The sequence below is a fragment of the Vallitalea pronyensis genome, assembly GCF_018141445.1.
GTDB lineage: Bacteria > Bacillota > Clostridia > Lachnospirales > Vallitaleaceae > Vallitalea > Vallitalea pronyensis.
The window spans coordinates 3,376,930-3,492,272 of record NZ_CP058649.1 but is presented as its reverse complement, the minus strand read 5'-3'; the positions used below and the strand labels follow the sequence as shown (position 1 = coordinate 3,492,272).

102 protein-coding genes, 1 tRNA gene and 1 riboswitch (2 of these 104 only partly in view) are annotated in these 115,343 nt (G+C 35.6%); of the genes, 44 read left to right on the top strand and 59 right to left on the bottom strand.

Annotation, left to right across the window (positions count from 1 at the left end; translation table 11 throughout):
* The 3 genes from HZI73_RS14765 to HZI73_RS14755 all read right to left on the bottom strand — a co-directional run.
* Window positions 1–151: the 5' end (the start) of a DUF4489 domain-containing protein gene (locus tag HZI73_RS14765; RefSeq protein ID WP_212694150.1), read on the bottom strand. 395 nt of this gene lie to the left of the window's left edge; only the first 151 of its 546 coding nucleotides appear in the window; the start codon lies at window positions 149–151; the stop codon falls past the left edge of the window.
* Between the two features lie 123 nt (window positions 152–274).
* Window positions 275–2,521, bottom strand: coding sequence for an RCC1 domain-containing protein (locus tag HZI73_RS14760; protein ID WP_212694149.1), 2,247 nt, complete (start codon window positions 2,519–2,521; stop codon window positions 275–277).
* Between the two features lie 132 nt (window positions 2,522–2,653).
* On the bottom strand, window positions 2,654–3,529 hold the full coding sequence (locus HZI73_RS14755; RefSeq protein WP_212694148.1) for a DUF6734 family protein: 876 nt from the start codon (window positions 3,527–3,529) through the stop codon (window positions 2,654–2,656).
* Window positions 3,530–3,653: 124 nt separating this feature from the next.
* On the opposite strand from HZI73_RS14755, the gene HZI73_RS14750 reads away from it, so the two are divergent.
* The 4 genes from HZI73_RS14750 (at window position 3,654) to HZI73_RS14735 (ending at window position 8,008) form a co-directional block, all read left to right on the top strand.
* Window positions 3,654–4,328: a galactosyltransferase-related protein gene (locus tag HZI73_RS14750; protein ID WP_212694147.1), complete on the top strand. Its 675-nt coding sequence runs from the start codon at window positions 3,654–3,656 to the stop codon at window positions 4,326–4,328.
* A gap of 202 nt (window positions 4,329–4,530) precedes the next feature.
* On the top strand, window positions 4,531–5,085 hold the full coding sequence (locus HZI73_RS14745) for a DUF4489 domain-containing protein (RefSeq protein WP_212694146.1): 555 nt from the start codon (window positions 4,531–4,533) through the stop codon (window positions 5,083–5,085).
* A gap of 197 nt (window positions 5,086–5,282) precedes the next feature.
* On the top strand, window positions 5,283–6,749 hold the full coding sequence (locus tag HZI73_RS14740) for a hypothetical protein (RefSeq protein ID WP_212694145.1): 1,467 nt from the start codon (window positions 5,283–5,285) through the stop codon (window positions 6,747–6,749).
* A gap of 365 nt (window positions 6,750–7,114) precedes the next feature.
* Complete coding sequence (locus HZI73_RS14735) at window positions 7,115–8,008, top strand: hypothetical protein (protein WP_212694144.1); 894 nt, start codon at window positions 7,115–7,117, stop codon at window positions 8,006–8,008.
* Between the two features lie 250 nt (window positions 8,009–8,258).
* On the opposite strand, the gene HZI73_RS14730 is transcribed toward HZI73_RS14735, so the two are convergent.
* Window positions 8,259–8,342: transfer RNA gene (locus HZI73_RS14730), tRNA-Leu, on the bottom strand.
* 298 nt (window positions 8,343–8,640) lie between these two features.
* Between HZI73_RS14730 and HZI73_RS14725 the strand changes: the two genes are divergently transcribed.
* The 16 genes from HZI73_RS14725 to HZI73_RS14650 all read left to right on the top strand — a co-directional run bounded on the left by HZI73_RS14725 (window position 8,641) and on the right by HZI73_RS14650 (window position 31,852).
* Window positions 8,641–9,261: a TetR/AcrR family transcriptional regulator gene (locus HZI73_RS14725; RefSeq protein ID WP_212694143.1), complete on the top strand. Its 621-nt coding sequence runs from the start codon at window positions 8,641–8,643 to the stop codon at window positions 9,259–9,261.
* Window positions 9,262–9,285: 24 nt separating this feature from the next.
* Window positions 9,286–10,680, top strand: coding sequence for an MFS transporter (locus tag HZI73_RS14720; RefSeq protein WP_212694142.1), 1,395 nt, complete (start codon window positions 9,286–9,288; stop codon window positions 10,678–10,680).
* Window positions 10,681–10,754: 74 nt separating this feature from the next.
* Window positions 10,755–13,181, top strand: coding sequence for a glycoside hydrolase family 2 protein (locus tag HZI73_RS14715; protein WP_246552174.1), 2,427 nt, complete (start codon window positions 10,755–10,757; stop codon window positions 13,179–13,181).
* A complete protein-coding gene (locus tag HZI73_RS14710; protein ID WP_246552544.1) occupies window positions 13,165–14,235 on the top strand; it encodes a glycoside hydrolase family 88 protein in 1,071 nt (356 codons plus the stop codon). Before HZI73_RS14715 ends, HZI73_RS14710 begins: the two co-directional genes overlap by 17 nt.
* On the top strand, window positions 14,228–16,234 hold the full coding sequence (locus tag HZI73_RS14705) for a hypothetical protein (protein WP_212694140.1): 2,007 nt from the start codon (window positions 14,228–14,230) through the stop codon (window positions 16,232–16,234). Before HZI73_RS14710 ends, HZI73_RS14705 begins: the two co-directional genes overlap by 8 nt.
* Window positions 16,235–16,642: 408 nt before the next feature.
* Entirely contained in the window at window positions 16,643–17,230 is a 588-nt protein-coding gene (locus tag HZI73_RS14700) for an RNA polymerase sigma factor (protein ID WP_212694139.1), read from the top strand.
* A 25-nt stretch (window positions 17,231–17,255) separates the two neighbouring features.
* Window positions 17,256–18,290 carry an anti-sigma factor family protein gene (locus HZI73_RS14695; protein WP_212694138.1) on the top strand — a complete coding sequence of 345 codons (1,035 nt, stop codon included), beginning with the start codon at window positions 17,256–17,258 and terminating at the stop codon, window positions 18,288–18,290.
* A gap of 142 nt (window positions 18,291–18,432) precedes the next feature.
* The gene (gene polA / locus HZI73_RS14690) at window positions 18,433–21,093 is read left to right on the top strand and encodes a DNA polymerase I (protein ID WP_212694137.1); all 2,661 of its coding nucleotides are present in this window, start codon (window positions 18,433–18,435) and stop codon (window positions 21,091–21,093) included.
* Between the two features lie 14 nt (window positions 21,094–21,107).
* Complete coding sequence (coaE, locus tag HZI73_RS14685; protein WP_212694136.1) at window positions 21,108–21,701, top strand: dephospho-CoA kinase; 594 nt, start codon at window positions 21,108–21,110, stop codon at window positions 21,699–21,701.
* A gap of 167 nt (window positions 21,702–21,868) precedes the next feature.
* Window positions 21,869–23,509 carry a peptide ABC transporter substrate-binding protein gene (locus HZI73_RS14680; protein ID WP_212694135.1) on the top strand — a complete coding sequence of 547 codons (1,641 nt, stop codon included), beginning with the start codon at window positions 21,869–21,871 and terminating at the stop codon, window positions 23,507–23,509.
* A 363-nt stretch (window positions 23,510–23,872) separates the two neighbouring features.
* Window positions 23,873–25,891 (top strand): cell division FtsA domain-containing protein, encoded by a 2,019-nt coding sequence (locus HZI73_RS14675; RefSeq protein ID WP_212694134.1) that lies wholly within the window; start codon window positions 23,873–23,875, stop codon window positions 25,889–25,891.
* A gap of 10 nt (window positions 25,892–25,901) precedes the next feature.
* Complete coding sequence (locus HZI73_RS14670; protein WP_212694133.1) at window positions 25,902–27,563, top strand: sensor domain-containing diguanylate cyclase; 1,662 nt, start codon at window positions 25,902–25,904, stop codon at window positions 27,561–27,563.
* Between the two features lie 89 nt (window positions 27,564–27,652).
* The gene (locus tag HZI73_RS14665) at window positions 27,653–28,456 is read left to right on the top strand and encodes an MBL fold metallo-hydrolase (protein WP_212694132.1); all 804 of its coding nucleotides are present in this window, start codon (window positions 27,653–27,655) and stop codon (window positions 28,454–28,456) included.
* A 120-nt stretch (window positions 28,457–28,576) separates the two neighbouring features.
* Window positions 28,577–28,849 (top strand): ACT domain-containing protein, encoded by a 273-nt coding sequence (locus tag HZI73_RS14660; RefSeq protein WP_212694131.1) that lies wholly within the window; start codon window positions 28,577–28,579, stop codon window positions 28,847–28,849.
* A 139-nt stretch (window positions 28,850–28,988) separates the two neighbouring features.
* Window positions 28,989–30,347 carry a PFL family protein gene (locus HZI73_RS14655; protein ID WP_212694130.1) on the top strand — a complete coding sequence of 453 codons (1,359 nt, stop codon included), beginning with the start codon at window positions 28,989–28,991 and terminating at the stop codon, window positions 30,345–30,347.
* 50 nt (window positions 30,348–30,397) lie between these two features.
* A complete protein-coding gene (locus tag HZI73_RS14650) occupies window positions 30,398–31,852 on the top strand; it encodes an aminoacyl-histidine dipeptidase (RefSeq protein WP_212694129.1) in 1,455 nt (484 codons plus the stop codon).
* 69 nt (window positions 31,853–31,921) lie between these two features.
* Here the strand turns inward: HZI73_RS14650 and HZI73_RS14645 are convergent, their stop codons facing one another.
* Window positions 31,922–32,587, bottom strand: coding sequence for a GntR family transcriptional regulator (locus tag HZI73_RS14645; protein ID WP_212694128.1), 666 nt, complete (start codon window positions 32,585–32,587; stop codon window positions 31,922–31,924).
* Window positions 32,588–32,963: 376 nt separating this feature from the next.
* Between HZI73_RS14645 and uxuA the strand changes: the two genes are divergently transcribed.
* Together uxuA and HZI73_RS14635 are read left to right on the top strand one after the other, a co-directional pair.
* The gene (uxuA, locus tag HZI73_RS14640; protein ID WP_212694127.1) at window positions 32,964–34,037 is read left to right on the top strand and encodes a mannonate dehydratase; all 1,074 of its coding nucleotides are present in this window, start codon (window positions 32,964–32,966) and stop codon (window positions 34,035–34,037) included.
* A 1-nt stretch (window position 34,038) separates the two neighbouring features.
* Entirely contained in the window at window positions 34,039–35,646 is a 1,608-nt protein-coding gene (locus HZI73_RS14635) for a mannitol dehydrogenase family protein (protein ID WP_212694126.1), read from the top strand.
* A 137-nt stretch (window positions 35,647–35,783) separates the two neighbouring features.
* Here the strand turns inward: HZI73_RS14635 and HZI73_RS14630 are convergent, their stop codons facing one another.
* The gene (locus HZI73_RS14630; protein ID WP_212694125.1) at window positions 35,784–36,542 is read right to left on the bottom strand and encodes a TSUP family transporter; all 759 of its coding nucleotides are present in this window, start codon (window positions 36,540–36,542) and stop codon (window positions 35,784–35,786) included.
* Between the two features lie 298 nt (window positions 36,543–36,840).
* On the opposite strand from HZI73_RS14630, the gene HZI73_RS14625 reads away from it, so the two are divergent.
* Complete coding sequence (locus HZI73_RS14625) at window positions 36,841–37,251, top strand: DUF2721 domain-containing protein (RefSeq protein WP_212694124.1); 411 nt, start codon at window positions 36,841–36,843, stop codon at window positions 37,249–37,251.
* 23 nt (window positions 37,252–37,274) lie between these two features.
* Window positions 37,275–37,439 carry a rubredoxin gene (locus tag HZI73_RS14620; RefSeq protein ID WP_212694123.1) on the top strand — a complete coding sequence of 55 codons (165 nt, stop codon included), beginning with the start codon at window positions 37,275–37,277 and terminating at the stop codon, window positions 37,437–37,439.
* Window positions 37,440–37,510: 71 nt separating this feature from the next.
* Here the strand turns inward: HZI73_RS14620 and HZI73_RS14615 are convergent, their stop codons facing one another.
* Together HZI73_RS14615 and tyrS are read right to left on the bottom strand one after the other, a co-directional pair.
* A complete protein-coding gene (locus HZI73_RS14615) occupies window positions 37,511–38,002 on the bottom strand; it encodes a GNAT family N-acetyltransferase (protein ID WP_212694122.1) in 492 nt (163 codons plus the stop codon).
* A 267-nt stretch (window positions 38,003–38,269) separates the two neighbouring features.
* On the bottom strand, window positions 38,270–39,502 hold the full coding sequence (gene tyrS / locus HZI73_RS14610; RefSeq protein WP_330619525.1) for a tyrosine--tRNA ligase: 1,233 nt from the start codon (window positions 39,500–39,502) through the stop codon (window positions 38,270–38,272).
* Between the two features lie 283 nt (window positions 39,503–39,785).
* Between tyrS and asnB the strand changes: the two genes are divergently transcribed.
* The 14 genes from asnB (at window position 39,786) to rsfS (ending at window position 52,592) form a co-directional block, all read left to right on the top strand.
* Entirely contained in the window at window positions 39,786–41,627 is a 1,842-nt protein-coding gene (gene asnB, locus HZI73_RS14605) for an asparagine synthase (glutamine-hydrolyzing) (RefSeq protein ID WP_212694121.1), read from the top strand.
* A 29-nt stretch (window positions 41,628–41,656) separates the two neighbouring features.
* Complete coding sequence (locus HZI73_RS14600) at window positions 41,657–41,959, top strand: hypothetical protein (RefSeq protein ID WP_212694120.1); 303 nt, start codon at window positions 41,657–41,659, stop codon at window positions 41,957–41,959.
* A 289-nt stretch (window positions 41,960–42,248) separates the two neighbouring features.
* Window positions 42,249–44,102: a TIGR03960 family B12-binding radical SAM protein gene (locus HZI73_RS14595; RefSeq protein WP_212694119.1), complete on the top strand. Its 1,854-nt coding sequence runs from the start codon at window positions 42,249–42,251 to the stop codon at window positions 44,100–44,102.
* Window positions 44,092–44,763, top strand: coding sequence for a TIGR03936 family radical SAM-associated protein (locus HZI73_RS14590; protein WP_212694118.1), 672 nt, complete (start codon window positions 44,092–44,094; stop codon window positions 44,761–44,763). The genes HZI73_RS14595 and HZI73_RS14590 overlap by 11 nt, the downstream gene beginning before the upstream one ends.
* Before the next feature lie 26 nt (window positions 44,764–44,789).
* A complete protein-coding gene (locus HZI73_RS14585) occupies window positions 44,790–45,977 on the top strand; it encodes an Rne/Rng family ribonuclease (protein WP_212694117.1) in 1,188 nt (395 codons plus the stop codon).
* A gap of 130 nt (window positions 45,978–46,107) precedes the next feature.
* A complete protein-coding gene (gene rplU, locus HZI73_RS14580) occupies window positions 46,108–46,419 on the top strand; it encodes a 50S ribosomal protein L21 (RefSeq protein ID WP_212694116.1) in 312 nt (103 codons plus the stop codon).
* 12 nt (window positions 46,420–46,431) lie between these two features.
* Window positions 46,432–46,758, top strand: coding sequence for a ribosomal-processing cysteine protease Prp (locus HZI73_RS14575; RefSeq protein WP_212694115.1), 327 nt, complete (start codon window positions 46,432–46,434; stop codon window positions 46,756–46,758).
* Between the two features lie 3 nt (window positions 46,759–46,761).
* Complete coding sequence (gene rpmA / locus HZI73_RS14570) at window positions 46,762–47,046, top strand: 50S ribosomal protein L27 (RefSeq protein WP_212694114.1); 285 nt, start codon at window positions 46,762–46,764, stop codon at window positions 47,044–47,046.
* Between the two features lie 371 nt (window positions 47,047–47,417).
* Window positions 47,418–48,695 (top strand): GTPase ObgE, encoded by a 1,278-nt coding sequence (gene obgE / locus HZI73_RS14565; protein WP_212698817.1) that lies wholly within the window; start codon window positions 47,418–47,420, stop codon window positions 48,693–48,695.
* Between the two features lie 56 nt (window positions 48,696–48,751).
* Window positions 48,752–49,042, top strand: a complete 291-nt coding sequence (gene yhbY / locus HZI73_RS14560; RefSeq protein WP_212698816.1) for a ribosome assembly RNA-binding protein YhbY — start codon at window positions 48,752–48,754, stop codon at window positions 49,040–49,042.
* A 93-nt stretch (window positions 49,043–49,135) separates the two neighbouring features.
* Window positions 49,136–50,851 carry a thermonuclease family protein gene (locus tag HZI73_RS14555; protein ID WP_212694113.1) on the top strand — a complete coding sequence of 572 codons (1,716 nt, stop codon included), beginning with the start codon at window positions 49,136–49,138 and terminating at the stop codon, window positions 50,849–50,851.
* A gap of 69 nt (window positions 50,852–50,920) precedes the next feature.
* The gene (gene nadD, locus HZI73_RS14550) at window positions 50,921–51,547 is read left to right on the top strand and encodes a nicotinate-nucleotide adenylyltransferase (RefSeq protein WP_212694112.1); all 627 of its coding nucleotides are present in this window, start codon (window positions 50,921–50,923) and stop codon (window positions 51,545–51,547) included.
* 11 nt (window positions 51,548–51,558) lie between these two features.
* Complete coding sequence (gene yqeK, locus HZI73_RS14545) at window positions 51,559–52,146, top strand: bis(5'-nucleosyl)-tetraphosphatase (symmetrical) YqeK (RefSeq protein WP_246552173.1); 588 nt, start codon at window positions 51,559–51,561, stop codon at window positions 52,144–52,146.
* An 89-nt stretch (window positions 52,147–52,235) separates the two neighbouring features.
* The gene (gene rsfS, locus HZI73_RS14540) at window positions 52,236–52,592 is read left to right on the top strand and encodes a ribosome silencing factor (protein ID WP_212698814.1); all 357 of its coding nucleotides are present in this window, start codon (window positions 52,236–52,238) and stop codon (window positions 52,590–52,592) included.
* 219 nt (window positions 52,593–52,811) lie between these two features.
* Here rsfS and lexA read toward each other — a convergent pair whose 3' ends face one another.
* The gene (gene lexA / locus HZI73_RS14535) at window positions 52,812–53,423 is read right to left on the bottom strand and encodes a transcriptional repressor LexA (RefSeq protein ID WP_212694111.1); all 612 of its coding nucleotides are present in this window, start codon (window positions 53,421–53,423) and stop codon (window positions 52,812–52,814) included.
* 207 nt (window positions 53,424–53,630) lie between these two features.
* On the opposite strand from lexA, the gene yneA reads away from it, so the two are divergent.
* Window positions 53,631–53,927, top strand: coding sequence for a cell division suppressor protein YneA (gene yneA, locus HZI73_RS14530; RefSeq protein ID WP_212694110.1), 297 nt, complete (start codon window positions 53,631–53,633; stop codon window positions 53,925–53,927).
* A gap of 17 nt (window positions 53,928–53,944) precedes the next feature.
* Here the strand turns inward: yneA and HZI73_RS14525 are convergent, their stop codons facing one another.
* Together HZI73_RS14525 and HZI73_RS14520 are read right to left on the bottom strand one after the other, a co-directional pair.
* Window positions 53,945–55,009 carry a tyrosine-type recombinase/integrase gene (locus HZI73_RS14525; protein ID WP_456300854.1) on the bottom strand — a complete coding sequence of 355 codons (1,065 nt, stop codon included), beginning with the start codon at window positions 55,007–55,009 and terminating at the stop codon, window positions 53,945–53,947.
* A gap of 62 nt (window positions 55,010–55,071) precedes the next feature.
* On the bottom strand, window positions 55,072–55,797 hold the full coding sequence (locus HZI73_RS14520) for a tRNA lysidine(34) synthetase (protein WP_212694108.1): 726 nt from the start codon (window positions 55,795–55,797) through the stop codon (window positions 55,072–55,074).
* Window positions 55,798–55,995: 198 nt separating this feature from the next.
* Between HZI73_RS14520 and HZI73_RS14515 the strand changes: the two genes are divergently transcribed.
* Window positions 55,996–57,426, top strand: coding sequence for a LysM peptidoglycan-binding domain-containing protein (locus HZI73_RS14515; RefSeq protein WP_212694107.1), 1,431 nt, complete (start codon window positions 55,996–55,998; stop codon window positions 57,424–57,426).
* A 415-nt stretch (window positions 57,427–57,841) separates the two neighbouring features.
* On the opposite strand, the gene HZI73_RS14510 is transcribed toward HZI73_RS14515, so the two are convergent.
* The 3 genes from HZI73_RS14510 to HZI73_RS14500 form a co-directional block, all read right to left on the bottom strand.
* On the bottom strand, window positions 57,842–59,326 hold the full coding sequence (locus HZI73_RS14510) for a DUF4489 domain-containing protein (protein ID WP_212694106.1): 1,485 nt from the start codon (window positions 59,324–59,326) through the stop codon (window positions 57,842–57,844).
* An 82-nt stretch (window positions 59,327–59,408) separates the two neighbouring features.
* Window positions 59,409–59,618 carry a hypothetical protein gene (locus HZI73_RS14505; protein ID WP_212694105.1) on the bottom strand — a complete coding sequence of 70 codons (210 nt, stop codon included), beginning with the start codon at window positions 59,616–59,618 and terminating at the stop codon, window positions 59,409–59,411.
* Window positions 59,608–60,540, bottom strand: a complete 933-nt coding sequence (locus HZI73_RS14500; protein ID WP_212694104.1) for a helix-turn-helix transcriptional regulator — start codon at window positions 60,538–60,540, stop codon at window positions 59,608–59,610. Before HZI73_RS14500 ends, HZI73_RS14505 begins: the two co-directional genes overlap by 11 nt.
* Window positions 60,541–60,724: 184 nt before the next feature.
* Between HZI73_RS14500 and HZI73_RS14495 the strand changes: the two genes are divergently transcribed.
* Window positions 60,725–61,363: a type 1 glutamine amidotransferase family protein gene (locus tag HZI73_RS14495; protein ID WP_212694103.1), complete on the top strand. Its 639-nt coding sequence runs from the start codon at window positions 60,725–60,727 to the stop codon at window positions 61,361–61,363.
* A 265-nt stretch (window positions 61,364–61,628) separates the two neighbouring features.
* On the opposite strand, the gene HZI73_RS14490 is transcribed toward HZI73_RS14495, so the two are convergent.
* The 11 genes from HZI73_RS14490 to HZI73_RS14440 form a co-directional block, all read right to left on the bottom strand.
* Complete coding sequence (locus HZI73_RS14490; protein ID WP_212694102.1) at window positions 61,629–62,141, bottom strand: flavodoxin domain-containing protein; 513 nt, start codon at window positions 62,139–62,141, stop codon at window positions 61,629–61,631.
* Between the two features lie 58 nt (window positions 62,142–62,199).
* Window positions 62,200–62,877: a hypothetical protein gene (locus HZI73_RS14485; RefSeq protein WP_212694101.1), complete on the bottom strand. Its 678-nt coding sequence runs from the start codon at window positions 62,875–62,877 to the stop codon at window positions 62,200–62,202.
* Window positions 62,861–63,451 carry a TetR/AcrR family transcriptional regulator gene (locus HZI73_RS14480; protein ID WP_212694100.1) on the bottom strand — a complete coding sequence of 197 codons (591 nt, stop codon included), beginning with the start codon at window positions 63,449–63,451 and terminating at the stop codon, window positions 62,861–62,863. Before HZI73_RS14480 ends, HZI73_RS14485 begins: the two co-directional genes overlap by 17 nt.
* 259 nt (window positions 63,452–63,710) lie before the next feature.
* A complete protein-coding gene (locus HZI73_RS14475; RefSeq protein WP_212694099.1) occupies window positions 63,711–65,063 on the bottom strand; it encodes an AraC family transcriptional regulator in 1,353 nt (450 codons plus the stop codon).
* 370 nt (window positions 65,064–65,433) lie between these two features.
* Window positions 65,434–66,315 (bottom strand): alpha/beta fold hydrolase, encoded by an 882-nt coding sequence (locus HZI73_RS14470; RefSeq protein ID WP_212694098.1) that lies wholly within the window; start codon window positions 66,313–66,315, stop codon window positions 65,434–65,436.
* Window positions 66,308–66,853, bottom strand: coding sequence for a PadR family transcriptional regulator (locus HZI73_RS14465; RefSeq protein WP_212694097.1), 546 nt, complete (start codon window positions 66,851–66,853; stop codon window positions 66,308–66,310). Before HZI73_RS14465 ends, HZI73_RS14470 begins: the two co-directional genes overlap by 8 nt.
* Window positions 66,854–67,015: 162 nt before the next feature.
* Entirely contained in the window at window positions 67,016–68,383 is a 1,368-nt protein-coding gene (locus tag HZI73_RS14460; RefSeq protein ID WP_212694096.1) for an S-layer homology domain-containing protein, read from the bottom strand.
* Window positions 68,384–68,563: 180 nt separating this feature from the next.
* On the bottom strand, window positions 68,564–69,091 hold the full coding sequence (locus HZI73_RS14455; protein ID WP_212694095.1) for a permease: 528 nt from the start codon (window positions 69,089–69,091) through the stop codon (window positions 68,564–68,566).
* Window positions 69,091–69,582, bottom strand: a complete 492-nt coding sequence (locus HZI73_RS14450; protein ID WP_212694094.1) for a permease — start codon at window positions 69,580–69,582, stop codon at window positions 69,091–69,093. Before HZI73_RS14450 ends, HZI73_RS14455 begins: the two co-directional genes overlap by 1 nt.
* Window positions 69,575–69,931, bottom strand: coding sequence for an ArsR/SmtB family transcription factor (locus HZI73_RS14445; protein WP_212694093.1), 357 nt, complete (start codon window positions 69,929–69,931; stop codon window positions 69,575–69,577). Before HZI73_RS14445 ends, HZI73_RS14450 begins: the two co-directional genes overlap by 8 nt.
* A 255-nt stretch (window positions 69,932–70,186) precedes the next feature.
* Complete coding sequence (locus tag HZI73_RS14440) at window positions 70,187–71,044, bottom strand: NAD(P)/FAD-dependent oxidoreductase (protein ID WP_212694092.1); 858 nt, start codon at window positions 71,042–71,044, stop codon at window positions 70,187–70,189.
* A gap of 358 nt (window positions 71,045–71,402) precedes the next feature.
* On the opposite strand from HZI73_RS14440, the gene HZI73_RS14435 reads away from it, so the two are divergent.
* Complete coding sequence (locus tag HZI73_RS14435) at window positions 71,403–71,885, top strand: permease (protein WP_246552172.1); 483 nt, start codon at window positions 71,403–71,405, stop codon at window positions 71,883–71,885.
* Window positions 71,886–72,428: a permease gene (locus HZI73_RS14430; protein WP_212694091.1), complete on the top strand. Its 543-nt coding sequence runs from the start codon at window positions 71,886–71,888 to the stop codon at window positions 72,426–72,428.
* A gap of 65 nt (window positions 72,429–72,493) precedes the next feature.
* Here HZI73_RS14430 and HZI73_RS14425 read toward each other — a convergent pair whose 3' ends face one another.
* On the bottom strand, window positions 72,494–73,039 hold the full coding sequence (locus HZI73_RS14425) for a GNAT family N-acetyltransferase (protein WP_212694090.1): 546 nt from the start codon (window positions 73,037–73,039) through the stop codon (window positions 72,494–72,496).
* Window positions 73,040–73,485: 446 nt separating this feature from the next.
* On the opposite strand from HZI73_RS14425, the gene HZI73_RS14420 reads away from it, so the two are divergent.
* Entirely contained in the window at window positions 73,486–73,638 is a 153-nt protein-coding gene (locus tag HZI73_RS14420) for a hypothetical protein (protein WP_212694089.1), read from the top strand.
* Between the two features lie 146 nt (window positions 73,639–73,784).
* On the opposite strand, the gene HZI73_RS14415 is transcribed toward HZI73_RS14420, so the two are convergent.
* From HZI73_RS14415 to HZI73_RS14255, 33 genes are all read right to left on the bottom strand, one after another.
* Window positions 73,785–74,636, bottom strand: a complete 852-nt coding sequence (locus HZI73_RS14415; RefSeq protein WP_212694088.1) for a diguanylate cyclase domain-containing protein — start codon at window positions 74,634–74,636, stop codon at window positions 73,785–73,787.
* Window positions 74,637–74,739: 103 nt separating this feature from the next.
* Window positions 74,740–77,148, bottom strand: coding sequence for a heavy metal translocating P-type ATPase (locus HZI73_RS14410; protein ID WP_212694087.1), 2,409 nt, complete (start codon window positions 77,146–77,148; stop codon window positions 74,740–74,742).
* Window positions 77,149–77,219: 71 nt separating this feature from the next.
* On the bottom strand, window positions 77,220–77,483 hold the full coding sequence (locus tag HZI73_RS14405; RefSeq protein WP_212694086.1) for a metal-sensing transcriptional repressor: 264 nt from the start codon (window positions 77,481–77,483) through the stop codon (window positions 77,220–77,222).
* A gap of 328 nt (window positions 77,484–77,811) precedes the next feature.
* On the bottom strand, window positions 77,812–79,089 hold the full coding sequence (locus HZI73_RS14400) for a dihydroorotase (RefSeq protein WP_212694085.1): 1,278 nt from the start codon (window positions 79,087–79,089) through the stop codon (window positions 77,812–77,814).
* The gene (locus tag HZI73_RS14395) at window positions 79,082–80,014 is read right to left on the bottom strand and encodes an aspartate carbamoyltransferase catalytic subunit (RefSeq protein WP_212694084.1); all 933 of its coding nucleotides are present in this window, start codon (window positions 80,012–80,014) and stop codon (window positions 79,082–79,084) included. The genes HZI73_RS14400 and HZI73_RS14395 overlap by 8 nt, the downstream gene beginning before the upstream one ends.
* Window positions 80,015–80,286: 272 nt before the next feature.
* Window positions 80,287–81,888: an S-layer homology domain-containing protein gene (locus tag HZI73_RS14390; RefSeq protein WP_212694083.1), complete on the bottom strand. Its 1,602-nt coding sequence runs from the start codon at window positions 81,886–81,888 to the stop codon at window positions 80,287–80,289.
* Window positions 81,889–82,106: 218 nt separating this feature from the next.
* Window positions 82,107–83,615 carry a sulfatase family protein gene (locus HZI73_RS14385; protein ID WP_212694082.1) on the bottom strand — a complete coding sequence of 503 codons (1,509 nt, stop codon included), beginning with the start codon at window positions 83,613–83,615 and terminating at the stop codon, window positions 82,107–82,109.
* A 14-nt stretch (window positions 83,616–83,629) separates the two neighbouring features.
* Window positions 83,630–85,633 (bottom strand): sulfatase-like hydrolase/transferase, encoded by a 2,004-nt coding sequence (locus tag HZI73_RS14380; protein WP_212694081.1) that lies wholly within the window; start codon window positions 85,631–85,633, stop codon window positions 83,630–83,632.
* Between the two features lie 122 nt (window positions 85,634–85,755).
* Window positions 85,756–86,568 (bottom strand): helix-turn-helix domain-containing protein, encoded by an 813-nt coding sequence (locus tag HZI73_RS14375; RefSeq protein ID WP_212694080.1) that lies wholly within the window; start codon window positions 86,566–86,568, stop codon window positions 85,756–85,758.
* 228 nt (window positions 86,569–86,796) lie between these two features.
* Window positions 86,797–88,089 (bottom strand): uracil-xanthine permease family protein, encoded by a 1,293-nt coding sequence (locus HZI73_RS14370; protein ID WP_212694079.1) that lies wholly within the window; start codon window positions 88,087–88,089, stop codon window positions 86,797–86,799.
* A 176-nt stretch (window positions 88,090–88,265) separates the two neighbouring features.
* Window positions 88,266–88,871, bottom strand: a complete 606-nt coding sequence (pyrR, locus tag HZI73_RS14365; RefSeq protein WP_330619520.1) for a bifunctional pyr operon transcriptional regulator/uracil phosphoribosyltransferase PyrR — start codon at window positions 88,869–88,871, stop codon at window positions 88,266–88,268.
* 152 nt (window positions 88,872–89,023) lie between these two features.
* Window positions 89,024–90,127, bottom strand: a complete 1,104-nt coding sequence (thiH, locus tag HZI73_RS14360) for a 2-iminoacetate synthase ThiH (protein WP_212694078.1) — start codon at window positions 90,125–90,127, stop codon at window positions 89,024–89,026.
* Window positions 90,124–90,903 (bottom strand): thiazole synthase, encoded by a 780-nt coding sequence (locus tag HZI73_RS14355; RefSeq protein ID WP_212694077.1) that lies wholly within the window; start codon window positions 90,901–90,903, stop codon window positions 90,124–90,126. The genes thiH and HZI73_RS14355 overlap by 4 nt, the downstream gene beginning before the upstream one ends.
* Window positions 90,904–90,947: 44 nt before the next feature.
* On the bottom strand, window positions 90,948–91,748 hold the full coding sequence (gene thiF, locus HZI73_RS14350; protein ID WP_212694076.1) for a sulfur carrier protein ThiS adenylyltransferase ThiF: 801 nt from the start codon (window positions 91,746–91,748) through the stop codon (window positions 90,948–90,950).
* Window position 91,749: 1 nt separating this feature from the next.
* Window positions 91,750–91,944, bottom strand: a complete 195-nt coding sequence (gene thiS, locus HZI73_RS14345; protein WP_212694075.1) for a sulfur carrier protein ThiS — start codon at window positions 91,942–91,944, stop codon at window positions 91,750–91,752.
* A gap of 275 nt (window positions 91,945–92,219) precedes the next feature.
* Window positions 92,220–92,328, bottom strand: a riboswitch (TPP riboswitch).
* Window positions 92,329–92,460: 132 nt separating this feature from the next.
* Window positions 92,461–92,778, bottom strand: coding sequence for a nitrous oxide-stimulated promoter family protein (locus HZI73_RS26880; protein WP_212694074.1), 318 nt, complete (start codon window positions 92,776–92,778; stop codon window positions 92,461–92,463).
* A gap of 28 nt (window positions 92,779–92,806) precedes the next feature.
* On the bottom strand, window positions 92,807–93,688 hold the full coding sequence (locus HZI73_RS14335) for a class I SAM-dependent methyltransferase (RefSeq protein ID WP_212694073.1): 882 nt from the start codon (window positions 93,686–93,688) through the stop codon (window positions 92,807–92,809).
* 20 nt (window positions 93,689–93,708) lie between these two features.
* On the bottom strand, window positions 93,709–94,935 hold the full coding sequence (locus HZI73_RS14330; RefSeq protein ID WP_212694072.1) for a winged helix-turn-helix domain-containing protein: 1,227 nt from the start codon (window positions 94,933–94,935) through the stop codon (window positions 93,709–93,711).
* A 94-nt stretch (window positions 94,936–95,029) separates the two neighbouring features.
* The gene (locus HZI73_RS14325; protein WP_212694071.1) at window positions 95,030–96,409 is read right to left on the bottom strand and encodes an aldehyde dehydrogenase; all 1,380 of its coding nucleotides are present in this window, start codon (window positions 96,407–96,409) and stop codon (window positions 95,030–95,032) included.
* Between the two features lie 95 nt (window positions 96,410–96,504).
* On the bottom strand, window positions 96,505–97,065 hold the full coding sequence (locus tag HZI73_RS14320; protein WP_212694070.1) for a TetR/AcrR family transcriptional regulator: 561 nt from the start codon (window positions 97,063–97,065) through the stop codon (window positions 96,505–96,507).
* A gap of 244 nt (window positions 97,066–97,309) precedes the next feature.
* Window positions 97,310–98,512, bottom strand: coding sequence for a MalY/PatB family protein (locus HZI73_RS14315; protein WP_246552170.1), 1,203 nt, complete (start codon window positions 98,510–98,512; stop codon window positions 97,310–97,312).
* A gap of 39 nt (window positions 98,513–98,551) precedes the next feature.
* Complete coding sequence (locus HZI73_RS14310) at window positions 98,552–100,846, bottom strand: DNA gyrase/topoisomerase IV subunit A (protein WP_246552167.1); 2,295 nt, start codon at window positions 100,844–100,846, stop codon at window positions 98,552–98,554.
* A 17-nt stretch (window positions 100,847–100,863) separates the two neighbouring features.
* Complete coding sequence (locus tag HZI73_RS14305; protein ID WP_212694069.1) at window positions 100,864–102,840, bottom strand: DNA gyrase/topoisomerase IV subunit B; 1,977 nt, start codon at window positions 102,838–102,840, stop codon at window positions 100,864–100,866.
* Window positions 102,841–103,394: 554 nt separating this feature from the next.
* The gene (locus HZI73_RS14300; protein WP_212694068.1) at window positions 103,395–105,032 is read right to left on the bottom strand and encodes a glutamine--tRNA ligase/YqeY domain fusion protein; all 1,638 of its coding nucleotides are present in this window, start codon (window positions 105,030–105,032) and stop codon (window positions 103,395–103,397) included.
* Window positions 105,033–105,079: 47 nt separating this feature from the next.
* Window positions 105,080–105,523, bottom strand: a complete 444-nt coding sequence (locus HZI73_RS14295) for a C-GCAxxG-C-C family protein (RefSeq protein WP_212694067.1) — start codon at window positions 105,521–105,523, stop codon at window positions 105,080–105,082.
* 64 nt (window positions 105,524–105,587) lie between these two features.
* Window positions 105,588–106,052 (bottom strand): NUDIX hydrolase, encoded by a 465-nt coding sequence (locus HZI73_RS14290; protein WP_212694066.1) that lies wholly within the window; start codon window positions 106,050–106,052, stop codon window positions 105,588–105,590.
* A 62-nt stretch (window positions 106,053–106,114) separates the two neighbouring features.
* Window positions 106,115–107,074: a GNAT family N-acetyltransferase gene (locus HZI73_RS14285; RefSeq protein ID WP_212694065.1), complete on the bottom strand. Its 960-nt coding sequence runs from the start codon at window positions 107,072–107,074 to the stop codon at window positions 106,115–106,117.
* Window positions 107,075–107,247: 173 nt separating this feature from the next.
* The gene (gene gshAB / locus HZI73_RS14280; protein WP_212694064.1) at window positions 107,248–109,596 is read right to left on the bottom strand and encodes a bifunctional glutamate--cysteine ligase GshA/glutathione synthetase GshB; all 2,349 of its coding nucleotides are present in this window, start codon (window positions 109,594–109,596) and stop codon (window positions 107,248–107,250) included.
* Between the two features lie 154 nt (window positions 109,597–109,750).
* Window positions 109,751–111,139, bottom strand: coding sequence for an MATE family efflux transporter (locus tag HZI73_RS14275; RefSeq protein WP_212694063.1), 1,389 nt, complete (start codon window positions 111,137–111,139; stop codon window positions 109,751–109,753).
* A 241-nt stretch (window positions 111,140–111,380) separates the two neighbouring features.
* Window positions 111,381–112,091: a permease gene (locus HZI73_RS14270; RefSeq protein ID WP_212694062.1), complete on the bottom strand. Its 711-nt coding sequence runs from the start codon at window positions 112,089–112,091 to the stop codon at window positions 111,381–111,383.
* Window positions 112,088–112,567, bottom strand: coding sequence for a permease (locus tag HZI73_RS14265; protein WP_212694061.1), 480 nt, complete (start codon window positions 112,565–112,567; stop codon window positions 112,088–112,090). The genes HZI73_RS14270 and HZI73_RS14265 overlap by 4 nt, the downstream gene beginning before the upstream one ends.
* Before the next feature lie 197 nt (window positions 112,568–112,764).
* Window positions 112,765–114,294: a xanthine/uracil/vitamin C permease gene (locus HZI73_RS14260; protein ID WP_246552164.1), complete on the bottom strand. Its 1,530-nt coding sequence runs from the start codon at window positions 114,292–114,294 to the stop codon at window positions 112,765–112,767.
* A gap of 64 nt (window positions 114,295–114,358) precedes the next feature.
* On the bottom strand, window positions 114,359–115,343 hold the 3' portion of the coding sequence (locus tag HZI73_RS14255; RefSeq protein WP_212694060.1) for a monomethylamine:corrinoid methyltransferase. The gene runs 383 nt beyond the window's last position; 985 of the gene's 1,368 nt are visible here — the last part of the coding sequence; the start codon falls outside the window, past its right edge — the gene reads right to left on this strand; the stop codon is at window positions 114,359–114,361.

Genomic DNA, 115,343 nt, shown 5'->3' with positions numbered 1-115,343 from the left:
TAGGCATGCCACATTCTATTAATGCGTTATTAGGACGGGGGCAAAGTGGTTTACATTTAGAACTGTCTACGTTTTTTCCCCTGTCACAACGTATTTTTCTATTACCATCATTTTTGTTGGAACTGTAATGCCGTTTAGTTGAAGCTGTCATAAGTTCTATCCCTCCTTTTTTATAGTCAATTAATAACCAATTATGTAAGTCCATTATTGATTATACATAAGTCCATATAAAAATACCTACTGGATATTCTCCAGTAGGCTATATAAAGTGCAATTAATGCTTACATGAATTTTCCTTACATTTACATTTGCAGTCACATTCATTATGATCGACTTTTACCATGCATGAACAGACTCTTTTATAGTAATAAGGACTGCAACTGATGGCTAAGCTATGGCGTTCTCCTGCACATATCTGTGTGACATCGCATAGGTAATCAACTCTTGTTGGAATGCTGCTGTCTTCTATGGTTCCATTTCCAAGCTGACCATCTGCATTATCTCCCCATGCAAGAACAGTATGGTTTCTTAATAATGCTAGGCTGTGTTTGCCACCGGCTGCTATTTGGATAACATCTTCGTCACAGAGGAAAGCCCGGATGGGTACATTGCTATCAATAAAGGTTCCGTTTCCAAGTTGACCATTATCATTTAATCCCCATGCGTAAACTTCTCCATCACAGGTTCGTGCCAAGCTGTGTAAACCACCACCAGAAATTTCTATAACGTTAACAAGTTTTAGAACTTGAACGGGGACATTACTGTTATTATCAAAGGAGCCAATGCCCAATTGGCCAAATTGATTGTCGCCCCATGCAAAGACAATACCGCACTTACCAATTGCTAGACTATGATTATCGCCGCAGTCTATTGCTACAATGCCCTCTAGATTTTCTACACGTTCAGGAAGTGTCTGATCAACAGTGGTACCATTACCAATTTGACCAAATTCGTTATCGCCCCAAGCCCATACACGATGGTTAAAATCAAGAGCTAAACTAAAGCCACCACCTGCGGAAATTGCTGCAATTTTAGGTAAACCTAGGACTTCACCTGGTATGGTACGACTTGTAAGAGTGCCATCTCCTAACTGACCAAACATGTTATTTCCCCATGAAAAAACTGTCCCATCTTCTGTAAGTGCTAAACTATGACTTTCTCCAGCTGCTATAGCCTTTACACAATTAAGACGATCCACAAGGACAGGGACAAAACTGTCGCCTCCAACTGTACCATTACCTAATTCACCAAATCGATTGGAGCCCCAGGCTCTAATTTTTTTATCGGATTTAAGGGCTAAGTTATGAAATTCTCCACAAGCAATATCGGTAACGCCTTCTATACCTCTTACTTTAACAGGTATGGTGCTGAACAATCCAAACCGACCTATTCCCAACTGTCCATTATCGTTATCGCCCCAAGACCATACCGTACCATCATCGTTTATGGCCAGGTTATGTTCACAACCGGCACCAACAAATTTAACATCTTTTAAGCCAACAACTTCTACGGGTATATCACTGTTAACCTCCGTGCCATCTCCCAATTGCCCAACATCATTATCTCCCCATGTCCTCACAGTACCATCGTTCAATAATGCCATGCTGTGCTCACTACCTGCTGCTATGGAGCCAAGCTGCATTAAGTTAATATCGCTTATGTTGATTACCTGTACAGGTGTAGGTTCCTCTGTACCTCGTTCACCATTGCCTAATTGGCCATTAAAGTTTCTTCCCCATGACCATAAGGTACCGTCAGATTGTAATGCCAAGCCATGGGCTCTACCAGCTGCTATAGCTATAATATCAGTGATTGTAGCTACTTGAGTAGGTACTGGATTAGAGAATGACATCGTACCGGTTCCCAATCGACCATTTAAACCAAAGCCCCATGCAAATACAGTACCATCCGACCTTAACGCTAGACTATAATCCTCTCCAGCTGCTATAGCAATGGCATCCATCATAAGGGTTTGCTGAGGTGTGTTAAAATCCCCACTAGTAAACCCCAAACCTAATTGGCCTGAGAAATTAGCGCCCCAAGCATATACATCACCATTAGCGGCTAATGCCAAGCTATGGTTTTCTCCACCTGCTACTGCAATAATATCCGGTAATCCCATAATCTCTACAGGGATATCACTATTTGAAAAAGTACCATTTCCTAGCTGACCTCTATTATTTCTTCCCCACGTATATACAGTCCCATCTGAATTTACAGCTAAACTATGAAACTCTCCAGCGCTTATATTGCTAATATTATTAATCCTTACAACTTCAACTGGCACATTTTTATCCAGATTAGAATTAATGCCTAATTGCCCAAAATTATTTTCTCCCCACGAAAAAACCCTTCCATCTGAACGCAGGGCTAAACTGTGTTGATTACCACCATCAACCTGTATCACATCATTAATACTGCATACATTAACAAATGTATTTTGGAACCTTGGATAACCTAACTGACCATAATTATTATATCCCCATGCAAAGGGATTACACTTTTTACACTTTTTATGCATGAACCATTCACCTCAAGATTTATATTGGAGTTAATAACGTAACATAATCCTTCTTTTTCTTGTCCCATAATCTAACTATTATATTATATTGGTGAAAAGCTCAATTTGTTACATATTCGTCTTGTGATATATTTATTTTTTGGTTAAATATTGTTGTAGGGATTCTATGCCGCACAGTGTATCATATAACTCAGGAAATTCAGCTAATATCATGTCAACACAACTTTCGCAGAATTCTTTTCTTAATTGGTCAGAGTCAAATAAGGTTTTTTTGTAACCCCATATATGTGTGAATTTTTTGTATCGGTTAAGATCCATGTTGTTGGATATATAAGAAGTAATTTCAATACCCATTTTTTTGGCACACATGGCTAAGAGCCTTTGTTCCGCAAAGACCATCAACACCACATGTTTTTTTTGATCTTCAGGTATAGGCATGTCAGCATTCATAAAGCTTATAGCTGCATTTGTATAATAATCTTTTAGTTGCTGATGATGAAAGTGTACTAAGGCTGTATTACATGGATTAATCTTCCAATCCCAGCTTTCGTCATAATCATAATGATATAAACTTGAAAACTTTTCGTATGTAGGATAAACAAGACCATTTAATATTTCTCGATGTGTCACACATAAATCATGTCCATTTGTCTCCTCATGTATGGTATCCCATACAATAAAATCCATATCCAGCATGGTAATAGGGGAGGGTTCCATTGCTAGAGCATATACTTTACCTGCCGCCCAAAAGAGATGCGGCTTCAATGTCTTAGGTACCACATTTTCCAATGAAGTATCAATACCCAAATCATAGATATCACATAACCCAAGCCTTTCATAGTAATCAGCACCTAATTGATCCGTGTACATCTTAATTGAACCATTCTTTTGCTTCCATTTTAGGGCGGATAATAGGGCAACAAGCAATTCAAAATCCTCTATAAAATAGGTCTCATTGGGTCGTCTAATAAAAAAGGGTTTCGTCCAATTGGCATGAAAAGCATTCATTACTGGCACTCCTTCACATGATATAATCCTTTCTACTTATATATGATTTATTCATGAGATTATACACTTTTTGCCAGGAATAAAATATATATATTATAAAGCATCTTAAAGGTGGAGGATTAGAATGTATACGATAGAGAATAGCCATATTTCTATATTAGTTAATTACAAAAAAGAGGATCATCATGATATAAACTGGGCAGCGGTGAAGAAGCGATATGAAGCCCTCATGCCTAATGCTGAGATTTGTATTGGGTCCTATCAGGAAGGTGAATATAGTAAATCAATGGTCATCAACAATGCTGCCAAAAGAGCAACTGGCGATACGTTTATTATTGTTGATTCTAATATTGTTTTTAATTTAGACACTATAAATAAAGGACTTAATCTATTAAATCAATATTCTTTTATTATTCCATATGATACCCTTATCTATTTGAACCATCAATCAACCCAGTATTTTCACAGCCTATCTCCAAGCGCCATGATAAACAATGCTTATTTTAATGCTTATAAAAGAGATATTGGCCGTATGGGCGATATGTTTATGGTTACAAGAGAGCATTTTGAAGCTGTTGATGGGTTTAGTGAACATATTACAGAGTGGGGTGAGGATAATATCGATTTTGCAGATAGGCTATATAATAAATATGGCGATCATAAGGTTGTCCATGGACCCATATGGAACTTGTATTATGAAAAAATAAATTACCCTGTGTATATTAAGGGTATTAATGTCAACAAAATAATGTCTTCCAGATATGCAATACAAGATATTTCTTGGGATGTGAGAATTTAAAAGGATACCATTTTATCTTAACAGTACTCGCACACTTTGTCCTATTTTTACATAATATATTAATACAGTATGCTACATTAAAAATAACTACGATACTAGAAAGTTGAGCTTAATTAGTTAGCCGCTATACAGAATAGGCTCACAAAGTTATTGACTAATTAGTAAGTGTATTTTTCTCATCATTAATAAGGAGGTGAAAAGATTGTCAACATCTTATATCAAATGTAAACAAAGAGATTGTATGTCAACATGTCCAAAAAAACTTAAAAAAGAGGTTCGTTTAGCTTGTGGTAGTAAAGGAAGAGAATTTGATGTTATTGATCGACAAGGTGATACCATTGATTTAACATCAGTTAGTATTGATTTAGAAGGATTAATAAGTCCAATTGTAAAAGTTGATTTTTCTACTACCATTGAGTTTGAAGTTGAAACACAAGCCCCAGGTAGTCCTACTGTTTTAGATTTAGAATTAGAATTTATCCTGTCAAGAGTCTGTGAAGATGGAATCGAGCAAGAGCTTGAAACCTATACTTTTGTTAGAGATTTTAACATAACAGCAGGTGGCTCAACACTATTAGCAAGAACAACGGATCCAATTTCCTTTACATTCTGTGATTGTGTAAATGCTTGCAAAACCGGTTGCTGTTCATACTTGGTTAAAGTATTTGTAGCTAGTATTGACTCTGTACCTTTACAAGTAGCAAGAATTGATGACAGCTTTATTAACGCAATTGCTCAAGGTGTTATAGCTGATTAATAAATTTTTGAGAGTGCCTATGATGCACTCTCAAAGTACATATATATGCAAAAATTAGGGTGTTATTAATACATAAATAATAAATTGATGTTTCTACCTAAAGTTTTGGAACATATCGTATTCGCTTATGAATATATATATAATAACTTTATTATTCCGGTTCTTAATACGATTTTTTGAGTCCGAAGGAGGAACCTATGAAATTAGATAACCCTTATTCTCAGATTTTTATAAATAATAGAAGTGGGGAAAAATGGCGGTTTTATATCTTTGACAAGAAGCTTTTTTATCGTATAATCCAAGAAGATGGTACGGATAACAAAAAAGTAGAATTAATGGATAACGTGAAAAATTTTGATATAACAGTAGATTCCCAAGATAATCTTCATGTGGTGTATTCTTGCTATAATGGTGAATTTTGCTATCTTAAGTATTCAAGTAATGTCTGGAGCAAAAGTACTTTTTATGAGGCTAATGGAAAATTTGAGATAGATTTTATAAACATCCTCACACACCATGATACCATCCATATTTTTTATACGTATAAAAATAACAAAAACAATCGCTATTACAAACTCTATCACATTTATACATTAGATAACCAATGGACATACACTTCCTTAGCACAAATTCCCTTATCGAAAGAAGCCAAACCTTATTTTGTAGATCATGACGTAAATGGAGGTATTCTTTTAGTATTTAGAGCTAGATTTCAAAAACTGGATAAAGTCTATTTTAAAACATATAAAACCCAACATGCTAAATGGTCAACATCTACAGAATTGAAGCTTACGAAGCGTAACACCCTTATAAAAAATTTTTTGATTGACTCGAAAGGTAATTATCACTTTATATATCATGATAATACCCATGTTTGTTACGTCAGTCATTTGCCTAATGATGTTTGTTCTATCTCAGATGCTATGACATTTAATTACTTAAAGGATCTAGGTAATAATGTAACGGTGGCATATCAATTATTTGAAGCCGATCATAAACTTTGGATGTCTTCTATGGATGGACATGAATTGCATTATTTTACGTCTGACAATTGGGGAAAAGATTGGGATGAGATTAAAGAGAAGGGTGTACATGATCTATGTCAAACCAAGTTTATAAATACGTTACATGGCAATGTGGGAATGACGAAACCCATTATGACACTATGTAGTTCCTCAGATGAAGGAACATGCCTCTTAGGTTTAAATGATGTTGGTATCCGTGAAAAATTAAGTAACATGGTTAATAAGCAAACAGATGACAGTGCTGTTAAAGATAAAGTAAAAGGTGAGAGCACCCTTAAAGAAAAAGATAACATAACGGATGATAGTACACCCATTAAAGATATACAGAAAACAACGGATGATAGTAAGTCCATTAAAGATATAAATGAAACAGTCCATAAACCTATGCCTGTTCTAGATAATGATATGATAATTGACGAAACGATGCCTATTAATGAGAAAGATAAGATAACAGATGAAAGTGACTATTTGAATGATGAAGACATGGTAGGCAATACGTCTAAAGATACATTATTTGATGTACTGGATGATACGCCTATTGAAGAAGAACCAGAAAAAGAATCCGAAGAAGTACCCAAACAAGTATCCAAAAAAGAATCCATTCTACAACGCATCATCCGTTTCTTTCGAAACTTTTAACATAGAGCTATTTTTTATCCTAATAAGGTGTCTAAAACACTCACATCACAGTGGGTGTTTTTTGTTTTTTTTTCTAATTTTTGGCACAAGTTGTACTAAAATTTTATATATTATAATTAGGGTAGACATTAATTTAGCATTGATTGATATAGCTGAATTTTTTACGGAACTTATATGATGATTACAATAAAAATAGGGGTTTAAACTATTAAAAGATGGGAGTTGGGACGTAAAAAAATTAATGACAAAAATGTATGATGATGGCTATAAACTAAAAGATGATATGAAAAAATAAACTTGGATTTTTAAGTAAAGTAACCTTAAAAGTAACTAGTTTAATATTATAATGAAAAGGAGACATATAAATGGATCATAACATGTGTGATTGCTGTACAGGAAAAGTTAAATGTAAAAAGCCAATTAGTCGCAAAGATATTACGACAGAATGTATTTTTGTAGAAAAGGTATTTGATTCAAGAATCTTTAAAACTCAACAAATAATTGATTGTTGTCCATGCCCTATAGAAATTGATAAGGAAATAATGGGAATTATTGAGGATTCAGTAGAAGTTAAGTGTCGCGTAATTAAATTCTCACCTATTATCGAAATGTTAAAAATCAATGGCCAAGAAATTGACCTTTGTGACTATGATAATGTTGTTACAGGTCCTGGTGGCATGGAGCAAATTAATTTGAGAGGTCTCGACCTTGATTTTAAAAAGTGCCTTGAAAAAAATAAAGGTGTTAAAGTTGATGTAAAACAAAAAATATCCATTGATTGTAAAGTAAAAATATCCATTAAAGGTAAAGGCATTATTTATGACGATAAAGGATGCCCCTGTAAAGTTTGCTTTAAAGGTGAAGACACCATAGAATGCTGTTTCGAAAATATTCGATTTAAGTTTGAAGACATGTGCGTGCCAAACAACAATGCTGTTTTCCCAGTTCTTATTGGAGATGTTTGTGCTGCTAACTGTAAATTCGATGTTGATGAAATAGAATTAATCAATACTTGCGAATGTACTTCTGACCAAGTTAAACTTACTGGAGACTTAATATTCTGTATAAAATGTGAAAAGAAAATAAAATTCCCTGTAGAACTTTGTGTATTAGCAACAGGTTTCTGCAAATCACCTGAAATTAGTACAGGATGTAAAGAAGAAGATTTCCCAGATTTATTCCCAGTAAATTATAAAGATGAATCATGTCCAGTATTTAGTAAAAAAGAAGAAGCTATAGAAGAAAAGTGCGATTGCTAAAATAGGCGTTAAATAACAAGAGGTATAAGGGATTAAGATTAGCCTTATTGACATACTTAAAACAATACATTAAAAATAAGAAGACAATGTTCTTCTTATTTTTTTATCTTAAAGACATGAATATAGCATATGAAATAGAAGCGTTTACATATCGTCAAGGACACTTACTTAATGGAGAAATTATACAAAAAAAATCAGTTTTGATAAATCAAAACCGATTAATTATTTTGCAAGTATCTATAATACATAGTGCGGATGAAGGGACTTGAACCCTTACGATGTTACCATCGGTAGATTTTGAGTCTACTGCGTCTGCCGATTCCGCCACATCCGCTAATACAATACATGAGAGTAATACATCACGTTCAATGACACATTATCCCTTCGAACTTTATCAATTATAGCACAGGTAAAAGACAATTACAACAACTAAATAAACATTTTTGGGACGACTTAAAGAACATAAAATCATCCCAAATTTTTTATCCGTACTGAAAAATGGATTAATGATTAATCTCTAAATATCCATATTTAAAATTGACATTTTTTATATAAAGGTGTATAATTAGCACAACGCACACACTGAGCGATTTGCGTTTTGTTGTGAATATGACTATAAAAGGTGAGTTGAAATGACTGAAAAGAAAAAAAATATATTAGAAATAGCAAAAAGTTTATTTTTAAGTAAAGGGATAATGAACACATCAATGAGTGACATTGGTCATGTTATTGGCTTGAATCGAAGGTCAATCTATCGGTTATTTGAAACAAAAGAAGATATAGCGTATCAAATAGCCACTGGAATTTTAGAAGAGTGGAATGCTGAGAATAAAAGAGAATATGATTTATTAGAAGGAAATGCTTTAGAAAAGCTAGAATCTTTTTTATATCGTATGATTGATGATATGCATGAACAAATTTTAGAAATGAGGTTTTTAACGGAGTTTGATTTTTACTTTAGAGATGCTTCAAATTCTTTATTAGATGTGGAGACCCAAAATAGACGTGACTATGAAAATATCGTTATGAATGCAAATACATATATCTACAATCTTCTTAAGCAGGGTATCGATGACGGCTCAATCAATTTAGACATGAGTATTGCATTAATGGAGGCGACAATTTCAAATATATTATGGAGTTTTGGACAAAGTATTTCCATTAGAGGCAATACCATTGAAAAGGAAACGGGGATAAAACCTATTACCATTATTAAGAATCAAGTGAAATTATATATAAAGGCGTTACAATAAAAACACTAAAAAAGGAGAATAAAAATGACTCAAGTAATGACGAATAACAAGTTACCTTTAAGTGTGAAACTATTATATGCCTGTGGAAATTTGGGAATAGGTATTATTACAGTTTTACAAAGTATGTTTTTAGTGTACTTCTTTACAGCACCAGAAGTTGATGGCCAGCCATTAATACCTTATTTAATACCTCAAGGGTCCATTTTTCTTGGTATGACACTGCTGGGTATTATTCTTGCATTAGGCAGTGTTTTTGATGCCGTATTAGACCCCATCATTGCTCGGTTTAGTGACAAATTTGAACATGCGTCGGGAAAGAGAATTCCTATCATGAGAATGGCTGTCATTCCATTTGTATTAACCTTTACCCTTGTTTTCTTTGCTCCTGTACCGAAAATAAGTTTTTTAAATGTTATATGGCTAACGATCATATTCTTATTAAGCAAAGTATTTTATACCATGTATATGATTCCTTTCTATTCACTACTTGTGGACCTTGCAAAATCAGGAGACGATAAAGCCGATCTTGGAACAATTAATAGTGCCTTTTGGTTTGTTGGTTTTTTAATTGCATCATTCTCATCTGCTTTATGGGGATTTTTAGGCGATACATTTCACATGACCCTTCTTACAAGCTTTCGAACCACCATCGTTATTTTTTCACTCTTAGGACTTGTTGCAGCCATCATACCAGCATTTTTGATTCATGAACAAAAATACGTCATAACTTCCATTAAAAGTACCAATGAAAAAGTATTACCAGCCTTGAAACATGTGCTTAAAAATAAAAACTTTCAATTTTATTTATTAACCAATCTAGCTTATACCATGTCATCAAAAATATTTGAAACTGGACTTATTTACTATGTCACAGTACTGGCATTACAAGATGCATCCATTAATGGGCTGCTCATAACCATTATAGGTGTAGCCACATTATTATGTTATCCACTTATTAATAGACTTGCAAAAACAAAAGGTAGAAAAGTTGTTCTTAAGGTTGGTTTAATATTACTCGTATTATCTTATATTGTTATCAGTTTACTTGGGGTTGGCAACATACATCCATACTTCTTGTTTGCATTAATAATCATTCTTTTACCTTTTGCAAATGCTGGGTTTGGTATTTTACCACATGTCATCACATCAGATTGTGCCCAATATGACAGAGAAATGACTGGTAAAGATCATGCGGGAATGTACATGGCTGCCAATGGATTTGTTGTAAAGATAGGTGGCAGCATTGCCATTATTATTTTTACATCATTATTATTGTTAGGTAAAGATGTTGGTAATGACTTAGGTATACGTGTTGCCATCTTATTTGCAGGAACGATATTGATAGCTGCTTATTTCTTACTAAAAAAATATAATGAGAAAGAGATTATGTCTTATCAAAACAAACAAGATGTAGCATAGTGGTTTTAGGGGGATAGAACATGGTGAAAGTAACATATAATGGATAAACAGACCCATAAAGTGAGGTGGATATAATGATTAAAAAAATAGACCTGAATTATAATTGGTATTATATAGCAGATTTTAAGCCATCCTACATAGAAGCTCACATGGATGATGTAGGGTTTGAAGTGGTTCATTTACCTCATACAAACATAGAATTGCCTTTGAATAACTTTAGTGAAGAAAGCTATCAGTTTGAAAGTTTTTATAAAAAAGAGTTTTATGTTGAACCACTATTGGATGAACATGTTTATATGAGGTTTGAGGGTGTCATGACATATGCTGAAATTTATGTCAATGGACACTATATAGGTGAGCATAAAGGTGGATATACACCTTTTGAGTTTGACATAACCCCATATATTCATGAAGACGCTTTTAATATGCTCTCAGTTTATGTAGACTCAAGGGAAAGAGACGACATCCCACCTTTTGGTCATGTTATGGACTTCTTAACTTACGGTGGAATCTACCGTGAAGTGGCCTTAATCTACAAAAATGTCTGTCATATTAAAGATTTATTGATTAAACCAGAAGACGTTCTTACAAAACCTAAACTGAATATGTCCTTTGATTTATTAAATCTTAGCCAAGAAGATAAAAAGGTGACTCTTGAATGTCACCTATACAATGAAAATAAACAGGTGTTTTCATGTTCAAGAAGCGAATCCTTACAGGACACGAAAAATATAAATTGGATTGAAGAAGTAGGTAACATTCAATTATGGTCAGTTGATGCACCCAATCTATATGAAGTGGTTATCTGTGTGCTTGAAGATAATCAGGTGATTGATAAAAACAAAGTACGTATAGGATTTAGGCAGTTTGAGTTTAGAAGAGATGGCTTTTATCTTAATAATGAAAAACATAAAATTGTTGGTCTTAATCGGCAACAATCATTTCCTTATGTAGGTTATGCCATGCCAAAAAGTGCTCAGTATAAAGATGCAGATATACTAAAGCATGCGTTAAAAGTAAACACCGTACGTCTGTCCCATTATCCTCAGTCCAACCACTTCTTGGACCGATGTGATGAACTAGGTCTTTTGGTCTTAGAGGAGATTCCTGGATGGCAACACATTGGGAATGAAGCGTGGCAAGAAGTAGCTTTACAAAATATTGAAGAGATGATCAAAAGGGACTGGAATAGACCCAGTGTTTTTATGTGGGGAACAAGAATTAATGAATCCAATGATGATCACGACTTTTACAAAAAAACCAGTGAAAAAGCAAGGGAGCTAGATGATTCAAGAGCTATTGGTGGTGTAAGATGTATTAAAAACAGCGAACTGCTTGAAGATGTGTATACCTATAATGATTTTTCACATACGGGGAATAACGCTGGTCTTGAAGCGCCCAATAAGGTTTTCAAAGAAAAGAAACCCTATCTTATAACAGAATACAATGGGCATATGTATCCAACCAAGAAATATGATGATGAGGCCCATCGAGTCAGTCACGCACATCGACATATGCGCGTACTAGATGCTCTATATGGTGATGATCACATTACAGGCGCTATTGGTTGGTGTATGTTTGACTACAACACACATAAAGATTTTGGCAGTGGAGATAAAATCTGTTACCACGGTGTTATGGATATGTTTAGAATACCTAAAATGGCTGCCTATGCTTATGCCAGTCAACAAAGGAAAGAACCCATACTACATGTGGGCAGCTCCATGAATATTGGTGAGCATAAAAGTGGCTTTTTAACAGAAATTAATGTTTTTACTAACTGTGATTGGGTTAATTTTTATCGTAATGATGCATTCATTAAACGTTTTTATCCGAATCGGCATCGTTATGGTCATTTGCCTTCCCCCCCAATATGCATTGATGATTTTATAGGCGAATGCCTAGAGAAGGATGGTTTATTTAGCTCTACAGATGGTAAGCTAGTTAAAAAGTTACTTATGAAAGCCAATAAATCGAGAGGGAACTTACGTATTATGGATAAGCTGAAGCTTGGTTATATCCTGTTAAAATATAAAATGACAACCTTAGATATGGAGAACTTATATACCAAATACTATGGTGGATGGGGTGGAAAAGCGGCTGTATATCGGATTGATGGTATCATCAATAATCAAATGGTTAAGTCTGTGACCAAAGGGCATATCTTTGCACCAACGTTGAAAGTTGAACTTGATTCAACGGTTCTTTCGGAGGAAGCCACCTATGATGTAACACGCGTTGTCGTTAGTCTAAGAGATGAGTACAATAATTCAATCACATATGCCAATGATGCATTCCAAGTCATTACAAGCGGACATATTAAAGTGATTGGTCCGGATATCTTAGCGCTTATTGGTGGCTCAATGGGTTTCTGGATTAAGACAACAGGGACATATGGTGATGGTTTTATTGAAGTGGTTAGTCCACGGTTTGGGCGTTTAAAAAAGCGGATTCAAGTCAAAGATCTAAGGAGTTTGAACATTGATGAGAACATTAGATAAGATTGTTAAGGTAGCGGATACTTATGTGCTGGAGAATGATCCCAGGCATGCAAAATGGAGCTGGGGTGAAGCATTACTGATGTACAGCCTTTCCATGTTAGATGATGCTTTAGGTCAAGAGCGGTATTTTGAGTATTACAAGACTTATGCCGATTACCATTACCGAGAAGGTATTGTGATTGATCAAGCAGATACGTGTGCACCTGTGTTAATCACCAATGAATTGTATAAAAAAACTGGGGAGAAAAGATATGCAGACATGACCCAGAAGGGTATACACTATCTAAAATATGAACCTCGGTTATTGAAAGATTTAATTAACCATAATGGACACTCTAGGGATTCAAAAGATTATCCCAAAAGTATATGGGTGGATTCTGTTATGATGAGTGGTGTTTTTAGTGGTATAGCCTCACATGATTATAAGGATAATGCTCTAAAAGCCTTTGCTTTGACACAACCAAAACAGTATGCCTGGTACCTGCAAGACCAAGAATCTAAACTATTTCATCATTCTTATTGGAAGATTCTAAAACGTCCTTACCCAAGACATCTATTTTGGGGAAGAGGTAATGGCTGGGTAGTTGCAGCTTATTCCATATTTCTGAATTACCTGGAGGATGCAGATACCATGAGAATCCTTAATGAGGTATCCGAGGCTTTACTAGAGTTACAGCGGGTAGATTATTATTTTGATACAGTTCTTAACAAGCCTGGAGATAATTACAGAGAGTCAAGCGCAACAGCATTAATAGCAGCTGGATGGCTGAATGGCGTGTATAAGGGGTACTTAGATGAAAAATTTTTTGAACCTGCTAAACATGCACTCCATGCCATTCTTAACAATGTTCAGATTGAAAAAGACCGTTATTATATGACAGAGATAAGTGGGTGGACCATCCCCATGTTTTTCATGCCATATCGCCTAAAATTCGGTCCTTATCCTGGATATAAATATGTAAAAAAGGGGCGAAACATTAATTACGGTGTTGCATCATTAATTTTGGCTGGTATATTTTATGAACCATTTGAAAGGGTTGAAGAGCATGGCTGAAATCTTTGATAATGAATTTTTTAGAACATCAGGGGTAGAAGATTTTAAACTAAAGAACCTAGGGGCACCTCCTAAAGGTTTCCCAACAGAAAGGGTTGAAGATGTTTATACCGATGAGGTGATATGTGAAACTTATGAAGGTAGGCGAAAGCTCTTTATTGAACATGTACTTAACAATCCAGGTGCTGACACCATTAAAGGATTCTTTTATGAGTTAATCCGAATTCAAGAAGGTCAAACACCCATTTATGAAGAAGCGTTATTCAAAGCTCTTGACTATGTGAATGGCAGGTGGGATTGTGCTGATTTTATTATCTCAGGCATGATGCGTTTGTACAAGCAATTAGGCACGTCACCTCTGGTGAGTAAAAAGCTATTAGCAACAATAAAAACAACCATACTCAACTTTAAATATTGGCCAGATGAGCCAGGTGTTGATTCCATGTGTTATTGGACTGAGAATCATCACATCATCTTTAGCTCGGCAGAGTATCTTGCTGGGACTTGGTTTCCAGAAGACATCTTTACAAATAGTGGCATGACCGGGATGCAAAAAAAAGAAAAAGCAAAAAAACGGATTTATAAATGGCTGGCGTTTAGATTTTATACGGGTTTTAGTGAGTGGCTGAGCAATGTTTATTATGATGAAGATTTTGTGCCATTACTTAATTTGTATGACTTTACCGATGATATAGAAATGAAACGCCAAGTGAAACAGATGATCGATTTAATGCTTTATGATATGGCTATTAACAGCTATAAAGGCATGTTCACATGTACCCACGGCCGTACATATACGAAAGAAAAACTTTATCCAACAAAGGAATCGACCATTGATACGGCTAAGTTGATGTTTGGTTTAGGTTGCTTTGCCAATGAAGATAATATGAGTGCCGTTATATTTACCCTTAGCAGCTACCGAATGCCGGAAGTCATAGCAAAAATTGCTCAAAACATAGATGAACCAGAATGGCTTAGCAAACAACGTGTTAGTATTCGATTAAAAGATAGAAAGAAGTGGGGGTTAAAAAAATGTACCCTTGAAAACGCCATGATTTTGCTTTCTTTTGGAGGGTATTCCCATCCCTACTCATTTAATCATTTAGCCCTTATGTTGGACGCCTATAATTGGTGGGACAATAAATTCTTCTTGGAGCTCAAATCATTCAAAAGGCTGATACAACTCGGTAAGCATATTGGCCTGACAAATCTGGTGGCATGGGTCATGAGGAAAGATATGTCACGTAATTCTTTTGAAGAAAGTAATGTTTATACCTTTCGGACACCTGACTATATGATGTCAACATCCCAAGCATATCGACCAAGTTATGGTGGTGATCAGCACCACATATGGCAAGCCACTTTAGACAAAAGCTGCGTTGTGTTCACAACCCATCCTGGTGGATATGGAGAAACAGCACCGGATGCTTATTGGCATGGTAATGGATTTCTTCCAAAATCAATACAGTATAAGAATGTAAATATCACCATGTACAAGACACCCTCCATACCACCCATTGTCATGAAGAAGATTCTAGATTTTACACATGCTTTTTTTCCCAAAAAAAGATTTGATGAAGTCGTTGAAAAAAATGGATGGGTGTTTGGGCGAAGTAATAAAGGTTACGTGGCTATTTATTCAAGGAATGGTTATAGGTGGCAGACATCAGGTCCATACAAAGATCAAGAGCTGATGGCAGATGGAAAAAGAAATATATGGGTAACGGAATTAGGTCGACAAGATACCCATGGAGATTTTGAGAATTTTGTTAAGACAATAGCGAATGCAAAATTATCCTTTAGAGGTGAAAATGTAACCTATGATTCACATGACGCTGGTACAATTAGTACGGGTTGGTATAGAGGATTATCTGTCAATGGACAAAGGATATCCATAAAAAACTATAAGCGTTATGACAATAAGTCTTGCCATACGGCGTTTATGCAAGACGTCATTAACATTCAATTTAATGATAAACAACATGTTATTAGAAAATAGTTAAAGCAGTAACCCAATGGACTAAGTAAATGCTCTCATCCAGCATAACTTAGTCCTTACTTAACTTATCATATTGGGCAGCCTTGACTATTTACATATGATCATTCGTTGTGATATCATAATAATTAATGAAGAATTATGATGTAAAAACTATTTCATTGCTTAACTTAATACGGGGCTGTCTCATCAATGCACAATAATTGTCTATATTTTTAAAAGATGTTTTACTTTGATGAGACAACCCCTTCTGCGTAGTGAATGATGGCAATAGGTTTTAAAAAGTTCTTTACTTCTGAATCATATTTGATACAATATGGATGTAGTATTCATTTATGAACATATAAAAAATACAACTTATATAAATAACAATGCGATGAAGGGAGGTTTACATAACTCATGGTCAATGATATGGAAAAAATTATGATTAAAAAGGCGATAAAAGGTGACCGGGACGCTTTTGAGAAATTGATCATAAAATATGAAAAGAGAGTTTATAACATAGCTTACCAGATGTTTGGCAATGAACATGATGCCATGGACGTTGCTCAAGAAGTTTTTATTAAAGTGTATCAATCGTTGCATAAGTTTAATAATAACTCGGCCTTTTCTACATGGTTACATCGGATTACCGTTAACACCTGCATAGATGCCCATAGAAAACGGAAAAAAGACCAGCAGGTTGAATCCATGGATGAAACCAAAGAAAATGATAACGGTGTCTTAACGAAGCAGTATGTGGACAAGGGACTTACCCCAGAAGAGGCAGTTATTAAAAAAGAAAACATAACGCTTGTTAGAGAAGCTATTGATGCATTAAAAGAAGACCATAAAGTGATCATTATACTTCGAGATATAAAAGGTTATGCTTACGATGAAATTGCAGATATATTAGATGTATCCATAGGAACAGTAAAATCGCGGATTGCAAGAGCAAGATCCCAGTTAAAAAATACTATTTTACAAAAAAGGGAACAAAATAGCGGTGATTACGTCTAACTTAGTGAAAGGAGGTTGAAAAAGCATGGAATGTAAAAAATGTCAAGAAATGATATCATTATATATAGATAATGCATTAACATCTGATGAGAAAAAACAATTTGAAGCACATATCGCTATTTGTAGCGAATGTCGAGAAGAACTTGAATTTATGCAAAAACTAATGATACACGTTCATGATTTAGATGATGAAAAAGAACTACCATCGGACTTTCATGGAAATCTGATGGATAAAATAGATCGTATAGAAAAGCCCCATAACCTATCACCCATGAAGAAGATGCATAACATAAGAAAATATTATTCTGCTCTAGCAGCAGTATTTGTAGCTGTATTAATATTTGGCATCATTGGTATTGCTAATTTAGATAAATTTGCCAATTTACCCATGAAGAACGATAAACAGATGGAATCAGCTGACGATGCTGCTAGAAGTGGTACAGCAGAGAATACAAGTGATCGGGATACGAACTATACTGGAATGCCCAGTAAAAATATAGATGATGGTACAATGGATAAAGATCAAGGTAAGTCCATTGGACAATATGCAGCAGACGAGCCTAGGGCAGAAAAGGATGAAAATGCTAAAGAAAGTCCTTCAATATCAAAAGAGAACCTGACGGAAGATGCGGCTGGGGATATGCACGTGCGAGAAGAGGATGCCCCATCGACAACCGAAGAGTCTAGCCATTATGCTAACAACGCTGATAAAGCGGAAAGCAGCCCATCAGATGGTATAAAAGGTGAAGATGTAAAAGAGGCGGCACCAGATGTTGAACCATTAGAAAAAGCTGACACAGACTCAAAAATTGGTGTTACGATGAAAAGTGCAGAAGATGTGGATGGTGTTCAATTTAATGAACATGTTAATCAAGGAACAGATAAAAGTGATTATTCCTTAACAGCAGAACAAGAAAAAGGTAATACAGTGATGATGGCCAAAAAACATTTACCAGATGAAGAACCCTTGTACACACAACCTTCTTTTATTCTGACAGTCGTGGGTATCTTTATACTTGGCATTTTAATTCTGGTTTATATTAAAAGAAAAAGAAAATAGAAACAAAGCTATCCGTTAGGCTATTCATCCTAAGGATAGCTTTTTTCATTGTTAAATAACAGACCTTTTGTTATAATGGAATAGCATTAAAAAAAGAAAAGTTGTTAAAATTGAGATAAATAAAAAAGAAGGATGAAAACACATGCATGATAAAGTACTATTGATCGATGGAAACAGTATTATGAACAGGGCCTACTACGGTTTACCACTACTATCAAATTCCGAAGGGGTATATACCAATGCTGTTTTAGGGTTCTTAAATATTATCCTTAAAGCCATAAAAGATGAAGAAGCTACCCATATAGGTGTTGCCTTTGACCTAAAAGCACCAACTTTTCGTCATGAGAAGTATAAAGAATATAAAGGTAATCGAAAAGGTATGCCTGATGAATTGAGAATGCAGATGCCGATTATAAAAGATGTTCTAAAAGCTATGGATATCAGTATTTTTGAAATGGAAGGGTATGAGGCGGATGATGTGCTTGGTACGTTGGCTCATCAGTGTGAAAAAATAGGTGTGGATACAACCGTTCTATCAGGCGACCGTGATTTATTACAACTGGCCACCAAACATATTAAAATTAGTATTCCAAAGACAAAAAAAGGCAGTACAACCATTGAGAATTATTTTGAAGCTGATGTGCTAGAACGCTATGGGGTAACACCTACAGAGTTTATTGATTTAAAAGGTCTCATGGGAGATTCTTCCGATAACATACCAGGTGTACCAGGCATTGGTGAAAAAACTGCCATTAAAATTATAGCCACTTATCATTCTATTGAAGAAGCCTATCGTCATATTGACCAATTGAAACCACCTCGTGCTGCTAAGAATCTTGAAGAACATTACGATTTGGCTCTATTAAGTAAGGAGTTAGCAACAATTTGTGTGGATTGTGATGTGTGTTTTGATAAAGACAGTTTAAAAATAGATAATATTTATAATGAAGCCACCTATAAGCTGTTTAAACAACTGGAATTCAAACGTTTATTAGAGAAGTTTGAAGGTATGGAGGAGGATTCTTATGTAGAAGACCTTCTTACAGAACACCTTATTGAAACAAAAGAAGCTTTGGACCAGCTTGTTTCACAACTTCAACAAGTTCATAAGTTTGCCTATTATATCCTAACTGAAGGCATGGATATGATTGGGATTAGTATTGCCTATAATGAAAACGAAGCCTACTTCATTAAATGCCAAGAAAGTATGGATGACGCCTTTTGTATGGCACAATTAAAAGACATATTTGAATCCCATGACCTGCAAAAGATGACCCATGGATTAAAAGAAGATTTACATCTTTTTAATCGCTATAAGATTGAACCAAAATCTATCGTATTCGATACGTTTGTAGGCGCATACACCGTCAATCCAACAAGAGATACTTATGGTATTGATGATATTGCTAATGACTATTTGAAAGTGATGCTACCGTCACAAGATGAATTGTTAGGAAAAGGTAAGAGCAGAATATCTTACCGTGCCATAGAGCCCCAACAATTATTAACCTATGCTTGCCATCTGTCATCCATTATCTATCGCAGTTATGATTTAATGCATGCAGCTATTGAAGAATATGGTATGCATGAATTGTTCTATAACATTGAAATGCCTCTTATTCAAGTTCTATATGATATGGAGTATTATGGCATTAAGGTGGATTCGGTACTGCTTCATGATTATGCAGATAAATTAAAAGTAATGATTGATTTATTAGAGAGTGAAATCTATGAACTAGCTGATGAAACTTTTAATATTAAGTCACCAAAACAGTTAGGGGTAATCCTTTTTGAAAAACTTAAGTTGCCTGTCATCAAGAAGACAAAAACAGGGTATTCAACAGCAGCTGAAGTGCTTGAAAAATTAAAAGGCGAGCATCCAATTATTGATAAGATCAGCGAGTATCGACAACTAACCAAACTAAAGTCAACCTATGCAGATGGCTTATTTGACTATATTGGTAAGGAAGATTCCAGAATTCATTCCTCTTTCCAGCAGACCATTGCTGCAACAGGTCGTATTAGCTCAACGGAACCTAATCTACAGAATATCCCAATTCGTATGGAAATGGGACGGGAGATTCGAAAGGTTTTTGTACCAGAAGATGATTATATCTTCATCGATGCGGATTACTCGCAAATTGAGTTACGCTTACTTGCTCACTTAGCAGAAGATGAGACACTCATTAATGCTTTTAATGAGGGACAAGATATCCATCGTCTAACAGCTTCACAAGTGTTTCATGTGCCTTTTGATGAAGTCAGTAGTTTAGAAAGAAGCAATGCAAAAGCAGTTAATTTTGGTATCGTTTATGGTATAGGCGCCTTTAGTTTAAGCCAGGATTTGCATATTACTAGAAAAGAAGCCCAAGAATATATTCAAAACTATTTCAAAAAGTATCCCAGTGTCAAAATCTATCTGGATAATTGCATTCGGTATGCTAAAAATAGAGGTTACTCTTTAACCATGTTACAGCGTAGACGACCCATACCAGAACTTGCATCCAGTAATTTTATGCAACGCTCTTTTGGTGAACGAGTGGCGATGAATACACCTATTCAAGGAAGCGCTGCTGATGTGATTAAGATTGCCATGATTAATGTCAGCAACAAATTAAAGTCAGAAAACTTACGTTCAAGACTTATCTTACAAGTCCATGATGAACTTTTAATTGAGGCTCATCGTGATGAAGTGGAGTTAGTGAAACAGTATCTTGTAGAAGAAATGGAGAATGCTGTTCAGATCAGTGTTAAGATGAAAGTCGATGTGAATATAGGTATGACATGGTATGATACAAAATAATCTGGAGTGATAGCATGAAAGTCATTGGTATAATCGGTGGTTGCGGCAGTGGAAAATCAGAGGTTGCCAACCTATTTAAGCATAAATTCAATGCTTATGTCATTAATGCCGATAAAATCGGTCATGAAGTGATTAAAAAAGGTACGAATACCTATACTAAAATTATAGACCACTTTGGTAAACACATTTTGGATGATCATGGACATATCAATCGTAAAAAATTAGGTGACATTGTTTTTGCAGATACAGAACAGCTTAAGCTATTAACAAGCATCACCCATCCTGCAATTAATAAAAAGGTGTATGACTTAATTATTACACTTAAAGAGGAAAAAAAAATGGATTATATTGTGCTAGAGATTTCTGCTCCAGGGGAAGGTGCCATCTATCCATTAATTGATGCCTATTGGTATGTCTATTGTGACTTAGAAAAGCGTTTTGAACGGTTAGCAAAATATAGAAATATGCCTCGTAAAAAAGCTCAGGATATTATGTCTAAGCAATTAACGGATGAACAATTTCGCCAATATGCACATGTTATCCTTGACAATAGTAACACCTTAAATGAAACGTATCAACAAATGCTAAGGGCATTAAATAAAGTATAGTTGTAGCATATTTATGAAAGAAAGTTAACCTAATTCTAAATATCTGCATTCCAATTAGAAATGATAGAGCTATACATGAAACTACAACTTAGACAAAAATAGTGACAAAAATAAAAAGCATCATATACTTCAGTCTACATGCAAGTAGCGTTTTAGGAGGAAATACAATGAAAAAATTATACATCTTCATCATGATATGTGCACTGTTTATCACAGGCTGCACCCAAGGTACAAAAGATAATGCCAATAAGGAGGTAGATGGGACACCTGTTACGAACTCTTCTGAGCAGGATACAGAGACCCAACCCGTAGAACCTGTTGCTTCATTTGGCGGCGAATTAAAAGTTATCATGAGAAATCCGTCAACACTTAACCCTTTATTGAATAATGATCGTACAGTCAATCAACTATTAAACCTTGTATTTGACTCATTATTCATCCTGAATGAAGAAGAAAAACCCGTAGAAAATCTTGTAGAAAGTTATACCTATTCCGATACTGGAAGCTATATGACTTTAACTTTAAAGAAGAATATCTTATTCCATGATGGTGAAGAGTTACATGCAGAAGATGTGGTGTATTCCATTGATACCATAAAAAGCGCTCCTGAAGATGCAGTTTATAAAGTAAATGTGAAGAATTATAAGCGGGCTGCCGTTGTGGATGATTATACGGTAAGAATCTATTTTGAACAGCCATTTTCTTTTTCACGGTACACATTGACATTCCCAATTATTCCGAAGCACCATTTTAGCGTGCCTGAGAATCAGTTACAACCAATAGGAACAGGTGCTTATGCTTTTAATCAGTTAAAAACCATGAAAGAAATGACCCTGACAGCTAATACCAATTGGTTTAAGGGTAAGGTTTATATTGAAAAAATAAAAGCAATTATAACAAGAAATGCAGAGGCTGATGCAGATGCTTTTCGTCAAAAAGTGGTTGATTTGATTAACCCAACTAAATTTGACTGGCAGCAATATGCCGATCGAAAAGGCACAACATTAACAGAATATCCTACTTATTACTACACATTTTTAGGCTTTAACTTTAATAACAAGGTGCTTAGTGACCGAAACATGAGAAAAATCATTGCAACTACCATTGATCGAGAAAGCATTGTCAAAGAGGAATTCTTGAATCATGCTTATGTAACTGAATATCCTTTACATCCTTTATCTTGGTTAAGTAAAGGAACTAATCCCGTCTATACAGCTGATGAAAATAAAGCAAAAGAGATGATGGCAGCAGCAGGTTTTGCCGACACGGATGATGATAAGGTTCTGGAGCGAACAGTGGAAGGTATAACAGAAAGCCTTCAGTTAAGGTTATTAGTCAACCAAGAAAATTCAGTACGTGTCAAGATTGCTGAGAAAATTAAGGCATCCTTAGAAAAAGTGGGTTTCGTTATCCATTTGGATGCAGTAGATTATGCCACTTATCAGCAAAAAGTAACGGCAAAGGATTTTGATTTACTGTTGGGAGAGTGGAAATTGTCCTCGATTCCTGATTTTACATTTGCATTTCATTCATCACAGATTGCAGAAGGTAATAATTTTATAAGTTACAATGACCCTGTTATGGACCGTATTCTTCAAGCTGCATTTACAAGTGTTACAGAACATAATTTTATTAATGCAATGGAAGAATTTAAAAATACATTTGTGGAAGAGTTACCTTATTTTAGTTTATTTTTTAGAACATCTGCTATCATCACCAATGAACGGGTGCATGGGCAGTTAAAACCTTCATTATATAATAATTTTTACGGTATAGAGGACATGTTTATTTTTGAACAACCTGAATAAAGGTTTGATAATTAAAGGGGCTGGAGCTAGCCTCTTTTCTTTTTTAGTCATAAAGCTTGTCTTATTTAATATAATTAAGATCTAGGTTTTTCCATAAAAGTCCATAAAGACCTAGCTTTTTTCCCTGAATATGGTATTATATATTATGTGTAAGTATCTTTGAGTACCCTGTCATCATGACTTATTTATAGGATATAATTGAATTTAATCATTATCTTTAATTTTGTAATGATTTAGTGGGATTTAGCCTGTTACTCGAGTAGCTCTATATGCTATAGTATATAGTTGCTATTACTTGTCATATAAGGGTTAGAGACATTAATGGACGATATATAGGCAAAAACAATGAGGTGAAGATTACATATGGCATCAGAAGAGATTTTACAAGTGAATGAATATGTATTTGGTTTAGATATTGGGACAAGGAGTATTGTTGGTTTAGTGGGGTTTCAGGACGGTGATCAACTAAAAATTATTGGTCAACACACGATACTCCATGATACAAGAGCAATGTTTGATGGGCAAATTCATGATATTGAAAAAGTAGCTCATACTGTTAGAGAAGTAAAGGAAGCATTAGAAAAGCAAATAGGTTTTACCTTGAAAAATGTTTGTATTGCAGCAGCTGGGCGTGTTCTAAAAACTTATGAAGTACATGTAGAAGATACCATGGATAACAATACGATTATCGATAAAGATCATGTACATATGTTAGAACTCATGGCTATTGAGAAAGCCCATCAACAGCTTAATGAGGCATTAGACCAAGATGATACAGTGTATCATTGTGTTGGCTATACCGTTACCCATTACTACTTAAATGATTATGTCTTATCCCACTTAGAAGGGCATAAAGGTAAAAAAATAGGTGTTGACTTGTTAGCGACATTTTTACCACAGGAAGTTGTGGATAGTTTGCATACGGTCATCAAACAATGTGATTTGAATATATCCAATCTGACACTTGAGCCTATTGCAGCCATTGGCGTAGCCATACCAGAGCAATATCGTTTATTAAACATTGCCCTAGTGGATATTGGCGCAGGTACCTCCGATATCGCAATAACAAAAGAAGGCAGTATCATCGCTTATGGTATGATACCAATGGCAGGTGATGAGATTACTGAGCAGATTGTCCATGATTTTTTAGTGGATTTTAAAACGGCTGAAAAAATCAAGTTGAAATTACATAAGAAAAATCCTATTTCTTTTAAAGATATTATGGGTCTATCCCATAAAGTTCAACCAGAAGAAATTTTTAAAAAGATACAACCAACCTTGGACAAGTTAGCTCAATCCATCAGTAATAAAATAAAAGAGCTTAATGGAAATAAAAGTACCAATGCGGTGTTCTGTGTTGGCGGCGGCGGCCAAATTAAATCTTTTACTGATTTATTAGCCGGTGATTTAGATTTACCCAAAGAGCGTGTAGCTCTTCGTGGTGCAGAAGTGCTAAATCAAGTTATTTTTGATAATAAAAGTTTCAAGAAACCAGAAATGGTAACACCTGTCGGTATTTGCTTAAGTGGACTGAATAAAGACAAGACAGATTTCATCAGCCTTACAGTTAATGGAGAACCCATTAAAATTTTCAATAACAATAACTTAACGTTAATTGATGTAGTAGCATATAAAGGATTTAATCATAAAAATCTTATTTGTCGAAAAGGCGAAGACCTCTGTTATACCTTGAATGGGGTAGACAAAAAACATCGTGGAACAATTGGTGAACCAGCAGTCATTCAAGTGAATGGTGATATTGTGGGCTTAAATTACCCTATAGGTGCTAACGACGAAATCGAACTAACGGTTGCAAAGCATGGTCAATCACCTGTGGTTACCATTGAGACATTACTTATGGATAAGGCATTATTTGATGTATTTATTAATGGGCGACAACTTCAATTACCTTATCGGATAGCCGTTAATGGTCATAAGAAAGATGAACGTTATGTTATTCAAAACAAGGATCAAGTTGTCATTGAAGCAGACTATACCGTTACAGAACTACTGGAATTATCGGATATTCAGCAAGAGGACTGCTTGGTATATGTGAACGACCAAATTGTACCTTATGATTATGTTGTCCAACAACTTGATAAAGTGACCATTCAGATGAAAAAAGACAATATGGAGATTGAAGAAGCAGCCGTGACAAAAATCATACCCACCATTCCTAGACGAATGAAAGTGATGGTCAATAATCAAGAGATAATCTTACAAGGTAAAGAGCGTTATATTTTCGTGGATATTTTTGATTATATTGATTTTGACCTACGCCATCCTAAAGGTAAAATCGTATGTTTGGTTAATGGCAAGACAGCTTCTTACATGGAGAACATTGATTCAGGCGATCAAATAGAAGTATATTGGGACAAGTGAGGGGATAGGTGTGGAACGTACATTAAAATACGATAAAAATTTTATCGGGATACATTCCATTATGATTATAATCATCAGTGTCTATGCAATAGTAGCAAGGTTCTATGATAAGCTTAATCCATCTATTTTGCTAGGGTTATTCATTATTATCGCCTTCTATGTTGTTAATGTTTTATTGTATCGTATAAAGTATTTTAATAATATTTATGTGTTTTATGTCATTAAACTCATTCAGATGCTCATAGTAGCTGTGATCATGTTTGAAGAGAATAGATTTTTATCTAATTCTGCTGGTATTCTGTATGTATTAACCTCATTAGAAGTTATTATCATTTTTATTCATGGAGGTAAACGTTCAAGATATAATATTAATTGGATGCTTATATTACCTTTAGTCATTGCTAGTCTATACGCATTTACTTTTAGGGTTTTTGACCACGAACCTCTCTTCTTAATGATTCAGTGTATTATCATTATCATGGGTGTTTATGCTATTTTCTTTGGTTCAACAGAAGAACTAAAGCAGCAAGTATATGAGCAAAAAAACCTATGGGTACAATTAAAGAAGAAAAATGTAGAATTAAAAATATCCAGTGATCAAGTATTGGAAGTCCATCATGAATTACTCAATCAAAAAGCAGCATTAGAAGAAGCCAATGAAAGATTAAATCGTTTTACAGCTGAAATGTATATTCAAAATGAATTGCTCAGCTATATCAGCCGTGCTTTGGACATTGAAGAACTTATGAAGTTAGTTATTGATTCCATTATTGGTGCAATCGGTGTGGATACCTGTTCTCTTGTTATCTATGATGCCAATTTCGACACGTATATGTGTAAAGTAAAATCCACACATCGCCAAGATTATTCCAAGGCATTCGTTGAAGCAGTGAAATCATCTAAATTAGAAAAATATTTTAGTTTGGGAACCCCTTATATTGACAATCATGTTAGAAAAGGTGCCTATGATTTTATGTCTGGAAGAGATGCAGGATCATTAGTCATTATACCCATTATGAAAGAAAAATCCACCTATGGCCTACTCATAGCCGAACATGAATCTTCACGTATGTTTAGCGAAAACAGTATTCAATTTTTTGGAGGCATTGCTAATCAGATTAACATTGCTATTACCAACGCTAATCTCTATTCAAAAATGGAAGAAATGGCCAAACGCGATGGTTTGACGGGTGTGCATAACAGAACCTACTTACAAGAAGTATTGGATGATTTGTCTAAAAAAGCCAAACAAGGGCTTATGAACCTATCCGTTGCTTTGTTTGATATTGATAAGTTCAAAAATATTAATGATACTTACGGTCATTTATTTGGTGATGAAGTCCTTAAGATCATTGCCACGATCACGGAAAACTATGCTAAATCAAAAGGTGGTATTGTAGGCCGTTATGGTGGTGAAGAATTTTTACTGATATTTTCAGATAAAACCCTGGAAGAAACCCGGGAGATTATGGAAAGTATTCATAAGATGATACATGAGCAAACACTCTATTATAACGATAAATCCATCTCGGTTAATATTAGTACGGGTATATCATCTTATCCTGAAGTTTGTGATGACCCAGAAGACCTATTACATCGGGCCGATCATGCCATGTATTTTTCAAAAACCAATGGCCGAGGTAGAATTACTATTGATAATATTCAGTTATAATGTATAATATAAGCTATAAACTTTTTCGTTTATAGCTTTTCGTATGCTAGAAATAATGAACATGGATTATGGTTAAAGGAGTTTTTAACATGGCATTTAAGATATGTAGTATTGCCAGTGGAAGTAGTGGTAATTGTATTTATGTGGGAACGGACCAAGTGAATATACTGGTTGACTCAGGCATCAGCGGTAAAAGAGTTGCTCTAGGTTTAGGGGAAATAGGTGTGGACCCCACACGTCTAGACGGTATATTCATTACCCATGAACATTCAGACCATATTAAGGGTGTGGGTGTATTAGCTAGAAAATATAAAATCCCCATCTATGCAACAAAAAAAACACAACAAGCTGTTTTGAATTATCGACAAATAGGTAAAATGGAACATGCTCATTTTATTGAGATTCGACCAGATGAAAATGTCACCCTAAAGGATATGGTTATTCACCCATTTCGATCTTTTCATGATGCTATTGACCCTGTATGTTATACTTTTTTACATGATGGAAAAAAAATTAGCGTGGCTACTGATCTAGGTTGCTACGATGAATACATAGTCAGCAAGCTTGTTGATTCTAATGTGCTGTTTATTGAGGCGAATCACGACGTTAAAATGCTAGAGGTAGGAGGATACCCCTATTTCCTTAAAAAACGTATATTAAGCGATGTAGGCCATTTATCCAATGAATTATCAGGGCATCTTATCTCAAGTCTCTATCACCAAAATCTCTCCCATGTCATACTTGGTCATCTGAGTCAAGAAAATAATTTTCCTGAGTTAGCTTACGAAGCAGTAAGAGCAGTGCTTATGGATTGTGCTCATGTGGATCACGAACGTTTGAAATTGTTCGTTGCTGGGAGAAATAGCAATTCTAAATTAGTTGTAGTAGGATAAGCATACACACACATCACCTAGACATATCCATTGATCTAGGTGTAAAGATATACTTTAGAACATTAATAAGTTAATCATATAGTATAAGAATAGATAGACACATAGAAAGGAGACCATATAATGAGTAAAGGAATTATTACAGTCGTTGGACAAGATAGAGTTGGGATTATTGCGGAGGTATGTACCTATCTTGCTAAGCATAAAGTGAATATACTGGATATATCTCAGACCATTGTTCAAGGTTATTTTAATATGATGATGGTGGTGGATATCAGTGAAATAACAGAATCATTTAGTGATGTTGTGGATGATTTGGAGCAATTAGGCCATAAAATTGGTGTAGCCATTAAGCTTCAGCACGAAAATATCTTTAAAAAGATGCACCGTTTATAGATATAAACATCAACCCTAGCATAGGAGAAGCTAAGCTATGGTTAATGTTTATACACATGGTATAGTATGGAAGGAAAGTGCCATGGACCAAGAAGCACACCCTTCCTACAGCAAGTGAAGAGAGGATGAAAAGCAGTATATGATTAATTCGTTTGAAGTACTAGAAACCAACAGCATGATTTTGGAGTTTAACCTGGATGTAAGAACCATTACAATGGGCATTAATCTCATGGACTGTGCGGATTCAGATATCGATACCTTTAATAAAAATATATATGAAAAAATTACAACAAAAGCTAAGGACCTGGTTAAGGTCGGTGAAGACATCGAGAAAAAATATGGTATTCCTATTGTGAATAAAAGAATATCCATTACGCCCATAGCCATTGCTGCATCAAGTACCAAAACAGATTCTTATGTATCCATAGCTAAGACTTTAGATCAAGCAGCCCGTGAAGTAGGTGTTAACTTTATTGGTGGGTTCTCTGCCATTGTCAACAAGGGTATGACACCAAGTGATCGTACACTGATAAAATCTATTCCTGAAGCGTTAGCAACAACAGAACGTGTATGTAGTTCGGTTAATGTAGGCTCTACCAAAACAGGTATTAACATGGATGCCGTGAAGTTAATTGGTGAAACCATTAAAGAAACAGCCCAGCTGACTAAAGATGCAGACTCCATTGGCTGTGCTAAGTTTGTAGTTTTTTGCAATGCACCCGATGATAATCCTTTTATGGCAGGTGCCTTTCACGGCGTCAGCGAATATGATACGGTCATTAATGTAGGGGTCAGTGGTCCAGGAGTGGTGAAAAAGGCCCTTGAATCTTGTAAAGACTCGGATTTTGAAGTATTGTGTGAAACCATTAAAAAAACAGCTTTTAAAATCACACGGGTTGGACAACTGGTGGCAAAAGAAGCCTCAAAAGCACTTGGTGTGCCATTTGGTATCATTGACTTATCCCTTGCACCAACACCAGCTATTGGTGATAGTATTGCAGAAATCCTTGAAGAAATTGGTGTGGAATATGTGGGGGCACCAGGTACAACAGCAGCTCTTGCACTTTTAAATGACCATGTAAAAAAAGGCGGTGTTATGGCGTCTTCTTATGTTGGCGGTTTAAGTGGTGCATTCATACCTGTAAGCGAAGACCAAGGTATGATTAATGCGGTAAACAAAGGCGCTCTTACTCTGGAAAAGTTAGAAGCCATGACATGTGTATGTTCTGTTGGTCTTGATATGATTGCAATACCTGGTAAAACAAAGGCAACCACCATATCTGGTATTATTGCAGATGAAATGGCCATCGGTATGATTAATCAAAAGACCACAGCCGTAAGAATTATACCTGTCATTGGAAAAGATGTAGGTGATACAGCTGAGTTTGGTGGTTTACTTGGATATGCGCCAATCATGCCTGTTAACCCTTACGGTTGTGAGCGTTTCGTTAATCGTGGTGGAAGAATTCCATCCCCAATCCATAGTTTTAAAAATTAGGATGACGCATTTTCCTTTAAATGGTATAATGGTTTGGGAAGGTGATTGATATGAGTAAAATCTTAGAAGGATTAGAACCAAAAGGTGTATTCACGTATTTTGAAGCCATCAGTGACATACCAAGAGGTTCAGGAAATGAACAAGCAATTAGCGACTATTTGGTTAATTTCGCAAAAGAAAGACATTTAGAAGTGATACAAGACAAAGCCCTTAATGTCATCATAAAGAAACCTGGAACAGGCGGCTTAGAACATGCACCAATCGTTATTCTACAAGGGCATATGGATATGGTCAATGAGAAGAATTTTGATACGGTACATGACTTTTTAAAAGACCCTCTTCGCTTAGTAGTGAACGGCGATTTTATTTCAGCAGAAGGTACAACACTTGGTGCTGATAATGGTATCGCTGTAGCCTATTGTCTAGCGCTATTGGATGCACAGGATATTCCTCATCCACCCATGGAAGTGGTCATTACCACAGATGAAGAAGCGGGTATGACAGGTGCATCTGCTCTGGATACTTCTCCTATACAAGGGAAATACCTTATTAATATGGACAGTGAAGAAGAAGGTGAATTCACAGTCAGCTGTGCTGGTGGTCTAAAAGCATCTATTAGCATTCCTGCTGTATGGGAAGAGGCCGAAGGCAATGTCCTAAAAGTTATGGTAAAAGGCTTAAAAGGTGGTCATTCCGGAACTGAAATTGATAAGTGTAGAGGTAATTCCAACCGTATATTAGGACGTATCTTATATGCACTTAAGACGGAAATTGATTTAAAGATTATAGATGTTTTTGGTGGGTCTAAGGATAATGCTATTCCAAGAGAAGCTTATGCCCATCTTGTTGTAAAAGGGAATCAATTAGATGCTGCCAAAGCTATACTTGATAACATCACGAAGAGCATACAACATGAATACAAGACCAGTGATACTGGGCTTGTTGTTGAATTAACAGAACCCAATATTGAGCATGTAAAAACATTGGCGCAAGGGTCAACAGATAATCTGATTTTCTTATTGCTTAATCTACCAAACGGTATTCAAACCATGAGTGCAGATATTGATGGCTTAGTAGAAAGCTCCCTTAACCTTGGAGTCATTCACACCAATGAAGAACGTGTAAAAATAACGTTTGCTGTACGTAGCTCTGTTGGATCACTAAAGACATTAATAAGCAATCAATTATTAACTTTGGCTGAAAAATGCGATGCTAAATACAGTGTTACAGGTGCCTACCCAGAATGGGAATATCGAAAAGAATCTAAGTTACGGGATATTTTTATTAAGACATATGAAGAAAAGTATGGCAAGAAGCCACTGGTTAATGCCATTCATGCTGGTCTTGAATGCGGTATATTTGATGAAAAGATTGAAGGATTAGATATGGTAGCACTGGGACCAAATATGTTTGATGTCCATACCCCCGATGAGCGATTAAGCATTTCATCTACGCGGAGGGTTTGGGAATTTTTGTTAGACGTATTGAAAAATATTCATGATTAATAGAAATTTGAAGGCAATGACATAGAAATTTTTAAAAAGAAAGCAAAAATGCTTTCTTTTTTCATCACATTAATTCTTTTCTTTTTTTATATAATCAGCAAAATGTTCTTGAAAATAGAGAGAATTAACATCAGCACGAATGTGATGATGAATAAGAGCGTCAATTTCTTCCGTTTTCCCTTCTACAATGTGAGAAACGATTAACTGGTGTTCTTTTAAAATCTCAGATAACTTTTCTTTTTTCAGCATATGAAGTTTACGGTAACGTAAATAGTGAGCATTAAACTGTTGAATGATATCCCATAGAAATAAACGCCCTGTTAAGGTAAAAAACGTTTTATGAAAAGCATCATCTAGTGCCATAAAGTTTCCAAAAGCATCCTCTTTTTTAAGACAGTCTTCTTGTGAAGTCAATAAATCATGCAATTGATGCAATCCTTTTAGAGGAATGTATGCTGATAATTCTTTGATCATTTCTTTTTCCAAAGTACTTCTAAGATATATGATTTGCTCTACAGATTCTAAGTCAATATAAGAAACAACACTGCCTTTTTGAGGGTAGATATCCACGTATCCTTCAGCAGACAGTTGTTTTAAAATATCCCTGATAGGTGTTCGGGAGATTTTAAAACGTTCAGATAATGTGGTCTCACTTATGATTGTACCTGGCTTTAATTGCAGGCTTAATATTTCTTCTTTTAATAGCTGTATGATTTCACGCTTAATAGCTGCCAATTTGATTTCCTTCTTTCTATTGAGTTTTCAATGACTAAACGCATATCTTATTATATTTATCATAAGTCATTTAATAACTGGTATACAAGATATCGTTAAAAACATGTTGTTTGTGCTAATTTGGATTAAACGAAATAATTATCTATAACAATACGTATAATAGATAGCGACACTAATATATCCAGTATACATAAAAATGGTCAATTGGTAAAGAGCAAATACAAAAAAATAGACATTGACAAAAGTCCCATCTGTACTATATGATAATACCATAAGAGCTTGTATACAAGTTATGCTTTAAAAAATTGATGCATCTCAATGAATTTAAAAGCAACATGAACATGTTACTGTTAGATTGAATACAAGGAGGGATACAATGGAAATGACATGGCGATGGTATGGAGAAAATAATGACTCCATAACCTTAGACCATATTCGCCAAATTCCAGGGGTTACAGGCGCTGTTTGGTCATTACATGACAAAGTAGCAGGCGAAGAATGGGAAATGGAAAGCATTCAAGAAGTGGTAGATCAAATAACCAGTAAAGGATTAAGTCCAGCTGTTGTTGAGAGTGTGAATGTGCATGATGATATTAAACTGGGCTTACCAAGTCGAGATAAGTACATCGCAATCTACATTGACACCATTAAGAAGCTGTCACAAGTGGGCGTGAAGGTCATATGCTACAATTTTATGCCTATCTTTGATTGGACAAGGACGGAATTGTACAAAGCATTACCTGATGGTTCCAATGCTTTATTTTATGAGAAAAATGCCATTCAACATGACCCTAAAAAAATGGCTCAGAGAATCCTAGATGGAGCAGGTGACTTCACCATGCCAGGATGGGAACCTGAGCGTATGGCTAAACTAGATGATTTATTCAAAGCCTATGAAGGTATGACGGAAGATATGCTGTTTGATAACTTACAGTATTTTCTTGAAAGGATTATCCCTGTGTGTGAAGCCTGTGATGTAAAAATGGCCATTCATCCAGATGATCCACCATGGCCCATTTTTGGATTACCACGTATAATTCGTAATCGGGATTACATTAAACGATTTCTTGAATTAGTGGATAGCCCCTATAATGGATTAACATTATGTACAGGTTCTTTAGGACCAAACTTAGATAACGATATACCTGCTATTATCCGTGAATTTCATGATCGTATCCATTTTGCACATATCCGTAATGTAAAAGTATATGATAACGGTGATTTCATTGAAGTATCACACCGAGGTAAAGATGGCAATGTGGATGTCTATGACGTGTTAAAAGCCTATCACGATAATGATTTTAAAGGATACATTCGCCCTGACCATGGCCGCCATCTATGGGGTGAAGAGAAAAATTGTAGACCCGGTTACGGGTTATACGACCGCGCATTAGGTGTTATGTATATGCTAGGTGTGTGGGATAGTCTTGATAAAAGAAAGGAGGAATAAGATGCTACGATTAAGTCGAAAAAGCTTAGAAAATAAAGCCTCATGGAACGCAGTAGGGGTAAGCTTACCAACCTTTGACCATGACAAAGTCCTCCAAAAGACAATAGAAACACCCCAATGGGTTCATTTTGGAGCCGGTAACATCTTTAGAGGATTTATTGCCAATGCTCACCAACAATTATTGGACAATCAAAAAGCGGATACAGGCATAATCGCTGTAGAATCCTTTGATTTTGAAGTGATGGATAAAGTCTATGGACCCTATGACAATTTAACCTTGTTAGTCTTGATGCATGCTAATGGTCATTTTGATAAAAAAGTCATCGGCAGTATTGTTGAAGGACTAACAACGGATAAGAATCGCTTAGAAGATGTCCAACGATTAAAAAATATATTTGAGAATCCTAGTTTACAAATGGCAAGTTTTACAATAACGGAAAAAGGATACGGCTTAACGGACGCTTCTGGTGATTATCTCAATATTATTAAACAGGATATTGAAAACGGGCCAGAGAATCCTATACACACCATGAGTATTATAACCTCTTTAGCTTATGGTCGGTATTTAAAAGGACAATTTCCTATGACCTTTGTGAGTATGGATAACTGTTCTCATAATGGGGATAAATTAAAGCTTGCAGTCGTAACCATTGCCAAAGAGTGGTTAGGGAAAGGATTTGTTGAAGAAGCATTTATTCAATATTTGGAAGATGAACATAAAATCACGTTCCCATTATCCATGATTGACAAAATCACACCTCGACCTTCTGAAAAAGTAAAAGAAGCATTAAACAATCAAGGTATTACAGATATGGATGTTATCATTACATCAAAAAATGCTTATATGGCACCATTTGTCAATGCTGAAACAAGTGAATACCTTGTCATTGAAGATAAGTTTACCAATGGCAGGCCCATGCTAGAAGAAGCAGGTGTTATATTTACCGATAGAGAAACCGTTAATAAAGTGGAGACCATGAAAGTAACAACGTGTCTTAATCCTCTCCATACAGCTTTAGCTGTATCAGGTTGCCTGCTTGGTTATACATTAATAGCTGATGAAATGCAAGATGATACCTTAAAAAAGTTTGTTCAGACCATTGGTTATGAGGAAGGTTTAAAAGTTGTTGTTGACCCAGGCATTGTCAATCCTAAAGCCTTTTTAGATGAAGTTGTGAATGAACGATTTGCCAACCCTTATATTCCTGATACGCCTCAACGGATTGCCACAGATACCTCTCAAAAAGTAGGTATTCGCTTTGGTGAGACCATAAAGGCTTATGTCAATGGAAACGACCTTGATCCATCGGATTTGGTTGCTATTCCTCTAGCTATTGCTACATGGTGTCGCTATCTATTAGGCATTGATGATAAGGGAGAGCCATTCGATATTAGTCCTGATCCATTAGGTGATACGTTACAAGACGCATTGAAAGGGATAAAACTTGGAGATACATCAACAGATATACGCAGCATTCTATCCAATGAAAAAATCTTTGGCATCAATTTATATGCTATACAACTAGGTGAAAAAATTGAAGGCATGTTTAATGAAATGATCGCTGGAAGTGGTGCAGTACGACGTACTTTAGAAAAATATATTGGATAAAGGCAAGGTTACCTTGGCACTAATCAGAACTTTACTATAAGAAAATAAAGGGGTTAGCAGCCCCTTTATTTTCTTATGCGTGTTTTGGAATGGTTACATAGATTCTTCAATGGTACATTCATTCTTTTAATGTCTATTTAGAAGATATGTAAGACGTCGATCAATAATAGTTTTAGGGATATGAGTAAGGACATGGATACAAAAATTGGTTTTATGATCTTTGCACCGTTCTTTAAGGCAAGGGATGTACCTAAACGAGCACCAATGATGCTGCAGATTGCAACAGGAATACCATAGCGGTATTTGATGTTGCCATGAAGAGCAAATAAAAATAGGGAAGTCAGATTGCTAACAAAATTCATAACCCGGGCATTGGCAGAAGCCTTGGTAAATTCATAACCAATAATATGAATCAGACCAAATATTAAAAAGGACCCTGTACCTGGTCCAAAAAAACCATCATAAAAACCCAAAGAAATTGCCAGTAAAATGATCATGACAATACGTTTGGCTGTAAAGGGTTTTATATTCTCCTTTATACCAATACGACGTGAAAATAATGAATAGACACCAATAATCAGCACCATCATAACAATAATACCGCTAAGAATACGCTCATCGATACCTGATACTGTGAATACACCAATACTGGCTCCAACTAAGGTAAAAGGTACTGCAAACTTTAGAAGCTTTTTATCACCTTTACCACTGCGTATGTATTTTAATGAACTGGTGAAAGATGCACAAGATGCTGAGAATTTATTTGTTCCAAGAACAAAAAGTGGGGGTAACCCTGCTAATTGATAAGCAGGTACACTAATTAAACCACCACCACCGGCTATAGAATCAACGAATGCCGCAACAAAACCAGCTATACATAGTAGTAGAATATTCATAGATACACGCTCCTGTCTTTTGTTTATTACGCATCTTAAGCAATCGTACATTATAAGGCTATAAAGTTTGTATTTAATTACTATACAACCTAATATAGTCAACCACTATATTATAAAACATGCCCATGGAATTATAAAGAACAATTTTAATCAAATAACCATTCATTAAAACGCAGATGTAACTCATGTAATTTGTCATGCATAAGGAAGCTAAGCTAACATTATATTATTTGATAATAATGATTATCACTTGACAACCTTTAAACCATAAGGCATAATACCACTAGGAGGTGGTTTTTTGAAAGAATTAACATTAAGTATTCCAGCACTCTTATTTCCAGCGCTTTCGTTATTGATGATTGCCTATACAAGCCGATTTTTAGGATTGGCAGATCGAGCTAGGGCACTGCATAAAGAACATACGGACTATCCAAGTCAAAAATTAAAAAATCAAATAAAAAATTTGCGCAAACGTCTTATGTATATTAGAAATATGCAAGCTTTTGCTATCAGTGGTTTTTTTACGAATATCATCAGCATGCTGTTGATTTTTATTTCTTTGCCAACAGTAGCCTCCTACTTTTTTGGTGCATCCCTCGTATTACTGGCCATATCGCTTGCCATATGTTTCATGGAGATATACATGTCAGTGGGTGCTTTAACCATTCAATTATGTGAAGATGAAGAAGTGTGTGGAAAAGTTAAATGACAACATCTTAGGAAGGTGATAAAATGACCAGTTATAAATGCACTGTATGTGGCTATATCTATCGGCCACAAAAAGGTGATTGGACACAAGATATAGCACCAAACACAAAATTTGAAGATTTACCAGAGTTCTGGAAATGCCCAACGTGTAACCAGCCAACCATGGCATTTATTAAACGAGACGTTTAGTTAACGTATAGATCTTCAAAATCATAGAGGAGAGTAGATGCTAAGCATGAAGGTATAGATTGAAAATCAATTTATACCTTCATGCTTAGTATTTCACCTGGCAAACCATCTATTTCACATAGTTTATCTGACTTAAAACCATTCTTAATGAGAATCTTTCGGGAAGGGATATTAGCAGGGTCTATAATGGCCACAAGTTTATCAAGTTGTTTTATGGATTTTGCTTTTTCAACTAACATGCTGGCAACTTGGGTACAAATACCCTTTCCCCAATACTCAGGTAATAACATATAACCAAGTTCTGCTTCTATAGAACCCATTTCTTTCACTTTTAGTTTAGCTAAACCAATGAATTCATTTGTATCCATTTCAGTTATTTTTAGATGACCGAATAGAGGGTGTAATGCGTTATTCAGTAAAAGTAATTTGAATTTTTCTTTTGCTTCATCTAAAGGTATTGAGCGCTCCGTAATCTTTGCCATTACTTGTTCGTTACTTACTAATTGATAATATTGATCAAAGTCTTCACTCGTAAATTTTTCTAGATATATTTTTTTATACAATTTCATGACTCCTTTCTTGCTAATGATGATTAAATGCTAGTCTAAAGCAACTGCACTCACTTAAGTAACCAAGATATGTCTGGTCATTATACATAATTATCCGTTGATACACAATAGGGTAAATAGAAGAGTGTTAAATACATAAAAAGCTACCCAATCAACAGATTATGTTTGCATAGGTGAACCGTAAACGATTAGCCTTTACTCAATGCGTTTACTTCACTCATGAACCGATCTGCTTGATTAGATAGCCCTTCTCATGTACGATTATTGTTCCAACTGAAATTGGTGATAACCTTTTTTACCTTTTTTTAATAAGATTGTCCCGTCTTCTGTGAAATCGGCGTCAGTTACCATCCGGTCAATGCCTTCAACTTTAACATCGTTAATGCGAACGCCTCCTTGTTGAACCATACGACGACCTTCTGAACGGGTAGGCACAAGTTTCGCTTTTTGAAGAGCAGATATAATGTCCATACCTTCGCCAGCAAACTCATCTTTTGTCACAAGGGTTGTTGGAATAGAGCCACCTTTTGCACCACCAGTAAAGAGAGCTTTTGCCGCTTCCATAGCTTCTTTAGCAAGTGCTTCGCCATGTACAATCTTTGTAATTTCAAAAGCAAGAACTTCCTTAGCTTTGTTTATTTCAGCATCCTGAAGAGCACCTAGACGTCTTACTTCATCCATTGGTAAGAATGTAAGAAGTCCCAGACATTCTTCTACTTTGGCATCTTCTACATTTCTCCAATATTGATAGAACTCATAAGGTGTGGTTTTCTTAGGATCAAGCCAAACAGCACCTTTTTCAGTTTTACCCATTTTTTTACCTTCACTTGTAGTAAGAAGCTTGAAGGTCATACCAAATGCAGGCTTTTGTTCCGTACGACGAATAAGTTCAACACCGCCCAAGATATTCGACCACTGATCATTACCACCCATTTGAATGGTACAGTTGTATTCACGATTAAGGGCTAAGAAGTCATAGGATTGCATAAGCATGTAATTAAACTCTAAAAAGGTAAGGCCTTTTTCCATTCTTGACTTATAACAATCAGCTGTTAACATACGGTTAACGGAAAAATGTACACCCACCTCTCGAAGGAATTCTACATAGTTAAGGTCTAATAACCAGTCGGCATTATTAACCATAATCGCTTTGTCATCAGTAAAATCAATGAACTTAGACAATTGACCTTTGAAAATATTAGCATTTTCACCAATTTGGTCAACGGTCATCATCTTACGCATATCTGTTTTACCCGTTGGGTCACCAACCATGGTTGTACCACCGCCAATAAGCACAATAGGGCGATGACCAGCTCTTTGCATATGAGCCATTGCCATAACAGGCAAGAAGTGACCTACTGTTAAACTATCAGCTGTAGGGTCAAAACCTATATAAAATGTGGCTTTTTCATTTTCAAGTAATTCTTTTATTTCTGATTCATGGGTTGTCTGTTCGATGAACCCTCTTTCCATTAACACGTCATATACGCTCATAATGTTCCTCCTACAATACATGAATTTATTTAGAATAATGATGACATTCTTACCACAAAAAATTATGCACAATACATACGTTATTTGTTTAAAGTTAAAAACTTCATTACTAAATATCCTACCATATCTTAACTACCGATTCAAGCTTTTTTAAGGAGTGATCGAAAGGGGGTTGTGAGGTCCCCAACTCATAAAACGTAAGATTTGGCATATACATAGGATAAGAAAGCTTGTGCCCTTTTATATTAGGCACTTGACTGTTAAATAGAAGGAGATGATTACAATGTGCGGGATTACTGGATGGGTTCACTACAATCAGAATCTTAAACCTTGTAGAGATGTTATTTATAAAATGACAGAGACCTTAGTACATCGTGGACCCGATGAATATGGCTACTATGTTACTGATCATGCACTATTAGGGCATCGCAGATTGGTTGTTATTGATCCAGAAGGTGGCAAACAACCTATGACCAAAAAAGTTGGTCCGTATACATATACCATTGTCTATAATGGTGAAATCTATAACACGGATCATGTGAGAGATTTGCTTAAGGAAAAAGGTTATACCTTTACATCTCATTGTGACACAGAAGTTGTCTTGGTAGCTTATATGGAATGGGGAGAGGATTGCACCACATATCTAAATGGTATATTTGCATTTGGTGTATGGGAAGATAAAACAAAAAGCTTGTTTTTAGCTAGGGATCGTTTAGGTGTAAAACCATTATTTTATGCAGAAGTAAAAGGGTCATTTATTTTTGCTTCTGAAATGAAAGCCTTATTAACATTTCCAGATTTGGAACCAGTGCTTGATGAAAGGGGTCTATTGGAACTTTTCAGTTTAGGCCCCAGCCGAATACCTGGTAGCGGTGTTTTTAAAGGTATTTATGAATTAAAACCAGGTGAGTACATGCTCCATACATCAGATAAGACACAACGGCATATATACTGGAAACCCAAGACCATAGAACATACAGAAGATGAGGCAACAACGATTCATCACATGTCCCATCTGGTGGAGGATGCTATTACTAAGCAATTGGTATCCGATGTGCCCATATGTACTTTTTTATCTGGTGGACTAGACTCTAGTGGTATTTCATCCATTGCAGCACAATATTTAAGCAGACAAGATAGGGAACTAACCACATATTCCATTGACTATGAAGATAATGATAAGTACTTTCGGGCAAGTGATTTTCAACCCAGTAACGATAATAAGTGGGTGAAAGGTGTTAGTCAATACATAGGCTCTGTTCATGAAAGGGTGATTTTAACCAACGACCAATTAGCACAGGCACTTAGAGATGCTGTTCTTGCTTATGATTTACCAGGTATGGCTGATATTGATTCATCGCTTATGTTGTTTTGTGACAAGGTCAAACAAAAACATACCGTGGCATTATCTGGTGAATGTGCTGATGAGATTTTTGGAGGCTATCCATGGTATCAAAAGGAAGAAGAGGTCTACTATGATGGCTTCCCATGGAACAAACACATCCATGAAAGAAAATCTTTTCTATCACCAGCCGTTGGAAAATTAAATCTTACAGCGTTTGCTCATGAAAAGTATCAAGAGACTATAGGGGAAATTGATGATATCGGTCATGGGTCAGTATTTGAACAAAGAATGAAAAAACTTACATATATTAATCTAAAATGGTTTATGCTAACTTTATTAACACGAAAAGATAGGATGAGTATGTACAAAAGCCTTGAGGTAAGAGTCCCTTATGCGGATCATCGAATCGTTGAATATGCTTGGAACATCCCTTGGCACCTTAAAAATTATGGTCAAATCGAAAAAGGCTTATTAAGAAAGTGTCTGGAACATCATCTGCCAAAGGATGTTGTTTACCGTAAGAAGTCACCCTATCCAAAGACCTATCATCCTGCTTATATGAAGGCTGTGCGGTCTATGTTAAAAAACATATTGGATTGTAAAAGCAGCCCTTTACATGACCTGATTAATACAAAGCAAGTCTATGCCTTATTAAAACATGATAATAAACTGTTTATAACCCCTTGGTTTGGACAATTAATGAAGGAACCTCAATTTATAGCCTATCTCATTCAGTTAAACATTTGGCTAGAGACCTATAAGGTGAAAATTGACTTTTAAACACCAATGGAGAAAGGAGAGGATTATAAGTGAATAAGAAAAGTAGGAAAAATGTACGGCGAAAAAACTATACACGGGCAAGAAATCGAAGACAGCCAGAGCCTACTACCAATATGTTTACTTTAAAAATATTCATTGCATTTGTCATTTTACTATCCACCTTGTATATCAAGAAGTACGATGTAAAAGTAGGTGGTTTTAGTGTGGATACCATCTATGAAGTGCTTTATTATAATGAAGATTTTAATGAACTATCCAACAAAGTGTTTAAAATGAATGGCGGAAGTGCTCTGGGCAATTTATTTGGTGTAAACGATGGTGAAGGGCAGTAAATGACTTTCACACATACATATCGGTGATTGACAAAGGTTCTATGACAATGCATTAAGAACATCTACTCTTAAATAGGTGAGCTTAATAGGGTCGTAGAACCTTTCATTATACAAAATAATTCCTTTAAATCTTGCGTATAACCTGGTATTAGAATGCATGTAGTGTCAAATTTAAAGTTTTGGTTGTTATCTGGGCAATAATATTATATGATAGTACAAGAACAGCGTCACTGGATTAAGAATACAGAATGATAGACAACTATCCCATCGTTTAAAGGAGCTAATTAAAATGGATAAGAAACTACAGCTAACAGATGATATTTTACTAAGTGTCGAAAAGCCTGCAAGATACCTAGGAAATGAAATTAATGTCATCCATAAAGACACATCAGCAATGGCTATTCGGTTTGCATTATGTTTTCCAGATGTGTATGAAATCGGTATGTCCCATGTAGGGTTAGCTATATTATATGATTTTTTAAATAGAAGAGAAGATACGTATTGTGAACGGGTATTCTCACCTTGGTCTGACTTAGAAGCCATTATGCGAGAAAAAGGCTTACCGTTATTTGCCTTAGAATCACAAGATCCCGTTAAGGATTTTGACTTTCTTGGATTTACCGTCCAGTATGAGATGAGCTATACAAATATTCTCAATACACTTGATTTAGCAGGTATGGCTGTGTACAGCAAGGATAGAAAAGAAGAGGACCCCATTGTATGTGCTGGTGGACCCTGTACGTATAATCCTGAACCTCTAGCTGATTTTATTGACTTTTTTTACATTGGTGAAGGTGAAGCAACATTACCTGTGATATTGGAATTATACAAAGCCCATAAAGCACAAGAAGGTACGAAAGACGATTTTCTTGTTAAGCTTTTAGATATCGATGGTATCTATGTACCTAAGTTCTACGATGTAACCTATAAGGACAATGGCGAGATTGAAGCGTTTACACCTAACCATCCCCATGCAAAACCTTCTATTAAAAAGCAAGTTGTTATGAACATGACCGATGCACCTTATCCCAGCAAACCTTTGGTGCCGCTTATACAAACAGTTCATGACCGTGTAGTCCTTGAATTATTTAGGGGTTGCTCAAGAGGGTGTCGCTTCTGTCAAGCGGGTATGATCTACCGTCCAGTTCGTGAAAAAGATGTGGATGTGCTAAAGAAACAAGCAAAAGAACTGATTCAAAACACAGGTCACCATGAAATCTCACTTATTTCCTTAAGTTCAAGTGATTATTCAGGGTTACAGGAATTAACGGAATACCTGATCGATGAATTTGGTAACGATAAACATGTGAATTTATCCCTACCTTCTCTTAGGATTGACCAGTTTTCATTAGATATCATGAACAAAGTGCAAGGTGTCAGAAAGAGCAGTATAACCTTTGCGCCAGAAGCAGGGTCACAACGGCTCAGAGACGTTATTAATAAAGGGTTAACAGAAGAAGATATCTTAAATGGTGCTGGGGAAGCTTTTCAAGGTGGATGGACAAGAGTTAAATTGTATTTTATGTTAGGTTTACCGACAGAGACTTTTGATGATATAGATGCCATTGCTAAACTGGGACAAGACATTGTTGAAGAATACTATAAGTTACCCAAAGAAGTGAGAAAACGGCGTCCGCAGATTGTGTTAAGTACATCTTTCTTTGTACCAAAAGCGTTTACTCCCTTTCAATGGAGTCCACAAAATCCTTATGAAACATTTATGGAGAAACAGGACCATCTTAATAAGAAAGTGAATAAGAAGAACATTAAATATAATTGTCACGATGCAAAAACCAGTATGCTTGAAGGTGTTATAGCAAGAGGTGACAGACGTATTGGACAAGTCATATATGCTGCTTGGAAAAATGGCGCAACTTTTGACGCTTGGTCTGAATTTTTTAGATTTAGCCATTGGGACGATGCATTTAATCGTACAGGTATTGACCCACTTTTTTATACGGTAAGAGAACGAAATTATGAAGAAATCTTACCTTGGGACTTTATTGATGTAGGTGTAACAAAAGCATTCTTATATCAAGAGCTTCAACGTGCCAATGAAGGTAAGGTAACACCGAATTGTATGGATGGGTGTATGAACTGTGGTGCAAAAGGATTTGGCGGAGGAATATGCTATGTTGATTAGAATAAAATTTGCGAAAAAAGGGACCATGAAATTCATTGGGCACTTAGATTTGATACGAAATTTCCAAAGAGTATTTAAAAAATCTGGATTTCCCATTGCTTATTCAGAAGGGTTTAATCCACACCAAATCATGTCCATTGGTGCTCCATTATCAGTAGGGGTAACAAGTGACGGTGAATATATGGATGTGAAGACAACAGAAAATATTGATTGTCTCACCTATTGCGACATCCTCAATCGCCATACACCAACGGGATTGGTTATTATTAGCATGACAGAACTTCCAGATAAAGCAAAGAGTGCCATGGCACTTATTGATGCTGCCAAATATAAAGTGACCCTAAAACATACAGTCATTACAGAAAAGATGATTAACAAACTTATGACAATGGAAGAAATTATGATTCATAAAAAAAATAAAAAGAATGTGATGAGAGAAATTAATATAAAACCAGGCATCTTTCATATGGCATTACCAGAACCCCATACACTCATCTTGTTACTAGCTACAGGAAGTCATATGAATATTAAGCCGGAAGTTGTGTTGCAATCACTCTGTGAAGTCAATGACATACCCTATGATAAATATGATTATACCGTACACCGAGAAGAGATTTATTACAAGAATGATCAAGGTTTCATGCCTTTGAATCATGTATAAAGCAGCAAGATTAAGGAGTTGGCAATATGAATAATCAATTAATTATTGCAAAAGATGGTGGAAAGTTATATGGTGCGTTGATGGATCACAAACAAAGATTAGTGGAAGTACGTGTCACTGACCAAGATGATTATGAACGGATTGGCACCATTGTTATAGGAAAAGTAGTCAATGTCCTTAAAGGTATGCAGGCAGCTTTTATTCATATTGGAGAAGATAAAAATGCTTATATGACTTTAGAGAATACAGAAGATATCTTCTTTACAAAAAGGCATCGAGAAGGATATGTAACCGTAGGAGATGAGGTGGTTGTTCAGATCACCAAAGAAGCCCTTGGGACAAAAGGTTGTGTTGTCTCCCCTTATATAGCACTAACAGGGCGCTACGTGGTATTAACCCGTAGTAAAAACTATATTGGTTTATCCAATAAAATCAAAAAAGTTGAAGAGAAAAATAGATTAAAAGAACTTGTATCACCCTATGTGACCGATGACTATGGTTTTATCATTAGAACCAATGCTAAAGATATTTCCGACACATTAATACGGCATGAGTTAGACGAACTTATCACAACCTATAAAGACATTATGAATACCGCCACTTATCGTGTATGTTATACACAAATCTATCAAGGTGTTCATCCTGCTATTAAGCTTGTACGTGATATGTATGAGACGTCAGTAGGTGAATATGTGATCGATGATCCTGAGATCTATTCTGATGTTAAGGCCTACATGCAAAAGACTGACCCGTCTTTAGTGGAGAAAATAAGTCTATACGACGATCAACAAATTACCTTATTTAACCTCTATGGTTTAAAAGCTAAGATTCATAAAGCCCTTCAGGAAAGAGTATGGTTAAAATCAGGTGCATGCTTGGTGATACAACAAACAGAGGCTTTGGTGGTTATTGATGTTAACACAGCAAAGTTTACAGGTAAGAAAAATTTAGAGGAAACAATTTTTAAAACCAATCTGGAGGCCGCTGTTGAAATAGCTCGTCAAATCAGGTTAAGAAATTTAGCAGGCATTATTGTTGTCGATTTTATTGACATGAAAAAGCAAGAGAACAACGATGCTTTGCTTGAGAAACTTTCTCTCTATACGAAAAAAGACCCTAATAAAGTATACGTTGTTGGTATGACGAAACTGGGGCTCGTTGAGATAACACGAAAAAAAACTAATGTACCTCTAGCCATGCAAATAAACGGATGATGTTAAGATAAAATGCTTGACAGGGTATATAAATTATGGTAAAGTTTTTTAGTGGTATACCGCACGAAGAGGTCTTTAAGTTCTTAGATGGACACCATATTCGGCGAGTCTTATATAAGGAGGTGCCAAAATGTACGCAATTATTGAAACAGGTGGTAAGCAATATAAAGTTGCTGAAGGTGACACACTAAAAGTTGAAAAGTTAGGTTTAGCTGCTGGTGAGACTGTTACTTTTGACAAAGTTTTATTAGTATCCAACGACAATGGATTAACCGTTGGTAACCCAGTTGTAGACAAAGCTACTGTCACTGCTACTGTAGCAGAAGAAGGCAAAGCTAAAAAAATCATTGTCTACAAATACAAAGCAAAAAAAGGTTATCATAAAAAGCAAGGTCATCGTCAACCTTTCACAAAAGTTAAAATCGACAAGATTAATGCTTAGGTGAATGGCTAGATGATTAATGTTAACGTTTATTCCAAAGAAAAATGTATTCAAGGTTTTGAATTAAGTGGTCACGCAGGCTATTCGGAATATGGGAATGATGTGGTATGTGCTGCTGTGTCAGTACTTGTCATTAATACCATTAATTCAATTGAGAATTTTACAGATGATTTATACGATTGTTCAACCGATGAACAAATTGGCTATATATCTTTCAAACTAACAGATGATGGAGGTAATGATTCACAGTTATTATTGAAATCCATGTTATTAGGTTTGGAATCCATGCGAGACGAATACGGAAGTGATTATATAAAGCTTGTAATCGAGGAGGTGTAGGTTATGTTAAGAATGAACCTTCAATTCTTTGCTCATAAAAAAGGAGTAGGTTCTACTAAGAACGGTAGAGACTCCGAGTCAAAGAGATTAGGTGCTAAGCGAGCAGATGGACAATTTGTAAAAGCTGGTAACATTTTATATAGACAACGTGGAACAAAGATTCATCCCGGTACGAATGTAGGTAGAGGCGGCGATGATACGTTATTCGCTTTAGTTGACGGCGTTGTTCGATTCGAAAGAAAAGGGCGAGATAAGAAACAAGTATCTGTCTATCCAAAAGCTCAATAATACATGTAAAAGTTTCAAATGTTGACCATTTGAAACTTTTTTATTTGTATAGATAACTTGTTATACACAGAGTCTATAAATGTATAATAGGAGATAAACGTATTAAGAATAGAGTTCACTGGATTAATCAATACTATATAAAGGTGCTATACAACCTTATTTGGTCTAGTATTTTTAGGCTAGTATGAAAAATATTCCTTTAAAAACCGTTTATTTTATACTATAATACACATAGATTCGATTAATCTGTCAAAATATGTCTTTGAAAATACAAGGAATAATATATGTTATTTCACAAGTATGATTAAACATAGACATTGCATCTACATGTTACGTTGGGCATCAGACAGATGGAAGGAATGATTAAAATGATATTTGTAGATCAAGCAAAAATAAATATAAAATCAGGTAATGGCGGTAATGGTTGTGTCAGTTTCCGTCGTGAAAAATATGTACCCAATGGGGGACCTGATGGTGGCGATGGTGGACGTGGTGGCGATATCATTTTCAAAGTAGATGATGGTCTTAACACCCTCTATGATTTTCGTCATAAAAAACACTTTAAAGCACGTAATGGCGAACCAGGCAAAGGTAAACACATGCATGGTAAAGATGGTCAAGACTTAATCATTCGCGTGCCTCTTGGAACCATTATAAGAGAAGCTGAAACAGGTCAGGTCATCATGGATATGGCTTACCCTGGCATGGAAGAAAAAATACTACGAGGAGGCCGTGGTGGCAAAGGCAACCAACATTACGCAACGCCAACCATGCAGATTCCCAAATATGCTCAACCTGGTAAACCTGGTAAAGAGTTCTGGATACTGTTAGAATTAAAGACCATTGCTGATGTGGGACTTGTTGGTTTTCCTAATGTGGGTAAATCCACGTTATTATCACGTGTAACCAACGCCAGACCTAAGATTGCCAATTATCACTTCACGACCCTAAATCCAAACTTAGGAGTTGTCGATATAAATAAAGGTGAAGGTTTTGTCATTGCAGATATTCCCGGACTAATTGAGGGGGCATCTGAAGGTATTGGCCTTGGCCATGAGTTTCTCAAGCATATCGAGAGAACAAAAGTCAATATTCACATCGTGGATGTAGCGTCCACAGAAGGACGTGACCCTGTTGATGATATTAATAAAATCAATCATGAGTTAGAGACATTTAATGGGGAGCTGGTTAAAAGACCTGCTGTTATTGCAGCAAATAAAATAGATGTTATGCAAGATGATGTGCATTTACAAGCTCTTAAAAAAGAATTTGAACCAAAGGGCATTCAGGTATTCCCAATTTCAGCTGTAACAGGTGAAGGGGTTCAAGCATTACTGTATCATGTGCATGGTTTGTTAAAAGAACTTGACCAAGAAACCAAGGTCTATGAACAGGAATACTTTATTGATCAACAAGAGTTACCTGAAGAATCTTTTACTGTTCAAGTACTAGAAGACAATACTTACCTGGTTGAAGGTTCTAAAGTTGAGAAAATGCTTGGCTATACCAACCTAGAAACTGAAAAAGGTTTTGCTTTCTTCCAACGTTTCTTACGCGATACAGGTATCATTGACGAGTTAGAGCGTTTAGGCATTGAAGAGGGTGATACTGTAAAAATGTATTATTTAGAATTTGATTATTATAGATAAGGTAAGGAAAGTCATATCATTAGCTATTCCTTATTTGAAAGGAGAACCACATGAAAATAACAAGTAAGCAACGTGCTTACCTAAGAGGATTAGCCAATAATCTGGGTCCTATTTTTCAAGTAGGTAAATTAGGTGTTACACCTGAGATTACAGAAGCTATATCTGATGCTTTGGAAGCACGTGAACTTATAAAGATTAATGTACTTAAAAATTGTCTTTATGAACCAAAAGATATCTGCCATGTTTTATCTGAAAGAACACGGTCAAATATTGTTCAGCAAATTGGAAGAAAAATTGTACTGTACCGTCAATCAAAAGATAATCAACATATTAATTTACCTAAATAGGGCTTTCAATTTTATTTACTATTAAAGCTATCAACTCTAGGTATTTTAAAGTATCATGAAGGTCGTATTGTAAAAGATGAAATGGGGGATTATATGAAAAAATCATTAAATAGCATACATCTCGTAATGGCGTGTGTGTTAACCTTAAGCTTATTCACAACAAACAGTTATGCTAGAGCCGTTTTATATGAGGATCAAGACATCACATTGGCTAGAGTATTAGAAGTTATATCTGGAGAGGCTATAAAAGTCATTGCCTATGACAGTGAAGGAAATGGTAAAGTTGAACTGATAAGAATGGTAGGTATTGAAACCGATTCATCTCAAGAGGCTTATATGTATACCTATAAACGTTTATTAGGAAAACGAGTTATGCTGTTACCAGATGACCATGAAGCAAGTTTTGAGCCTCTTAACGGTTGGCTGTATCGCCATGTTTACATTTCTAGCAAAGAATCAGTAGGGGAGGAATTGCTGGAGAATGGTTTTGCAACAGTGAATACCAAGTTTGAGACTTCTGAGCAATATGATGACTTAATGGCTGCTGAGTTAAGAGGAAAAAAAGAGGAAACAGGTGTATGGCATAAACCGGAAACCCAATCAGAGATAGGTATTAATGTCAATACGGCTACTGCTACGGAATTGACGGAAATACTTGAGGATACAACGTATGCCATGGCTAATGCCCTTACTCGTTATCGAAAATATAATGCATTCAATCATGTAGAAGAGGTAAAATACGCAGGTGAAGATTTTACGAAAGCCTGGTTTGATAAGAACCGCTATAAGATAAGCGTTGTAACGAACCTCAATGATGCATCATTTGAAGAAATTCGCTCATTATTTGGTGATATGACTGTTGGCGAAGAGCAGGCAACAGATTTTCTTCAATACCGTTTGTTTAATCAACTAGATTCACTGTATGAAGTGAAAAATATACCAAGCTTGAAACAACATTACTCAACCATTGAGCCTTATGTTGCTCTTTACAATACAGATACGTATATACCAACTGAAGAGGTCAAAGCCATTAACATTAATACCGCTTCTATGAATCAAATCATCCGGACATGTTTTTTTACACATAGTCGCGTAAATGATATCATCAAAGAACGAAACGACCAATCATTCATTATTAAATCATTTGGTCAGTTGGAGAAGAATAATCTGTTAAGTAACTATGGTGTAGCAGCTAATAGCGATAACATTACATTCTACACAGATATTAACTCAGCAGGTTTAAATGAATTAGAATCATTATTCGGATTTATCGATATGAATGATCATAAAATGGAAGAGTTTGCTAAAGTAATTATGGATAATCGTCCATACTATGATATATCAAATATTAAACACAAAATTGGTTATCGTTACTATAATTTAATTAAACCTTATATCTACGTGGATGAAAAAGCCACGGAGTATATCAACATTAATCTTGCTGATAAAGATTCAGCTGCAACTATTCTTGGAATGACCAGTGAAGACCGAGAAAAGTATCTGGCTAGTAATATACGCTATTCATCAAGTGCTAAGATAAAATTTGACTATGATTACTATGCAGATTCTTTTACGCTCTATACAAATATCAATAAAGCAACCAGATATGAATTAGAACACATTGAAGCAAGAGTCTGGAAAGATTCAAAATATCAATATGAAAAGCTCCCAAAAGTGATCATTGATGATATAATAGAATTTAGAGAAGATCAGCCATTTAATGCTAAAGAAGAACTCCAAGACATATTTAAGGAACACAAGAAAACCAGTATGTATACGAAAATTATTGATTATATTGTTTTTTACTAAAGTGTTAATCACGATATAATGTATAAGATGTCCATCATACAGATGGATCATTATAAGGACTGACAGATAATGATGGATACACAACAACATGTAACCAATCAAAAAGTAGGTATAATGGGTGGTACTTTTGATCCTATTCACTATGGCCATTTAATTCTAGCGGAATATGTGGCCACAGATATGAAACTGGATAAGGTCATCTTCATGCCTTCAGGTACCCCTTATTTAAAATCCCATGTAACGGAGAAAAAACACCGATTAGAAATGACAAAACGAGGTATAGCAGGTAATGACAAATTTATAGTCTCCACAATGGAATTAGATCGTGTAGGTAATACCTATACAGTGGATACCATGGCAACACTGAAACAATCACATCCTAATACACGTTTTTATTTTATAATGGGTGCTGATTCATTATTTGACCTAGAAAGATGGAAGAATAGTGAGCAGCTGTTTAAAATATGTGATTTTGCTGTAACAAATCGTGGTGGAACTTATTCAAAGACTGATTTGCAGGCACAGATACAAAAGCTTAATCAAAAGTATGCAAGTCAGATTTCTCTGGTATCCATACCCGATATTCAAATTTCATCAACCGAAATTAGAAATCGTGTTAGAAACAATCAGTCCATTAAATATCTGCTGCCAGCGAATGTGGAAGCCTATATATTAGAACAAGGACTATACAAATAGAGGCGATTATAATGAATATGAACACTGAGGCGATTATAGCCATTAGAAAAGCTTTACAGACATCTTTGAAAGCCTCACGGTACACACATACTTTAGGCGTTGAAGTGACCGCCATTGAATTAGCTAGACAACATGGCGCTAATGTATATAAAGCTCAAATAGCAGCCCTGTTACATGACTGTGCCAAAGATATGGCACATAAAAAGGCTCTGGCTATATGTAAATCCTATGGTGTATCCTTAACCAAGGCATCTCAACGTAATCCTGACCTTGTTCATGCTGAGGTTGGTGCAATTGTAGCCAAAAAAATATATCGTATTGAAGATGATGATGTCCTTTGTGCAATTGCTTATCACACCACAGGTAGACCAGGTATGTCTCTACTGGAGAAAATCATTTATATTGCGGATTACATTGAACCTGGACGGGATAAAGCACCAAATCTACCAAAAATAAGAGCCGTTGCAAAGGAAAATCTAGATGATGCACTACGGTATATTATGAAAGATACCATTAGGTATTTAAAAAAACAAGATAAGTATATAAACCCCATAACCATAGAAGCATATGCATATTATACTAAGGATGATACACGTTAAAGAAGTAATAGTTAATCATAAAACAAGTTCTATTAAAAAACAATCTATTGTAATTGAAATTTATTAGGAGGTATTGTATGGCAGATCATATGGAACAATCCATGGACATGTTAAAAATAGCTTTGGCATCATTGGATGATAAACAAGCTGAAGATATAAAGGTACTAGATATTCAAGAAATTAGTGTTTTGGCTGATTATTTTGTAATTGCTCATGGTAATAATAAGAATCATATACAAGCACTCATTGACCGGGTTGAAGAAATGCTATCACGAAATGGTTATGAACCAAAGCAAGTGGAAGGTTATCGTTCAGCAAGTTGGATATTACTTGATTATGGCAGCATCATCATCCATATATTTAGTAAAGAAGATCGTTTATTCTACGATCTTGAACGAATCTGGAGTGATGGTAAAGAAATGGATGTACAATCTTTAATCCAATAGTATCATGTACCATTCTATAATTTGAATATTTTTGTTAAGTACTTCACATAACAATATAGCCGAATTTTAATATTCATATAAAAAAGCCAAGGATATTTTCGTATAACTTAAATACGATGATTCTCGGCTTTCTTTTATTGAACTTAGACAACGCGTGTTTCTAAATACAATATGTAGTCTTCATTCTATATATAATGTTATTAGATTCAATACCTTTGATTAAAATTGTCTAAAGAGGCCAATAACTTTGCCTAAAATAGTGACATCATCGACAATAATAGGATTCATACCACTATTTTCAGGTTGTAATCGGATATGATTTGACTCTTTAAAAAAGCGCTTTACTGTCACAGAATCGTCCAGTAACGCAACAACAATGTCCTTGTCCTTTGCATGTTGTTGTTGCTGTACTAAAATAAGGTCTTCATTAAAAATACCCGCATCAATCATACTATCGCCTTGCACACGTAACATAAAAGATTGTTGATTAGGCATATAGTCCATAGGGATAGGGAAGTAATCATCAATATTTTCAACAGCTAATAGAGGTTCACCAGCAGCTACTTTACCGATAATGGGTACACTCACCATTTCTTTTTGAGATGGCATAAAGGTCTCATCTGTAATTTCAATGGCTCTTGGTTTACTTGGATCTCGACGGATATAACCTTTCTTCTCAAGACGTTCTAAATGCCCATGAACAGTCGATGTTGATTTTAGACCCACCGCATCACAAATTTCACGAACGGCTGGTGGATAACCTTTGTCTAAAATTTCGTTTTTTATAAAATTAAGGATTTTTAATTGCTTTTCACTTAAATCATGATTCATAACCTAATCACCTCTATATTTTTTATATGACATTAACAGTTAAGTATAATTATCTAAAGAAGCATAAATCAGATACATTCTTTGATACATTTATTAACAATTATAGCATATAAAACTAAAAAAATCAAACAAATGTTCGATTATATCTTGACACCGAACGTTTGTTTGATTATAATAAAACCAAACAAACGTTCGGGAGTGATGAGTATGTTACACAATAAAAAATCATTTATAATGCTTATGGGTTTTTGTTTCATCTTATTAATGAGTTGCAGTTTATTTTTTGGTTTTACTTATGCAAAAGGTTTGGATGAAAAACCACGTAAATCCTATGTGACCATTACCATTGAGTCTTATGATACTTTATGGGATATTTCAAAAGAGCACATGAATGAAGCGTATTATTCCATTACAGATTATATAACCGAAGTGAAGCACATTAATAATCTTAATAATGATACAATACTAGCAGGGGATTCTCTTATTCTTCCCATTGTTGAATAACTATTCATGACATAATATTAATCTTTTCTTAGTCGAATTATCTTCGCAGCCTTTCGTCGTCGTTCATCTTCTAGCTGAGCATAATGCTTTTTCGTCGTATTAACATCCTTATGACCTAATACATCCGCAACTAAATAGATATCACCCGTTTCACGATAGAGATTTGTACCATAGGTACTGCGTAATTTGTGTGGGGAAATATTCTTTAACTGGGTAACAAGTTTAGCGTATTTTTTGACTAAATTTTGGACAGAACGCACACTTAGTCGTTTATTCTGTAAGGATAAAAAGAGAGCTTCGTCATGTCCTTCTATGGCACTTATTCCGTTACGTTTTTCTAAATAGTTCAATAAAGCTTCTTCAACTTCCTCACCAAAGTAAATAATCACTTCATTGCCGCCTTTTCGTACAATACGAATACCATCTACATTAAAATCAATATCCTCTATATTAAGACCCACACATTCTGATACACGAATGCCCGTACCAAGCAAAAGTGTCATGATGGCTAAATCTCTTTCTTTCGTTCGGCTATGGTATTTCTTTTGAGCGTCTGTCAGGTTATGTCCTGATTCGACTTCATCTAATAACCGAGCCACTTCGTCAATTTCTAATCGAGTAATATGCTTTTCATGGATTTTAGGTAGGTTAACCAAGAGAGCAGGGTTATTGATGATCTTTTGTTTCTTATAAAAATAGGTATAAAAAGAGCGAAGACTTGCTAATTTTCGTGATTTACCTCTTTCCGTATTTTTATGTTCAATGACCATACCGTTTTTATCTTTTTTTTGATAATAACTCAGATACTCTAAATACATTTCAACATCATCTGGTGTTACCAACTCTAAATCTTTCACAACTAAAGTTGTCATATCTTTTTCCCTTAAGTGTTGATGATGATCTAGAATAAATTCAAAAAATAATCTTAAATCATAGGCATATGCAATGCGGGTTTTAGATGATGTTGTTTGTTCTATTCCCCTAAAAAATGCATAGGTAAAGGAGGGGAGAGAGTACATAATATCCCTCAGTAAAACGGCATTTTTAATATTTTGTTGTTCATGGTAATCGTTATTTTTTATCATGTGTAAAACACCTCAATTAGTCAGTTAATATGACCTATACATCTAATTTAATATCTAACCTAACATGTATCAGTGGTCCAGCCTTTTATCTGTGACCCTTCTATGGCACGGTATAAACGCTGTGATAAACCTGGGTTATCCCGTTCCAAATCTGCAAGTAAATTTTTCATATATTCACGTTTTGTATGACCATCAGCTGGACATGGGCTTTTAACAACTGGTAGATGGTATTTGTTCTTGAAACCAATAACATCTTTTTCTGATACAAACATCAGTGGTCGAATAGCGTATAATTCCATCCGGTCTAAGTATGTCACAGGTGAGAATGTATAAAATCTGCCTTCAAAAAAAAGTGACATCATCATAGTTTCAACGATATCTTCCTTATGATGCCCAAGGGCTATTTTATTACACCCCAGTTCAACGGCCTTTTCATTTAATGCACCCTTACGCATTTTGGAACAAAGTGAGCATGGATTTTTTTCTTTTCTTTCTTCAAAGATGATTTCAGCAATATCTGTATGAACAACTGTATAATGGATATCCAGTTCTTTACACAAATCAATTACTTTACTTAAATCAAAGGCTTCAAATCCCAAGGCAACGGTAATAGCTTCAATTTCAAACTTCTTAGGGTAAAACCGCTGTAAACCTTTTAGTGCATACATCAGTGCTAAACTATCTTTTCCTCCTGAAACACCAATAGCAATTTTGTCACCTTCATCAATCATATGATACGTATCTACAGCTTTTCGAGTATAACTAAGTAGTTGTTGTAATTTCATTTATTGATAAACCTTTCTCATGTTATTTTCTTAATGACTCTCATACAGAACCTCCATAAGTAATAAGCATCATCTGTATATCTATTTATTATAATATAGGTGCTAGGATATTGCAAAGGAATGGTATGTAAAATTAAGTCACACCTCCTAACATCCTACATAACTTATTAGTAGAAAGGAAAAAGGGAGGATTTTTCCATGATTATTCATGAGGTAAAATCAGGAGATACGCTATGGCAAATTAGCACTAATTATGGTGTACCCATAGGAAAAATAGTCGATATAAACGGCTTAGAATATCCTAATCAATTAGTCATTGGCCAGTCATTAGTGATCCCAACAGAAGGGATTTTCCATACAGTAAAGGCAGGGGAAACCTTGTGGCTTATTGCTAGAGAATATGGTACGACTATTCAAGAGATTGTAGATGCCAATACAATTGCTAATCCTGATAATATTTATCCAGGTCTTAGACTCTATATTCCTGCACGACAGCATCGTGTGCAAACAGGAGAAACCCTGTGGCAAATTGCTGAAAAATATGGTGTATCATTAGAAAATTTATTACAAGTCAATGATATTCAAAACCCAAATCTTATATACCCAGGTACTGTATTAGTTATTCCTAGGAATAATAGACCCGTTATTGAAGTCAATGGATACATTTATATGTTAGGCGATATGGCCATACCCATTGTTAGAGAAGATGGTCCATATTTAACTTATTTAAGCCCATTTGCGTACTTAATTAGGGAAGATGGTACGCTACAGCCTATAAATGATACTCCAGCAATTGAAACAAGCTATGCTGAAGATGTTGTTCCCATGATGTCCATTACCAATTTCACCTCAACTGAAAAAGGTGAAAATCTTGCAAGTGTTATTCTTAATAGCCCAGAGTTACAGGAAACATTATTGACAAACATCCTCAATATTATGAAGGACAAAAATTATTTAGGATTAAACATTGATTTTGAAAATGTACTTCCAGCTGACCGTGAAGGCTATAATCAGTTCCTTCAACTTGCCGTTGATCGCGTACATGAGGAAGGCTATTTTGTTTCAAGTGCATTAGCACCAAAAGTGAGTGCAGATCAACCAGGATTATTGTACGAAGCCCATGACTATGAAGCTCACGGCAAAATTCTTGACTTTGTTGTACTTATGACCTATGAATGGGGATGGCGAAAAGGGCCACCGCAAGCTATTTCACCACTCAATCAAATTAAAAGGGTCCTTGATTATGCCGTGACCGTTATACCAAGAGATAAAATCTTCTTTGGGTTCCAATTGTATGCACGTGATTGGTTACTTCCGCATAAGCAAGGGCAAGAAGCTGAGACCTTTAGTGTCCAGGAAGCCATAGCAAGAGCCGTAAAATATGGTACCGTTATACAATATGATGAAGTCACTGATTCACCATATTTTAACTATACAGATGAGCAAGGCCGACAACATGAAGTTTGGTTTGAAGACGCTAGAAGTGCTCAGGCAAAATTTGATGCAGTTAAAGATTATAATTTAAGAGGAATCAGTTATTGGGCCTTGGGTTATCCATTTCCACAAAATTGGGCTTTATTAAAAGATAATTTTATGATTGAAAAATTGCTACCAAATAATCAGTTATAGTAATAGGAGTAATTGCCACTGGATTTTATTGAAGGTTATGAGCCTTAATGAATAAAATTCAGTGGTTTTATTAATTCATAACTTAAATTACTACTAACTTTTCGTTAAAGTTGTGTTTTGCGCATAGTTTAAATTGCAACTATCTATGGAAAAAAACCGCAAAACAAAAATGATGTCTCCTGTGTTTAGTAGGAGTCTAAGAGACAATAGTTAGTAAATACCACATTCCCCTCAAAATACTTATTGTTGGTATATATAATAACAAATAATAATGAAGTGAATTTTAGGGTATCTCGTAATCCTAAGGCCTAATACGTTGCTCAGGCCAAATAACGTATATAAATATTGGTATGTAACTAGCTTTTACTTCTTTGATTAATTATCTATATGTTTAAAGGTAAATCCTTTATGCTGGTTACATTTCTTGAGCTAATGCAGCTATTCTTCCATCACTAACTGTAATTGTAACTTGTTGTATTACGATAGGTGTAACGGTCACTATATAATCACAGCAACCAGGACATGTAATACAGTCACAATAACTAAAATCAAATGTATTCGTTAACTTATTGATGACTTGATTATCATTAAAATTATCAATTATATCAATTGACCAAACACCTATTGATATGGGTTCTCTATTATTACATATTCTAATCAATTCATATCTTAATTGATTAATGGTTTGGAATAATATGCCACCATCAATTGTTATGATGCTTGAAAATTCAATATTAACTTTAGGCTTACATAAGTTTGTGGTATCTATTGTAACTTGGGCTAATTGAAAGGTTGGCTCACTTAATGACGTAAATGTCCTCATTCCAGTCCCACTACCACATTCAAGTAAACTTTCTTTAGGCTTTTGATTGAAGACGATACTGTCATTTTTTTTATCAAGTGTGCCATATTCATTGTATGAAAAACAACCACATGAAGACTGCGCAATTCCAGTCATTTTAACATTATCTATTATAACTCCTTCATCTAAGAATGCTATACTCTGTTGTATTAGACTTACATTAACAAAATACTCGCAGCAGCTTGAAGGGACATTAGAATCACAGTATATAAAATTGAATGTGGTCATTCTTTGTACATTACTACCAGTTCTTTCAAATGTCCATATCCCAAGAGATAAGGGAGTCTTATCACCACATATTCTAAACAACTCAAATTGCAGTACAGTCTGTGATGCTGTCCCAATTTGAATACTACTTGAATATTCAATTAGAACATTAGCTTTACTTAGACATGTTGTATCCATACTTATGTTAGCAATACTGACTGGTGGTGGAATTGAAGTTCCTAAAAATGCAATTGCATTTCCTTGTCCACAGGCTAAGATTATATTTTTCAAGTTTTTACTTTCATTCTTTAAAGAGCCACATAAGTTTTGAGCTAATACAGCGATCTGTCCATGACTAACTGTGGCTGTATTTTCACCTGTTATTTCAATTGGTGTTACAGCAACAAAATAATCGCAGTAATCTGTAAAATTCGAAGCATCACAGAATACAAAGCCAAAAGATTCTTCCAAAGATTCAGTAAAATTTACATTTGTCTCAAACATCCAAATTCCTAGTGATAAAGGGTCACTACTACCACAAACTCTAAATAATTCGTATTGTAATCTAACGATTCCAGTTCCTATAATTTCGCTCCTAACAAGACTAGAAAACTTAATTAGTACTTTAGGTCGCGTTAAACAAGTTGCATCAATCGTAACATGGGCTATTTGAAATGATGCATCATCTGAGGATGTAAAGGTTCTACTTCCCGTCCCCTCCCCACATTCTAGTAGTATATTTTGGGGGTTTGGGTGCTTCGGTTTGCACTTAGCAAATTCTCTATCTGATTGGCAAGATGCACAGTCTTGATAATCTTTTTTGTTGTCCACTAATTTTAACCTCCTATATCAATATTTATAGCAAAACATAGACATACTCTATTTTCTCATTATATATTATGCAGCATTGTTATTAGTTGTTAGGAAAAATAGGACAACAATTTTCAAGCCCATTTAACAGGCTTTCTAACTGTTGTCCTATTACACCACCTACTATAGTACCGTCACTGTCTCCACATGTGTGGGTTATATCATAGGAATACACAAATTTAAAAAAGAGTTCTACATTAATAAATGCAGAAACTTTTTCTTTGTACCAAAGTGGAACAATTCTAGTTTTCATATAAGGTAGCTATATCATGTATTCTACGCTTTATTTCTGTGCGGACATGTAACGGCTCTAAACACTCGCATTTATTCCCAAAACTGAAAAGAATATTGTAGTAGTAATCATTCTCTATGAAAGGAAAACTAACAATGTAATGCTCATTGTCGTCAGGCGAAAAGTATTCATAAGCGCAAAAATCAAGTACCCTATCCATGATAGATTTATGAATGCGAATTTTGATTTTTGTTTGCATAGTTGCCAAAATATCAGCAAAATCTAACTGTGGTTTTTGATAATCTCGTGGCGTAAAAAATTCCTCTTGTATTTGTAGGTTTGATATGCGAGATATTTTGAATAAGCGAAAATCATTTCTTTTAAGGCAATACCCATGCCAATACCAGTCGCTATTTTTCAATACAAGCTGATATGGCTCAGCTGTTCGTGCAGTTTTGTTTCCATAGCGGTCTGCATAATCAAACGAAAGTAGCTTGCTTTCGTGTAAAGCTATTTTGATAATTTCTAAATATGGTTGTATGTTCCTGTTGCCCATCCACGGACTTAAATCTATGTAAATCTGATTTACTTTTAATTCAATATCGTTTGCTCTGTCGGCTGGGATAAAACTCTTAACTTTTGCAAGGGCGTTTACCAGTTCATCCCCTCGTATCATAGTAGAAAGATTGGAAAGCCCCATCAGGATAGCGGAAAGGTCTGCAGTAGAGAAAAATTTTTTATCAATCTTGTATTTCTGCATGATTTCAAAGCCACCGCCTACTCCCGGTACAGAACAAACAGGAATACCTGCCATGTTGATAGTGTCTATGTCACGGTAGATTGTGCGGGGTGAAACTTCAAACATATCTGCTAACTCCTGTGCGCCTATCCGCTCTTTTTCAAGGAGTATCATAATAATGCTAACAAGCCTGTCAATTTTCATCTGACAACCACCTTTTTTTAAAATTACTTTTAATTATTATAGATTATGGCCATACTGGTGTCAACAATTACATGGTACAATAAAAAAGTAAAATCATTAGTTTAAATGACTTGTTACCTAATCACATCTTTAAAGTACAGAACATTATAGAGGTGGCGAAATACAATGAAAATGGAGGAAATTTATGTTTACAATCTATGTTTACGTTCTTGATAATTTAGCCGATTGGGAGCTGGGGTATGTTATTTCGGAGCTGAATTCTGGTCGATTTTTCAAAAAGGGCCAGCAACCTGTATCACTCAAAACGGTTAGTTATTCTAAAGAGCAAATTAATACAATGGGTGGGATGGCAATAGCACCCAATTGCTTAATTGATGATATTGTTGTGAGTGAAACAAGCATGTTGCTATTACCGGGTGCAGATACATGGAACGACCCAAAGCATGTCGCTATCATTGAAAAAGCAAGCGAATATCTCTCTTTAGGCGCTTCGGTGTGTGCAATCTGTGGAGCTACCGCTGCGCTTGCCAACTTTGGGCTATTGGATAAGCGTCCACATACCAGTAATGGACCGGGATTTCTTGAAATGGTTTCTCCTGGTTATAAAGGGCAAAGTTTTTATATAGACAAACCATCTGTAGCAGATAACAACCTAATTACTGCAAGTTCCACCGGAGCTTTGTTATGGGCTAAACAAATTATTGAGCATTTAGGTGTTTTTCAATCAAACACACTGGAATCTTGGTATGAATATTTTAGTACCGGTGAGCCTCAACATTTCTTTGCCCTCATGCAAACTTTGCTATCTACCAAAGAAAACTAATCCACCTTTGTCATAAACAGAACAGGGACAGTGGCAAGATAGCCATGCGCCAAACAAAATAAAGTAGCCTAACGGAGGTTTTGAAATAACAATTAAAACCTCCGTTTTTTTTTAAAAACAGAGTACTGAGACGTATTAAGTTCGCCACCATAATAATCTAGCATTACTTTAAATAACTGACAAAGTATTTACACTTTACAAGCAATCTTTGATTTAGAAGAATCTGCTTGAGTTTTATTGCAGGTTTGCAATTGACTCAGGCGTACTATTTAATGTTCAGTTCTTTTGAAATGTTATCAGCCCATGTCTCAATACATGTCCAATCCCTATAATCCCCAATGGGTGCATCGACCTTGTTTACAATCCATTTCTCAAATATACTGAGTTTTTCGATATCAATGCATCCTGGGAAGCAAGCCATATCCACCGGACTAATGAAGTTTATTATTTCTTTTATAGAAGAGGACATATGTTTTGCATTCATATCCTCAGGGAGTTCATTTATTTCAGTAGGTCCACTCGAAAAAAACCAAACCCTCTTACCATGTAATTGTTCCTGATTCTTCTTTACAAACTTAACCATGCGTTTATCCCATCTTCCGATATACAAGGCGCTCCCTAGAATCACATCAGAGTAGTCTGATATTTTTTTTACGTTTTCAATGGACGCAATATTAAATATAACACCTTTTTCTTTCAGTAAAGATCGTATTCTTTCAGCAATCTCTCTTGTGGATCCATGCTTAGAAGCATATGCAATAAGCGCTTTTCTATCCATAATCTTCCTCCTAATAATATGTTCGTATTGGCTTACATCAAACTTATAATTTCAAATACTACTTCCTGTTTACTAGATCATGGGAAATACCTGATATGAACGTTGCTATAAGAAATATGAGACCACACCCTAAACTGCTCAGCATAACTAGAGAAACAGTATCCGGATTTGTAATGCCAGGCACATAGCCGAACACTGCGATTTCTAGAGCGAATAATACTAGAAATGAACTTATGATAAGTAGAATCCTCCAAAACTTTGATAGCACTTCTTTTAAGCTATTTCGGAGCACTTTATTCCACCAATTCAAAGGTTTACTTATTCTAGTTGCGAATCCCCAAATTAAAGTAAAGAATACAGCTTGACCTACGCCACCACCGACAAGCAGCAAAATGATAAACAGCAATAGGAAAACATGGGCACTACTCTTCTTGTCCATGAATTTTATTGACCATATGATGATGATGATGCTGATTGATATAGCAGCCAATCCTGTTATAAGAAAGTTAGGAATAATAGTCAAAGCAGGCTCGTTACCATATGCCCAGAATTTATGCGATTCGCCTATGGCATGGATCATCAGGCTTTCAGTTTTGACATTGCCTTGAAGAACTTCAAATAAACCATGGACGATACCGCTCAAACTAAGTATTACGCCGAAAACCGATACTGTAATCCTTATAGCTTTATTGTAATAGTTGTTCTTTTCTCTCTTATTCTTATTTAGTTCTACCAACTGTCTCATTCTCCTTCTTACCTAGTGCCTTTTGCATCATTTTGATTATGGTATCGTCACGCTTGCTCTTATCAAAGAAATCTGTTTCTAAATATTTGCTGTACAAGTCAGGATACATGATTATTTGATGAAATGGTATCATAAGTTGCATGGCAATTATCCTTAACTCCTCCTTATCAGTATTATTGAATATTTCCTTGAGAAGTGGCATGACTAAGTCTAATGAGTTCCTGTAGCCATTTCTCATTTCTGTTTCAACTGCAACTTTAAAAAACTTATTGTACTTAAAGCTCAGATCAGCTGACGACAATAAGAGTCCAATCAGTTGTTGGTATGGTGAATCAACATCACTATATGCATTGCTCATTTGACGAGTAATCAATTCCATCTTGTAGCTGACTGCTTGATTTATCAAGTTGTCTTTTGACTGATAGTAATAATTTATCAGTGCCAGGTTGACTCCGGCCTTCTCTGCTATCTTCCGAGATGTTATTCTTTCGATTAAATCCACTTCATCAATCAATTCTATTACGGCATTAAGTATCTGGTCTTTTACATTTGCTTTTATATCCATCAAGTCACTCCTAAATCAGACATATTTGATTTAAACATGTTTTAAACATTGTTTAATTATAGTTTAGTACAGAATTGTCAACTTGTCAATGTTACTTAACACCTGTCTCATCAATTTTCTGCTATCACACTATTACTATAACCATCATAGTCTTGTACATTGGTACTAGCATAGACGTGACGTCTTCTATTAGCATATTTATTTTTACATATAAAAACAGGGGTGTTTTATGCCCCCTGTTGGCTATATTATATGTTTTTCACTTTGGTTTTATTGGCATATACAAAATCATATCTGTTTCCATTCTAATGCGTGGTTCGTTTATTTTATATTCCTCAAAAAACCAGTAGTCACCAAAACAAAATTCTTTACTTTTAGATACCCAATCAATAAATTCGCCCCAAGAGGCTCCATTATATTTAAATTTTGATTTCATAACAGCATAATATCCACCTTTAAACTCTTCAAGCTTTATATTTGGATCATCTGTTTTAAATTCTCTAGGTATTGATACATGTATTTTATAAAAGAAATCTTTTTCTCCCATTCTTTCATGATTATAATAAGCAAAAAATTTATGTTTGTAACTGTTATTAAAGAGACCTTCAGCATCTGCCCATTTTAAAAAATATTTTCTTGCTTTTTCAGTAGCATCTCTACCCTCTACTTTATAAGAAGCTGTCCACATTGGCTGGATATGTTCATAAGTTTTTGTTATGTCTATGGTATCTTTTTTTATGATTGGCATGTATAAATCTATGCCACCTATATGATTATAGTTCTTATCAAAACCTAAATGTTCTTCAAGCCATTGATATCCACCATATCTATATTTACTGTCTTTTAACCACTCTCCAAAACGTTTCCATGCCCTCATTATTTCGTTACCCAATTCCCCGTTTTTATCCGGTCTTATTCCTATAACTGCATAAAGACCACCATCTAAAACTTTTGATTTTATATTTTCGTCTTTAACAATAAATTCCTCGTCAATGGTTACACATACCTCATATCCATATTCCTCTTGTTGGGGGTTAGATGGACTTGGATTATTAAATCCAAATATCCTAAAATCTTGTTTAGTATTATTAAAATCACTTTTCTTTAACCATTCCTTAATGACCAAAAATGCATTCTCCTCCGGGTTTTTCCCATAATAGCAGTAATATGCTACTTTCATTGGTTTGATCTCTTTTAATACTTTTATATCAGGATACTTTTCAAGTAATGCTTTATCTTGGACTTCAAAATATTTATCCATTATATTCACCCTTTCAAAACTATAATTCTTCTTAGTTTTTTTGAACTCACTTGGTAAAAATCCAGTGATTTTTTTAAAAGCTCTTGAGAAAGCATCTCCACTACTAAAATCATATTTTATAGCAATATCAATAATATTCATATTATTATGCACTAATTCTATGCTTGCAAGACTCACCCTTCTTTGTCTAATATACGCCTTTACTGAATAGCCTATTAGAGCAAAAAACATCCTATAATAATTTGACTTTGACATATATGCTTGGTTTACTACTAGATCTAAATTAATCTTATTCTCAAGGTTATCTTCAATATAATCAATAGATTTTTGAATTCGTTCGTAATAGTTCATAGAAAGTGCACTCCCTTTACATCTTAAGATGAATATATCGTAACATATTTTTTTTATGAACAACCGACTTTTTTTCCAAAACTTCAAAGTTATATTTGAAATTTAACCCCCATCACTTTTTAACTGGCTAATCATAATTTGCAATTTATGATTTAATTATCGCTCAGATTATGGTTTTACCAGTAAAAAAATAATTTAGTACCAATAAGCATTAGGAAATTTATTTCTTTATTCCTTTGTGTAATTTACAAGCTCTTAAAATATAACAAAAAAAGGCAACTGAATACTATTGTAATTTCAGTTGCTCTAACTATTTTAAATACAATTTCCTCAATGACATTGCTCAAATGAAAGTATAAGAACTATAACACTACTTAATAATTGCCTCCTTTTCGCATTGTTCACTATATGCTTCATCCAACAAAAAATCTATAATCTGCTTACTTTTGTTGATTAATCCATGCCCCTTATCTAGAAGCATTTCATAATTTAGGTTTGGAATATTATTTATTGCTCTTTTTAACGTATCTTCTGAATCAAACACTATATCTTTTTTACCCAGAATCAAACATGTTTTCATTGTTAAACTTCTTAATTGCTTATCTTCAAATATTGGAAATTTCTTCATTCGAGGATTAAATCCTTTTGAAATTAGATGATTAAAATAAAGGGCCTCTTGATCAATTTCTTCACCATAACAAATTTTTTCCAAAACTTTTTTTGATCCATATTGTCCCAATAATGCCATAAAGACTAAATAAGGTATATACTTCGTTTTTTGCTTTCCTATTCCTGCAGGACATAATAAAAATAACTTTTCTACTTTACCAGGATTCTTAACTGAGTAATCCACTGCTATCCATCCTCCGAAGGAAATACCACCTAAGCAAAACATTTTTATATTTAATTCAGATATTATGTTATCTAACCACTTTGCTGATTCTGATGTCTCTATATCAAACCTTAATTCCTGACTTTTACCTGGTTCTCCAGGAATATCAATCATATAAACTCTAAAATACTTTACATAATTTTCTATATCGCCTATCCACATAGCTGAATTAGATGCAGAACCATGTATCAATACCAATGGTGGATTATCTTTATTACCGCTTAACAGTATATGTGTATCTCCATATTTTGTATTTATTGTTATCTCTTCATAATTAACAGGCCACCTTTTTAATATTTTATTATAAAAATTAATTATTTCTCTTTTTTTATTTTCTGATTTAAATATACCTTTACTCATTATTTAATAACCTCAATTCATTTCTTGTTTTTTTCACCCATTTAAGTTGGTTCTTATAAGAAGAAAGGATATTTTCTGATATCCGATCCCATAAAACTTTTTCTCGTTTACTTCTTTTCGGTTCCCTGATACCCCTTCTCTGCTTTTCTTCGTACATCATAATATTGGTTTTTATATTATCTTCATATTTTTCAAGCTGTTTATCCAATTCTTCATATGATAATATATCCATCCAAGCAAACTGTATTAAAAAATTATTTTTCATTTCAATAAATTCATTGTCAGAAAGAAGCCATTCTTTAAGATGTTCTTTTCCTTTTTCAGTAATGGAATAAATTTTCTTTGAAGGTGAACCGTCTTGATGCTCAACTATATTTGATACATAACCTTCTTCTAATAATTTAACAAACGCCTTGTATATTTGATTATTATTTCCTGACCAATACATCAAATCCGATTCTTTAATATATTTCTTTATTTCATATCCCGTAAAGTTTTTCCAGGATAACAAGCCTAATATAGCATAGTTAATTGACATTTTATCACCTCATTTAGTATTAACATATGTTAATAGTACCATATGTTAATACTATAATCAACTATTTTTTTCTTTGGACCCTTTATAGCATAAAAAAGCAAACAATAAACATATAAAAACATGTTTTTTGTTTGCTTAAGTTTTTCAAAAACTATTTGACAATCAATACGTCAACCTAATGACATTACTTGCATATTTTCCATGGGTATAAACCGTTGTAATACTGAAATAATAAGACTCTCCTGGTTGTAGATAGTTTCCGAAATCACCATGATGATATTTGTTATGCGTCGTTATGAGGGCTGAAGTCTTACCTCTATTTGAGTAACAAAACATATAACCATTATCAGGATAAATAGGCGTTGCATCATGTTTTGCAATGACGACTTTATAATATTTGAATCCTTCTTTTTTTGCTTCATTCCATTGTAAATTAACGCCTTGATCTGTCACATTGCCTTGGATTTTTGTGGTATAATCTTCATCACCCATTGCGGCTGGCATGGTTAATTGAATGGCATTACCATACGTTTTATTATCTTTATAAACAGCTGTAATACTAAAATAGTAAGTTTCTTCTGGCTCAATACGTCCACCAACATCCCCTTTATTGTATGTATCATATGGGGATACAAAATGACTGGTTCTGTTTATATCACTAATATAAACTAAGTAACCGTTCTCTGGGTATTTGGGATTTGAATCGTGCTTAGATACAACGACCTTATAATACTTAAATCCCTCTTCCTTCACTTTATTCCACTCTAGACGAATACCTGCATCTGTAACCTCCCCCTTAACGTTAGGCGTTAGGTAATCAGAAGGAGATGGTGTTTCCTGATCATCATAGGTAACCTTTTCTTCATCATCAACGTTATCTTCACTCACTAGTCGAGAAAGTAATGATGCCGCTTGAGCTCTTGTTAAATGACCTTGTGGATAAAAGAATTTTTCACTGTTTCCTACCATAATTTTGTGTTGAATAATGGTTGCTACATGCTCTTCTAGATTAGGTGAAATATCGTCTTTATCCTTGTATTCATTTAGAATACCTAAGCTTGAATCGTTTACCTCTAGTTCTAGTGCCTTTACTAGTGCAACCGCCATATCCTCACGTACTGCAACGTGATTTGGCTTAAAATAGTCGCCAGTTGACGTCCTAAAACCTGTTAAATAATGCTTTGCTGTTTCTACATAAGGATACGCCCAATCTTTCGTTGCTACATCTTCAAAAGATGGTTCTTTGGTATTTACCAAGGTTAAATCAAGTGTTAATACCATCATTTTTGCGAATTCTGATCGCGTTACTTCTTTGGAAGGTTTAAAGTTACCATCTGTGTATCCGCCGATAATGCCGCGGTTTACCATTTTCATGATATCTTCATATGCCCAATGTTCTTTTGGTAGGTCCTTAAATTGTAACCCTTGTTTATCCGTTTGATCTTCCTGAGCAACACTATACATCGAGAAAAAAGAGAATGCTAATGTCACCATAACAAGCAAACCTAAACACCTTTTTAGTTTATTCATATATTCCTCCTCTTTTGCTTAAAATGCGTGCTATATCTAATATCGACATGGAACATGATGAAACACCATAGTCCCTTCTACCCTTTCTCTAAGTCCATAGTAGCAAATTGCCTTATTGAAATAAAATAAGAGGCTTAAACCTTATTTAGGATTTAAACCTCTTATTTTGATTGGAATTACTTATTCAAATGAAAGTTGTTTGTTCTTCATTAGCTTCCCAATAATGACAGAACTAAAAACAATTAATGGTAAAGATACGATATACCTGATAGCCGTGAACTTAAAACCTAAGAAGGTTGCTTCAAATATGGACATCGGTATACGACATATAGCACTTGCCCCTAAATACGTTAAAACAATATCCAATTTCGCTCCCTTTTTGTATAAACCGCTTGCCATGGGCAAGACAACAACAAAGGGATATAATGTGGTACATGCTAACAAAATAGCACTTATATACCCTTTTAATCCTGATGATTCACCAAAATACTTTTCTACAACCTTTCGATCTATCCAGACCATAAACAGCCCAACAAGTATAAATGCTGGTGGAAATAGTTTAAACATATCCATGATAAACAAATAAAAATTATCAAAAATAACTTTACCAGGTTCATAACTTATTATCATTGATAAAACAATAAATATTGTATATGTACCTAGAAAAACAAAGAGTACAATTGGTTTCTTTTTCTTATCTTTTTCCATTAAAATACCTCCCCATAAACGAATCCAATACAGAGTGAAATGATAAGAGCTATGACAAAGCCTGCAAGATTTCTTAGTAGCGTTAATTTAGTCCCAAAATATTTACGTTCTATGGGAAATGTTATAATGCCTACCATCATTAACGTTGTGGTAAATGCAGCTAAAACCATATAACTAACGCCTTGACGTAACAACAGACCACTTAATGGAAAAGTAATGAATCCAGGTAATAAAGAAATTGAACCTATAACTAAGGCTAATGCTATACCTGTAGCACTATCCTCTCCTCCTAAATAATTAGCAATTACATAATCCGGTAGAATATATAGTAAAAGTGAAACAGCTGCAACAATACCTAATAACATGGGCAACATCTTTACAAAAATCTTTACAGCAGTTATCAATGCTTTTTTTGATTTATGACGATCTTTAATCAATGAAATGAGAAGGCCAACTCCTGCTAAGGAATATAGGTATGTCATATTATGCATCACAACCTTTCCCATTTTTATTACATTGGCTTTCACACTCTGCTTCATAAATCCCTAAACTTTTTTTCTGCTCCGTTAACTCGACACCATTAGCCAATTGTTCAATAACACCTTTTAGTTCTTCCAGTATATCTTTTTGAACCTTGTAATGCACGTAATATCCTACTTTTTCACCTTTTATCAAATCAGCATTTCTGAGTACCTTTAAATGTTGTGACACTGCGGATTCGGATATACCTAATACTTTTGCTAATCCACCAACACATAATTGCTTTTCTGCAAGTAATAAAAACAACTTAAACCGCGTCTCATCACTTAATGCCTTAAATCTTACTATGAGTTTTTCCATAATTTATGCCTCCATATATTTTATTTAAGTAATTACTTAATTATATAATAGCATCCGTTTTTATTTAAGTCAACTCTTAATTAAAAATAATATGTTGCTTCAGCTTCTATTTCATATGCTACATTCAAAGAATTTTCATATTAACATAAAAAAGCATACCAATTAATGGATAATTGATATGCTTATAACCTATGATGATTAATCGTATTCGATTGAAAGAATAAAACATGGTGGTCTTTTAAGTCCTTAATCTACTTAGGCTGCCTTTTGTCTGTCAATATACGTAACAGCACTTAATGCAGCGATTAGTCCCTCACCAACAGCTTTACTAATTTGATAGGGTGTTCCTGTACAATCGCCGGCTGCATATATGCCTGAAATGTTAGTCTCCATGTGCCTGTTGACTTGAATTGTTTTACCATTCATCTCTAGTCCTGAAATTAGCTTGCTTACAGGTGTTGTTTCTCTTAGCAAGAAGACAGCATTACCTTTTAACTCTTGGTCTTTTAATTTCAGACCTTCTACATAGTCACCTGCAATGATTTCTTTTGGTTTTCCATGAATGCTATTGACCGTATGATTGATATGTTTAACATCTTTGTATTGATGGACGTAATGGACGTTTCTACATATTTCTGATAGGTAATTCACATCTTTTTCAGCTTCATGAGTTTCTCCAAAAACGACCACATCTTTATCTTTATAGAGCATGCCATCACATGTTGCGCAATAGCTGATGCCTTTACCAATGAACTCTTCTTCCTTGGGCAACATCTTTACCATGGGCAGCCCTGTAGCTATGATCACTGTACGGGCTTCAAAAAACTCATTTTCTACATTAAGTGTATAATAATCTCCTAGTGAGAAAATTTGTATAACCTTACCTATATGCATGGGAACCCCCATGCTTTTTGCATGATCGACATATTGCTCAATCATCTCTTTGCCTGTTACACCATACATACCCAAATAATTATTAACTTGCTCGGCTTTGTAAATTAAACTTGAGGTTGGTTTATTACCAAATACCATAACGCGTTTGTTCCTCGTTACACCATTAATTGCAGCAGATAATCCTGCTGGACCTGCTCCGATAATTGCTATATCTAACATTGTATCACCTCTCCTCGTCTTTAGGTTAGAATAATATGACTCTTATATTTGTATATTATAATATAGTAATATAATAAATTCAACTGCCTTTTTACATAAAAAATATAGTATTATGGACATGTATTTCGTCACATTGTATGAATGATTCTTTTTATTAACAACCACATCTTTAAGATTGAAATTAGCTAAAATCTTGTTGATATCCTGCAAAAACCTAAAGATTTACATGTTAAATAAATATAAGGAAAATCACCTGTTGACGTATGAAAAGAAATATTATATAATTCATATCATAATATCTATATATTTGAATATAGTTATATAAGACATTGTAATCTATAAAGAAAGGAATGGTTTCATGGATATATCAACAATCATATTATATATCTTAGCCCTGGTATTACTCATAGTTTCCTTCATTAAAGATAGAAAGAAAACAAAGATGGGCATTAAAAAAGGATGGATGGCATTTAAAAAAATCCTTCCCATACTGATACCCCTATTTTTAATCGTTGGTATCATTTTAACGGTGATCAGTCCAGATATGATTAAATTCGCATTAGGTGAAAATTCTGGCGTTATTGGTGTATTTATTGGTTTAATCGTAGGCTCCATATCCTTCATGCCCCCTTTCGTTACCTACCCTCTTGGTGTAGAGTTGCTAGAAAAGGGTGCGGGCTACCCACAAGTTGCTGCCTTTGTTACAACACTTATGGCTGTGGGGATTGTTTATTTTACTGCTGAAACTAAGTTTTTTGGTACCAAATCTGCAATCTTACGAAATGGTTTAGGATTTATCGCTTCTTTAATTGTTGCACTTGTTGTATGGGGGGTTATGTAAATGACAATGAAAAAAATAATAAAAAACAAAACATTACTTGTAGGTATACTGATATTGCTTGTACTATCCATATACGATATATCCTTGGGTATTAAGTCTTTAAAATCCGCTTCGTTCCAGATCTTATCCATGCTAAAAATCGTACCACCAATCTTTTTACTCATTGGGTTACTGGATGTGTGGGTGCCAAGGGAAACCATGATAAAATTAATGGGTAAAAAATCGGGTGTACTGGGTATAGTTATTGCCTTTCTGTTTGGTACCTTTGCTGCTGGACCATTAGTAGGAGCTTTTCCAGTGGCTATGATTATGTTAAAAAAAGGCGCAAGATACGCTAATGTGATCTTTTTCTTAATGACCTGGGCAAGTTCTAAGCTTCCTATACTGTTTTACCAATCAACAACAATGGGACTAAAGTTTACCATTGTTTCAAATGTGACTTTAATTGTTGTTTATTTAGTGGGTTCCCTTGTCTTAGAAAAATCATTTTCTAAAAAAGAATTAGATGCACTCTATGAGCATGTTGAAGAAATGGCCAAATAATGTGTTTTCATTGGAATACAAGCCCATTTCCTGTTAAGAAATAGGCTTGTATAAGTAACATTTTCTTAATCAGCCATAGGGTTATATCTTCTATAGTAATAGAATGGCTTTTCTTCTGTATCACCTGAATTAAGTATCATCCTGCGATCAACCTTTGTAAAACAACATTTTTCTATTACTTTCTGAGATGGGTGGTTATCTAATTCAACAATAGCCATTAAATAGTCTAAATCAAGTGTCTTGAATGTCCAATCTACCAGTGCATCAACTGCTTCACCCATATAACCTTGATGACAAAATTCATCAGACATAAAATAAGCTATCTCAATTTCATTTTCAACTTCTTCTTTATTGCCTATACCCACCATACCTATGAGTTCACCTGTTGATTCTAGTGTAACTGCAAGCATGACTCTTGCAGTTTCTTTTGTTGCTTGTTCATACTGCTTATCCACCCATTTAATCCACTCTTTTCGTTTGTTTATGGTACAGGCCCAATCAGGCATCCATTTTAATATATGGGGTTGATGACAGATTCTATGTAATGCTGCAACATCTTCTAAAACGAACTGTCTTAATATTAATCTTTCGGTCTTTATAGAAATACCCATTGCTATATCATCTCCTATCTACTACCGTTTATGTTCATCAATAAACATTGACATACTAGCATAATAGTAGCATTTATATCTGTTTTTAGCAATCAATCATGAATCAATTCCAAACGGAATATTATTTTGATAATTGTTCAATAAATGAACTTTTTATATAAACATTTTCCTGAAGTAATACGTCTTTTTCTTATCTAATAACCCTATTACTATATTAATAAAACAGTATAACATGTACATACATTAACTAGAAAGCTTATAGCATTGTTAAATTTGTTCATATTTTGAACAAATCATATATCATTACATAATACTTGTGGATTATTATGATTACTCAATATACATTTTCGTAGAATGATAATTTAAATATTCATTTAACGCATAAATTAAAAGAAACAATAGATACTATATATGTTTAATTCATTATATATTAGGAGGTCAATAGAATGAGAAAATCAACACAAGAAAACAGCGAGAGTATGAAAAAAACCTTTAAAAACAATGGAAAGTTCAATACGGAATTTGGTCAATCTGAAATGGAAGAATATGAGCATAGAAGAGAGCAAATAGATAGAGATGAAGAAAATACAGAATATTAAAGCTGCTTAATGGCTTAGCAAAAGGACTGCCTTATCAAAACGTTGATATTTTATGATTCTGGAATCCACTAGATTTCTAGAATCGCATATCTTGTTTTGATGGGACAGTCCTTTATTTTTTATAATACTTAATTACAATTGCCCTTTCAGTCATACAGTTGATATTGATTACGGCCTTTATTCTTTGCTGATAACATGGCCTCATTGGCATGCTTCATAACACGTGCATGATTATCTACTGTAAAATCTGAGATGCCTATACTTACTGTAACATTGAACTTCACATCATTAAATACAAAGGGTTCCACCTCTACAGCTTTAATAATATCAGCTGAAATTGCTTTAACAATTTCTTTCGTTTGATCTTTTATAATAACTGCGAACTCATCCCCATTTATGCGTGTAGCAGTTACATCAAGCTGATAAGATTTTAAGACTTTGTTAATACGTTTAGGTATTGCAACAAGCACTTTATCCCCAGTATAATACCCATAGTTTGCATTAATACGGTCAAATGCATCAATATCAATATCTAATACAAATCCATTGACTATATGTCCCATTTGTTCTAAAAAAGCATCTTTGTTTATTTGTCTATTAACCACAACGTTACCTCCCTCATAACTATGATAGGTTAAGACAACCCTAGGGAACATATTCGTATATACGTTTTCATGTCTGTACTGCTGTGGAGAGATACCAAATAAACGCTTAAATGCTCTTGAGTAAGATTCATACGTACTGTATTGATATTGAAGAGCAATATTCAATATACTCTCGTCAGAGTGTATTAAATCCTTAGCGGATAGAGATAAACGTCTTCTCCGTATATAACTTTTAACAGTTGTGCCAAGGATACTAGAGAAAATATTATAAAATGAAGACTTGGACATATAGATGGATTTTGAAATATCTTCAGTGGTAATTTTCTCCAATAAATGTTCTTCAATATAATCAATTGCATCTTGCATGCGTTCGGCTAGTTGTTTATCTACCATTGGTAACCTCCATAAGATATATCTTAGGATTATTATACAATGGTATCATAAGTTCTGCATGACATTTTTTCCAATTTTTTGTAGATGGGATGAAATGTTTATATTATGATTGATAGGGTCTGTAACGTTTCAAACTTAAGGAGTTCGTTACAACAGAAACGGAACTAAATGCCATAGCTGCCCCAGCAATCATGGGGTTCAATAAACCAAGTGCAGCAAAAGGTATCCCAATGGTGTTATAAAAGAACGCCCAGAAAAGATTCTGTTTGATTTTTTTCATGGTTTTCTTAGATAGTCCAATGCTGGCTGGAATAGCCCTTAAATCACCAGTCATCAATGTTATATCTGCGGCTTCTATGGCTACATCTGTTCCTGTTCCCATGGCCATGCCAATATCAGCCGTTGCAAGTGCAGGTGCATCATTAATGCCATCGCCTGCCATTGCCACAACTTTACCATCTGCCTTTAACTTCTCTACTTCAACAGCTTTGTTTTCTGGTAATACTTCTGCAAGAACATGATTAATCCCTACTTGTTTGGCTATAGCATGAGCAGTTCTCTGATTATCGCCTGTGATCATATACACATCCACATGCATTTTTCTCAGGGTGCTGATAGCTTCTTTTGATGTATCTTTTATGGTATCGGCTACGGCGATAACAGCCTCAATCTGACTATCCACAGCCATAATCATAGCGGTCTTACCATCATCTTCTAATTGAGCAATGACAGACTCAATTTCTGAGGTATCCATGGTCTGAGAAGCCATAAGCTTACGTGTACCAAGATAGACTGTGTGCCCTTCTACCTCTGCTTTTACGCCTTTTCCAGGAATTGCTTCAAAAACATCCGGGTCTTGTATGGTGTTCATGTCTTGAACACCCTTCTCATAGATGGCAACACCTAGAGGATGTTCAGATTTTTTTTCTGTTACAGCAGCATACTTCAAAATATCTTCTTTTGAAAGATTACCCATAGGTATAATATCTGTCACTTCAGGCTGACCTTTTGTAATCGTACCTGTTTTATCTAGGACAACGGCATTGACTTTGTAAGCACGTTCTAGATGTTCTCCACCTTTAATTAAAATACCATTCTCGGCACCTTTTCCTGTTCCAACCATGATGGCAGTAGGTGTAGCAAGACCCAGTGCGCATGGACACGCTATAACCAGAACAGCAACAGCACTTATGAAGCCCATACTTGAATCGCCTACAATAAAGGTCCATATCAAGAAAGTAAGTATGGCAATAACTACGACAATGGGAACAAAAATACCGGATACAACATCGGCTATTTTTTGAATAGGTGCTTTTGAACCCTGTGCATCCTCAACCATCTTAATAATCTGAGAAAGAACCGTGTCTTTACCGATTTTAGTCGCTTCAAATGTGAAAGTACCCAATTTATTAATGGAGGCACCAACAACTAAATCACCTGTCTTTTTCTCTACAGGAAGGCTTTCTCCAGTTAGCATGGACTCGTCAATGGATGATTGACCTTCAATAATTTTACCATCCACAGGTATCTTTTCTCCTGGTCGAACAACAACGATATCACCGATTTCCACTTCTTCTATGGGTACATCTATTTCTTGACCATCTCTTAGGAGACGAGCTGTCTTAGGTTGTAGCCCCATGAGCTTTTTGATCGCTTCAGAAGTTTTTCCTTTTGCTACAGCTTCAAAATATTTACCTAATAAGATCAATGTAATGATGACAACTGCCGATTCATAATACAGGTCTTTCATCATATCATTAGTAAAGAATGTGATGTAAACACTATAAAAGTAAGCAGCTGATGTACCCATAGCAATGAGAACGTCCATATTAGCACTCTTGGCTCTTAATGCATAGTAAGCGTTTTTATAAAATCTAAATCCAATAATAAATTGCACGGGTGTTGCAATAACAAATTGGAAGTAGGCATTGTGTAAGAAGGGAGCATGTACACCAATGAGCATGAATACCATACCCAGCAATAAAGGTGAACTGACTAAAATGGATATCAACAATTCTGTTTTAAGTCGTTTAACTGCTTTTTCACGGTGGGCTTTTTCTTCATCTAAATTAACATTTTCCTCTTTTTTAGCTCCATAGCCTAATGCAATGATGGACTGAATAATGTCCGAACTTTTAATTATTCTAGGGTTATAGTCAATAGTGGCTTTCGTTGTAGCCAGATTAACAGAAGCCTTAGATATACCATCTTGTTCATTTAAATGTTTCTCTACCTTAGCAGAACAAGAAGCACAAGACATACCATCTATGAGGAGGACTAGTTTCTGCGTATCCTTTGTTTCAGCCAATACACCATAACCTAAATCTCTTATGGTTTTTTCCAGTTCTTCTTTCTTTACCTCATTGGAATTATAGTCAATGGTTGCTTTTTCGACAGCAATATTAACATGAGCATCTATAACGCCTTCTTTCTGCTTTAGTGCTTTTTCAACTTTTGCAGCGCATGATGCACACGACATACCTATTATGCGTATTGTTGTTTTATCTGTCATAAGTTTTACCTCCTTTTTCAATCATGCTTAAAAAGAATATATAATAGTTGCTGTTATATATTATCAAATTACTATTTTATAACCTTATCCAATAATTTCATCAGCTCTTCTACTTTTTCTTCACCTTGATCGTGCATCATGGCTTCTTTAACACAATGATTCATATGTTGACGAAGTATCATTAGATTACACTTTTTTAATATACTGCTTGCTGCCATAATCTGGTTTGATACATCAATACAATAGCGTTCGTCTTCTAGCATTTTAATAATACCATCAATTTGTCCCCTTGCTGTTTTTAATAGATTGTAAGCTTTTTCTTGGTCTGCATTCATTTATTTTACCTATTACTATTTCATGATCAAGATAATAGAAATAGTAAACCTTTCATTTTATTGCACCCCCTCCCCCTGGGGGTGTATATTCTAATCATATTAGCTTTTTGCTGTTTTGTCAAGCTTTATATTGAATGATATTTTAGATATAAATTGTGACACATTAAGACTTAACTTACGTCATCATGCTTAAATTGGTACTGTATTAGCATATCCATAACAAGAAATTGTATGAGTTGTAGGGTATTTTTGTACAAAGAAAAGAGATGGCTAACGATAACCATCTTTCTTCCGGTACATATACTTTTAGAACGTACTCACTTATGTTTTACAAATCGTAGTCATAATTCTTACCATCAATAATGGTATTTGTAATATTAACATCAACTTCAATACCTTCATAAAGAGAATACTTTGCTTTACTTAGGAAATCATTGGGGTTAATGCTATGTGTATCGTTAGGGTCGATTATAACTAAGTCAGCATCATACCCTGCTTTAATTTGACCTTTATGAATGCCAAGTATTTGTGCTGGATTAATTGACATCTTTTGAACAAGTTCCTTAAGGCTTAATTGATGGGTACTGACTAAATGGGTATACGCCAACTTAAACGCTGTCTCAAAAGATGAAAATCCAAAGGATGCTACTTGAAATTCTAACTGTTTAGAATCAATGGTATTTGGTTTATGATCAGAACTTATGACGTCAATGGTTCCATCTTTTAAACCTGCAATAATTCCTTCTATATCTTCTTTCGTCCTAATGGGTGGGCTCACTTTCGCAAAGGTATTGTAGTGATCGGCCATGGTTTCCTCCAATATAAAATACCTTGGAGAGGTCTCTGCTGTTATTTGAACGCCCTGAGCTTTGGCGATACGAATTAAATCAACAGATTCCTTTGTCGATACATGAGCAATGTGTAAATGAATATGATATTCTTTTGACAAGAGTATATTACGAACAAGGTGCATGGTTTCGGCTACTACAGGAAAACCTTTTAAGCCTAATCGTGTTGATGTATAACCTTCATGAATGCCGCTGTTGTTGGATATACTCGTATCTTCACAGTGCATGATAATGGGCATATCCAGCATGCTCACATATCGAAATATTTTTCTAACTAAACTATTATCTTGAATGGGTACATCCCCATCAGATAATGCAACTGCCCCTGATAACTGCATCTCACCATATTCCGTTAATTCCTTATTCTCACATCCCTTAGTTAGACAGCCATATGGAAAGAGATGTGTCACCGCATCGGTTACAGATTTAGCTTTTATATATTCTACCACTGTTTTATTATCAATGGCAGGTAATGTATTAGGGTTGCATGTAATACTGGTAAATCCCCCACGAGCAGCGCTTTGTGAAGCAGTCACAAGGTTTTCTCGATGCTCATAACCAGGCTCGCATATTTCGCAATGCATATCAATAAGACCTGGAATAACAATCTTGTCTGTTGCATCAACAGTGTAATACCCTTCTGATGATAAATCTGGCGCAATTTCTGTGATTTTTCCTTGATTAATAAGTATATCCAACGGCTCCAAATGGCCTTCTTCTGTTAAAACTGTTCCATTTTTTATTAGTAAATTATACATCGTAGTTCAACCCACCTTTTGATAATAAGTGAAATAATGCCATCCGAACGGCTACACCATTCATTTGCTGCATGTTAATGACGGACTTATCACCGTCAATAACTTCTGATGAAATCTCAATACCACGATTAATGGGACCTGGATGCATAACAATAACATCATCTTTTGCATATTTTAATCGATTATTATCTAATTTGAATAATCGCATGTATTCATTAATAGAAGGCAAGAGATTCGCTTCTTGGCGCTCGCTCTGTATCTTTAAGGTCATGATTACATCAGCATCAATAATGGCTTCTGTAATGGTATTATGCACCTCAACAAAATTACCAATCTTACTTGGCAATAATGTAGGCGGACCAGCTATGGCTACTTTTGCACCAAGTTTTGTTAATCCCCATATATTGCTCCTAGCCACCCGATTATGCATGATATCGCCTATGATAGCGACTTTTAAGCCCTCGAAATGATTCTTTTGCTCGTATACAGAGAGCAGATCGACTAAAGATTGGCTTGGGTTTTCGTTACGTCCATCACCTGCATTAATAATGGATGCCTGCACATACTTGGTCAGATAATGAGGACCTCCTGACATGGGATGGCGAATAACAATAAAATCAGCACCCATCTGATCAACTGAACGCCCTAAATCTTTTAAGGATTCACCTCGAGTGAATTCTTTGGACGTGGTCAAATGAATAACTTTTGCACTTAGATTCTGAGCAGCCAATTCAAAGGATAGCTTTGAACGAGAGTGTTCTTCATAGAAAAGTGTAGCGACGGTTTTTCCCTTTAGAAAAGGCGTCGTGTTATATTTCTTAGAAGCCAATGTGCATTTCATTTTTTGTGCTGAATTCAGTATATAATAAATCTCATCACACGATAAGCTCTTCAAATCTAAAAAATGTTTACGATTAAATAACATGTTCGATACCTCCATGCATTTCTGATAAAGTCTATTATATGTCAGTCTACTTATTAAATCAATAGGAAACACTTATTCGACTGGCATACACACTCTAGTTTACACACATATAATACTTATCATTATATAAAAATTCTTCTTACACCATAAAGTTATAAAAGTCCTTTACAACAATAACTTTACATGGTGTAAGAAGAATATGTTAAATTCATTATTTTATTTAATGTGTTAATAATACGTTAAACAGAAATAGGCACAAACCTACCTATATTCTATTGAATGTAGCTGGAAATGCGAACAAATAAACTTGCCATCTGACCTCTTGTTATGTTTTCACGTGGTCGAAATGTATTATCCCCAAATCCCTTTAAGATACCATGGTAATTCATGGTATGAACAGCTGTATATGCCCAATCTGATTGTTTCATATCACAAAATCCATTAACTTTTGTTGGTTGACTGAATTGTGATTTTAAATAATTATAAAGGAGTTGTGACATTTGCTCCCGTGTAATCTTCTCATCGGGTGCATATTGATAATTACCTTTACCATGAATAAGACCATTTGCATAAGCGGTTTCAATAGCACGCTTTGCCCAATGATTGGATGATACATCCTTAAAATAAGAAGAATTAACCATATCTAAACCTAATGCTCGAACCAGTGAAAAAGCGGCTTCAGCACGTGTTAAACTCACATCTGGACCAAATTGTGTACTGTTGATGCCTAGCATCCAATCTTTTTGATAAATATGAAGTATATCATTTTCAGCCCAATGACCGTTAATATCTTTGAAATAATGACCTTTTAACCAGTCATCATAGTTCTGCCAGATTGTTGTATCTTCTTGACCTAAACTCCAGCTCCCTGTACCTTTTAAACCATATTTATTAGCGATCTTAATACGTTCTTTTATGGTTTCATCATTTTCAAACCATATTTCATAATTTCCTTCTTCTAAAGGCACACCCCAACTGTAGAGATTAAGTTTCTTATGGGTTTTACTTACACAAAAACGACCTCGCATACTGTTCTTTTCCCGGTCATACGTGACATCTGCATCATAATAGTCCAATAGGGTCCCAATATTATCCAGTGATATGCCTCTTCCCTGGATAGAGGATGTCATACTCTCCCAATTGTTACTTACCTTCCATATGCGCCCATAGAAAGGTATACCTAGCACAATTTTACTTGGTGAAATACCTAAACCTAGAGGGTATTTAATGGCATTCTCCATAAAATTTTTACTGGACACAGGACCTGGCTTACTGCCTAACCAGCTTTCATCATAAGCCATAATCATAAGATAATCACTGTATTTTGCAAGTTCGCGATAATCATACATGCCTTGCCATCCCTTATTTGATCCATATGGATTAGCTGCTACAGCTACCGATACTTCTTTTCCTGCTGGCACTCTTTGACGTACAAGTCGTACAAAATCACTGAAAGCATCTCGACTTTCTTCATTAAGACCTTCAATATCGATATGAATACCATCAAAATTATAGGCATGTACAAGATTTGCCAGTTGGGTAGCACTTGCCACTCTATTTTCAAGCATTTTTTTACCTGCTGTTTTATTCCAATGGTTGCTAAGGAAGGGCACAATGGTCATGCCTTTATCGTGAATACTCTTAATGAAATCTTCATCAATATCTTTGGTCACAAGCTGACCATTTACATTCACATCAATGTAATTAGGGGATACGGTTTGTAAAGCATTATTCGTTTGGTTAACATAACTTAAATATGTACTGGAACTACCGAAATAAAGATAGGTCATGTTGTAAGTGGCATAAACAAGGTCCACGGGTATTGTACTGATTATAATCAGTAATGTTACTATAAGTGCAAAAACTTTTTTCATAACAAGCAAGGGGCTCCTTTCTTATGGTTAATGGTGTATTTAATGAGTGGCTATATTGTCTAATGACGCTATCATCAATACACATCTTATCATACTTTACTTCCGTGTTGGGAATGTAAATATAACCAGTAAGACCCTTGCCGTTTTTATCTTAACGCTTTATTGTAAAACCATCTATTTGCATTCATTTCAATAAAACTAACCTCATCATAGGTTGTTTACTCATTATCTTCCCAATACTTCCCATAACTTGCCATAATATCACATTCTTGACAAAAAGCATTATAGTCCGCATCCAAACCTGCTTCCTGTAGTCGGCGGTATTTTTCTTTTGTTGGTAGCGGAAAGACAACCTTAAACGTATCCAAGAACGCCGTATATTTACTTTCAATACCAGCTTTCTTAGAAGGTACCAAATCATGAGCTTCTATTTGAGGACCTTTTCCAATTAACATAAAATCAATGATTTCTTTTAAGAACATGTTTTCAACATCTAGCAAATCATTTCTTCCAGCCAAATTATTAATTTCATCTGGATCGTTTTCACGGTCGTATAATTCAGCATAATTTTCAAAAGGATAATAGCAATACCGATATTTCTCGTTCTCTACCGTCCTAATGCTATCACAAAACTCACTATAATTAACGTGTCTTACCTCTTCACCTTTTAGCATTTTTAAGATGGATTTTGAATACCCAATACTGCGATTAACCCCTGCTATATCCAATACAGTTCCTGGTATATCAATATTCCCCACCAATAAATCCGATCTTACGCCTTTATCAATTGACGGATGGTTAGATATAATCATAGGAATGCCTAGTTGAGGTTCATATAAAAAAGGTCCTTTTTCACCTATATTCATATCACCTAGCATATTACCATGGTCCGCACTAAAGATAATGGTTGTATGATCATACAGACCTTCTTGTTTTAAACAAGTCAAAATTCTACCAATCTGATGGTCGATTTCCATAATCATCTCAGCATAGGCTTCTCGTGTATCCATGATAACTTCCATATCTGGACTAATATTCCTTAAGACACTTCGGTATTTTGACGTTTCACTTAAATCATCTTTAAGGCGAACAATGGGTTTTTTTAATAATTCCCGCTTGACTTTACCATGCCACTTCTCAGGTGGATCATAGGGTCCATGAGGACCTTGAAAAGATACCCAGCTAAAGGTGGGTTTATGCTTATTATCCTTCATAAATGTCATGGCTTCGTTAGCAATAAATGCTTCGTAATAATCTTCTTCAGGTAATGTAAATGTCCTATTTTCTCTATCCACATGAAACACCGAACGCACATCTGTATATTTGGTCTTTAAATACTTATAATAGTCATCTTCATCTTTTAATCGATTTTCTTCCATTAATTTCGCAACCGAAAATCCTTTTACATCCCGTCCTGGTGTATGGTGAAGCTTTCCAAAAGCACCGGTAACATACCCTTCTTCATGCATCCGTTGAGGGATATACTCTAGGCCCTCTCGAAAGGGAACGTCATTGGTCCACACTTGATGATCACTGACATAGCGTCCTGTCATCATCGTAGCCCTTGCTGGCGCACAAACAGTGGATTGTGTAATACAATGATCAAATACAACCCCATTATCAGCAAGGGCATTAATATGGGGTGTATCAATGCCTTGACACCCGTAAATAGGCAAAAAATCTTTTCTAAGCTGATCACATAGAATAACCATCACATGTCTTTTCATGATAGCCCTCCTTTTTACATTATTCTTAAATCATCAAGGGCATTGGCTTTACGTAATGCCCTGATTTCGATTAGTCTAGGTATTGTTTTATCATTCAGCCCTGCGTAGTCGTGGGGAACCCCCATTTTTTCAGCAACATACTTGGAACTACTAAGGACGGCTTGTTTATAGCGCGTCATTTCCTTTTCCTTTGTTATCTCAGCCTCATGAATCAAATGTTTGGTATAAGGTATTAAATCCACTAATTTATCCCCCACTCTATCCAAACAGTCCAATGCTTCCAGTGGTAATAACACATCGTCATCACATGTAAGGCACTTGATGATGACCGCTTTTGCTTGTGTTGTATATTCCAGTTGAGATGTGGCGTAAATCAATGTTTCAGCTGCGGCTAACTGAACCATCTCACTGTTATCTTTTAACGCTAACAATAACTGTTCCAGAACTTCTTGGTTGAATGTACCTTTTTCATAGATGGCTTGAACCGCCCAATACCTCACCACTGCGTGATCATCTGCTAATGATTTGAGCAATTCTGTCGTTGTCTTTTGATGATCTAACATGGTATCACATACGTTCAATACTTTTTCCATGGGGTATAACACTTCATTTTGAATAACATCATACGCCGTGGCTTCCTTGGATAATTTTTTAAGTTCTTGTTCAGGAATCAATCCCCCATCTCGAACAGATAGCATCCACTCTTTTAATTGCGTACGCATAGCTAAGCATTTTTCTTGATACGCAGGGTCATGGGCTAGATTATACATTTGGTCAGGATCATTCTTTAAATCATACAGCTCTTCAATAGGCTTCCTTGGCATAAAGAAGCAGTTCTTACGGTTAACAGGGCTGTCACCATGGTATTCTTTTTTGACATTAGCTTCCCATTGCGTCATAAAATAAGGTGAACTAATGGCAATGTACGGTGAATACCGCCAACCCTTCTGAGGATAGAAGTTTCGAATATACAAAAATTGCGCATCACATACAGAACGTACCAGTTCACAACTGCTGTCAATACGATTTCGATATGAAAAAGTACATGCCTTTGTCTCCGTTTTATTTAGAAAGTTCTTTCCCTGCATATATTCGGGAACACTCACACCTGCAAGCTCCAGTGCGGTAGGTGCAAAATCTGCAAAACTAACAGCACCCGTTTCAACACTGCCTGGTACATAATCTTCAATAAGGTGTTGATATTTTTCAGGTACTCGAATGACAAGGGGTACACTTGTTCCTTCACGCCACATGTTAAATTTACCACTTGGAATTCCCATACCGTTATCACCAAAAAAGAAAATAATGGTATCTTCATATAAGCCATCTTCTTTTAATTTATCCAAGGTCTCACCCACCATACGGTCCATGGTGGTAATGGTTTCATGATATTGGCCCCATATTTCTCTTGTTTCCTTGTTATCAGGGTGATACGATGGGATATGTAACGTGTCTCTATCCCGATACTCTTCAGGCTTGATTCTAGGGATGATGTTTTTTCGGTGTTCCTCTGGTGTACTTGGATAACCGTATTTGGATTGATGGGTAATGGCAAAAGTGTGCATAAAGAAAAAGGGCTGGTTATCTTTTCTTTTTTGCCATGTATCTGCAAGAACATTTGCAATGGCTTCACTATCCCCACCATAATCCACATCAATGGTCGTATTCCATCCTTTTATGTATGGGCCATCATACTGTACTTGAAAATTATAGTCTGTCTTATTAATGGCTGTATAATAACCTGCTTCTTGTAAGTACTCTGAAAAAATTTTTATGTGGTCAGGCAATGCAACATGACTTCTATGGTTGCCTGTGCCAACAGTGGATGGATACATACCTAATGCAAGTGTCGTACGTGCAGCAGAACAAACAGGTCCTACACTGGATACATGATTATACCGAATACCTTCCTCAGCTAACGCATCAATATGAGGGGTTATGGCATCCACATCGCCATAGCAGCCTAAATTAGGGCACATATCTTCTGCTAAAATCCATAAAATATTGGGCTTATTCATTGTTATTCTCCTATTAATCACCATAAAATCTATCGTTAACAGTTACGCTTTCTATACATTATACATGGCTTAAAAGGATATTAACATGGCGTAAATAGGCAGAAACATATAACAATATTGAACTACATGATGTTATTTTTTCGATAATCACTGGGCGTTTTATGTACATATTTCTTAAATACTTTTGAAAAATAAACAGGGTCATCATAACCGCAAAGCTCAGCTATCCTGCATATTTTCTCATCAGGGTTCAAGATAAGCAGTGCCTTAGCTGTATTCATCTTATAGTGTATAAAATATTGAATAGGTGTTACCCTAAACTGACGTTTAAAAAGTCGACATAAATAGGACTGTGACACATTGAATAATTGACTTAGATGTTGAAGGGTAATATGCTTATTGATGTTTTGCTTCATATAACCAGTCACATCCGCTAGTTCAAAGCCTTGATGCGTATCATCCAGCTGATTATCATAAATGTTCATTTCACAGAGTAATGCATATAATACCGAAGAGGCTCTTATTTGACCTGATATGGATTCATCCATTAATAATTGCTTCATGGCATGGAAACTCGTTAAACCTAGGCTTGTAGGAAAACAATGGGTTATAAAAAAACCCTCCTGAATAGGAAGGGGAATTGACCCTGCTTCAAAAGTAATCCAATTTACCACCCAATCTTGATCACCATCATTGTAATAATATTGGGGCACTGTAGGTGTCCATAAAAAGATATCATTTGGTGTTATGTTAATTGTCTTGTTATGATGGATAATATGTCCCTCTCCAGAAAGGCATTGCATCAAAAGATAAAAGTCTACCCCATGGGGACGCTTTAGATCTCTTTGTGCCCAATCTGTTGCCATCATCATGATTTTATAAGGCAGTTTTTTTACATGTTCAGTCAACACGGGTATGATGGATTCTCTATTCATGTGAACCTCCCTAACAGCCATCTACAAGGATTCCATAGCATCATCTTATTATTTTAATGTTCGTCAGCAACATTATTATTCTATTATAACATAATGACATATAAATTAAATGGATTGTTTAACTAAAAAGAAGTCATCTAAAATAACCCCCATATGCATGAGGGTTATTTACAATATTTATGATTATTGATTGTTTTTTAATCATTAATTGACTAAAATATGCTTCATCTACATTTCTTTTGGTAAGACAAGATTAAGGATTACACCTATTAGTGCTGCAATTGCAAGTCCAGATATGGTTAAATTGTCCACAAGTGGGAAACTCTCAACACCAATACCTACAACAAGGATAATAGCTGAAATCATTAAGTTTCGACTGTGAGCAAAGTCAAGCTTAGCATTAATTAAGATACGAACACCTACACTGGCAATCATACCAAAGAGAATGATACTGATACCACCCATAACTGGTGTTGGAATGGTTCGAATAACAGCACCAAATTTACCAATCATACTAAGGAAGATTGCAATGCATGCAGCAATTCTTAAGATGGCAGGATCGTATACTTTTGTTACGGCAAGTACACCTGTATTTTCACTATAGGTCGTATTCGCTGGTGCACCAACAAGTCCAGCAAAAGCCGTGGCAACACCATCACCTAACATGGTTCTGTGAATACCAGGGTCTTTTAAGAAGTCTTTACCAACAACGGCACCATTTGTTGTAATATCACCAATATGCTCAATGAATACAACTAAAGCAATCGGTGCTATGGCAAGGATACCTGATGCGGTAAATGAGGGTAATGCAAAGATTTGATCTGTAATATTTGAATCAGCTAATGAAAACCATGAGGCTTCTTGTATGGCTGTCGTATTTAATAATCCAAGAGGAATACATATAAGATAACCAATGGTTACAGATATAAGTATGGGTACCATTTTAAAGAAACCTTTTGAGAAGATGGATACAACCACCATAACCAGTACAACTAGTGTGGCTACAAGTGTATGGGTACCATCAAAAGCTCTTGCACCTGTTTCAAAATCAACAATAGGGAAAAATGCGTTATTTGTTGCAACGGTACATAGACGAAGTCCGATAACAATAATAATGGGTCCTGTTACAATAGGTGGGAATAATTTCTTGACTTTCTCAACACCAACATAATAGATAATAATAGCCATAACCACATACACAAGACCAGCTACGATAATACCGCCTTTTACAACAGATAAGTTGTCCAGATACTCTGCTCGGGGCATTTTGGTTATATCCTCTAGCCCGTTAGGATTAAGGGTATAGGCTATGGCACCGATGAATGCAAAACTAGAACCTAAGAAAACAGGTACTTTGCCTTTGGCACATAAATGAAAGAGTAAGGTTCCTACACCTGCTGCCAATAATGCAATGGCCGGGTCAAGACCTGTTAAGAAAGGCACTAATACAGTTGCACCAAACATGGCTAAAACATGCTGTAAACCTAAGACATATTTTTTTGTTGTTGATATGTTCTCCATGATACTTCCTCCTATGATGGATCTGGAACAGTACACCACTTCATATACAACATATAGTGCGAGATGACATGGCGCAGTATATGTTGTGTATGAAGCCTTATCTACTGGTCTTCATCCATTTTTATGGTTTATTTCATTAAGCACACATAGCTGCTTATGGTAATAGAAGAAAATCTTTAAATTATTTGAACAGTATCTTCACCATCTACCTCTTGTAACTTAACATGGACAACTTCATTTTTTGATGTAGGTAAATTTTTGCCAACATAATCAGGTATAAGAGGCAGTTCCCTATGGCCTCGATCAATGAGGGAAGCAAATTGTACTTTCTGAGGACGGCCAGCATCCATCACGGCATCAATGGCAGCACGGCATGTTCGACCTGTGTAGATGACATCGTCAACTAATACAATCGTCTTACCAGCTACATCAAAATCTAATGGGTTGTTAATGGTAGGCGATAATGATTTTTTTTGAAGGTCATCACGATAAAAAGTGATATCAACTGTTCCAACTGGAACATCTACTCCCTCAAAGGACTTTATACGTTTTACAATTCGATTAGCTAATGGTACGCCTCGTGTTTTGATGCCTAAGATCACAACATCTTCAACACCTTTATTTTTTTCAATAATTTCGTGTGCAATACGCGTTAAGGCTCTTCCAATAGCTTTCTCATCCATTAATACTTTCATAAGTTCACCTCGTAAATAATCTTTTATGGTATGTAATACTTCTACTACGATAAGAAAAGGCTTCCTGGATGCACTCCAAGAAGCCATAGTTTACATAACTACTTTACGGTTAAACTTCTTACTAGCATCACTGTACTAATTTAAAGAAATCTCTTATTTAATTCTATATTAATCTACCATATTTTTCATCAATTGTCTACTGTTTTTTCGCATTTTATCTTTCTTGATTCTTCTATCCCTTAAAACGGCATCCAATCTTTAAAAACAGGTTGATAACCCTTTTTTAATATGGCATGTTTTATCATGTTGACATTTCTTGGATCTGAAATTTCAAATTGACTGTCACTGCCATGTTCTAAGGCGTGACCACCTACCTCCGTACTGACGCCAGCAGACATTTTTACCACGCCTAAGGGTATTAAATTATCTCTAAAATCAGGAGCTTCTCTTGTTGAAATGGTTATACCTACCCTTGGTAAAAAGAGTTTTAATGCCATTAAGGCTTGCACCAAATCTTGGTCATTTACATCGTATCGTGCTTCATAGGTGCCAGCATGAGGTTTTATACGAGGTAAAGAAATGCTTATGTCAACATCTGGATACTTTTTTTGCAGGTATTTGGCATGCATCCCTGTAAAAAAGATTTCTTTTCGCCAGTCATTTAAACCTAACAGAGGACCTATGTTGACACTTCTGATTTTTTGCCTGCAAGCTCTTTCAGGAGCATCCAGCCTATACTTGTAGTCCTTCTTTGGTCCTGATAGATGAACATTGTCATAGATGGTCTCATCATATACTTCTTGATATACAGTTAGACTGTCTACCCCTGCATTAATAACGGTTTTATATTCTTCTTCTGTTAAAGGATAGATTTCCATTCCAACACTATCAAAGTACTTTTTTAACCTTTTCACGGCGTTAACAATGTATGCTACTGGTGTTGTCTTTCGGCATTCGCCAGTTAAAATAAGAATATGTTTCAAACCTGTTGATGCAATGGCTTTTGCTTCTTCTTCTATTTCGTTGTAAGTTAACTGTCTCCTTTCAATGACGTTTTGAGTATTAAAACTGCAATAAACGCATCTGTTCACACAATAATTGGCTAAATACATGGGTGTATACAGCAGCACCGTTTTCCCAAAATATTGTAACGATAAAGCATGTGCTTTTTGGGCAGCTTGTTCTAAATACATTTCTGCCATGGGTGATAATAAACGTAAAAAATCATCTTCTGTTAGGATGTTTTTATGGAGTATGGTCATCATATCTTTTTCCGATGTTTGGTCATGCATAGGATAAAAATCATCATCCCTTATGGTCTGATAAACGTGATAAAAGCTCATGAGTTAACTCCTTCGTACAAAAACCCAGTAAGAGGAGAAGATGCGTTCCCATAAGTACTTTGTCTACCTAATTGAGCCTCATATGCTAGCCTTCCAGCTTGTACAGCTAGATGGAAGGCTTTTCCCATATGAACAGGACTGTTGGCTGTTGCTATGGCCGTATTAACAAGTACGGCATCTGCCCCCATTTCCATGGCTTCTGCTGCTTCAGATGGTCTTCCTATACCAGCATCAACAACAACTGGGATATCAATTTCTTCAATGATGATTTGGATTAATTCTTTGGTTCTAATGCCTCTGTTTGTACCGATTGGCGCTCCTAAAGGCATGACTGTTGCTGCCCCAGCATCCACAAGCCTCTTAGCGCTCATGAGATCTGGGTTCATATAAGGCAAGACCACAAACCCTTCTTTAGCTAATATTTCTGTTGCCCTTACTGTTTCCATGTTATCGGGAAGCAAATACTTATTATCTGAAATAACCTCTATTTTTACCCAATTACCACAACCCATGGTTCTTGCTAAACGTGCAATGCGTACGGCTTCATCTGCATTACGGGCTCCAGAAGTATTGGGTAGTAATGTGCAATGCTTCGGAATATAGTCCAGAAGATTATCTTCTTTTGAATCCAAATCCACTCTTCTTAATGCCATGGTAACCACCTGTGTTCCACTTGCTTCTACAACTTCTGGTACTATTTTTTTATCTGGAAATTTACCAGTGCCGATTAGTAATCGACTCTGTAATGTCTTACCTCCAATGACTAATTGATTCACTACGATCACTCCTTATGATTGATTTAACAATGATTCTTCAAAACTTATGTATGCCTTTCGCCAAGGATTAATCTTAACACCATATTGGCTTGATGATTTGCAGCAATAGCCACTCTAGGGGCCATTAATCCACTGCCTATCTTTGCTTCTGATACACCATCACCTATAACGTATAGGTTTTTCATCACCCGTTTTGTCGTGATGGTATTGTTAGAGAAATAGCCAGCAACCCCAGAAGCTGCTACTACTGTTTTATGTTCTGAAAGCAACGTATTGACTAATACTGCCTTGGATTCTGGATGATCAAAGGCTTCAATGACGATATCTGGTTCTCGAAAACACATGGCAATGTTTGTTTGATCTAAGCATACATCCTTTGTAACGATTTTAACAAAAGGATTTATCTGTTCAAGTATGTCCTTTAAGGCAGATGTTTTTTTCATACCAATATGCTTTAAAAAATAGTGCTGTCGATTGAGATTGCTGGGTTCAACAACATCATAATCGATTAAGATTAATTTTCCTATACCTAATCGTGCTAAGGAAACAGCAGCATGGGACCCTAAGCCACCTAATCCTGCGATTCCAACACAGGCATTTTTTATTCTTTCGTGCACGCCAGGTGTATGTCTTGCAACCAGCAAAGCCTCTAACGCACGTTTTTTGGGTTTCTCACCTCTTTTTATAAGGGTGACGGTATCTTTGGCTTTTAGGGTGATATCCTTATGGATGACATGACCATTAACAATGATAATGTCTGCATCATTCTTAATCATATCTCTCACAGCATACGCTGATGCATGATGGGGTACAAAGCAATTTTTTTCATTGACCACAATTTTCATTTTACCCACCACCTACGAATCGGACAATTTCTATTTTATCGTCATGGTTAATTGCCCTGGTTGTGTAATTCGATTTTTGAATAATCTCCATGTTAATTTCCACAACAACTTTGTCCTTGTCAAGACTTAATACTTCCAGCATGTGATCAATTGTTATGCCAGATTCTAAGGAGATTTCTTTACCGTTAACTAGCATTTATTCACCTTCTTTTATTTTAGTTTCCCTGATTGTGATAATGCTTCGTGGATTTTTGTATGGACTAAGTTATCCATACAAATGATAACAAGAACAATAATTTTAATCATCAAAAAAAGCTTACCTAAAGGTAAGCTCCAAGACGTTATCACTGGTCATTAATTTCTATCCTGTTATCAAAACAAAAAACATAGCATTCCAGAGACAAATAGGCTTTATAACAGGAGGTACAAAGATATCCTCATTGTGCTTATTTGTAACCAAATATACTGTGGTTCATGATTTTGATGCTTTCCTACGTTGGCATTACCCATATCAGGTTATAAGGGTCAGAAATAACATTTCTTTCTCAGATTGTCAGTACAACCTCCCCTAGTTTTAACAGTATGAAGTTTTTAAATCATTATCAAATACTTATTTTTTTCAAAAGCTATAATTTTATGGATAGCAATTTCTTATTCATTATACAGCTTTGTTTGATAAAAGGCAACCTTTTTTAGTGAATGAAACATGTTTTCAAAATAGACTTGCTATTGTTTTATTGTACAGATAATGGCACGTAAGTATGGGATGCCGATAGAGCATGTGCTTACCAGAATACCGCATAATGCCTTTTACGTAGCTTTGCATGTAGGAATCATAACAATGTATGTTACAAGCTTTACAGTTCATTTTACTGGCTTTAGGACAGTTATCTAGCCGCTCAACAGCGTAAGTCATAAATGTGTGGCAAACAGGGCACAAATCCATATCTGTATGCATAACATGTTTACGTTGACAATACATCTTTGTCATAGCTTGTAAGGTTTTCTTTTTAACCTGTATAGCATCCATAGCTTCTTCTTACTCCATGTAACCTGTTTTATTTAGCCGTAGTATGGTAGAGGTTAATACTAAACCATTCACCTTCAATTGGAATCAAATCCAAATCACTGGGTTGTGCGATGCTTTCAAAGACCTTCTCTTCCACAACGTTATACTGTCCTTTTCCTTCATGTAGTTCTCGGCAACGGGTCTCTGTGGCAAAATCTACTGACATGTCCAGTTGATTATCTTGAAGATATTGATTCACGTCATCTAATTTAGGGTTATCATCTTTGATAACAATACCTGCATTGATGAGGCCTTCTTTGGATACACGAACAGCATCCGTTATACCTTGTGCTATAGCATTTCCCATATTGGTGATACCAAAAAAAGATACTGATAAATCAAAGGCTTGTCTCAGAAAAGGCAAACTCGTGGCGTCACAGGCAATATAGTTCACACGCAATGCAGGGTTAATGTTCTTAACCTTTAATCGGTCATACTTCAAAACCTCATGGCTAAGATCCACACATACAAAATGTGTATCCGGTGAAAGATATTGAGCCAGATACGTGAGGAGCATACCTCTTCCTGTGGCAATATCAATAATATGTGTTGCACCCTTGGATTGAATATGACTCAGTATAGCCTTTTTAGCTAGAGTATAACCTTCTATTTGATTTGTTGGTGTGGCTTCTTCAATCCATTGATCCAATGACCCATAATCTGTATTTTTGTAGTAATCGCTCCAATTATTTGCAAGTGTTTGTTCTTCCGATTCAAGATTAATGACACCATCTTTAATCACCCAAACATGTCCATCTGAACAGGTTAATGTCCCTTCTATAATTTCTTGTTCCTCTTCTTTTATTATGGCCAATTCAAGCTTTTTTTTACATGTTGGACATACAATTTTATCTAAAATGGATGTATACATAGAATGCCTCCTCGATTATGTCATGATAAGTTTCGTTTATCTTTCAATGTGTCAACAACCTGATGAATAAATTGATCCTGTGTATGCAATGTAATCTGCGTTGCGCCAAGGTACTTCATAAAATCATATAATGCCCGCTCAATGGCAGTACTTAACTGCTTTGTTGGCTTGATTTCACCTTCCCACCACCAGTTAATAATCTCTAAAGTATTTGATTTTCTTTGGAATTTAGGTTCAAATCGCCCGATAAATTGATTACCATATAAGACAGGTAAAACATAGTAGCCGAACCTACGTTCCTGTGCAGGCGTATAAACCTCCCACTTATAATCAAAGTCAAATAATTCTCTGATTAATTGACGATCCCATAGTAAATTATCTAATGGTGCTAGAAAAGCTATCTGAGGGTTTATTCTATTCCATGTCATGACTTCCTCTAGCAATGCTATGTCTTCTTTACCAATATAAAAGGTATAAGGCATATCGTCAATGGTTAATGGTATCAGTTCCCCTTCTTCTTCTAATCGGGATAAGGCTTCCACTCTATCCTTGCTTTTCATCCATCGTATAGCAATATACGCATAACTGGAACGGCTCCATAACAAACCGATGGATTGAATACGACGTTTTACATGCCATTTAAAATAATCCGGTAGACTCTGATTAGGATCGGATTGATGGGCTATTGTTTCTGGAAGCAAATGGGTCGTGAAATCAAATATTCTTCGCGTGCCAATCTTATTATAGACCATGACTTCACCAGCAAAAAATAAGCTTTCAAGTGCTGCTCTAACAACTCTTGCAGGTGCCCAAGACCAATCCATTTTACCCTCCATTTTTATATCAATGGATGAGCTTGGACCTTGGTCATGAAGATATGTTTTAACCTTTTCTATCTCTTGTACAAAGGTCTGGTCTTTCTGATAACGCTGACGAAATTCTGTACGATAACGGGAAAAGTAAGGCCAATCCTCTGTCATACCAATGGACATATTCTTATCCCATATATCGACCAATAAGCGATCATCGTAGAGAAGCTGATTTAAGTGTTCACCTCTAAAATTCTTAACACGGGCTTGTAAAACAAGGTAGGGATTATAGCCCACAACATTCAGAGGGTCATATTGAATACACCGAACGCGTTTCATGTAATCATGTATGCCCTCTTTTCCTCTTAATGCCCTTGGCTTAAGCAGCATTTGATACGCAAGTATGAAATTTCTAGCTTGTTTTTTTGACAATTGCATGATATGATTCACCCTTTTATTATGTGTCGAACGTACGTTCTTTTCCTCTATTATACCATATCTACCCATAAATAAAAGGACTAATTTTAGAAACTTATCGAAGTACCTTTTTAGCACTTTGTAATTTGTTTTGATTATACGGTGGAAATAAAAATTTTAAATTAAACCTTGTGGACTTATGCAACACACTCTTATAATGTGTAAATGTTTTAAAGCTATCCAATCCATGATAAGCCCCCATGCCTGATTGACCAACGCCCCCAAATGGCAAGTGATGGGTCACAAAATGACTAACGGTATCGTTGACACAACTACCGCCAGAGCTTGTAGATGTCAATACCTTTTGTTGACTATCCTTATCTTCACTAAATAGATAGAGGGCTAATGGTTTAGGTCGTTGATTAATCATATGAATGGCATCATCCAGATCCTTATACGTCATGATAGGAAGGATAGGACCAAACAGTTCATCTTCCATGGAAGCATCTTCCCATGTCACATTGTCAATGAGTGTTGGCGCAATATAATGATTAGTCCTATCATACTGACCACCCCAAATTATTTTATCACGATCCTTATCAATAATAGCTGCTAACCTTTGGGTATGTTTTTCGTTAATGATCCGTGCAAAATCTTTTGAAGCTTTTACATCCTTACCGTAGAAGTGTTCAATTGTTTTTTTAAGCGAATCGATGAATGTTGGTCTAATGGATTCATGAACAAGCGCATAATCAGGAGCAATACAAGTCTGACCGGCATTGAAGAATTTTCCCCATAATACACGTTTTGCAGCTACCTCAATATTGGCTGTGTTATCAATGATGCAAGGGCTTTTTCCTCCCAATTCTAATGTTACAGGTACAAGGTTTTCGCTGGCTGCTGCCATGACAATTTTACCTACCCGCACACTACCAGTAAAGAATATATAATCGAATGGTGCATGGATTAAACAAGAGGTTACATCCTTTTCACCTTCTATAATCCGAATGTAGTTTGGGTTGAATGTTTCTAAGAACATCTGATGAATGAGTTTCGTGACATGGGGTGTTTGTTCCGATGGTTTTAGAACAATGCAATTACCTGCTGCTATGGCACCTATTAACGGTTCAATGAGCAGGTTAAATGGATAATTGTACGGCCCAATGACCAATACCAAGCCATAAGGCTCCGGTTGAATATAACTCTTTGCACCTAACTGATGAAGGGGTGTTTTGACTTTTTTTGTCCGTGTAAATTGTTTGATGTGTTTTATATGGTAACGTATACTTGAAAGAACTGTTCCGATTTCAGCAGTATAAGACTCATAAGGATGTCTGCCCAAATCTTTATGAAGAGCATTAATAATAGCGGCTTCATGATTTTCTATGGTTTTCTTTAGTTGACTAAGTTGTTTAATACGAAAATCAATACTTTTGGTTTTTCCTTGGTAGAAATAAGACTTCATCTCACGCATCATTGTTTCTATCTTTTCCATGTAGACACATTCCTTTCTTAAGGTTTGTAAGTAATCACTAACCTTGTTATCATAATCTGTTGCATGTTTAAGCAACCACAATTACTAGACTCTGTCTATCTATTTAGTATGACACGTAGTGTACACTGGATAGCTTCTTCTTTTAGTTGATCGGTTAACTGGATTTCAGCGTTTACTATTGAATTAGCTAATTCAAGAACAGGTACATAGGCATATGCATAATAAAAACTGATGGGTAAATCTCTAAAAAAACCACTTTCAATGTTTTCCGTTAAATAATTTGTCAAAGAACTAAGTTGCTCCTTACCTCTCTCAATGATAATATGATTCATATATGTAGAATGACTGAATTGCTGATAATAGCTTAACTCTTTAGGGTGGTTAACAAAGTATTCAAGATAATTGGACCATATTTTGTAATACTTTTTTGTAGGGTCTGTGATGCCTTCTACGTGAATAAAAAGAGTTCTATCTACGTTGGATTTGATGTTCAAGTAAGCTTCAATGAGTAATTCTACTTTACTTTTGAAATGCTTATAGATTGTTGCCTCTGAATATTGTGCTTTTTTAGCAATTTTAGATGTGGGTACATCGTAAAGCCCATTATCTGCGACGAGTTCTATGGTTGCTTGTATTAATTTATCTCTTGTAATCATAAATAACGCTCCATTCTACTGTATCTAACGCACTATTGTGCCATCAGTTTATCATTATGATAGATAATTGTCAATAGAATTTATGGTTATGAAATGCATGACAATTGTAAAATAGAATTATGGTTGTTTGTGCTATAAAAAAGGTACGATTTATGCTATCAAGACATACATGTGACGAAACACTTTATGGCTTGTATTATAATCGTACCAACCTTCTTTTCTTCAAGTTTTATATGTTTTTCAATTATTCACGTGATGCTTGACAGTATTCTGAAACACTCTTTGTGATACGTTCAAGGGCTTCTTGCAGAATACGTCTCGGACAAGCAAAATTAATGCGCATAAAGCCAGAACCTGTTTCACCAAACCACGTGCCACCATCAAGGGCTACTTTTGCATCATGAAATATGAGCTTTTCAAGCAGCGTATCATCTGTTGTCACTTCGGTGAAATCAAGCCATGCAAGATATGTGGCTTGTGGTCTAATAAGCTTAACACAGGGTAAGTTGTCTTTCAAATAATTGTCCATAAAACGGACATTTTCTTCTAAATAAAGAAGTAATGCATCCAGCCAAGGTTCCCCTTCTCGATAAGCCGCTTTCATCCCATCAATACTCATGGGATTTTGACCCCATATGGAGTTATTCTCTAAGACTTGTTCGTACCTTATACGAAGTTCTTTATTTGGAATAATGATATTGGAGGTGTTCAATCCCGCTAAGTTGAATGTTTTACTTGGTGCTGTGCAGATGATGGATTGTTTGGCTAAGTCTTTAGAAATATTGGCAAAGACATGGTGGGTATGACCCTCTAATATCAAATCATGGTGTATTTCATCCGCTACCACAATGACATTATTGGCAATACATATCTCACCTATACGTGTTAATTCTTCTTTCGTCCATACACGCCCTATGGGGTTATGAGGGCTGCATAAGATAAATAATTTTAGTCGAGGGTCTCGAGCTTTTTTCTCAAAATCATCAAAATCAATGGTGTAGTTTCTGCCATCATATAGCAGTGCATTATCCACTACCTGACATCCGTTATTCGCAATGGCTTTTCCAAAAGGATAGTATACAGGTGTTTGAATCATGACTTTATCACCTGCTAGGCAATAAGCCTGTATCATGTAATTGACAGCAGGTACAATACCAGGTGTAAAGACGATCCATTCTTTTTTTACATTCCAATGATGACGTTTTTCTGTCCATTCCATAATGGCATCGTAGTAATCCTTCAGACGTATGGTATAGCCATAGATACCATGCTCAGCTCGTTTAACAATGGCATCAATAACAGGCTGAGGCGCTTTGAAGTCCATATCTGCAACCCATAAAGGTAACATATCCTTTTCGCCAAATTTATCCCGAAGAATACATGGTTCCCATTTTAGTGCATCGGTGTGTTCACGATTAATGACGGTATCAAAATCATATTGCATCATTAGACCTCCTGTTCTTACGTAAGACTTTATCTTATATCATTAGCTATCCGTAACATCTTCAAAACCAATAATATGTTTACTGGATATAATCTGCTTACCTTTTGTATTTCTTCTTCTTATGCCTATGGCAGATAGGTTCTTTTTGAGTATTTTATCCTCTGCTTTTACGTGTATAGTCTTCTGTCCTTCATCCACAAATGCAATATCACGTATACTATCTGAAGCAGTCATCTGCATAAGAAAAACACCTTTTGCATTCTTTTTTTGTGTAGGAATCTCTATGGTACTAAACATGAGGGCATACCCATTAGCTGTTAACGTAATGATGTAATCATGGGCATCCATTTTTATAAGCTTAATGAGTGCATCATCACCCAGTAATTTAGTTGCAGCAATTTTTGCCCGAGTACTTATAAATTCAGAGCCTACCACTTGTTTAATATAACCATTCTTTGTTACAAAAAGGTACATTTCTTTTTTATCTATTTTATCCATATAGACAATTTCTTCTTCTTTTACATCAGCCAAAACGCTGATAGCCATGCCTTTTTCATTTATTTTTGTCTTGGGAATGTTGTCCACTTTAACACGGTACATAAAACCTAAGCGATCAAATATACTGATACTGTCTTCTGATGTTGCAGCTATGACATGGGCCATATCTTCCAGTATTTTATCTTCGCTTTTAAGGTACGTGTTCACATCCACTTTCTTCATGTAATTCTTGTCATCAATAAGAATATAAAAATCTTCAATGACTTTTTCTTCTTTTATATCAAGGGTTTCTAGGTTCTTTATTTGCGTTTTACGATGTTTGCCATAGGTGTTTGCAAGGGTTTCAAGTGCGCTAACGATGGTCTTGCTCAGTTCTTTTTTACTACCTAAAATCTTCTCATAACGCTTAATTTTCTTCATGATTTCACGGTATTGTTTTTCTACTTCTAGCTTTTCTAAGCCGATTAGTTTGTATAAACGCATCTCCAAAATAAGTGTCGCTTGTTTTTCTGTATAATCAAAACGCCTAGCCAATTGCTCGCTTTTTTGGGTCTTAAAGGTGATATCCGTGGTGTCACCTGTTATTAAGCACTGCTTAACGGTTTTCATGTTCTTAGCACCTCGGATCGCTTCAATGATAATGTCAATCTCATCATAAGCTTTTAGCAAACCTTCGGTCCCTTCTTTTTTATCCAATTCTTTGTTGAGCAAGTATTGATAGAGCTTGCCATAGATATCCCGCTGGAAGTGAACAAACTCAGCAATAGCTGACTTTAAATTGAATTGATAGGGCTTTTGCTCAACCAGGGCTAACATGTTCACACTAAAATTATCTTCAAGTTTGGTTTTCTTATATAATCGATTGACTAAACGTTCAGGGTCTACATCTTTTTTCACTTCGATGATGATTTCAATATCACCTCGTGAACTTTCATCCCTTATGTCTTGAATACCAGCTATTTTTTTATTCCGAACAAGGTCAGCTAAGTTCTCAATGAGATTGGATTTGTTGCCAATTAGTGTGTAGGGAATTTCCCGAATAACAAGATGATGTTTACCATTTTTTTGAGGCTCAATATCAATCTTAGCACGTATTTTTACTTTACCTCTACCTGTTGTATACATGGCTTCTAAGTCATTTTTATTGGCTATGACACCACCTGTTGGAAAATCAGGTCCCTTTATATGGTCCATGAGTTCAGGTATGGTAATGTGTTCATTGTTAATATAAGCGATGGTGCCATCAATGACTTCTTTGAGGTTATGGGTTGGAAAACTGGTAGCCATCCCTACAGCAATCCCTGTCATGCCATTCACTAAAGCATTGGGAAATCTTGCTGGCATGACCGTAGGTTCATTAAGTGTTTCGTCAAAGTTGGTACGCATTTCAACGATGTTTTTATCAATGTCGCCTAACAGTTCAAGGGATATAGGGGTTAATCTTGCTTCCGTATACCTCATGGCAGCAGCTCCGTCACCATCTATGGAGCCAAAATTTCCATGACCATCTACCAATTGCTGTTTATACGTAAAATCCTGCTCCATACGAACCATGGCGTTATAAATGGAACCATCACCATGTGGATGGTATTTACCCATGGTATCACCAACGATACGGGCACATTTTCTATAAGGTTTATCTGGTAATACATTCAACTCTTTCATGGCATATAGTGTCCGTCGTTGAACGGGTTTAAGACCATCTCGAATATCCGGTAGTGCTCTTGCCGCTATAACGCTCATGGCATAATCGATATAGGATTGCTTCATTTCATCTTCATAATCTGCCCTAATAATATGTTGATTGGTTAAATCCGGCAATTTCATATTTTTTTTCATTTTCCTACACCCTTTCTCTAGGAGTCAATGTTAGCGTTTTCAGCTTCACTATTAATAAATTCACGTCTTGGAGGTACTTTTTCACCCATTAATAATGTGGTGGTTTCTTCTGCTCGAATGATATCCTCAATTTCAACTTTTTTAAGTGACCGTCTCTCAGGATCCATGGTTGTATCCCACAACTGTTCAGCATTCATTTCTCCAAGTCCTTTATAACGTTGTACTTCATATTTTTTACGAGATAATGTTTTTAAGATTTTAGCTAATTCTCGGTCATTATAAGCATATTGTTCTTTTTTTGCTGTTTTTATCTTATATAAAGGAGGCATGGCAATATAGACCTTACCATTGATAATAAGCTCCGGCATATGTTTATAGAAAAAGGTTAAGAGTAACGTGTTGATATGAGCACCGTCTACGTCACCATCGGTCATAATGATGATTTTATCATATTTTAGTCGATCTATATTAAAATTATCACTTGATTTCTCACCAAATAAGCCATCACCAAATCCTGTACCTAACGCATTAATAATGGATATGATTTCTTTATTCTCAAGAATCTTACTTATTTTACTTCTTTCAGTATTAAGGACCTTACCTTTGAGAGGTAATATGGCTTGATAACGTCTATCCCGCCCTTGTTTAGCTGAACCACCTGCTGAATCACCCTCGACGAGAAATAGTTCCGTTAATATACCTTTTTTCGGATTAAGTGATAAACGACAAGATGCTAATTTACCATTGGATGTGACTTTGGATTGATTCTTTAAGATGTTATTCCTTGCATTGGCTTCTGTCTTCCGTATATTATGTGCGCGAACAGCACTGTCAACGATCTTGGTCACCGTCTCAATATTACGGTCAAAATATTGTTCCAGATGTGAAAACGTAATATCGGATGTGATACCTTTTACTTCTGTATTGCCTAATTTTGTTTTCGTCTGACCTTCAAACTGAGGCTCAGGAACTTTCACCGACACAATGGCAGTCAAACCATTACGAATGTCTTTTCCGTCCAATGTACCTTTACCTTTGAAAATGGATAGCTCTTTCGCATATTTATTAACGATCCGGGTTAAAGCCAGCTTATATCCTGAGACATGTACACCTTCTTCTTGGGTATTGATGTTATTACAAAATGAAAAAATATTTTCCGTAAAATCGTTGGTGAACTGGAAAGCTACTTCCACGTGTATACCCTCTTTTTGATCTGCAAGTAAAATGATGTCATCATGTATACTGGTTTTATGTTTATTAATTTCTTTAATAAATCCAGATAACCCTTCATCCTCATGAAAAGTAATTTCTTCAGGTACTTCTAGGGTATTATCACGATAGATAATCGTTAAGCCACTATTAAGAAACGCCATCTCCTTCAACCGTTTTTTAATGATCTGAGGTTTGAATTGGATGGATTCGAAGATCTCCTTATCAGGTAAAAATGTAATCTTGGTACCTCTTTTTCGTGTCGTCTTGATGGGTAACAAGGCACCATTATCAAGGGGTGTAACAGGTTGACCACCATCTTTATATTCATCAAGGTAGACTTTACCGCTGCGATAGATTTCTACGGAAAGCTTAGATGATAATGCATTCACAACAGATGCACCTACACCATGAAGTCCACCGGAGTATTTGTATGTATCACCATCAAATTTTCCACCTGCATGCAGTACCGTAAAAATAATACGTTCCGTTACAATACCTCTTGGATAATCCGCTTCAGGATAATCTTTTGTATTCTCATGCAAATCGACAGGTATACCACTACCATTGTCCTCTATGCTAATTGAACCATCCTCGTTCAATGTTATACGAATCTCATCGCAAACACCAGCAAGATGCTCATCCATACTGTTATCCATAATCTCCCATATGAGATGATGTAAACCTCTTGAACTGGTGCTACCAATATACATACCAGGTCTTAATCTTACAGGCTCTAATCCTTCTAGTACTTTGATGTTTTTTCCTGTGTATTCTCTTGTCAAATCAAAAACTCCTTTCCAGAACAAAGCGACTACGTCGCGTCTTGCGAAGCAAGTTGTTGGTTAGGAAAGTTTCCTTGACGCATATGAAAACGCTTCTATTTCATATGCTAAATTTAGAGGACTTTCCTATAAGACGTAAAAAATGAGCTGCAAAAGCTCATATCCTTGACTTCATCTTTTTCTATATGTGTATCAACACTTACAATGCTAGTCAAGAAAAGCATTCCCCTTATATACTACTGATAAATATATCAAATAATCATGAGTTTTTCAATTTATTTTATAAGATTTACCAAATAATCCCACATATTACCTATATTTTTATCCCATACATGGTCATCATATTCCTACCTGCAATAAAAAGTTACCCTGATAAGATAACTCCATAATGGCTATTTAAGTCATTTTTATCAAGATAACTCTATTGTGGCTCTATGTTATTGATCTAATTCTAAAAGTTTTCCTAAAATCTCTACTGCATCCGTTACAGCTTTTGTACAAATGGTTTTAAACAATTACCACCTTACACCTTGCCTTTATATTTACTCTATGCTCTATTTGTACGAACTCTTAAGTGACACAGCTTGATTGAGTACCAACTCATCTTGACTTGAATCCTTTGCATCTATGTTGAAGTAACCTATTCTAATAAATTGGAGTTTATCATTATGGTTTAATTCATTAATATATGGTTCAACATAGCATTGTGAAAAAATTGTAAGGGAATCCGTATTCAACTCTTGCTCTCCATTTACTTTATCTACAAACAAATAATCATAAAATCTTGCGGTGACGTTTATTCCTTTTGTAGCAGATACCCAACCAATAGTACCTCTTGGCTTACGCTCTTTAAAACCCGAACCACTCTTTGTTTTTGCATCATATGTGCATAGTAACTCTAATATGTTTCCCTTTTCATCCTTTATAACTTCATTACATTTAATGAAATATGCATGCATTAACCGGACTTCTTGTCCAAGAACTAAACGCTTATACTTCTTATTTGGTGCAAGTTCTTTAAAATCATCCGCTTCAATATAAATCTCTTTTGTAAAAGGTATTTTATGCCTACCTAATTCCTCATTTTCAACATTATTAGGTGCATCTAACCATTCAACATCTTCAGTATAATTCGTTATGGTTACTTTCAAAGGGTTCAGCACCGCCATTACTCTCGGAACTCTAAGTTTTAAATCTTCTCGTAATGCATGCTCTAGCATAGAAATATCAACTGTACTCTTTGCCCTTGAAAGGCCAATCATATCATAAAAACTTCGAATTGAAGAACTTGTATAACCTCGACGAATCATCCCCCTAATAGTCATCAACCTAGGGTCATCCCATCCATCAAGTATCCCTTCCTCGATTAAAGGTTTAATTTTTCTTTTTCCCAGAATTGAATGACTAAGATTGATTTCAGCGAATTCGATTTGTTTGGGTGGATTCTTCCAGTCAAGTTCCTTTAAAAACCAATCATATAGCGGTCTGTGATCTTCAAATTCGAGCCCACAGCAGGAATGGGTAACACCTTCAATTGCATCCTCAATAGGATGTGCAAAATCATACAAAGGATATACACACCATTTCTTCTTGGCAGCATAATGCTCCTTATGTGATATTCTATAAATAGCTGGGTCTCGCATATTCATATTTGGTGAGGCCATATCGATCTTAGCTCTCAAAGTCTTCGACCCATCAGGAAAATCTCCATTCTTCATTTTTTCGAATAACTTCAAGTTTTCATCAACGGAACGTTCTCTGTATGGGCTTTCTATTCCTGGCTTTGTTAAAGTTCCTCGATATTCCCTTAATTCATCTGATGATAAGTCACAAACATACGCCTTTCCTCTTTTTATTAGTTCAACAGCGTTCTCATACAATTCCTCAAAATAGCTTGAAGCAAAAAAACATCTATCTCCATAGTCTGCACCTAGCCATTTTACATCTTCTTTCATTGATTCTACATACTCAAGCTTCTCTTTAGAAGGATCTGTATCATCAAATCTAAGGTTAAATTTTCCATTATATTTCTGTGCAATGCCATAGTTAACATGAATAGCTTTCGCATGTCCAAAATGTAAATAACCATTAGGCTCTGGTGGAAATCTAGTTACTATTTGAGCAACTTTTCCTTTCTGAATATCATCTTCAACGATGTGCTCTATAAAATTTTTTTGCTTACGTTCACTCATAATTTCACTCCTCTCTTTTTCCTATTTTTTTATATTGTGGCTCTATGCTATTGATCTAATTCTAAAAGTTCTTCTAGAATCTCTACCGCATCCGTTACAGCTTTTGGACAAACGGTTTTAAACAAACCTTTTTCATTTAATATAGCTTTTTCATCAGGATTAGATGGGTCATGACCTAGTAATTCCCTGCACACAATAGTATTATTCCTAGCTTTAAACCTTTTCACATACTCCATCGTTAGATCGTATGCCTTAGTCTTCATGGCCAAGTCATCTTCTACATAATGCCCTTCTTTCAGACCAAGAGCCATGATTGCACCAGATACAGCACCACATACTTCCCCATCACGTAACCCTCCGCCAAAACCTGTAGATAGCTTAAGACCTGTATCTCGGTCAAGACCAAATTCTTCACAGAAAGCACAAAAAACTGCTTGACTGCAATTAAAATTATTATTAAAAATCTCTAAAGCAACATCTTTTCTATTCATTGTATATCCTCCTATTTATTCTTATCATATATTAGTTGTATTAGTAGCAAGATACCATATGGGCTTAATGATTTAATGTAATGAACATCAGCTTATCATCCAATATTTTTTCCCAATTCCAATACATCATTCGATTTACAAAGAGTCGATTCCAAGGGTGCTCTTGATCTAAAAATACTCTATTATGAACAAGGTGAGCTGCCTCTTCTATTGGAATCCATTCGTAACGGTCATGTTCCTGTGATAAGATAATATCCTTAGAATTAGCATGACATAGATAGAGTAAGCCGACGACTTGGTACTGGTGCTTAACAATATGCCATGTATCAACAAGCTTCATGGGTTGAACCCCGATACCTAATTCTTCTCTTATCTCTCTTACCAATGTTTCTTCAGGTGATTCACCTAATTCTAATCTGCCACCAGGCAAATCATAAAACCATAAGCCATCCTTCTCCTTATAAAGTGCAAGAAAATGATTATCTTGAACAATGATTCCTTTACATGAAAATTCAAATGTTGCCTCCATGCTCACTCACCCTTTCATTGGTATGGTGCTTGTCTTCTTGTTAAGCATTAAAATTTCTTTTATTATTCCTTAACAATTCGTTCATCTATTCTTCTTGTAACGCTGTACGTATAAGGCGTAAAATACTTCATCCAAAAAGCGTCTGCTGTCGGGTTGATACTTTCAAAATCTACACCACATCGTACATAGCCATCCTTTTTTAGTTCACTTAGTGCATAGGATAATAATGTTTTAAAAATACCTTGACCACGGTGTGTTGGGTATAGGTACGCACCACATATATTAATTGTTCTTGGATGGTCACAGGTAAAATTCTCACCTGAATGGGTGAATTCTAGGTAAGCAATTACTTCTTCATGCATTTGTACTCCAAATATTCTTGACTTTTTTTGAACCACTCTTTTCTTCAATTCCTCTAAGTCACATGGCTTACGGGGCATGAATAAAGGACTACTCTCAAGGTGAGCAGCTAAATGATTCTCAAGGGGTAGAATATCAGCTAAATCATCCATATTCATTTCCCTACAATGGATTGACGGATGTGGACTATAAGATAATGCAGGGTGCTTGATATCCATAATGGCATCTACACATCTTAGGCCAAAACCATTTCTAAAAAATGAATGCATGGTTACCTGGTCATGACTATAGATTGTCAAAGCATGACTTAATATGCCTTGATCAACCCAACTTTTTGCAGCGTGTTGATAAAGCTTGGAATAGATACGATTTCTATCTTCTCGTCGTGCACCATGACCATGAATAGGTGAAAATATACCTTTTGATGTACCAAACAAATTATCAATTGGTCCATAACCGGTCATGTAACCTACAAGTTGTTTACCTTCAATAGCAACAAAACCCAAAGCCTTCGCCACCATTTGGGAAAGTAAGTTATTAATTCGTTTAGTATAATCCTCTTGAGGAAGTACCTTAACCATACGGCATTCTTCCTGATACTGCTCCATAGCTAAAAGGGCGGCTTCTTCTATGTAATTCTCATCAAAAATCCTATGGTCCATGTACAATGACCTCCATTACTTGTAACTATATTCATTATAACAAATACATTTATAAATGCAATTCATTCATCCATACCTATAACCATTATTAGCCGAAGACTATGAAGTCATCCTTATTGAGTGATACGTTATAAAAGGGGCAAATCCTTTAGACAGCCCCATTTCAACACCATTTATTTCATTGTAAATCCCAGCAAATCCAATAGTTTCTCCCCAAGCTTACGATTCTTGCCTTTATAGGGATAACAGTGAATATGAATAGCAGGATTAAAGTTAAGCTCGATGATGCCATAATTATTTTCTGCTTCGCCGCGAATATCTTTGGTCATAAGGTCTACACCAACAATGGACGCACCAACAGCTTGTGCCGCCTTAACGGCCACCTCTTTTAGGGACTGGGATATGACATCTGTATAGTCAATGCTATCACCGCCTGTACTGATATTGGAATTCTCCCTTAAAAATACAATCTGACCATCTTCTAACACAGAATCAAAATGAAGCCCTTGTTGCTTCAAAAACATCTCTTCTGGGGTGCCCATTTTAATTTTCTCTAGTGGCTTACGATAGCCTTTCCCTCGCAATGGATCTTGATTCTTTTCTTCTATTAATTGACGAATACTAGCCATGCCATTCCCTGTTACATTAGCGGGGACTCTACGTAAAACACCAACCACTTCATCATCAATGACAAAGACACGGTATTCCTTGCCTTCCATAAATGTTTCAATGAGTACCGTTTCATCCTTATCAAATGCTAATGTTAGGGCCATCTCATATTCTTCTCTGGAACATCCTTCTTTAAAAATGGTGATACCGATACCGAAATTTGTATTATTAGGCTTAATCACAATGGCCTTACCTTGGAAGATATCATAATCTAATTTTGCCTCTTCTATGTTATCGTATACAGCCCCAGTAGGTACGACAATACCAGCACGTTTTAGCACTTGCTTCGTCACTAATTTGTTTTCCATCACTAATACGGTGCTATAGCTGTCTTTTGATGTCTTCGTTGCTTGTTTGATATATTCTGTGTTCCCATTATACGATAGAGCAATAAAATTCTCTTTCCTATCTAGCACCTTAACAGTTACACCTCTTTTTATGGCATCTAACATAAGAATCTGGGTGGATAATTCCATATCTTCATAGCCTAGAAAATTAAACCGCTGGGCTCTACTTTTCGCTAAATATTCTTTGGCTTTGTTTAGATGAAATTGAATAAAACCTTGTTCTTTAATCTGTTCAATAAGAATACTGGAATAGATTTTCGTATGATCTTTTATCATGGCTTCATATTTATCCATGGTTTTATGTAAAAATTCTCTTTTTATATGAATGAGATCAATGATAGCCCGTAACGTATCAAGTACTTCCATGGATAAAGTTTCTACATCTGTCTCTTTTCCATCAAAATTAAATGCTAGTCCTTTCTTACGCCCATAATCTGCAATATGGTGTTTATTTTCTGTTGCTTCATGAAACAGTTGTTCATCTAATGTATCGTTATCAAGAAGCAATGAAAACACCATAAATAGATGGATTAAGTATAAATCATCCATGCTGATACCCAGCTTAAAAAGAGGGTTAATATCCAGTAAACGAAGCTCAAGATATTCAATGCCATGTTCCTTCAAAGCACTTAAATTCCCTTGACTATTTTTTGGTCGAATAACACTATAATATTCCTTTGAACTGATAAGCTCTCCAGCATCAATTAAATGCTGCATGCTCTCAATATAATCCTCTAAACTATCCAAGTTAACATAATAATTATCATTGTTTTTATAACCACATCTGCCGTTACGAATGGAAGCTTTGAATTTAAAGGTTTCATCATCAAATAAACTGCCTTTATAACACTTTTTACAATAATCGAAATAAGATTCATCAATAGCAGGACTGCTACCTAGTAAGCGTATAAAAAACCAGCTGAATTTGGTGATATTTCGCGTCATCTTCATGTAGAGGTCATCTTTAAATGCACGATATGAATGGTGCTTTTTACAGGACTCATAGAGCTTTCTTAAGAAACTGTCCTTAAAAGAAAAATTAAAATGAATGCCCGATATCATCTGTTTCTTTCTACCATATTTATTTGCCAGATATTCCCGGTAAAGATTAGCATTATCCTGAATCTTTATCTCATTGGTTTCATAACTGGCTATAGGTATCTGCTCTTCTTCAGGTAGAATGGGAGGAAGACTCTGAGGCCATAACAACTCATTATCAAGTGTTGTCGCAATTACATTTTGAATGGTATCGAGCATATGGTAAAGTTCTTCAAGAGAATCCACTGTTGGTGTAATCATTTCTACTTGGCTTTCTGAGAAATCTGTGGTGATATATGGATTCATTAACTTGTCACCAAAGGCTTTAGGATGAGGGGTAGTCGCTAACTTTCCAGAATAATTCACCCTTACATTCTCTTTTTCAAGGCCAAATTGACATCTTAATAATAATTTTTCGATGTTGTTATCTTGAATACATTGAATCATATCTTGATTTAATGCAAGCATTTCTTTCACTCCTTATATCAATAAATATTGATCCTAATATGTTCTAGGAACATTGAGGTCAATAGATTTTCCTTCTATACTATATGTGGGTCTTATACAAATGTTTAGTTTTATGATTTCGTTTAATCGTTTACATGTTTATTGGTGACTTCTTTTATTCTAGCTTACGGCTTTCCGCATGTACAACGCATTTTTGCCCATGAAGGTATCGAAAAAACAGATATACCAGTAAAACGCCTTTAATCATACTGGTCATACTAATACTCCACCAAATACCATTCACCGCTAATCCAATGTACGATGCTAGATACAATGCTAATGGTATTCTTAGTGCTGTGAATACCAGACCTACTACAGCAGGTCTAAAAGTCTTGCCTAATCCATTAAAACTGGCTTTTGTCATTATCTCAGCACACATAAATGCTTGTGATAAACCTATAATTCTAAGATAATCCACACCCATATTTACAATAAGGGGGTCCGTAACAAAGATACGAAAAATAGCATCAGGAAATAGCAGGAATAGGGTTGACGTGATTAGTCCAAAAATAACACTTAACCGAAGTGCTACCTTATAGCCTTTACGTATACGCTCCATATTGTTGGCACCATAATTCTGTCCCATAAAAGCAATAACAGCTCCATTCAAGCCGCCAATGGTCATAAAGGATATGGATTCAATTTGCAGACCTATTTTCTGCACACCTATACCGGCAGGCCCCCAATTGGAAATAATACGTGCCATGATTATACCAATCGCGATAAAGGTAACCCTTTGAATGGTGTAAGGCAAGCCAAGTCCTGTCATATCTTTCATTACGGACCCATCTAACTTTATGTTTTCCTTGCGTTTACCCATAAGCTGTTTCGCTTTTATAATAGAAAGTGTAAAAACCACCATTCTACCTATAAGGGTTGCATATGCAGCACCTTCAATACCCAGTTGCAATTGTCCAGCCACACCAAAGATAAGTAGAGGGTCTAAAGCAAAATTAACCATAAAACCTACACTGTTAATACGAAAAGATAACTTACTATTCCCAAGGCTGTTTAAAATATTGGCAAAGAGTGTGTTGGCAAATAGCAATACATTACCTATCATGGCGATAACCAAGTACTTGGCAGCCATATTCTCGATCACTGGATCCCCTAACTTGAAAAAGCTAATCAATGGATAACGCCATAGGATAACACCAATGGAATAAATAATAGCTATGATAAAAGCTAAAAAGAAGCCATTGGTAATATAATGTTTCACTTGGTCATATTGTTTTGAACCAAAATTCTGAGAGATACGAATACTTGCTCCTGTAATCACCAAAGCCGATAGAGCAAACGCCATGTTAATAAAAAAGCTGGCTGTTCCGATGGCAATTACTGCCTTACTTCCCAGTTTTCCAATCCAAAACATATCCACAAGGTTGTAGGCTGTTTGTATGAAATTAGTAGCAATGAGGGGCAATGCTAAGCGTACTAGACTGGTTCTTATATTACCCTTTGTTAAGTCTCTTGTTGTAGCCAATGTCTGTATTCCTCTCTTCATAACCCTGTCCAATGAAGCATCATTGAAGGGATACTCTTTCTATATTATACCTATTTCTGTTAAGATATGAAAGATTTTTTTCTTCATAATGGAATAAGTACATGTGTAAACAAACGTTACACCGTTGTATTTATCACCATTCATCCTATAGATGTGTCATGTATTCTATGCATGATTAATGCGTCAAAAACACAACAAAGTCAGCATGTTCAATATATGAACATGCTGACTTTTAATTATTTTATTGAATAGCACCTGTGGGACAGCACTCCTTAAGCTCTAACTTTTCTTTGTTGCTCATATGGGCAAGCTGCTCCTGTTTTATGGTGATGTGTGTCTCTTGTTTTATACAGACATGGGGATACATATTGACGCAACGTCCGCATTTCACACATACTTGTTGATTAATGGTCAGTGGTTTACTAGGTGCTTCTTCTTGTGAAGTAAGGGGTACCTTTTTTACCCACCATTTCATCACATAAGCCATGACAAATATAGCAACAGTCGTCAATAACCAGCGTAACACCATGTATTTAGAACCCATGAATTTGACTTCGTTGATTAGCATAGGTGCTTTCACAACGGCCCACGTACTAAGAATAATAACAATATTATCAATACTCGCTCCCTTTTTAATCAATGTGCCGCATATGGGAAATGCAGCATAGATAGGCCCTGCTGACAATGACCCGATAGCAAAGGATAGAGCTTTACCTTTTATACCTGTACCATCACCAAAGTTGTTTAAGATCACCTTCGTTGGTACCCATGTCTGGATAAGGGATGTTAAGATAAAGATTGGCGGTAAAATCTGAATCATTTCAATGAAGTAATATTTACTGGCCTTAAGGGCTTCTATACCTGTCGCTCCATGAATGATAAATACAACTATGTATCCCATGATAGCCAGAGCTAATATTTTATGTTGTAGGAAGCGTTTAATCCATTTCATCGATACATCACCCCCATGCCAAAAGCTATAATAAGGGCAAAGACGAAGCTAAGTACATTTCGTTTTATTGCAAATTCATGACCAAAGGTCTTACTTTCTAATGGATACGTGACAAATCCAACCATGGTTAACGTGGTTACAAATGCTGTAAGGGTTAATATGCCTGCCCCATTCGCTTTTAACGAGCCCATTAAAGGAAATGCTATAAAAGCAGGTATAAGGGTTATGGTACCTGTTATTGCTGCACCGATTGTGGCTAATATACCACTTTCATTCCCAAGTAATTGCTCAATGGTTGCCGGTGGTATAATGGCTAATATTAAGCCGATAAGCAGTAATATACCTACCACATCCCATAGCATGTTACCCATCATACCTCTTGCACTTTTGATGGATTGGATGGTTCTGCTTTTGTCCTTACGTAATGATATGAGCAATCCTGCAATAGCCAATGCAAACAAAATCACTGTTGTCATGTCTTCTTTCACTCCTTTTATCTGATGCTAAGGAGTATATCATGCCTCATGGAGGATTTCGGTAATAATTCTTACAGCCACTGAAAAAAAAGGAATAACTCCACTGTAAACAGGAAACTATTCCTTACATTCTACAACCATCTATTTTTATTAGACCACCACATAACCATTCTATTTTAGATGATTATTAATTTCATTTATACATAATCATAACCATCTGGCGATTTAAAGTTATTCTTTAGTGCACTAAATAGAATACACATGATACCCATGATTAAATACCCATAGAAGAATGGATTAACCGTCAGTCCCAGTGAAGGTGTATGTATAAAACCAACCAGTGCTAATACAGAGGCTGCTAAACTGACGTAACCTGCTTTATCTAGACGTTTATCAATAATAAAAGCTGTTATTGCCGCCCATAACATACTGGTTAAAATAGCACCGTATTTTAACTCCATAACACCTGACCACATGACACCCTCACCCAGTAATGCCGATGTCACTTCCGGTGTGATTTCATAAACCCCTTGTGAAAATAACGTTAACTCAATTTCTGTATAGACGTAATCGGCAATATGGGGGATAAATGCTACAACAATTGCAGCACCGTGTTTTAATGGGGCAGCTTCTCTAAATGCTTGAACAATAATGACGATGGAACACCATATAAAGGTAATGGCAGCAATAACTGGAGGCATTAAGGAGTTGACAAAAGCATAGGCTCCAAATATACCTGCTGCACCTAAGATAAGACCAGAAATCCAAGAATAGCCTGAACCTGCATTTCCTTTTTTAAGCCCAGGATGACCAAGCCATACAGTATTCGGCACGACACCTCCAAATACAGCTGATAACATGGTCATGGCACCATCTGCAATCTGGGCTTCACGTACACTATAACGATCACCTGCTGCAATGGCAGATTCCACATTATCCATTGTTTCTATGAAGTTATATATTTGTATAGGAATAATAACTGCCAGATAAGGGGATATGGATGCAAGCCCTGTCATAATAGCATTAATGCCAGTAACGGGATTGGTCAATGTAAAACCAAATCCACTCACATCAGGTGTGACTCTTCCTAATACAAACGCATACCCGATACCCCCAACAATGGCTATGAGTAAGGCTGGAATTTTTTTAGGAAATACATAACCACCGATTAATCCGATAATGGCGATGAGTAGAATGGGCATACCTAATATAGGATCAGCATACACATCATAGAAACCTTTATTTGCCATCCATACTAAAGCAATCCCACCAACGGTTCCAAGCAAAGCGGCACGTGGTAAAAATTTTCTTAGCCAAGGACCAACAAAACTGCCTAAAGCTTCAATAACACCACCTAAAAATGTGGCAGCAACAGCAACCATCCATACGTCTTCAGGTTTATCAATTGCATAGTTTAATGGCGCAATAACCCCCCATAAGTAAACAAACATAGCCGGTGTAGAAACACCTGATGGAAGAGCTGTGACATCTGAACGCCCTTCTTTTTTGGCTAATCGATTAGCCATCCATGCGTAATATATCCCCGACCCCATTAAACCTATGGACATACCTGGAATGACACGACCAAATACCAAATACTCTGGCCATTCAAATACATACAGTAAAACACCAATAATAATGATGTAATTAACGATGTTCCCTGCTAAAGCATAAGCCATACCACCAATGTCACCACTTCTAAATAAAGGTAATGAACGTTTTTTCATGATTATCTCCTTTTCATGTCAAGTTTTGAGTATCGTGAAGCTTATGTAAAACTATTAAAAATGATTAAAGGACAAGACCTAAATCATTTAAATCTTTCTTAATATGCTCATACATCATAAGCCACTCATCAACGGGCTCTATTGTGTCTATATTGTATGCTTCATTAAATGGTTTCCCAGGATTCCCCTCTTCCATGGTAAAGACATGCTCATACTTGGCTAATAACTTCAATACAAGTGTATTTGCCTGTTCACGTGTTAGTTTATTATCCACTACAGCTCGTCCCACTTCTCCTAATAACCTTACTTCAAGTCCTGTACCATGAGGAACCAAACCATCAGCCGCACCTACACCTTCTAGATGCCCTCCTGATACCGTAGCTGTTACTGCATTTGCAGCGACTTCATATAAGAGCTCTTTTGTTAAAGCACCACTTTTTGGGTAGACATCGCAAAAAATAATTTGGGGTGCATACGTTGCAAAAGCTTGACAAGCCATACTATGTACATACATACATCCTCTCGTTGATGTGGATACATGTCTTATATCTATGGGATGGCACAGATGGTAATCTGCTCGACATATTAGATTATTGGCCATCATAGAAGCAAGCATTAAAACGGCTGAACCAGCAGGATCGCCACCAAATCCTCCAACCATTGAACACGTAAGCCCTGCATTTCGCATACCGTAATCAATGTTACTTGCTGCACGGACCATGTTATCTCGATCAATGGCTAATTCATTGGACATAACCGTTAAATGGCTATCACAGGGTCTTAGCCGAGTGGGTCCTATAGCGGCTAAATCCCCAACTTCTGAAACTGCACTTTCTGCAGCTAACATGCCCATACCTTCACGACCAACTTCCCTGGTGGCTTCACGTAATAAATCCAACTCTCTTCGAACAGCTAATAATTCAGATGCTTCATTATTAACAACTTTATAGCCGTCTATTGTTGTTAAAGAACCACATGTAATTAAATCAACAACATCTTCCTTAGCCCAACTCATAACTGTTGGTTTAAAGAGTTCTTCAGGTGTTGGG

Bases quoted from the DNA above. Each gene is read 5' to 3' on its own strand.
- HZI73_RS14760 (WP_212694149.1), bottom strand. From the start codon at position 2,521: ATGCATAAAAAGTGTAAAAAGTGTAATCCCTTTGCATGGGGATATAAT.
- HZI73_RS14755 (WP_212694148.1), bottom strand. From the start codon at position 3,529: ATGAATGCTTTTCATGCCAATTGGACGAAACCCTTTTTTATTAGACGA.
- HZI73_RS14750 (WP_212694147.1), top strand. From the start codon at position 3,654: ATGTATACGATAGAGAATAGCCATATTTCTATATTAGTTAATTACAAA.
- HZI73_RS14740 (WP_212694145.1), top strand. From the start codon at position 5,283: ATGAAATTAGATAACCCTTATTCTCAGATTTTTATAAATAATAGAAGT.
- HZI73_RS14735 (WP_212694144.1), top strand. From the start codon at position 7,115: ATGGATCATAACATGTGTGATTGCTGTACAGGAAAAGTTAAATGTAAA.
- HZI73_RS14725 (WP_212694143.1), top strand. From the start codon at position 8,641: ATGACTGAAAAGAAAAAAAATATATTAGAAATAGCAAAAAGTTTATTT.
- HZI73_RS14720 (WP_212694142.1), top strand. From the start codon at position 9,286: ATGACTCAAGTAATGACGAATAACAAGTTACCTTTAAGTGTGAAACTA.
- HZI73_RS14715 (WP_246552174.1), top strand. From the start codon at position 10,755: ATGATTAAAAAAATAGACCTGAATTATAATTGGTATTATATAGCAGAT.
- HZI73_RS14710 (WP_246552544.1), top strand. From the start codon at position 13,165: ATGAGAACATTAGATAAGATTGTTAAGGTAGCGGATACTTATGTGCTG.
- HZI73_RS14705 (WP_212694140.1), top strand. From the start codon at position 14,228: ATGGCTGAAATCTTTGATAATGAATTTTTTAGAACATCAGGGGTAGAA.
- HZI73_RS14700 (WP_212694139.1), top strand. From the start codon at position 16,643: ATGGAAAAAATTATGATTAAAAAGGCGATAAAAGGTGACCGGGACGCT.
- HZI73_RS14695 (WP_212694138.1), top strand. From the start codon at position 17,256: ATGGAATGTAAAAAATGTCAAGAAATGATATCATTATATATAGATAAT.
- polA (WP_212694137.1), top strand. From the start codon at position 18,433: ATGCATGATAAAGTACTATTGATCGATGGAAACAGTATTATGAACAGG.
- coaE (WP_212694136.1), top strand. From the start codon at position 21,108: ATGAAAGTCATTGGTATAATCGGTGGTTGCGGCAGTGGAAAATCAGAG.
- HZI73_RS14680 (WP_212694135.1), top strand. From the start codon at position 21,869: ATGAAAAAATTATACATCTTCATCATGATATGTGCACTGTTTATCACA.
- HZI73_RS14675 (WP_212694134.1), top strand. From the start codon at position 23,873: ATGGCATCAGAAGAGATTTTACAAGTGAATGAATATGTATTTGGTTTA.
- HZI73_RS14665 (WP_212694132.1), top strand. From the start codon at position 27,653: ATGGCATTTAAGATATGTAGTATTGCCAGTGGAAGTAGTGGTAATTGT.
- HZI73_RS14660 (WP_212694131.1), top strand. From the start codon at position 28,577: ATGAGTAAAGGAATTATTACAGTCGTTGGACAAGATAGAGTTGGGATT.
- HZI73_RS14655 (WP_212694130.1), top strand. From the start codon at position 28,989: ATGATTAATTCGTTTGAAGTACTAGAAACCAACAGCATGATTTTGGAG.
- HZI73_RS14650 (WP_212694129.1), top strand. From the start codon at position 30,398: ATGAGTAAAATCTTAGAAGGATTAGAACCAAAAGGTGTATTCACGTAT.
- uxuA (WP_212694127.1), top strand. From the start codon at position 32,964: ATGGAAATGACATGGCGATGGTATGGAGAAAATAATGACTCCATAACC.
- HZI73_RS14635 (WP_212694126.1), top strand. From the start codon at position 34,039: ATGCTACGATTAAGTCGAAAAAGCTTAGAAAATAAAGCCTCATGGAAC.
- HZI73_RS14630 (WP_212694125.1), bottom strand. From the start codon at position 36,542: ATGAATATTCTACTACTATGTATAGCTGGTTTTGTTGCGGCATTCGTT.
- HZI73_RS14620 (WP_212694123.1), top strand. From the start codon at position 37,275: ATGACCAGTTATAAATGCACTGTATGTGGCTATATCTATCGGCCACAA.
- tyrS (WP_330619525.1), bottom strand. From the start codon at position 39,502: ATGAGCGTATATGACGTGTTAATGGAAAGAGGGTTCATCGAACAGACA.
- asnB (WP_212694121.1), top strand. From the start codon at position 39,786: ATGTGCGGGATTACTGGATGGGTTCACTACAATCAGAATCTTAAACCT.
- HZI73_RS14595 (WP_212694119.1), top strand. From the start codon at position 42,249: ATGGATAAGAAACTACAGCTAACAGATGATATTTTACTAAGTGTCGAA.
- HZI73_RS14590 (WP_212694118.1), top strand. From the start codon at position 44,092: ATGTTGATTAGAATAAAATTTGCGAAAAAAGGGACCATGAAATTCATT.
- HZI73_RS14585 (WP_212694117.1), top strand. From the start codon at position 44,790: ATGAATAATCAATTAATTATTGCAAAAGATGGTGGAAAGTTATATGGT.
- rplU (WP_212694116.1), top strand. From the start codon at position 46,108: ATGTACGCAATTATTGAAACAGGTGGTAAGCAATATAAAGTTGCTGAA.
- HZI73_RS14575 (WP_212694115.1), top strand. From the start codon at position 46,432: ATGATTAATGTTAACGTTTATTCCAAAGAAAAATGTATTCAAGGTTTT.
- rpmA (WP_212694114.1), top strand. From the start codon at position 46,762: ATGTTAAGAATGAACCTTCAATTCTTTGCTCATAAAAAAGGAGTAGGT.
- HZI73_RS14555 (WP_212694113.1), top strand. From the start codon at position 49,136: ATGAAAAAATCATTAAATAGCATACATCTCGTAATGGCGTGTGTGTTA.
- nadD (WP_212694112.1), top strand. From the start codon at position 50,921: ATGATGGATACACAACAACATGTAACCAATCAAAAAGTAGGTATAATG.
- yqeK (WP_246552173.1), top strand. From the start codon at position 51,559: ATGAATATGAACACTGAGGCGATTATAGCCATTAGAAAAGCTTTACAG.
- rsfS (WP_212698814.1), top strand. From the start codon at position 52,236: ATGGAACAATCCATGGACATGTTAAAAATAGCTTTGGCATCATTGGAT.
- lexA (WP_212694111.1), bottom strand. From the start codon at position 53,423: ATGAATCATGATTTAAGTGAAAAGCAATTAAAAATCCTTAATTTTATA.
- yneA (WP_212694110.1), top strand. From the start codon at position 53,631: ATGTTACACAATAAAAAATCATTTATAATGCTTATGGGTTTTTGTTTC.
- HZI73_RS14520 (WP_212694108.1), bottom strand. From the start codon at position 55,797: ATGAAATTACAACAACTACTTAGTTATACTCGAAAAGCTGTAGATACG.
- HZI73_RS14515 (WP_212694107.1), top strand. From the start codon at position 55,996: ATGATTATTCATGAGGTAAAATCAGGAGATACGCTATGGCAAATTAGC.
- HZI73_RS14505 (WP_212694105.1), bottom strand. From the start codon at position 59,618: ATGAAAACTAGAATTGTTCCACTTTGGTACAAAGAAAAAGTTTCTGCA.
- HZI73_RS14500 (WP_212694104.1), bottom strand. From the start codon at position 60,540: ATGAAAATTGACAGGCTTGTTAGCATTATTATGATACTCCTTGAAAAA.
- HZI73_RS14495 (WP_212694103.1), top strand. From the start codon at position 60,725: ATGTTTACAATCTATGTTTACGTTCTTGATAATTTAGCCGATTGGGAG.
- HZI73_RS14490 (WP_212694102.1), bottom strand. From the start codon at position 62,141: ATGGATAGAAAAGCGCTTATTGCATATGCTTCTAAGCATGGATCCACA.
- HZI73_RS14480 (WP_212694100.1), bottom strand. From the start codon at position 63,451: ATGGATATAAAAGCAAATGTAAAAGACCAGATACTTAATGCCGTAATA.
- HZI73_RS14475 (WP_212694099.1), bottom strand. From the start codon at position 65,063: ATGAACTATTACGAACGAATTCAAAAATCTATTGATTATATTGAAGAT.
- HZI73_RS14470 (WP_212694098.1), bottom strand. From the start codon at position 66,315: ATGAGTAAAGGTATATTTAAATCAGAAAATAAAAAAAGAGAAATAATT.
- HZI73_RS14465 (WP_212694097.1), bottom strand. From the start codon at position 66,853: ATGTCAATTAACTATGCTATATTAGGCTTGTTATCCTGGAAAAACTTT.
- HZI73_RS14460 (WP_212694096.1), bottom strand. From the start codon at position 68,383: ATGAATAAACTAAAAAGGTGTTTAGGTTTGCTTGTTATGGTGACATTA.
- HZI73_RS14455 (WP_212694095.1), bottom strand. From the start codon at position 69,091: ATGGAAAAAGATAAGAAAAAGAAACCAATTGTACTCTTTGTTTTTCTA.
- HZI73_RS14450 (WP_212694094.1), bottom strand. From the start codon at position 69,582: ATGCATAATATGACATACCTATATTCCTTAGCAGGAGTTGGCCTTCTC.
- HZI73_RS14445 (WP_212694093.1), bottom strand. From the start codon at position 69,931: ATGGAAAAACTCATAGTAAGATTTAAGGCATTAAGTGATGAGACGCGG.
- HZI73_RS14440 (WP_212694092.1), bottom strand. From the start codon at position 71,044: ATGTTAGATATAGCAATTATCGGAGCAGGTCCAGCAGGATTATCTGCT.
- HZI73_RS14435 (WP_246552172.1), top strand. From the start codon at position 71,403: ATGGATATATCAACAATCATATTATATATCTTAGCCCTGGTATTACTC.
- HZI73_RS14430 (WP_212694091.1), top strand. From the start codon at position 71,886: ATGACAATGAAAAAAATAATAAAAAACAAAACATTACTTGTAGGTATA.
- HZI73_RS14425 (WP_212694090.1), bottom strand. From the start codon at position 73,039: ATGGGTATTTCTATAAAGACCGAAAGATTAATATTAAGACAGTTCGTT.
- HZI73_RS14420 (WP_212694089.1), top strand. From the start codon at position 73,486: ATGAGAAAATCAACACAAGAAAACAGCGAGAGTATGAAAAAAACCTTT.
- HZI73_RS14415 (WP_212694088.1), bottom strand. From the start codon at position 74,636: ATGGTAGATAAACAACTAGCCGAACGCATGCAAGATGCAATTGATTAT.
- HZI73_RS14410 (WP_212694087.1), bottom strand. From the start codon at position 77,148: ATGACAGATAAAACAACAATACGCATAATAGGTATGTCGTGTGCATCA.
- HZI73_RS14405 (WP_212694086.1), bottom strand. From the start codon at position 77,483: ATGAATGCAGACCAAGAAAAAGCTTACAATCTATTAAAAACAGCAAGG.
- HZI73_RS14400 (WP_212694085.1), bottom strand. From the start codon at position 79,089: ATGTATAATTTACTAATAAAAAATGGAACAGTTTTAACAGAAGAAGGC.
- HZI73_RS14395 (WP_212694084.1), bottom strand. From the start codon at position 80,014: ATGTTATTTAATCGTAAACATTTTTTAGATTTGAAGAGCTTATCGTGT.
- HZI73_RS14390 (WP_212694083.1), bottom strand. From the start codon at position 81,888: ATGAAAAAAGTTTTTGCACTTATAGTAACATTACTGATTATAATCAGT.
- HZI73_RS14385 (WP_212694082.1), bottom strand. From the start codon at position 83,615: ATGAAAAGACATGTGATGGTTATTCTATGTGATCAGCTTAGAAAAGAT.
- HZI73_RS14380 (WP_212694081.1), bottom strand. From the start codon at position 85,633: ATGAATAAGCCCAATATTTTATGGATTTTAGCAGAAGATATGTGCCCT.
- HZI73_RS14375 (WP_212694080.1), bottom strand. From the start codon at position 86,568: ATGAATAGAGAATCCATCATACCCGTGTTGACTGAACATGTAAAAAAA.
- HZI73_RS14370 (WP_212694079.1), bottom strand. From the start codon at position 88,089: ATGGAGAACATATCAACAACAAAAAAATATGTCTTAGGTTTACAGCAT.
- pyrR (WP_330619520.1), bottom strand. From the start codon at position 88,871: ATGGCTTCTTGGAGTGCATCCAGGAAGCCTTTTCTTATCGTAGTAGAA.
- thiH (WP_212694078.1), bottom strand. From the start codon at position 90,127: ATGAGCTTTTATCACGTTTATCAGACCATAAGGGATGATGATTTTTAT.
- thiF (WP_212694076.1), bottom strand. From the start codon at position 91,748: ATGAAAATTGTGGTCAATGAAAAAAATTGCTTTGTACCCCATCATGCA.
- thiS (WP_212694075.1), bottom strand. From the start codon at position 91,944: ATGCTAGTTAACGGTAAAGAAATCTCCTTAGAATCTGGCATAACAATT.
- HZI73_RS26880 (WP_212694074.1), bottom strand. From the start codon at position 92,778: ATGGATGCTATACAGGTTAAAAAGAAAACCTTACAAGCTATGACAAAG.
- HZI73_RS14335 (WP_212694073.1), bottom strand. From the start codon at position 93,688: ATGTATACATCCATTTTAGATAAAATTGTATGTCCAACATGTAAAAAA.
- HZI73_RS14330 (WP_212694072.1), bottom strand. From the start codon at position 94,935: ATGCAATTGTCAAAAAAACAAGCTAGAAATTTCATACTTGCGTATCAA.
- HZI73_RS14325 (WP_212694071.1), bottom strand. From the start codon at position 96,409: ATGGAAAAGATAGAAACAATGATGCGTGAGATGAAGTCTTATTTCTAC.
- HZI73_RS14320 (WP_212694070.1), bottom strand. From the start codon at position 97,065: ATGATTACAAGAGATAAATTAATACAAGCAACCATAGAACTCGTCGCA.
- HZI73_RS14315 (WP_246552170.1), bottom strand. From the start codon at position 98,512: ATGATGCAATATGATTTTGATACCGTCATTAATCGTGAACACACCGAT.
- HZI73_RS14310 (WP_246552167.1), bottom strand. From the start codon at position 100,846: ATGAAAAAAAATATGAAATTGCCGGATTTAACCAATCAACATATTATT.
- HZI73_RS14300 (WP_212694068.1), bottom strand. From the start codon at position 105,032: ATGAGTGAACGTAAGCAAAAAAATTTTATAGAGCACATCGTTGAAGAT.
- HZI73_RS14295 (WP_212694067.1), bottom strand. From the start codon at position 105,523: ATGAATAGAAAAGATGTTGCTTTAGAGATTTTTAATAATAATTTTAAT.
- HZI73_RS14290 (WP_212694066.1), bottom strand. From the start codon at position 106,052: ATGGAGGCAACATTTGAATTTTCATGTAAAGGAATCATTGTTCAAGAT.
- HZI73_RS14285 (WP_212694065.1), bottom strand. From the start codon at position 107,074: ATGGACCATAGGATTTTTGATGAGAATTACATAGAAGAAGCCGCCCTT.
- gshAB (WP_212694064.1), bottom strand. From the start codon at position 109,596: ATGCTTGCATTAAATCAAGATATGATTCAATGTATTCAAGATAACAAC.
- HZI73_RS14275 (WP_212694063.1), bottom strand. From the start codon at position 111,139: ATGAAGAGAGGAATACAGACATTGGCTACAACAAGAGACTTAACAAAG.
- HZI73_RS14270 (WP_212694062.1), bottom strand. From the start codon at position 112,091: ATGAAATGGATTAAACGCTTCCTACAACATAAAATATTAGCTCTGGCT.
- HZI73_RS14265 (WP_212694061.1), bottom strand. From the start codon at position 112,567: ATGACAACAGTGATTTTGTTTGCATTGGCTATTGCAGGATTGCTCATA.
- HZI73_RS14260 (WP_246552164.1), bottom strand. From the start codon at position 114,294: ATGAAAAAACGTTCATTACCTTTATTTAGAAGTGGTGACATTGGTGGT.